This is a genomic window from Enterococcus sp. FZMF (genome assembly GCF_030263915.1).
In the GTDB taxonomy this organism is placed as follows: Bacteria; Bacillota; Bacilli; order Lactobacillales; family Enterococcaceae; genus Enterococcus_D; species Enterococcus_D casseliflavus.
The window spans coordinates 634,388-749,730 of record NZ_CP127160.1 but is presented as its reverse complement, the minus strand read 5'-3'; the positions used below and the strand labels follow the sequence as shown (position 1 = coordinate 749,730).

Annotated in this window: 109 protein-coding genes, 11 pseudogenes and 1 other annotated feature (1 of these 121 cut by a window edge); of the genes and pseudogenes, 26 read left to right on the top strand and 94 right to left on the bottom strand. The window is 41.3% G+C overall.

Annotated features, from left to right (window positions below):
- Positions 1-147: 147 nt before the first annotated feature.
- A complete protein-coding gene (locus QN079_RS16590) occupies positions 148-321 on the bottom strand; it encodes a ChbG/HpnK family deacetylase (RefSeq protein WP_353957180.1) in 174 nt (57 codons plus the stop codon).
- A 284-nt stretch (positions 322-605) separates the two neighbouring features.
- Here QN079_RS16590 and QN079_RS03625 point away from each other — a divergent pair, with 284 nt between their 5' ends.
- The 3 genes from QN079_RS03625 to QN079_RS03615 are packed head-to-tail and all read left to right on the top strand — an operon-like array spanning position 606 to position 1,750.
- On the top strand, positions 606-1,052 hold the full coding sequence (locus QN079_RS03625; protein ID WP_010748117.1) for a hypothetical protein: 447 nt from the start codon (positions 606-608) through the stop codon (positions 1,050-1,052).
- Between the two features lie 21 nt (positions 1,053-1,073).
- Complete coding sequence (locus QN079_RS03620) at positions 1,074-1,523, top strand: hypothetical protein (RefSeq protein ID WP_229078527.1); 450 nt, start codon at positions 1,074-1,076, stop codon at positions 1,521-1,523.
- Between the two features lie 50 nt (positions 1,524-1,573).
- A complete protein-coding gene (locus QN079_RS03615; RefSeq protein ID WP_010748115.1) occupies positions 1,574-1,750 on the top strand; it encodes a hypothetical protein in 177 nt (58 codons plus the stop codon).
- A gap of 115 nt (positions 1,751-1,865) precedes the next feature.
- On the opposite strand, the gene QN079_RS03610 is transcribed toward QN079_RS03615, so the two are convergent.
- From QN079_RS03610 to QN079_RS03600, 3 genes are all read right to left on the bottom strand, one after another.
- Positions 1,866-2,213, bottom strand: coding sequence for a hypothetical protein (locus QN079_RS03610; protein WP_213357269.1), 348 nt, complete (start codon positions 2,211-2,213; stop codon positions 1,866-1,868).
- A gap of 26 nt (positions 2,214-2,239) precedes the next feature.
- Positions 2,240-2,614, bottom strand: coding sequence for a hypothetical protein (locus tag QN079_RS03605; RefSeq protein WP_249686466.1), 375 nt, complete (start codon positions 2,612-2,614; stop codon positions 2,240-2,242).
- Between the two features lie 312 nt (positions 2,615-2,926).
- Positions 2,927-3,160 (bottom strand): hypothetical protein, encoded by a 234-nt coding sequence (locus QN079_RS03600; RefSeq protein ID WP_289230391.1) that lies wholly within the window; start codon positions 3,158-3,160, stop codon positions 2,927-2,929.
- 121 nt (positions 3,161-3,281) lie between these two features.
- On the opposite strand from QN079_RS03600, the gene QN079_RS03595 reads away from it, so the two are divergent.
- Entirely contained in the window at positions 3,282-3,368 is an 87-nt protein-coding gene (locus QN079_RS03595; protein ID WP_115224856.1) for a type I toxin-antitoxin system Fst family toxin, read from the top strand.
- A 574-nt stretch (positions 3,369-3,942) separates the two neighbouring features.
- Here QN079_RS03595 and QN079_RS03590 read toward each other — a convergent pair.
- The 3 genes and pseudogenes from QN079_RS03590 to QN079_RS16650 all read right to left on the bottom strand — a co-directional run.
- Positions 3,943-4,296: a nucleotidyltransferase family protein gene (locus tag QN079_RS03590; protein WP_289230390.1), complete on the bottom strand. Its 354-nt coding sequence runs from the start codon at positions 4,294-4,296 to the stop codon at positions 3,943-3,945.
- A gap of 330 nt (positions 4,297-4,626) precedes the next feature.
- A complete protein-coding gene (locus QN079_RS03585) occupies positions 4,627-5,064 on the bottom strand; it encodes a hypothetical protein (RefSeq protein WP_016612339.1) in 438 nt (145 codons plus the stop codon).
- Positions 5,065-5,761: 697 nt separating this feature from the next.
- Positions 5,762-6,398, bottom strand: a pseudogene (locus tag QN079_RS16650) (transposase); the annotation flags it as partial.
- 271 nt (positions 6,399-6,669) lie between these two features.
- Here QN079_RS16650 and QN079_RS03575 point away from each other — a divergent pair.
- From QN079_RS03575 to QN079_RS03565, 3 genes and pseudogenes are all read left to right on the top strand, one after another.
- Complete coding sequence (locus QN079_RS03575; protein ID WP_005225228.1) at positions 6,670-6,864, top strand: hypothetical protein; 195 nt, start codon at positions 6,670-6,672, stop codon at positions 6,862-6,864.
- 401 nt (positions 6,865-7,265) lie between these two features.
- Positions 7,266-7,886 (top strand): CadD family cadmium resistance transporter, encoded by a 621-nt coding sequence (locus tag QN079_RS03570; RefSeq protein ID WP_005237707.1) that lies wholly within the window; start codon positions 7,266-7,268, stop codon positions 7,884-7,886.
- A gap of 111 nt (positions 7,887-7,997) precedes the next feature.
- Positions 7,998-8,330 (top strand): annotated as a pseudogene (locus QN079_RS03565) (transposase); the annotation flags it as partial.
- A 41-nt stretch (positions 8,331-8,371) separates the two neighbouring features.
- Here the strand turns inward: QN079_RS03565 and QN079_RS03560 are convergent.
- The 18 genes and pseudogenes from QN079_RS03560 to QN079_RS03475 all read right to left on the bottom strand — a co-directional run bounded on the left by QN079_RS03560 (position 8,372) and on the right by QN079_RS03475 (position 23,384).
- Positions 8,372-9,064 (bottom strand): Crp/Fnr family transcriptional regulator, encoded by a 693-nt coding sequence (locus QN079_RS03560; protein ID WP_005225225.1) that lies wholly within the window; start codon positions 9,062-9,064, stop codon positions 8,372-8,374.
- A gap of 16 nt (positions 9,065-9,080) precedes the next feature.
- Positions 9,081-9,631 (bottom strand): annotated as a pseudogene (locus tag QN079_RS03555) (Dps family protein).
- 1 nt (position 9,632) lies between these two features.
- Positions 9,633-9,869 carry a heavy-metal-associated domain-containing protein gene (locus QN079_RS03550; RefSeq protein ID WP_005225223.1) on the bottom strand — a complete coding sequence of 79 codons (237 nt, stop codon included), beginning with the start codon at positions 9,867-9,869 and terminating at the stop codon, positions 9,633-9,635.
- 63 nt (positions 9,870-9,932) lie between these two features.
- Positions 9,933-10,541, bottom strand: a pseudogene (locus QN079_RS03545) (HAD-IC family P-type ATPase); the annotation flags it as partial.
- A 102-nt stretch (positions 10,542-10,643) separates the two neighbouring features.
- Positions 10,644-12,548: a heavy metal translocating P-type ATPase gene (locus tag QN079_RS03540; RefSeq protein WP_289230389.1), complete on the bottom strand. Its 1,905-nt coding sequence runs from the start codon at positions 12,546-12,548 to the stop codon at positions 10,644-10,646.
- A gap of 319 nt (positions 12,549-12,867) precedes the next feature.
- Positions 12,868-13,101, bottom strand: coding sequence for a heavy-metal-associated domain-containing protein (locus QN079_RS03535; RefSeq protein ID WP_002292161.1), 234 nt, complete (start codon positions 13,099-13,101; stop codon positions 12,868-12,870).
- 146 nt (positions 13,102-13,247) lie between these two features.
- Positions 13,248-14,102: pseudogene (gene lgt / locus QN079_RS03530) on the bottom strand (prolipoprotein diacylglyceryl transferase).
- Positions 14,087-14,425, bottom strand: coding sequence for a hypothetical protein (locus QN079_RS03525; protein ID WP_003102891.1), 339 nt, complete (start codon positions 14,423-14,425; stop codon positions 14,087-14,089). The pseudogene lgt and the gene QN079_RS03525 overlap by 16 nt, the downstream one beginning before the upstream one ends.
- A 228-nt stretch (positions 14,426-14,653) precedes the next feature.
- Complete coding sequence (locus QN079_RS03520; protein WP_003125436.1) at positions 14,654-15,358, bottom strand: Crp/Fnr family transcriptional regulator; 705 nt, start codon at positions 15,356-15,358, stop codon at positions 14,654-14,656.
- Positions 15,359-15,502: 144 nt separating this feature from the next.
- Positions 15,503-16,075: a Dps family protein gene (locus tag QN079_RS03515; protein WP_002292150.1), complete on the bottom strand. Its 573-nt coding sequence runs from the start codon at positions 16,073-16,075 to the stop codon at positions 15,503-15,505.
- Positions 16,076-16,609: 534 nt separating this feature from the next.
- Positions 16,610-16,816 (bottom strand): annotated as a pseudogene (locus QN079_RS03510) (IS256 family transposase); the annotation flags it as partial.
- A gap of 175 nt (positions 16,817-16,991) precedes the next feature.
- The gene (locus tag QN079_RS03505; protein ID WP_002318452.1) at positions 16,992-17,756 is read right to left on the bottom strand and encodes an ABC transporter permease; all 765 of its coding nucleotides are present in this window, start codon (positions 17,754-17,756) and stop codon (positions 16,992-16,994) included.
- Entirely contained in the window at positions 17,753-18,406 is a 654-nt protein-coding gene (locus QN079_RS03500) for an ABC transporter ATP-binding protein (protein WP_118214674.1), read from the bottom strand. Before QN079_RS03500 ends, QN079_RS03505 begins: the two co-directional genes overlap by 4 nt.
- Positions 18,407-18,489: 83 nt before the next feature.
- The gene (locus QN079_RS03495) at positions 18,490-18,912 is read right to left on the bottom strand and encodes a cupin domain-containing protein (RefSeq protein ID WP_002307506.1); all 423 of its coding nucleotides are present in this window, start codon (positions 18,910-18,912) and stop codon (positions 18,490-18,492) included.
- A gap of 772 nt (positions 18,913-19,684) precedes the next feature.
- A pseudogene (locus QN079_RS03490) lies at positions 19,685-20,026 on the bottom strand (DNA topoisomerase); the annotation flags it as partial.
- A gap of 206 nt (positions 20,027-20,232) precedes the next feature.
- On the bottom strand, positions 20,233-20,826 hold the full coding sequence (locus tag QN079_RS03485; protein ID WP_142423635.1) for an HD domain-containing protein: 594 nt from the start codon (positions 20,824-20,826) through the stop codon (positions 20,233-20,235).
- Positions 20,827-21,024: 198 nt separating this feature from the next.
- Positions 21,025-21,405, bottom strand: coding sequence for a DUF7006 family protein (locus tag QN079_RS03480; RefSeq protein WP_005225213.1), 381 nt, complete (start codon positions 21,403-21,405; stop codon positions 21,025-21,027).
- Between the two features lie 485 nt (positions 21,406-21,890).
- Positions 21,891-23,384, bottom strand: coding sequence for a helix-turn-helix domain-containing protein (locus tag QN079_RS03475; RefSeq protein ID WP_118214671.1), 1,494 nt, complete (start codon positions 23,382-23,384; stop codon positions 21,891-21,893).
- A gap of 531 nt (positions 23,385-23,915) precedes the next feature.
- Here QN079_RS03475 and QN079_RS03470 point away from each other — a divergent pair.
- Positions 23,916-24,350 (top strand): hypothetical protein, encoded by a 435-nt coding sequence (locus QN079_RS03470; protein WP_005225210.1) that lies wholly within the window; start codon positions 23,916-23,918, stop codon positions 24,348-24,350.
- A gap of 103 nt (positions 24,351-24,453) precedes the next feature.
- Here the strand turns inward: QN079_RS03470 and QN079_RS03465 are convergent, their stop codons facing one another.
- Together QN079_RS03465 and QN079_RS03460 are read right to left on the bottom strand one after the other, a co-directional pair.
- Positions 24,454-27,741, bottom strand: coding sequence for a MucBP domain-containing protein (locus QN079_RS03465; protein ID WP_118214670.1), 3,288 nt, complete (start codon positions 27,739-27,741; stop codon positions 24,454-24,456).
- A gap of 395 nt (positions 27,742-28,136) precedes the next feature.
- Positions 28,137-28,610: a YehS family protein gene (locus tag QN079_RS03460; RefSeq protein ID WP_010747557.1), complete on the bottom strand. Its 474-nt coding sequence runs from the start codon at positions 28,608-28,610 to the stop codon at positions 28,137-28,139.
- 259 nt (positions 28,611-28,869) lie between these two features.
- Between QN079_RS03460 and QN079_RS03455 the strand changes: the two genes are divergently transcribed.
- Positions 28,870-29,319: a DUF305 domain-containing protein gene (locus tag QN079_RS03455; RefSeq protein ID WP_005225207.1), complete on the top strand. Its 450-nt coding sequence runs from the start codon at positions 28,870-28,872 to the stop codon at positions 29,317-29,319.
- A 132-nt stretch (positions 29,320-29,451) separates the two neighbouring features.
- Here QN079_RS03455 and hisIE read toward each other — a convergent pair whose 3' ends face one another.
- The 8 genes from hisIE to hisG form a co-directional block, all read right to left on the bottom strand.
- Complete coding sequence (gene hisIE / locus QN079_RS03450) at positions 29,452-30,084, bottom strand: bifunctional phosphoribosyl-AMP cyclohydrolase/phosphoribosyl-ATP diphosphatase HisIE (protein WP_010747556.1); 633 nt, start codon at positions 30,082-30,084, stop codon at positions 29,452-29,454.
- 38 nt (positions 30,085-30,122) lie between these two features.
- Positions 30,123-30,881 (bottom strand): imidazole glycerol phosphate synthase subunit HisF, encoded by a 759-nt coding sequence (gene hisF, locus QN079_RS03445; protein ID WP_005225205.1) that lies wholly within the window; start codon positions 30,879-30,881, stop codon positions 30,123-30,125.
- Positions 30,878-31,597: a 1-(5-phosphoribosyl)-5-[(5-phosphoribosylamino)methylideneamino]imidazole-4-carboxamide isomerase gene (gene hisA / locus QN079_RS03440; RefSeq protein ID WP_015509107.1), complete on the bottom strand. Its 720-nt coding sequence runs from the start codon at positions 31,595-31,597 to the stop codon at positions 30,878-30,880. The genes hisF and hisA overlap by 4 nt, the downstream gene beginning before the upstream one ends.
- Positions 31,594-32,217, bottom strand: coding sequence for an imidazole glycerol phosphate synthase subunit HisH (gene hisH / locus QN079_RS03435; protein WP_060792980.1), 624 nt, complete (start codon positions 32,215-32,217; stop codon positions 31,594-31,596). The genes hisA and hisH overlap by 4 nt, the downstream gene beginning before the upstream one ends.
- A gap of 65 nt (positions 32,218-32,282) precedes the next feature.
- On the bottom strand, positions 32,283-32,876 hold the full coding sequence (gene hisB / locus QN079_RS03430; RefSeq protein WP_118214669.1) for an imidazoleglycerol-phosphate dehydratase HisB: 594 nt from the start codon (positions 32,874-32,876) through the stop codon (positions 32,283-32,285).
- Positions 32,873-33,931, bottom strand: a complete 1,059-nt coding sequence (gene hisC, locus QN079_RS03425) for a histidinol-phosphate transaminase (protein WP_060792981.1) — start codon at positions 33,929-33,931, stop codon at positions 32,873-32,875. The genes hisB and hisC overlap by 4 nt, the downstream gene beginning before the upstream one ends.
- Positions 33,928-35,208: a histidinol dehydrogenase gene (gene hisD, locus QN079_RS03420; RefSeq protein ID WP_289230388.1), complete on the bottom strand. Its 1,281-nt coding sequence runs from the start codon at positions 35,206-35,208 to the stop codon at positions 33,928-33,930. Before hisD ends, hisC begins: the two co-directional genes overlap by 4 nt.
- On the bottom strand, positions 35,205-36,764 hold the full coding sequence (gene hisG, locus QN079_RS03415; protein WP_118214667.1) for an ATP phosphoribosyltransferase: 1,560 nt from the start codon (positions 36,762-36,764) through the stop codon (positions 35,205-35,207). The genes hisD and hisG overlap by 4 nt, the downstream gene beginning before the upstream one ends.
- Positions 36,765-37,277: 513 nt before the next feature.
- Between hisG and QN079_RS03410 the strand changes: the two genes are divergently transcribed.
- From QN079_RS03410 to QN079_RS03400, 3 genes are all read left to right on the top strand, one after another.
- Entirely contained in the window at positions 37,278-37,916 is a 639-nt protein-coding gene (locus QN079_RS03410) for a CPBP family glutamic-type intramembrane protease (RefSeq protein ID WP_289230387.1), read from the top strand.
- A gap of 86 nt (positions 37,917-38,002) precedes the next feature.
- Positions 38,003-38,695 (top strand): helix-turn-helix domain-containing protein, encoded by a 693-nt coding sequence (locus QN079_RS03405; protein ID WP_289230386.1) that lies wholly within the window; start codon positions 38,003-38,005, stop codon positions 38,693-38,695.
- Positions 38,696-38,721: 26 nt separating this feature from the next.
- Positions 38,722-39,588, top strand: a complete 867-nt coding sequence (locus QN079_RS03400; protein ID WP_353957179.1) for an IS3 family transposase — start codon at positions 38,722-38,724, stop codon at positions 39,586-39,588.
- A gap of 313 nt (positions 39,589-39,901) precedes the next feature.
- Here QN079_RS03400 and QN079_RS03395 read toward each other — a convergent pair whose 3' ends face one another.
- From QN079_RS03395 to QN079_RS03355, 9 genes are all read right to left on the bottom strand, one after another.
- Positions 39,902-40,066, bottom strand: coding sequence for a hypothetical protein (locus QN079_RS03395; protein ID WP_182454429.1), 165 nt, complete (start codon positions 40,064-40,066; stop codon positions 39,902-39,904).
- A gap of 125 nt (positions 40,067-40,191) precedes the next feature.
- The gene (locus QN079_RS03390; RefSeq protein ID WP_142423632.1) at positions 40,192-41,034 is read right to left on the bottom strand and encodes a Cof-type HAD-IIB family hydrolase; all 843 of its coding nucleotides are present in this window, start codon (positions 41,032-41,034) and stop codon (positions 40,192-40,194) included.
- Positions 41,035-41,272: 238 nt separating this feature from the next.
- On the bottom strand, positions 41,273-41,656 hold the full coding sequence (locus tag QN079_RS03385; RefSeq protein WP_390890343.1) for a DUF7006 family protein: 384 nt from the start codon (positions 41,654-41,656) through the stop codon (positions 41,273-41,275).
- A gap of 578 nt (positions 41,657-42,234) precedes the next feature.
- Entirely contained in the window at positions 42,235-42,891 is a 657-nt protein-coding gene (locus QN079_RS03380) for an HAD family hydrolase (RefSeq protein ID WP_118214664.1), read from the bottom strand.
- Between the two features lie 266 nt (positions 42,892-43,157).
- Positions 43,158-43,772 (bottom strand): helix-turn-helix domain-containing protein, encoded by a 615-nt coding sequence (locus tag QN079_RS03375; protein WP_118214663.1) that lies wholly within the window; start codon positions 43,770-43,772, stop codon positions 43,158-43,160.
- Between the two features lie 246 nt (positions 43,773-44,018).
- Positions 44,019-45,284 (bottom strand): CapA family protein, encoded by a 1,266-nt coding sequence (locus QN079_RS03370; protein ID WP_289230385.1) that lies wholly within the window; start codon positions 45,282-45,284, stop codon positions 44,019-44,021.
- Between the two features lie 280 nt (positions 45,285-45,564).
- The gene (locus tag QN079_RS03365) at positions 45,565-45,696 is read right to left on the bottom strand and encodes a hypothetical protein (RefSeq protein WP_010747544.1); all 132 of its coding nucleotides are present in this window, start codon (positions 45,694-45,696) and stop codon (positions 45,565-45,567) included.
- A complete protein-coding gene (gene feoB, locus QN079_RS03360; protein WP_289230384.1) occupies positions 45,693-47,831 on the bottom strand; it encodes a ferrous iron transport protein B in 2,139 nt (712 codons plus the stop codon). Before feoB ends, QN079_RS03365 begins: the two co-directional genes overlap by 4 nt.
- Positions 47,831-48,298: a FeoA family protein gene (locus QN079_RS03355; RefSeq protein ID WP_060793026.1), complete on the bottom strand. Its 468-nt coding sequence runs from the start codon at positions 48,296-48,298 to the stop codon at positions 47,831-47,833. Before QN079_RS03355 ends, feoB begins: the two co-directional genes overlap by 1 nt.
- A gap of 357 nt (positions 48,299-48,655) precedes the next feature.
- Between QN079_RS03355 and nrdH the strand changes: the two genes are divergently transcribed.
- From nrdH to nrdF, 3 genes are all read left to right on the top strand, one after another.
- Positions 48,656-48,880 (top strand): glutaredoxin-like protein NrdH, encoded by a 225-nt coding sequence (nrdH, locus tag QN079_RS03350; RefSeq protein WP_005225182.1) that lies wholly within the window; start codon positions 48,656-48,658, stop codon positions 48,878-48,880.
- 97 nt (positions 48,881-48,977) lie between these two features.
- The gene (nrdE, locus tag QN079_RS03345; protein WP_005225181.1) at positions 48,978-51,137 is read left to right on the top strand and encodes a class 1b ribonucleoside-diphosphate reductase subunit alpha; all 2,160 of its coding nucleotides are present in this window, start codon (positions 48,978-48,980) and stop codon (positions 51,135-51,137) included.
- Positions 51,138-51,234: 97 nt separating this feature from the next.
- On the top strand, positions 51,235-52,200 hold the full coding sequence (gene nrdF, locus QN079_RS03340) for a class 1b ribonucleoside-diphosphate reductase subunit beta (protein ID WP_289230383.1): 966 nt from the start codon (positions 51,235-51,237) through the stop codon (positions 52,198-52,200).
- A 59-nt stretch (positions 52,201-52,259) separates the two neighbouring features.
- Here the strand turns inward: nrdF and QN079_RS03335 are convergent, their stop codons facing one another.
- The 6 genes from QN079_RS03335 to QN079_RS03310 form a co-directional block, all read right to left on the bottom strand.
- Complete coding sequence (locus QN079_RS03335; protein ID WP_289230382.1) at positions 52,260-53,315, bottom strand: alpha/beta hydrolase; 1,056 nt, start codon at positions 53,313-53,315, stop codon at positions 52,260-52,262.
- A 90-nt stretch (positions 53,316-53,405) separates the two neighbouring features.
- Entirely contained in the window at positions 53,406-54,122 is a 717-nt protein-coding gene (locus tag QN079_RS03330) for an MIP/aquaporin family protein (protein ID WP_005225178.1), read from the bottom strand.
- Positions 54,115-55,944 carry a type 1 glycerol-3-phosphate oxidase gene (glpO, locus tag QN079_RS03325; RefSeq protein ID WP_289230381.1) on the bottom strand — a complete coding sequence of 610 codons (1,830 nt, stop codon included), beginning with the start codon at positions 55,942-55,944 and terminating at the stop codon, positions 54,115-54,117. Before glpO ends, QN079_RS03330 begins: the two co-directional genes overlap by 8 nt.
- Before the next feature lie 3 nt (positions 55,945-55,947).
- On the bottom strand, positions 55,948-57,468 hold the full coding sequence (glpK, locus tag QN079_RS03320; RefSeq protein ID WP_289230380.1) for a glycerol kinase GlpK: 1,521 nt from the start codon (positions 57,466-57,468) through the stop codon (positions 55,948-55,950).
- A gap of 131 nt (positions 57,469-57,599) precedes the next feature.
- Positions 57,600-59,042 (bottom strand): AcpB/EbpR/MafR family transcriptional regulator, encoded by a 1,443-nt coding sequence (locus QN079_RS03315; RefSeq protein WP_213336131.1) that lies wholly within the window; start codon positions 59,040-59,042, stop codon positions 57,600-57,602.
- Complete coding sequence (locus tag QN079_RS03310) at positions 59,032-60,339, bottom strand: NAD(P)/FAD-dependent oxidoreductase (RefSeq protein WP_118214655.1); 1,308 nt, start codon at positions 60,337-60,339, stop codon at positions 59,032-59,034. The genes QN079_RS03315 and QN079_RS03310 overlap by 11 nt, the downstream gene beginning before the upstream one ends.
- 136 nt (positions 60,340-60,475) lie before the next feature.
- Between QN079_RS03310 and QN079_RS03305 the strand changes: the two genes are divergently transcribed.
- Complete coding sequence (locus QN079_RS03305; RefSeq protein ID WP_118214654.1) at positions 60,476-61,300, top strand: DUF92 domain-containing protein; 825 nt, start codon at positions 60,476-60,478, stop codon at positions 61,298-61,300.
- A 61-nt stretch (positions 61,301-61,361) separates the two neighbouring features.
- Here the strand turns inward: QN079_RS03305 and QN079_RS03300 are convergent, their stop codons facing one another.
- The gene (locus tag QN079_RS03300) at positions 61,362-62,072 is read right to left on the bottom strand and encodes an MgtC/SapB family protein (protein WP_034858162.1); all 711 of its coding nucleotides are present in this window, start codon (positions 62,070-62,072) and stop codon (positions 61,362-61,364) included.
- Between QN079_RS03300 and QN079_RS03295 the strand changes: the two genes are divergently transcribed.
- Positions 62,058-62,363, top strand: a complete 306-nt coding sequence (locus QN079_RS03295) for a hypothetical protein (protein WP_225582128.1) — start codon at positions 62,058-62,060, stop codon at positions 62,361-62,363. The two genes, QN079_RS03300 and QN079_RS03295, sit on opposite strands and share 15 nt — an antisense overlap.
- Here QN079_RS03295 and nagB read toward each other — a convergent pair.
- Both nagB and QN079_RS03285 read right to left on the bottom strand, forming a co-directional pair.
- Positions 62,304-63,005, bottom strand: coding sequence for a glucosamine-6-phosphate deaminase (nagB, locus tag QN079_RS03290; RefSeq protein ID WP_005225171.1), 702 nt, complete (start codon positions 63,003-63,005; stop codon positions 62,304-62,306). The genes QN079_RS03295 and nagB overlap by 60 nt on opposite strands.
- Before the next feature lie 153 nt (positions 63,006-63,158).
- Positions 63,159-63,761, bottom strand: a complete 603-nt coding sequence (locus tag QN079_RS03285) for a LysM peptidoglycan-binding domain-containing protein (protein WP_074536355.1) — start codon at positions 63,759-63,761, stop codon at positions 63,159-63,161.
- Positions 63,762-63,995: 234 nt separating this feature from the next.
- Between QN079_RS03285 and QN079_RS03280 the strand changes: the two genes are divergently transcribed.
- Positions 63,996-64,385, top strand: coding sequence for a YxeA family protein (locus QN079_RS03280; RefSeq protein WP_060792935.1), 390 nt, complete (start codon positions 63,996-63,998; stop codon positions 64,383-64,385).
- Positions 64,386-64,635: 250 nt separating this feature from the next.
- On the opposite strand, the gene QN079_RS16645 is transcribed toward QN079_RS03280, so the two are convergent.
- The 8 genes from QN079_RS16645 to QN079_RS03245 all read right to left on the bottom strand — a co-directional run bounded on the left by QN079_RS16645 (position 64,636) and on the right by QN079_RS03245 (position 71,967).
- A complete protein-coding gene (locus tag QN079_RS16645) occupies positions 64,636-65,511 on the bottom strand; it encodes an IS3 family transposase (protein WP_234976689.1) in 876 nt (291 codons plus the stop codon).
- The gene (locus QN079_RS16640; RefSeq protein ID WP_005473325.1) at positions 65,481-66,047 is read right to left on the bottom strand and encodes an IS3 family transposase; all 567 of its coding nucleotides are present in this window, start codon (positions 66,045-66,047) and stop codon (positions 65,481-65,483) included. The genes QN079_RS16645 and QN079_RS16640 overlap by 31 nt, the downstream gene beginning before the upstream one ends.
- A gap of 200 nt (positions 66,048-66,247) precedes the next feature.
- A complete protein-coding gene (gene glnA, locus QN079_RS03270; protein WP_005225167.1) occupies positions 66,248-67,588 on the bottom strand; it encodes a type I glutamate--ammonia ligase in 1,341 nt (446 codons plus the stop codon).
- A gap of 59 nt (positions 67,589-67,647) precedes the next feature.
- A complete protein-coding gene (locus tag QN079_RS03265) occupies positions 67,648-68,028 on the bottom strand; it encodes a MerR family transcriptional regulator (RefSeq protein WP_005225166.1) in 381 nt (126 codons plus the stop codon).
- A 292-nt stretch (positions 68,029-68,320) separates the two neighbouring features.
- Positions 68,321-69,565, bottom strand: a complete 1,245-nt coding sequence (gene hflX / locus QN079_RS03260; protein ID WP_005225165.1) for a GTPase HflX — start codon at positions 69,563-69,565, stop codon at positions 68,321-68,323.
- Complete coding sequence (gene miaA / locus QN079_RS03255) at positions 69,562-70,479, bottom strand: tRNA (adenosine(37)-N6)-dimethylallyltransferase MiaA (RefSeq protein ID WP_213336133.1); 918 nt, start codon at positions 70,477-70,479, stop codon at positions 69,562-69,564. Before miaA ends, hflX begins: the two co-directional genes overlap by 4 nt.
- Positions 70,476-71,225 carry a glycerophosphodiester phosphodiesterase gene (locus tag QN079_RS03250; RefSeq protein ID WP_289230379.1) on the bottom strand — a complete coding sequence of 250 codons (750 nt, stop codon included), beginning with the start codon at positions 71,223-71,225 and terminating at the stop codon, positions 70,476-70,478. The genes miaA and QN079_RS03250 overlap by 4 nt, the downstream gene beginning before the upstream one ends.
- Positions 71,226-71,448: 223 nt before the next feature.
- On the bottom strand, positions 71,449-71,967 hold the full coding sequence (locus QN079_RS03245; RefSeq protein WP_005231097.1) for a hypothetical protein: 519 nt from the start codon (positions 71,965-71,967) through the stop codon (positions 71,449-71,451).
- 175 nt (positions 71,968-72,142) lie between these two features.
- On the opposite strand from QN079_RS03245, the gene clpP reads away from it, so the two are divergent.
- Complete coding sequence (clpP, locus tag QN079_RS03240; protein ID WP_005225161.1) at positions 72,143-72,733, top strand: ATP-dependent Clp endopeptidase proteolytic subunit ClpP; 591 nt, start codon at positions 72,143-72,145, stop codon at positions 72,731-72,733.
- Between the two features lie 62 nt (positions 72,734-72,795).
- On the opposite strand, the gene QN079_RS03235 is transcribed toward clpP, so the two are convergent.
- From QN079_RS03235 to QN079_RS03225, 3 genes are all read right to left on the bottom strand, one after another.
- Positions 72,796-73,389: a gamma carbonic anhydrase family protein gene (locus tag QN079_RS03235; RefSeq protein WP_005231095.1), complete on the bottom strand. Its 594-nt coding sequence runs from the start codon at positions 73,387-73,389 to the stop codon at positions 72,796-72,798.
- 62 nt (positions 73,390-73,451) lie between these two features.
- Positions 73,452-75,209 (bottom strand): ABC transporter ATP-binding protein, encoded by a 1,758-nt coding sequence (locus QN079_RS03230; protein WP_005225159.1) that lies wholly within the window; start codon positions 75,207-75,209, stop codon positions 73,452-73,454.
- Positions 75,206-76,939 (bottom strand): ABC transporter ATP-binding protein, encoded by a 1,734-nt coding sequence (locus QN079_RS03225; RefSeq protein WP_010747462.1) that lies wholly within the window; start codon positions 76,937-76,939, stop codon positions 75,206-75,208. The genes QN079_RS03230 and QN079_RS03225 overlap by 4 nt, the downstream gene beginning before the upstream one ends.
- A 401-nt stretch (positions 76,940-77,340) precedes the next feature.
- Between QN079_RS03225 and QN079_RS03220 the strand changes: the two genes are divergently transcribed.
- Both QN079_RS03220 and rnjA read left to right on the top strand, forming a co-directional pair.
- The gene (locus QN079_RS03220) at positions 77,341-77,553 is read left to right on the top strand and encodes a DNA-directed RNA polymerase subunit epsilon (protein WP_005225157.1); all 213 of its coding nucleotides are present in this window, start codon (positions 77,341-77,343) and stop codon (positions 77,551-77,553) included.
- A 1-nt stretch (position 77,554) separates the two neighbouring features.
- Entirely contained in the window at positions 77,555-79,234 is a 1,680-nt protein-coding gene (rnjA, locus tag QN079_RS03215; protein WP_005225156.1) for a ribonuclease J1, read from the top strand.
- 141 nt (positions 79,235-79,375) lie between these two features.
- Here the strand turns inward: rnjA and QN079_RS03210 are convergent, their stop codons facing one another.
- From QN079_RS03210 to QN079_RS03160, 12 genes and pseudogenes are all read right to left on the bottom strand, one after another.
- On the bottom strand, positions 79,376-79,576 hold the full coding sequence (locus QN079_RS03210) for a cold-shock protein (RefSeq protein WP_005225155.1): 201 nt from the start codon (positions 79,574-79,576) through the stop codon (positions 79,376-79,378).
- A 199-nt stretch (positions 79,577-79,775) separates the two neighbouring features.
- Positions 79,776-79,925, bottom strand: a pseudogene (locus QN079_RS03205) (JAB domain-containing protein); the annotation flags it as partial.
- 233 nt (positions 79,926-80,158) lie between these two features.
- A pseudogene (locus tag QN079_RS16585) lies at positions 80,159-80,254 on the bottom strand (class I SAM-dependent methyltransferase); the annotation flags it as partial.
- A gap of 229 nt (positions 80,255-80,483) precedes the next feature.
- Positions 80,484-82,397: an ABC-F type ribosomal protection protein OptrA gene (gene optrA, locus QN079_RS03200; RefSeq protein ID WP_232339596.1), complete on the bottom strand. Its 1,914-nt coding sequence runs from the start codon at positions 82,395-82,397 to the stop codon at positions 80,484-80,486.
- A 384-nt stretch (positions 82,398-82,781) separates the two neighbouring features.
- Positions 82,782-83,936 (bottom strand): helix-turn-helix domain-containing protein, encoded by a 1,155-nt coding sequence (locus tag QN079_RS03195; protein ID WP_002360186.1) that lies wholly within the window; start codon positions 83,934-83,936, stop codon positions 82,782-82,784.
- 162 nt (positions 83,937-84,098) lie between these two features.
- Positions 84,099-84,335: a hypothetical protein gene (locus QN079_RS03190; RefSeq protein ID WP_159314662.1), complete on the bottom strand. Its 237-nt coding sequence runs from the start codon at positions 84,333-84,335 to the stop codon at positions 84,099-84,101.
- Positions 84,336-84,344: 9 nt separating this feature from the next.
- A complete protein-coding gene (locus QN079_RS03185) occupies positions 84,345-85,511 on the bottom strand; it encodes a hypothetical protein (protein WP_089201991.1) in 1,167 nt (388 codons plus the stop codon).
- Between the two features lie 109 nt (positions 85,512-85,620).
- Positions 85,621-87,075: a relaxase/mobilization nuclease domain-containing protein gene (locus tag QN079_RS03180; RefSeq protein ID WP_198472020.1), complete on the bottom strand. Its 1,455-nt coding sequence runs from the start codon at positions 87,073-87,075 to the stop codon at positions 85,621-85,623.
- Positions 87,065-87,394, bottom strand: a complete 330-nt coding sequence (locus QN079_RS03175; protein WP_089201990.1) for a plasmid mobilization protein — start codon at positions 87,392-87,394, stop codon at positions 87,065-87,067. The genes QN079_RS03180 and QN079_RS03175 overlap by 11 nt, the downstream gene beginning before the upstream one ends.
- A 4-nt stretch (positions 87,395-87,398) precedes the next feature.
- Positions 87,399-87,926: a hypothetical protein gene (locus QN079_RS03170; protein WP_198052138.1), complete on the bottom strand. Its 528-nt coding sequence runs from the start codon at positions 87,924-87,926 to the stop codon at positions 87,399-87,401.
- A 488-nt stretch (positions 87,927-88,414) separates the two neighbouring features.
- Entirely contained in the window at positions 88,415-89,398 is a 984-nt protein-coding gene (locus tag QN079_RS03165) for a DUF3991 and TOPRIM domain-containing protein (protein WP_002415362.1), read from the bottom strand.
- Positions 89,399-89,404: 6 nt separating this feature from the next.
- A pseudogene (locus tag QN079_RS03160) lies at positions 89,405-89,623 on the bottom strand (JAB domain-containing protein); the annotation flags it as partial.
- 450 nt (positions 89,624-90,073) lie between these two features.
- Here QN079_RS03160 and QN079_RS03155 point away from each other — a divergent pair.
- The 3 genes from QN079_RS03155 to QN079_RS03145 all read left to right on the top strand — a co-directional run bounded on the left by QN079_RS03155 (position 90,074) and on the right by QN079_RS03145 (position 92,492).
- Positions 90,074-90,217, top strand: a complete 144-nt coding sequence (locus tag QN079_RS03155) for a hypothetical protein (protein ID WP_002360221.1) — start codon at positions 90,074-90,076, stop codon at positions 90,215-90,217.
- A 253-nt stretch (positions 90,218-90,470) separates the two neighbouring features.
- The gene (fexA, locus tag QN079_RS03150; protein WP_032495690.1) at positions 90,471-91,898 is read left to right on the top strand and encodes a chloramphenicol/florfenicol efflux MFS transporter FexA; all 1,428 of its coding nucleotides are present in this window, start codon (positions 90,471-90,473) and stop codon (positions 91,896-91,898) included.
- A 177-nt stretch (positions 91,899-92,075) separates the two neighbouring features.
- Complete coding sequence (locus tag QN079_RS03145) at positions 92,076-92,492, top strand: NAD(P)H-dependent oxidoreductase (protein WP_000855243.1); 417 nt, start codon at positions 92,076-92,078, stop codon at positions 92,490-92,492.
- Positions 92,493-92,774: 282 nt separating this feature from the next.
- Here the strand turns inward: QN079_RS03145 and QN079_RS03140 are convergent, their stop codons facing one another.
- The 12 genes and pseudogenes from QN079_RS03140 to ezrA form a co-directional block, all read right to left on the bottom strand.
- A complete protein-coding gene (locus tag QN079_RS03140; protein ID WP_000619629.1) occupies positions 92,775-93,140 on the bottom strand; it encodes a DUF6262 family protein in 366 nt (121 codons plus the stop codon).
- Position 93,141: 1 nt separating this feature from the next.
- On the bottom strand, positions 93,142-95,061 hold the full coding sequence (locus tag QN079_RS03135; protein ID WP_000178032.1) for a tyrosine-type recombinase/integrase: 1,920 nt from the start codon (positions 95,059-95,061) through the stop codon (positions 93,142-93,144).
- Positions 95,058-96,143 (bottom strand): phage lytic cycle repressor MrpR family protein, encoded by a 1,086-nt coding sequence (locus QN079_RS03130; RefSeq protein WP_000867971.1) that lies wholly within the window; start codon positions 96,141-96,143, stop codon positions 95,058-95,060. Before QN079_RS03130 ends, QN079_RS03135 begins: the two co-directional genes overlap by 4 nt.
- Before the next feature lie 132 nt (positions 96,144-96,275).
- Positions 96,276-96,818 (bottom strand): annotated as a pseudogene (gene radC, locus QN079_RS03125) (RadC family protein); the annotation flags it as partial.
- Between the two features lie 82 nt (positions 96,819-96,900).
- Entirely contained in the window at positions 96,901-97,575 is a 675-nt protein-coding gene (locus QN079_RS03120; RefSeq protein ID WP_121259944.1) for an HAD family hydrolase, read from the bottom strand.
- Positions 97,568-98,881: a bifunctional folylpolyglutamate synthase/dihydrofolate synthase gene (locus tag QN079_RS03115; RefSeq protein ID WP_289230377.1), complete on the bottom strand. Its 1,314-nt coding sequence runs from the start codon at positions 98,879-98,881 to the stop codon at positions 97,568-97,570. Before QN079_RS03115 ends, QN079_RS03120 begins: the two co-directional genes overlap by 8 nt.
- A 147-nt stretch (positions 98,882-99,028) precedes the next feature.
- The gene (locus QN079_RS03110; RefSeq protein WP_289230376.1) at positions 99,029-101,674 is read right to left on the bottom strand and encodes a valine--tRNA ligase; all 2,646 of its coding nucleotides are present in this window, start codon (positions 101,672-101,674) and stop codon (positions 99,029-99,031) included.
- Between the two features lie 516 nt (positions 101,675-102,190).
- Positions 102,191-102,425 (bottom strand) — a binding site (T-box leader).
- 57 nt (positions 102,426-102,482) lie between these two features.
- Entirely contained in the window at positions 102,483-102,974 is a 492-nt protein-coding gene (tpx, locus tag QN079_RS03105) for a thiol peroxidase (RefSeq protein ID WP_010747457.1), read from the bottom strand.
- A gap of 65 nt (positions 102,975-103,039) precedes the next feature.
- Positions 103,040-103,693 (bottom strand): redox-sensing transcriptional repressor Rex, encoded by a 654-nt coding sequence (locus tag QN079_RS03100; RefSeq protein WP_005225148.1) that lies wholly within the window; start codon positions 103,691-103,693, stop codon positions 103,040-103,042.
- Between the two features lie 154 nt (positions 103,694-103,847).
- The gene (gene thiI, locus QN079_RS03095; protein ID WP_289230375.1) at positions 103,848-105,056 is read right to left on the bottom strand and encodes a tRNA uracil 4-sulfurtransferase ThiI; all 1,209 of its coding nucleotides are present in this window, start codon (positions 105,054-105,056) and stop codon (positions 103,848-103,850) included.
- A 47-nt stretch (positions 105,057-105,103) separates the two neighbouring features.
- The gene (locus QN079_RS03090) at positions 105,104-106,246 is read right to left on the bottom strand and encodes a cysteine desulfurase family protein (RefSeq protein ID WP_074934654.1); all 1,143 of its coding nucleotides are present in this window, start codon (positions 106,244-106,246) and stop codon (positions 105,104-105,106) included.
- 187 nt (positions 106,247-106,433) lie between these two features.
- Complete coding sequence (ezrA, locus tag QN079_RS03085; protein ID WP_005225145.1) at positions 106,434-108,155, bottom strand: septation ring formation regulator EzrA; 1,722 nt, start codon at positions 108,153-108,155, stop codon at positions 106,434-106,436.
- A 358-nt stretch (positions 108,156-108,513) separates the two neighbouring features.
- Between ezrA and QN079_RS03080 the strand changes: the two genes are divergently transcribed.
- Positions 108,514-109,863: an aspartate kinase gene (locus QN079_RS03080; RefSeq protein ID WP_142423627.1), complete on the top strand. Its 1,350-nt coding sequence runs from the start codon at positions 108,514-108,516 to the stop codon at positions 109,861-109,863.
- A 71-nt stretch (positions 109,864-109,934) separates the two neighbouring features.
- On the opposite strand, the gene QN079_RS03075 is transcribed toward QN079_RS03080, so the two are convergent.
- From QN079_RS03075 to QN079_RS03065, 3 genes are all read right to left on the bottom strand, one after another.
- The gene (locus tag QN079_RS03075) at positions 109,935-110,465 is read right to left on the bottom strand and encodes a pyrophosphohydrolase domain-containing protein (RefSeq protein WP_142423626.1); all 531 of its coding nucleotides are present in this window, start codon (positions 110,463-110,465) and stop codon (positions 109,935-109,937) included.
- A 95-nt stretch (positions 110,466-110,560) separates the two neighbouring features.
- Positions 110,561-111,421: a Cof-type HAD-IIB family hydrolase gene (locus QN079_RS03070; protein WP_005225142.1), complete on the bottom strand. Its 861-nt coding sequence runs from the start codon at positions 111,419-111,421 to the stop codon at positions 110,561-110,563.
- Between the two features lie 8 nt (positions 111,422-111,429).
- Positions 111,430-112,260, bottom strand: coding sequence for a DUF72 domain-containing protein (locus QN079_RS03065; RefSeq protein WP_121259948.1), 831 nt, complete (start codon positions 112,258-112,260; stop codon positions 111,430-111,432).
- 88 nt (positions 112,261-112,348) lie between these two features.
- On the opposite strand from QN079_RS03065, the gene QN079_RS03060 reads away from it, so the two are divergent.
- Entirely contained in the window at positions 112,349-113,317 is a 969-nt protein-coding gene (locus QN079_RS03060) for an asparaginase (protein WP_005225140.1), read from the top strand.
- A 50-nt stretch (positions 113,318-113,367) separates the two neighbouring features.
- Here the strand turns inward: QN079_RS03060 and QN079_RS03055 are convergent, their stop codons facing one another.
- The 3 genes in view from QN079_RS03055 to QN079_RS03045 are tightly spaced (at most 16 nt apart) and all read right to left on the bottom strand, a layout consistent with a single transcriptional unit that may run on beyond the window.
- Entirely contained in the window at positions 113,368-114,126 is a 759-nt protein-coding gene (locus QN079_RS03055) for an acyl-ACP thioesterase domain-containing protein (protein WP_118214643.1), read from the bottom strand.
- A 15-nt stretch (positions 114,127-114,141) separates the two neighbouring features.
- The gene (locus QN079_RS03050) at positions 114,142-114,972 is read right to left on the bottom strand and encodes a fructosamine kinase family protein (protein WP_074934642.1); all 831 of its coding nucleotides are present in this window, start codon (positions 114,970-114,972) and stop codon (positions 114,142-114,144) included.
- Between the two features lie 16 nt (positions 114,973-114,988).
- Positions 114,989-115,343 carry the 3' portion of a tyrosine-protein phosphatase gene (locus tag QN079_RS03045; protein ID WP_289230374.1) on the bottom strand. It continues 404 nt past the right edge of the window, so only the last 355 of its 759 coding nucleotides appear in the window; the start codon falls outside the window, past its right edge; it ends in the stop codon at positions 114,989-114,991.

The window sequence follows — 115,343 nt, the reverse complement described above, 5'->3', positions numbered from 1 at the left end:
TAGGCAGCATTGGATGCATCAACGTAAACCGATAGTCTTCCGTTCGTTCACTCAGCCAATCTATACAAAGCTTTAAACCGGTTTCTACAGTAGGAACGCTGTGAGGTACTAGGTCTTGTCTCAGATCGTACCAGTCAAGATGATTAATCAGCCTTTTTGATTCGTCCACTCACGTAAAATCGGGATTAATTCCGGATAATACAATTCGAGCAGCATATGCGTATCAAAGTAGCTTATAGTTAAGCCAAGCCTAGTTAAATAGTCCAGTTGGGCATCAAACTCTTTTATCACTTCTGCTTGATCGATTTGCCCCCCTGGCAGTCCAAATCTGGGAGGGAAGAGTCCATTTACCTCAATCAGCGAAGAATTTGACTGGCTTCAGTCATTGGAAACCACTTCAGATAGTCCCATTCCGATGTATCCTTAACAAGAACAAGCAAGTGGACGGATTTATAGTCCATTTGCTTGTTCGATAAATTTATTTGATATAAATATATTGATTCGATATAATTTTCACAATATTTAAACTTTTCAAAATATTAAATGTTCGAGTAAGAAATTCGAAAGAAAGGAGAAGATAAGAAAAATATGAAGTGCTCAAAAAAATGGTGATTGTAGTTATTTTGTTTTTTGTGGTATTGAGTGGGGGAGTTACAGGACTTGCTACAGTCCAAAACAATAAACTCTCTGATTTGTATTCCCAAGTTTCAACATGGGAAAAAACTGGGAGAACGTATACTACCAATGAAAATGATATTGGGTATTCTGTTGTTGAACTTAATACTGAAAATATATTCGAAGTGCCAGCCAGTCTTCCTATTACAGCTACAGATTATGAAAATGGCGTATTAGTTGATTACGATGGAAATGACAATGATTTTCAAGTGACATGGACAAAAAGCGGAAATATCAGTGAAACGGTACACATGGATTCGAGTTTTAACGTTATAGACGAAACAACTGGAAAAACAGTTTCTAGTGAAGATATAAAAGTTGTTAAATATGTTTTTACTAATGCGAAAGATAAGTGGAATCAAATCAATCAAAATTAGCAATAGTTTGAAGTGTTGTGCATGAAGAAATATTTGTTTTTATTGGGAGTAGTTTTGTCTTTGGGCGTATTGTTTTCTAAAAATGTTGAAGCTTCAGAAACGAAGGTTGCTACTATTGACAACGAAACGGTAGTTTTAGAAAAAGTTGAAGACTTAGAAACAATTAGCTCGATTTTAGAAGAATATGGTTACTCGACAGAAGAAGTTGGATCTGTATATAAATATACTGTTGAAGATCCTATACCAGTTTTTAATCGCACACGTGCTTACAGAGTGGATGTTCTATCTGCAGCTTATAGAAAGCATAAAATTGCTACAGGAGCAGCAGTTGGGGACTATTATAATAAGCGCTATAAGGCTTTAAATGTTCGAAATGGTTATGAATGGGTAAGTGGGTATGCAATTTATATCAAGCAAGTAAGCACGACAGAGGAAGTTCTGGATCATATTCGAGTTTATAATACATGGTAATATGCCATCTAAAAAAGTGATTCTTGAAAGGAAATAAGAGGTATTTAGAAATGAAAGTATTATTAGGCTCACAAGTAGACATTCTATTTTTAAACGATAAAATAGAAAATATTAGAGGTACAGTAATAAATATTTTTGAAGATTCTATGAGAGTAGAAGTTGAAACAACAAAAAAGCACTTAATCATATTGAAAACAGCAATCGCAACAATAACACTTTTGGATTAACTCAGTTAGTTTAAATATTAGTTAACACAAGACGCCCGTCAATCAAACGATTGACGGGCGTTCTTTGTGATTTTCAATTGGTCTAGCTATGTTGGGAGCCTAAAACGTCGGTAAATCAAGCTTCTTCTCTTTGGGTCTTTTGTGAAGAAATCGGGGGGACGAGTTGGAACGGTGTTATGTTCCAAACTGGACTCGTCGCAAGATAAGCGAAATGTTGCTTTTCTAACAAGCGTAAAATGTAGCGGACTTGATCCGCTGTTTTGTCGGACGTAATAGCCAGGCATTCCACAAAGTCAGCAGGCAAGGAGAAAACGGAACGATTCGCTGTTCGCCACCCCGTGACGCCCGTGACGATTGTGGGATCGAATTCATACTGTCGACAAAAATCACCCACTGATAAACCAAGGTGACCTACGATATACGCAGTCACAGGATAGCTGTCAACGTAAGCTGAAAACGACATACACAATTCATCCTTTCAACGCTATCTTAGGTTTCACGGAAAAAGTGCCACCACTTCTTCTGTCCTTCTTGTTTCAGTCGCACGACTTCATTTTCAGGAGTAAATTTCCCCTTATGTTCTGAGGGGGTCTCATAACCACTTTGAGACGTTTTAAAATTTTTGGTATCATTGTTGCATTCTTTGTTTAAATCTTCTGAGAAGTGTTCCTGCGACGTCAGAAACAGTATTTGTTTGTTCGCTTGCAAAGTTAGTTGTTGTTGCTGATCAAGAAGTTTTTGTTGTTGGGCTAATAATGACTGTAGCTGATCAATTTGTGCATCCTTTTGTTGCAACTGTGTAAACAACTTCGTTTCTATACTGTCAGAGCTTGCTACGTCAGGAATTTCGAACGCTTCAAGCAACTTAGCGCGTCCTAGCCACGTCCTAGCTTGTCAGCAAGGTGCAACACTCCCGACCACAGAACTGTCTTATACCCTTGGCTGTTTTTGGCAAGGTACGTTGGTTCTAGGTTGTCAGCATGTTTCCTCATAGCTTGTCTGCTGATACCAAAAAGTTCAGCAAGTTCTTTTACTGTCAACATTTGTTTTGGTTATCTGTCCGTTGTCACAAGGGTGCCACCTCGTTTGTTTTTCTTTTAGTATACATGAATTCGCTTTGCCAAGCGAAACCGATTGAATGCAGCAATCAAAGTAGAGGAACATGTAGTAAGAAAACTACATGTTTTCTTCTAGTAATTTTGGTATATAGTCGTCCGCTATGATCTCACCTTGCATGATCAGCCGTAAATGGTCGAAAGGGATTTTTGTGGATTTACTGAGTTGGTTCAGTTCTTCCTCACTCTTGATCCTTTCATAAATTTTTTTGGTTCGTTCGATTCGATCCCATTCTGTATTGGTCAAGTAGCGGGAAAGTTCATAGGTTAGCCGAGAATCCTCTGCACCGTGCACAATATCAACTCCTCTTTTTATGGATTATTATAAAGACAATAGAAAATAAAGAAACAACTGATCACTTGAATTGTTCATGTTATACTCGTTAATGGCAACTGCCCCGTGAGGGGGTGTAAATATGCTAGAAACTTTAATATCGCTGATTATCGCTCCACTATTCGTGGGTCTAGTACTCTTACTAGTTGATCGCTGGCTAGACGATTAGCCGATAGTCGAAGCAGTTGCCTTCTGGCCCCAACGCTGGAGTCGCAACAGCGCAAAAAAAGCCCTCCTATTCGCAGTAGGAGGGCTTTTTGGTGTAAACATGCTTGTTCTTTAATATCGCTTCGCACATTTATTATAGCAAGAAATTTTGAAAAAATCAAAATGCAGCAATCAGTACCGATCGTTTTTTTACATTAAAACTATTTGCGATTTTCTGTCTAAAAAAGTTGGTTACATTCTCAACTTTTATCGGTCAAAAATGTAACCAACTTTAAAATTGCTCAATCCCTTGCAGCACTAAGGTTTTTCTGACCTCGTTACATGTAGGAAGTCGTTTCCTAACCCCCCTATTAGTAAATGGGGGTTCACGGTCACTTCAGCTCGCACAGCAAGCTGAAGTGACACCAGAAAGGCTACAAGGATTTTTTGCTAGCGCAAAAATCCTACAGCGTCTGCACAGCAAACGCTGTACGCCATTTCTCTTTTTTATCATAACGAAAGTAAACTATTTTGCAAAGTTTTTTCTCTCTAACTAATCAAAAGTTTTGTAAAAATTGATCAATGGTATCTGCGCTTCAACCCTTTACTTTAAATGAGTCGCTCGTTTTAAAATCATAAATCATTACACAATCTGCTTCTATATTTTCTTTGAGAAGTGGGTTTCTTTTTTGGTTTGTTTCTGCGTTGATTGCACGTAGTGTAATAAGGTCGATCTCTTTTTTTAATGCGCTACTTAATTTACTTTTTAACCGAATCACATCAAATATATTTTGGAGCAAAGACCCTTCACCGTCGATTAAAATATCTAAATCACTGTTTTCTGTTGCTTCGTTTCGAGCGTATGACCCAAACAGAAAAGCTTTTTTTATTTTCCATTCTAAAAATATTGGTGTACATAATTTTTGAATGTCACTAATTGTATAAATCAAATAACCGAACTCCTTGTCTTCAATTTGAATATTAAAATAAAAATGAAAAGCGACAATTATACTCACCGTTTAGGAAAAAATATTGATAAAAAAGGGAAGGAACAGGTAAATCGATTGCTTCTTTTAGATCAAAAAAAGGGAAAGAGCATAAGGTAGATACCCCCACCTTCTAGTTAGAAGGTGGAAAATAGGCTGTGCCTATTGGGTTTTAAGAGATTTCAAAGTGATATCATTGCGGCTTTTTTAGTGGCACCCAGATACCACTACCGATGGCACCTAGGTGGTACTTTTTGTAAAAAGTGCCACCTAGGTGCCACCATCAACCCTCAATTATTTTGGTAAATATTGGGAAACAATATCATTAAAATCACGTTCTTTTTTGACATCTTCTTGAACAGATTTGACCTTTTTCTTTTCTTCTTTCTTTGATTCGTCCTTCCTGTTTTTAAAGCGATAGTTCTTATTTCGAACAACTTTCTTACTCATTGTGACTGCTTCTTGATAAACATCAGAAGAAAAAAGGTCTTGTATTTTGGTATGATCTTGCTCCAATTTTGCATTGGTCATAATCTCTAATAAAGACAAAGAATCCAATACTTTTTTTTCGAAATTTATTTCTTTTCTCACCCGATTAAGTAATTCAAGCAGCGCATATCGAATCATCGGACTATCTTTAATATCCTCGTCAACGGGCAGATAGGTTTTTAATTCTTTCAAAGCATCTTCATGTTCCGTGTCTAAAAATACCGGAATTCGTTTCTTTGACATGTTATCTCACACACCTTTTTTGAATTCGTCAATTTTCGATTCAATCAACTGAATCGTCTTTTCGATATCAGAAATTTTGGTTTGATTATCAGAAATGTTCCCTTTAAATGATTCAATCGTATTCTCCAAAGTGGTGATTGAATCTTACGTTTTTGCTAACTACTCTCCGACTTGATATTCTTTTTCTTCAGTGAAAGAAGCAATTTTTTCTCGTGCATTTTTTATTTCTTCGACAAGAGATTTGTTCTCTTCCTCAATCATTCTCGGATATAATGAATTTTTAGAATTTGATAATTTCATGAATTTATAAAGAAACTAGACTTTTTGAACCGATCCCCAAAAGTTAGATTCTTAGTCTAACTTATAGGAATCATTTTTTTATGATAAAATTTAGTTGTGATTTTAAGAAAATAAATGGACAAAATTATCGTAACGATAACTCTTAAATAACAATGAAATGAAAGAAAAGACGAGAATCTTCCAGTACTTCGAGAATCTTGTCTTTTCTTGTTGAATATAAAAAACCGAAAATAGATATATTTTAAAGGCTCTTGTCAATAAATCTAATGGTAATAAGTCAAGTTGAAGATTGAAAATATTTTTATTGTGTAACCTGTTTTGAAGCGCACTTAACTAGCTCCGTCTAAAATCAAATTTTTTACAGGGGATTTCAAGGGTTTGCGTCAATAACAGAATGTTATTTACCTATTACTCTCCTTGGCAACGCGTAGAGTCGATGGTTACGTAGTAGCGTATCCACAAGACGCGTAACTTAAGACGATTGCTCGTTTGTGTTTATATTTGGGACCTCTTTACATTTGCTTTGATAAAAAACTTTATATTCAGGAAGATACTTTTTTATAGAGTTGGTAGCTTTAACTAAGTAGTATCCAAAATAGCGATTCCCTTGTTTTGTCAGAGGTGTATTTTATGACTGACAGTTACCAGATTGTTTGACTTTCGAATATAAGCCTGCATATTTTGCCAATTTTGTTTGATTTTCCAATCGTTCAATTTGACCGATTTCAACGATTAATTAAGTGGAGTACACCTTTCCAATACCTGGAACACCGGGCAAATATTGATATTCTCGAATGCCGACAAATAATTGCTTGATTGCTTTTCCAAGTCTTTGATGTTCTTTTCAAGCGCACGAATTTCACGTACAAGAACACTTAGAACGACATTGATGGATTCTTGTGCAAGTCTACCTAAACGATAGCTCATGGTAATTGCACGTTGAATGATTTGGCAATTTTTTCTGGATCTTTAAAGCAACCTTTTCCTTCTTCTTGTAGTAAGTCACAGAACGCCTCTAAGGCTTCTTTAGCTATAGTCGCAGCATCCGCAATATTTCCATAGTTAATGCAATTCCTTTTACGGTATCTTCACCCATGACAACCATTCTAAAAATTTTCGCTAACTCGTCCATTCCAGCTGGAAAAGAATCCCAAAAATCAATATCATAATTACCATTTTAATGATTTGTATTCAAAAATCAGATGAATTGTTTGACGTGGCAATTAATAATAATACTTTAGCAATCAACAAGATGATTGACGGTATGTGGTTAAAGAAGAAAAATAGCTAGGAGATTTTTGAGAGATGACTGGTAAATTTAAAGATGAATTATTAACTGTTGTTGCAGATAATGATTTAAAAAATATTATTCAGTTAAGAAGATACTTTGAAAATCATAGTGATGAATTTACGTTCAAAAATATCACTCGTTTTCATCAAACCATTAATAATAATGTCGATGTTTTTGGTCTATATTTTGAGGGTAATCTTCAAAATTAAATGCACTTAAATATAAAAGCCCCCTGACGAAAGTCGAAGGGGGTTTTTATTTTGGTTTGAGGTTTGCATACCTACCGAAAAGGTAGAGTAGCAAAACGTCAAACAGGTATCAGCTAAATGCCACCATAAGGGTGCGCTGATACTCGGCTCAAAAGAGCCGACAGAGCCGTCTGCAAGACCCCTCGGAGAGCCCACACTTTACCTTGTAAAGTATAGTGGGTTATACTTTACAAGGAAGTAGTCACCGAATTCCAGTTAGAAATTACTTTGTAACTACGTTTTGAGGAGGAGTAAAATGCTTTCCTACGTTCGACATTACCCATTAGCGATAGCTAAATTAATGTGTCTGTGCTCTCCTAAAATCTGCTGATTTATTACTGACTAATACTGGAGGTTTTTTTATGGGACAGACAATCATATCTGCTATTGGTGTTTATATTTCCACCAGTATCGATTATTTAATTATTTTAATTATTTTATTTGCACAGCTATCACAGAATAAACAGAAATGGCATATTTATGCGGGGCAATATCTAGGAACTGGCTTACTTGTAGGGGCGAGTTTAGTTGCTGCTTATGTCGTCAATTTCGTGCCTGAAGCATGGATGGTTGGATTGCTTGGTTTAATCCCTATCTATTTAGGGATTCGCTTTGCAATTGTTGGAGAAGGTGAGGAAGAAGAAGAGGAAGAAATTATTGAAAGATTAGAACAAAGCAAGGCAAATCAACTGTTTTGGACAGTCACATTGCTGACAATTGCGTCTGGCGGAGATAATTTAGGTATCTATATACCTTATTTTGCTTCGTTAGATTGGTCACAGACCCTCGTGGCGTTGCTTGTGTTTGCAATCGGCATAATTATCTTTTGCGAGCTTAGTCGGGTGCTATCTTCTATTCCGTTAATATCCGAGACAATTGAAAAATACGAGCGAATCATTGTGCCCTTAGTATTCATTCCACTTGGACTATACATCATGTATGAAAGTGGCACGATTGAGACTTTTCTGAACTTTATTTTATAGATAAAAAAGCCCCTTAAATGGGGCTTTCAGACTGTAGACAAAGTACTAGTTTTTAGTGCTTTGTCTTTTTTTATCCGTTAAAATAAGAGTATCAATTGGAGGTGTATCCAGATGCTCTCAAAACAAGATATGAGTAAACGCGCACAAATCGGTTTCTTTTCTCTTGAAGACTTGGTCCCACAGGACCACTTATTGCGGCAAATAGATTAATGTATTGATTTCTCCTTTATTTATGAATTGGTTAAAGAGAAATACGATGAAATCCAAGGACGTCCTAGCTTGGATCCTATTCTTCTAATTAAATTACCAATGATTCAATATCTATTTGGTATTAAAAGTATGAGACAAACAATAAAAGAAATAGAAGTGAATATCGCTTATCGCTGGTTTTTAGGTTTGAGTTTAGAAGATCCTGTTCCTCATTTTTCAACATTTGGTAAAAATAGTGTTGCTGACCAATACTATTTGACACAGAACCATTTAACTTAACTTGATGCAAATAATAACTTATCTAAATCAAATATCTCAACATATTTTTGAGTATGCTGTTTAATTAAACCTCTCTCTTCCAATGATGAGAACTTACGACTTATTGTTTCTGGGGTTGTACCCAAGTACGAGGCTAGATCTTTTTTCGACATTGGTAAAGTCACATAAGTATGGTTTTCTTCATCTTCAACGTATTCTGATAGAAAATCAATAATACGAGACTCTACTTGCTCCATACCAACCTGCATCGTTTGCTTTTCTGATACCTGTAAACGTTTCGTAACATCTGATAGTATTCTTCTCATAATTTCTGGGTAAGCGCCTAAATAGTCATCCATATCCTTTTTATGAATTCTACATATGCTCACTTCTGATATTGCTTCAGCATAATTAGAATGGTAACTTTCAGTTTGAAAAATAGCCACTTCTCCCATAAAATCACCAGGATTTAATATGCGTACAGTTTGTTCACGACCAGATTCATTTAAGTTATAAACACGTACACGCCCATTATTTATAATATAAAGTGTGTCATCTTTATCACCATTTCCAAATAACAACGCATTCTTTGCATAATGTACTTCTTGCGCTGATTGCGCAATTAAACTCATTTGTTCTTCATTTAGGTGATTAAATATCGGAACTAAACGTATACAATCTATATGACTATGGTGGTGATGGTGTGCCATACAGCTTTCCTCCTAATTAATCGTTATCTATATAGTCATCATCTTCTAACGCATCCTTGTTAACAAAGGCTTGAAGTTGCCAAATATTTATATCTAAGTAATCTTTATAACTAATTAGTAAATCTTCTAATGCATCATCTGCTTCTTCTTGTGCTAAACGCATTGCACGAACGGTAAATTCACGATTAGTCCTAAAATCTTCTACTAACTGTATGACCATTTCTTCAGCAGAATAATATTTTTCAGACGGATCTTCAGAAATTATTGTAAATTCCTGAAATTCAGTAGTTGTTGAAGCTGGCTTAAATCCTGAAGCTAGTAAACGTTCTGCAATCTTATCAAACCATGTCTCATTCTCATTGTATAAATTCTCAAAAACACTATGCAATGAATAGAAATTTGTGCCTTTCACATACCAATGATATTGATGTAATTTTACATGTAAGGTATGGATATTAGCAAGTATATGATCTGTGACAGCTACAGCATTAATCTTAGTATGATGAATGTGTTCTTTATATGCTTTTTCAGCAGCTAATTTTCTTGTCTTTCATTTGCTGTTGTCATTTTATACACCTTCCTTTACTTTTGAACTAATAACTGAATATCCTAGGTTTTCAATAGCTCTTTCAATTGTACTCAAATTGACTTGTTCTTCATCAAAATCTACTTTTACCTTACTTGCATTGAACAGTACTTTTACAGAATCTTTTTCTACACCAGCTGTCTGTTTTAAACCACTTTCAATTTTTTGTAAACACGATGGACAAGTTAATGTTTCTAATTTTAATGTTGCTTTAGTCATATCTATCACTCCTTTAAATAAATTATACAGGACATTTCTTTTAAGATAATTGACATAGATCAATTATCTTAATTGATATCTTCTTAATCTCATTGCATTTAAAATAACTACTAAAATACTTGCCTCATGAACTAACATACCTATCGACATAGACATCCATTCACTAAATATTAAACTAACCAATAATATTATCACCACACCAACAGCAATTAGAATATTTTGTCTCATATTCGCATATGTCCCTTTAGCTAAACCTAAAGCATGGGGGAGACGATTAAAATTGGAATTCATTAGAACAATATCTGAACTTTCAATAGCCACATCTGTCCCATTTCCCATAGCAATCCCTACTTCTGCAGTAGCTAGAGAAGGGCTATCGTTCACACCATCACCAATAAAAGCAATAATTTCACCAGTAGACTGTCTTTCTTTTAGAAACGCTTGCTTGTCCTCAGGTAACATATCGCCATGAGCCTCGGTTAATCCTAGCTCCTTTTTAACTAAATTAACTGTGCCTTGATTATCCCCTGATAATACAGTGAGATTTTTAACACCAAGTGATTTTAATTTTTGTAGGTCTTGTTTAACACCTGCTCGAACTTGGTCACGGATTCCCATTAAAATAATTAACTTACGATCAACTGCCGTTAATACAATACTCTTCTTTTTTTTTCAAGAACTCAAAAAAGCGGAAAATCCCAGATTTAAAAATCTGAGTTTCCGCTTTTGTCATTTCAAGGATGGACTATTGTCTCAGCCTCTTCTAATTTATTCTTAAGATATTTTTACTTTCTCTGCAGGTGCTGATACTTCTTTTTGTTCTTTTCGACCTTTCAACTTATACTTCATTAATCTCATGCCATTGAAAATTACCACCAAGATACTACCTTCATGAACCAACATTCCGATAGACATATTCATCCATTCGCTGAAGAAGACGCTGGTCAACAAGACCAACACTACTCCAATTGAAATCACGATATTTTGTTTCATATTATTTGCGGTGGCTTTTACTAATCCTAATGCGTGAGGCAAGTTGCTGAAGTTCGAGTTCATTAAAACGACATCGGATGTTTCAATCGCTACGTCCGTTCCGCTTCCCATTGCGATTCCAATGTCTGCTAAAGCTAAGGACGGACTATCGTTAACGCCATCTCCAACAAAGGCTACAATTTGACCACGTTGTTGAAGTTTTCCAATATAAGCCGATTTGTCTTCCGGCAACATGTGGCCGTGAGCTTCGGTCAAACCAAGTTCGCCGGCGACCACATCAACGGTTCCTTGGTTATCTCCTGAAAGAACGACTAGATTTTTCACGCCCAAGTCTTTTAATTCCTGCAAATTAGCTTTCACACCCGGACGGACTTGATCGCGAATGCCCATCAGTACTTTTAATTCACCGTCGACCGCTGTCAAAACGAGAGAGTTCCCTTGTTGTTCAAACCGTTTGACATCTTTTTGCACTTTTTTGCTGAGAGTGACATTTTCTTTTTCCATCAAGGCCACATTCCCAACAGCCACTCTATGTCCAGCTACACTTGAAACGATTCCGCCGCCTTTCACGACTTCAGTTCCTTCAACAGGATAAAAATTTGTTTCTCCAATTTGATTTAAGACCGCTTTTGCTAATGGATGATCTGATTCCCGTTCCACACTGGCCAGATAGCCAAGCGTTTCAGCAGGATCTTTTTCATACAGTTCAGTCGCTGCAACGGTTGGGTTTCCGACAGTTAAAGTACCTGTCTTATCAAATACAATTGTATCCACATTGCTGAAGTCTTGAATGACTTCACTCCCTTTTAAAAGAACACCGTTACGAGCACCATTCCCGATACCGGCAACGTTTGAGACAGGCACTCCGATAACTAATGCGCCTGGGCAACCTAGAACCAAGATGGTGATTGCTAACTCAATATTTTGACTGAACGCCCATACAACAATTGCCAGAACCAAGACAGCTGGTGTGTAGTATTTAGAAAAGCGATCAATGAACCGTTCCGCTTCGGATTTAGAATCTTGTGCTTCTTCCACGAGTTCAATAATTTTTCCAAATGTGGTGTCCTCACCAACTCGGTCAGCTCTGATTTGAATCGTTCCGTTTTCTAAAATGGTTCCTGCAAAAACTTCTGCATCAGCTAGCTTGTTGACCGGAACAGCTTCCCCTGTAATGCTAGCTTCATTGATATACCCTTCGCCCGTAAGGACTGTGCCATCCACTGGAACTTTCGCACCCGTTTTAACGAGCAAGATATCCCCTTCATCTATATCATCCACTTCTACTTCTTCAAATTCGCCATTATCCATTTGTTTCAAGGCGCTTTCGGGTGCCATTTCAGTCAATTCTTTGATAGCAGATCGCGTTTGGTTCAATGTTCGTTGTTCCAAGTAGTGTCCGAATAAGAATAAGAACGTGACAATAGCCGATTCTTCATAATCCTGAATGAAAAGCGCACCAATCGCTGCAATACTGACTAAGACATCAATACTGATGACTTTGACTTTCATTGCTTGAAACGCTTGAATGGCAATTGGCGTAATCCCAAAGACAGAGGCGATAATCAAAGACCACTCTGAAAGTCCTACGTTTTCTAAAACAAAGTGACTGAAGAAACCGAGTACGATTAACAATCCACTGATGACGGTGATAACATTTTTCTTGCTTAATATATATTGTTGCATGCTTTTTCCCTCCAAATTTAATTTCTCTTTTATTGATAAACACAGTATAAGATAATTGCCTAAGTAATTAATTGACTGACATCAAGTTTTGAAAAAATACGTGTCCCTTCTCACTATTTTTTTGATCTAACAGCCTCAATGACACTTATTCCTCTTTACAGTTATAACGATACCCTCTTTTTATCGAATAAAAATTTACGGCTATCAAGTTTAGAAAGTTCTCTTTTATCGTTTCTAAGCACCTCGAATCGGATTGCAACAAAAAAGCAATCCCGGAAAAATAGCTTTTCTTCCAGAATTGCCTAGTTCATTTAATCTGTTAAGCGGCCTTGACTTTTGCTTTAAGGACCGGATAGCCTACGTTTTCGATAGCTTTTTGAATCTCTTCAATCGAAGTGACAGCTGAATCAAAATTGGCTTTGACTTTGCTGGAGTTGAATAATACTTTAATGCTGTCTTTATCGACACCGTTAACTGATTTTACGGCACCTTCAATTTTTTGCATACAACTTGGACAAGACAACGTTTCTAATTGCAATATAGCTTTTTCCATAATTCCTATCTCCTTTATGTGTTTTTATTTTATCGGCAGCAGATTAATGAACACTGCCTTTTCCTCTTTACAACTGTAGTATAGCTCCCTTTTAGCAAACGAAAATTGACGCATATCAAGTTTTGCACTTCTTTTTATCTTTTTGCTCAATTCACCATCTTAATAGTCTTTTTCTGCCCCTTATTGCCATCAGAATAATAATAAATTGGTGGATAGTCTTGTCTGCGTATAAACCATACTACAATCGCGCCAATAAACAGGGCCAGAGACAAGGCTTGTGAAACGCGGATCTACTCGCCAATCCATAAACTGTCCGTTCGCATACCTTCAATGAAGAACCGACCCACTGAGTACCACAAAACGTAACTCAAAGCGACTTCTCCTTGACGCAAAAGCTGTTTTCGGTTCCGTATAGTGACGATGAGGACAAAGCCCAACAAACTCCACAATGACTCGTATAAAAAAGTCGGATGGTAGTAGGTACCATTGATATTCATTTGTTCAATGATAAATTCAGGTAAATAAAGATTTTCCAAGAATTGACGAGTAACCGGTCCACCATGAGCTTCCTGATTCATAAAATTGCCCCAACGACCAATGGACTGGGCTAACAATACATTGGGCGCTAAAATATCAAGAACGAGTGCCAAAGAAGTACCTTTTTTCTTTGCATACCAATATAGCGTACCCCCTCCTGCAATCAATCCCCCATAAATCGCAATGCCGCCATTCCAAATCGCAAGGATTTGTCCTGGATTTTGCAGATAATAACCAAGTTCAAATAACACATAATAAAGCCGAGCGCCGAGGAGTCCAATCGGAATTGCCCATAAGGCCATATCGATAATGGTATCCTCTTCCAGTCCTTTTTTCTTTGCTTCCTTGGTGCTCAACTGGAGAGCCGCTAATATGCCCGCTGCAATAATGACTCCATACCAATGAATCACAACAGAACCAATCTCCACCGCATGGGGATTCAAAACGCCTAATACGAATTCCATTCTATTTGCTCCATTTCTTCAATTTTTCGCGTCATTCTAGTCATGGTGATGCTGAACAAGATTCCGGCTAAGCTCCATGGAAACCAAACAGTGAATACACTTTTATCTCCCTGGTCACTCGCTTCGTAATACGCCACTTTTCCGTGTCCGATTACGCCGGCTCCTTTTACAACTTCCTCTTCTTTTTCCATAGCTAACCTATCTGCCTCAACAACGTTAGACGTTTTTGCTTCGCCGCCAATCGTGTTCTTGGTGAAAGGGACGACAAAGAATGCACCCGCTGCTGACAACGTGATGGCAACTATCACCCAAAAATAATGCACATTCACCCCTACTTATTTTTACGTTTTGTTCGACAACCCTATCTTAAAGAAAAATAAAACAAAAAAACTTGAGGGTTATCATGTTTGTGCTTTTATTTTTCCAATGAATGAAGGTCGTTCTGTCTTAAAAAAGCCAAAAACGGACAGATGGAAGCAAAAGCACTGAGTTCTGTCCCGTTGTTAATGAAGAGCGACAGAACACCAACGTGTAGAAAAAAGTGTGTCCGATTATTCGCTGTAAAGCAATAAATCATCTAAATCCTGAATCTTGATCCTTTTCCCAGACAGCTGTTGAATCAATCCCTCGTCCTCCAATTCTCCAAATTTGCGACTGATGGTCTCGGGTGTCGTTCCTAAATAGGAAGCAATGTCCTTTTTTTCCATCGGCAGGGTGATGGTGGGAGAGTTGCCCATTTCAGGTTCCACATTTTCTGCCAAAAACAAAACTAAACGGGTAATGACACTCTCCAAGGCTACTTGTGTCGTTTGACGTTCTGAACTTTCTAACCGTTTAGACATTTCCGCCAATAGTTTTAAAGAAATAGCTGGGTATTGTTCCAGAAAATCTTGGACATCTTTTTGCTGAATCATACAGACAACGGTATCTCGGGTTGCTTCGGCATATTCCTCGTGTACTGCATCCGGGTTGAACAAGGTCCATTCTCCGGTGAAATCACCAGGGTTCAAGATCCGCACTAGCTGCTCTTTGCCAGAGTCTGCCAATCGATAAATACGGATTTTCCCACGATTGATAATATATAAAGTATCCTCTTTTTCTTGTGAACGAAACAGAAACTCTCCTTTTTGATACTGTTTCGTGTGGGCTTTTTCAGCAATGTAATTCATCGCGCTATCCTCTAAGTGATTGAATATTGGAACCAAGCGGATACAGGCTGCGTGGTCGCCAATTTCATGATGGGTATGTTTAGTCAATTCATTCTCCCCCTTTATTTATTTTGTTTATATTCGCTGCTTTTATTATATAAGTCTCTTACTACAAAAAAATTGATGCACATCAAGAAAATGGAAAAAGGACTGGAAAGAATTCCAATCCCTAAATCAGCTTCTACTTTTACCTTAATCTTCATCCTCATCAAGAGCGTCATCATCTTCTAATGCTTCTTTACCAATGAACGCTTGCAGCATCCAAATGTTCTTGTCTAAGTCATTTTTAAAAGCAATCAATGTATCTTCTAAAGCATCGTCACCCTCGTCTTGAGCTAAACGAATCGCGCGAATAGTTAGGTCACGAGTGCTTCTGAAGTCCTCGATAATATTTTCAACCATGTCTTCTGCTTTAGCGTATTTATTAACTGCATCTTCCGAAAGCATCGAATATTTTTCAAATTCAACCGTTGTCGAAGCAGGTTTATGCCCAGAAGTAATTAGACGCTCCGCAAGTTTGTCGAACCATTTTTCATTTTCGTTATACAACTCTTCAAATTTTTCATGCAACGTAAAGAAATTGGCTCCTTTTACATACCAGTGATATTGGTGCAGTTTCACATGTAATGTATGCATGTTGCCTAAAAGATGATCCGCAATGGCCGCTGCATTAATTTTCGTATGATGAACATGTTCCTTGTGTTCTTGTTCTTCTTGCAATCTTTCTTGGGGTGTTCTTTCTTGAGTAGCTTTATTTTCAGTCATGATTTATTCCTCCTATAATTTTGGTTTGTTTAAAATAGCTTTCTTTGATTCCTCCTTTTTCTTTACTGAATTTAGTATAGGATAGATTTCCGTTAAAAAAATTGACGCTCATCAAGAAAAGTATTTCTTAATAGACGCCAGGCTTCTCTATTAAATTCAACTGAAATAATCAAAGGAATGAAGTCGTTCCCTCCAAACAAAAATTTCATTAAAGTAGGGCCTAAAAAAAGAATAGCAACTATACTTTGTCAAGAGACCTGACTGCTATTTTTTTGCTTGTTATTCTTCAATTACCAAATGTCTTGCCTTGCAGTATATTTAATGCTCTTTCTCACTAGTGTTGCATGCAACACTAGTGAGAAAGAGTATTAATAAGATTAACCTAGAAGAATAACTTTACTTTATTTATGTCATACCATAAATAAAAATTGAAAAGAATTTTTTATTTATTTTTAGTAGATCGATTAATAGGAGTTTTAGCTTGGGAGCGTCAATAATTTTGTGTAAATGGTTCTTTCCTACTGTAGATTGTTTCTAATTCTCCATCGGTTGACTCAGCATTTGTTCGAGCTCGCCTTCGGCCTGTTGGAAACCTTTATGACTGCGACCTAGGAATTTTTGGTTGTGAGTATCAAAAGACGAGACTAAGAAACGTTCCATCGACTCTTCATTTTGGAACTGTTCCTTGCGGTGGCTGTATTTCTTGATTTGCTTATTAAAGGATTCAATCAATCCAGTTGCTGCACTATATAAAAAATTTCATCATAGTTTCGCCCTAGTCGTTCCAAAGATTCGATGACAAAAATATCCTTCTTCCTTAAAAAATGAAGTTCTTTTTGCAATTATTCTCGTGAGGTCTTCTTTTAACTACATAAAATTGTAACCACTGGTTTTAAGAGTAGTGTATCATCCCAAATCATATAATTAATTGACTGCGATTGTTATAAAACTCACGGTAAGCCATATAACTAGCAATAAACGAAGAAATCGCAGTAACTGAAATCAACATAAACATCACAACAATTTGGTAACGAATCGCTTGAACAGGATCAATTCCCGCAAAAATCAACCCTGACATCATACCTGGTAGGCTGACAAGTCCAACCGTTTTTGTTCGGTCAATAGAAGGAGCCATGCCCGTTTTGACGCTTTCTCTTACAATACTCATGGACGCTTGTTTTTTATTGGCTCCCAATGCCAATTTTTCCAATACCTGTTGGCGTTGGTCCGTAAATTTTGAATTCAAAGACCGATAGGTCACTCCAATCGCAGTCATGGCGTTGCTGGCAATCATGCCTGTAATTGGAACGATTTGGGAAGGGGACCAGTCAATGACTCCTGAAAAAACAAGAATGAGTAAGGACAAGGCTGTTCCTACTCCAATAGCCGTCGTTGAAATTTTAAAAGAGCGGTTGATCCCCTCACTGCGTGTATGGGCGTTATAAGAAGCGTTGAACACAATGAACAAAACCATCGCTAAAGTGAGAAAGTTGTTATCCACTCGTAATACGTAGCTCAATACATATCCAATAAGGAATAATTGAACGACAGCGCGAATTCCCGCAATAAAAATGTCGTTTCCTAATCCCAATTTCTCTTTGTAATCAATCAACAAGGCAACTATCAAGAGGACAGAGGATAAAAGCAAAGAAAGATTACTGATTTCCAAATTGTTTGTCATTTCGATTCCTCCATTTTTCCACCTTTGATAGTAATCAGACGAGAAGCTTGGTCGATTTCTTCCTGGTTGTGAGTGACGGCCAACACCGTAGTTTGTTGGTCTTTCATCATGTCTCGGACTAAATCAAGGACAATCGCTCTGTTTTCTTGGTCCAATGAACTGGTAACTTCATCCAGGAGCAACACTTTCGGTTGATACATCAAATTTCGGACCAATGCAACCCGTTGTTTTTCCCCTCCTGATAGTTCCTTGACCTCTTTCGATAAGTAAGTTTCAGGTATTTGAACTCGTTCTAACAATTTTTTTGCACGTTCCCGATCAAATCCTTCTTCTCTTATGCGGGCAGGAAAAGACAAGTTCTCTTGAACTGTCTCATCGAATAGAGAAGCGTTTTGAAAGAAATAAGAGACTTCTTTTCTATACTCCACAGGATCGATTTTTTGCAGATCCGTACCTCGATAATAAATTTTTCCGGAAGTTGGGGAAAGCAGCGTACCAATTAATTTCAAAAGGGTACTTTTTCCACTTCCAGAAGGACCAGAAAAAACAATCACTTCCCCTTTGTTTACTGTAAAAGAGATATCTTGAAAGATTTGGTTTCCGTTTGCCTGAAAACCAACCTTCTCTAATTGAAACAATGAATCACTCATACCACATCTCTCCTTTATAAAAAAGCCCTGCACCAGTGGACCATCCATACGGGTGCAGGGCTTTTGTTTCATCCTAGTGTACCTCAGTGTTCGTTTGGATCGTTTTTGGCGTCTTCATGAGTAGGGTGAACCGTTCCTTCAAGGTGATCTGGACCAGCATAAATGGTATACAGTCTGAGCGGCTTATCACCGGTGTTTTCGATGTTGTGCCACATGTCCGCCGGAACAAATACGGCGTCATCATCCATCACTTTTTGTTGAACATGTAAGTTATCTTTAGAAGGCCCCATTTTACACACGCCTTCTCCTTCTTCAATACGGATAAATTGGTCAATGCCTTCGTGCACTTCCAAACCGATGTCATCGCCCGGTTGAATGGACATTACGGTGACTTGCAGTTTACTGCCTGTCCAAATGGTCGTCCGGTAATTATCATTTCCTGTGGTGGCGTCTTCAATATTAATGATATACGGCTTCTTCCCATGATCCTTGTAGTCTATTTCCATCTTCCATTCCTCCTAGTCTTTTTACTAAAACAATGATACCTACTTCTTATTTATAATAATTCTAATAAATGGTACCACATCTAAAATTCTATGCAAAAAATTGGCTTTTTGGAGAGCGATTCTAAACAAAGACCATATAACGCGCAATTACAATTGGTACCCCTTAATCCTCAGCACATAAAGGAAAAAATATGGAATCAAAAAATAACCGATATGTACTCTGGTTATGACTTGAATCAGGGAGAATTTCAGAGACGACACATCATACTTTTTTAGTTTGCACTTGTAAACTAACTAGCGTATATTAAGTTTATGCTCACTATCAAGCGTTGTCAATCCTTTAGAATCTTATCAATTTCGAAAGAAAGTAGCAAGGTTATTGATTGTGACTGTAAAAGTGGGGTGTTCCTATAAGCACATTAAACTATCTTCTCTAATTTATCATGCTATTTAAATTCTGTTTTTTCATGAGAATTTTTGTCCAAAACTTGTTAAAATGATTTTAAAAAATACTTACATACACAATCCCCAAAAAACACTAATGTCATTTCAGTCAAAAAAGATACCGCAGAAAATTTCCACCTGAGATTCGATACGATATTACTCTCTTGACAGCCAGCTTAATTCCTTAGTTGAATAGATTATTAAAGTGCACAAAAAACAATGCGGCGTTTGTTATATTTTCTGGTATAAGCGACGGTGCTATAAACTTTTTTGCAGATTAAAAATCATATGAATTTAACTCCAGTAATAAGAGTTTAAGTGCCAATGCATGTTTGATTTCTTCGTTGCGTTGGTAAATCAAGAACAAAGTCGGGGTTTGGACGCGTCCAACGCTAAACACGCCTCTCATGCCGTTTTTCTGCATATAAAGCGTGTAAAGACGGGTGAGATTGATTCCTACCAGCCAATCAGCGATTTGTCGGGTTTCTGCTTCTTTGTAAGGGGAATAAAACGCCTGTCCGTCCTTCAGATTTTGAAATCCTTTTTTGATTTCGCTAGTTTCAAGCGAGTTGATCCATAAACGTTTAATGGTTTTCCGGCTATTTCCCGAAAGGTTGATAATCAAGCGGGCGATTGCTTCACCTTCTCGGTCGCTGTCGGTCGCAATCACGATTGTTTCCGCTTCATCTAAATGCTTTTTGACGATCTTGTATATATTGATGTAAGAATAGACACTGTTACGATAAAATACTTTGTAAAAATATACCCTACTTCCCCGATACTCATAACCATTCCTTCTCTTCTAGTACATTTGGTGTTCATTTTGATGATGCTCTTCTACTTCGGCTCATGTTTAGCAGCTTATTGATTTTTGCTTTATTGCTTCAGCCAACCTTTATTTACGGCATCATCTATAAGTTTTCTAACATAGTCCCAAACTTCTGGCATAATTTCTTTGATGACCTCGTTTCGTTTTAATTCGCGTTCAACTTCAATGTTATTTTCTAACCAGGTATTCCCGTCATAGTAGTATATCTGCAAGACAGGCTGTAACCTATCGATTGCCGCTGCATATTTTGCTTCTACGGTTGCCATCTCCTCAAACTCTTCCCACAAATCCATAAATTCATCATATTGTTCTCTCGGTAATGTAGAAAATAAACTTGTAGCTGCTTCCCGTTCTCGCTGTACTTTATCCAGGTACCCAGCTTCATCATAACAATAGGTATCACCTGCTTCGATTTCTACCATATCATGAATAATTAACATTTTGAGTACTCGCAACAAATCCACTTGCCCTTCGGTTGCGATATGTTCTGCAAGCAATAGTGCACATAATGTCAAATGCCAGGTGTGCTCTGCATCATTTTCCCGTTGGTTTCTATCATAGATCAGTGTCGATTGTCTAAGGATGGCTTTAAGCTTGTCAGCTTCGACAATAAACTGGATCCTCTTTTCTATTGCATTCATCTGTGACCTCCAATTATTTGTTGAATGAATTTATATCAAAGGTACAGCTTTTTTCCACAATGCCTCCAAAGTTGCATAAAAAAACTGCAGCCTTTTCTTTTGGTAAAACAATTACTCCTGCACAAACCTTAATGAAAGGCTCCTTTCAAACTTCCTATAACACTTTTTCCTCACGAATGATCTTTGTTGTTACTTCAACTACTCCACGGAAAAATGCAATGAATGGGGCGTAGGCGCGATCAATGTCAGCCCACATCTTTCTTTAAAATAGGTTTTGCTATCTTGTTTCGCCACTTGCAAAATTTCTGCCTCAGCAAAAGGGACCACATTGTCACTCCCCCGCAATTCACTGCATTCCAAAATAATCAAAATCTCTGCTTCTAATGTATTGATTCTCGCATACTGTTCAAAAAAGTTTTCGTGATTGATTTCTTGGATCGCTCGTTTGATTTCGAAGCAATTGGCAAGAATCTTTTCTTTGAGTTCTGGAAACTCTTCCTTGAAAAAAAGCCGCTCCGTTTCTTCCATGTAGAAGTTTAAATATTCTTCCATTGAATGGATCTTAAATGCTGACTCCATCTTTAGTCCTCCTGTTCTATTGATTGGTGAATCTTATGTAAAATCCTGTTTATGTGTTTATCGTTGGAACGAATACGTCGATGCGTACTCTATGGAAATATTGAAAGGAAATCGACCTTTAGGCTGAAATCACTAGCATTACGTTAAATAGAGGATTCGAACACTCTTTCTTACCTTCGCTTTTTCGTAAAACGTTTCTGTTGACCGAGATCTTTATGCCTGCATTATTACATATTTTTTAGGAAAGGAGACGCCAATCATTTGTTTGTTAGAAGCAAATAAAGTCCTGTTAGATACCTTCGGGTTGGATCGTATCAATTTTAGTTTCATAAAAGTAAACAAGCCCAATAGCCGATTGAGCGATTGACAAACTACATAGGAAATCTGAGAAACGCTGTGCAAAACTTTTCGCTTCCTACTAAAAAAAGGGAGGATTCTCTGGTTTTGAGAATCCTCCTTTTTTTCATACTGTGAAATCCACAGTTTTACGTATGTTTTTGACTAAACTCATTCTGGAACTTTTCAACTGCTTCAATCAGTTCAAGCCAGCGATCCCCCGTTGGAAAACTATTCCATTTAAAAAATTGGACGTTGGGATTTTGGTCAATAAAAGCTTGCCGATTGACGGGATAATCTGTCACGACAAAATCGGGATTTTCGGAAACAAATGAAAGTGTGTACCCAAACCAGCGCTTCAATCGTTCCTTTTGTCTGATTTCTTGGATTTTTCCGAATTTTGATTCGTGAAAAATACGAACCGTAGAACGATCAATTTTCGCTACCAGAGAAAGAAGCATACTATATTGAAAAAGCAAGCGATTGTTCGCTTCATACATGGTTGAAAAAATTGGTGATTGTTGCGCTAACGATTCGTACATCTCCTGAACAAACGGAAAAATCTTAGGAAAGACACGGCGATAATCTTTGTCCGTGGTGCTTTTTCCAAAGGCATCGATCTTATTTTTCGATGCAAAAAGAAGCGAAACCGAATGAATATTCAAGGCATTGACCAACAGATAATCAATATTGCTTTCAGAAACGAGAAAAACTTTCTGAGCGTTTTCCGCAAATAGCCTTGCTGCAGCGATTGCTCGTGGAGAAAAATGATCCCCAATTGTTAACTGACTAGGAATCTCTTCAGGTAAGTACGTCGTCATGACAGAAAACATATAATACAAGAAGAGAAATTCTGTTTCTGGAAGCCCATTTAGAATCAAATTGTCTCTTAGCAATGGCTTGATCAGCTCTTCTTTAAATTCTTCAAAGGAAATCGTCAGATGCCTCATCTCCCTCATCTCTTGAGGAATCTCTTTTACAGGAAAGCCTCTTTTAAAACGATAAATACTTAACGCCAACAATTGAACAAATTTCTCCTGATCAATCCCGCGATAAAAACTGGGATAACTTGTCAACTTTTTCTTCAATGTACTGACACTTTGTTTCGTCAATCCACTATAACGCACGTTCGTTGCATCATAGATCTGCCAATACATGATGTGGAAAAAATGCCGAATGCGGTATTCTTCGCCCACAAAAAGCGGTTTTCTTTTTAGGCTCAATCGAATGTGATAATTTTCAAGAATCGTTTCTACTTCCTTTAGTTTTCTTTGAACCGTGCGATTGCTGACATAATGTTGTTGGGCGGTTTCTTCCAGCGACACATACATATCACTAAAGAGTCTGTCTAAAATTTGAAATGGCATGCTTTCTTCTAGCATGACCGAATAAAGCTTAGACAAAAGAAAATTCGGCGCAAAATAAAGCGTCATCTCTCTACCTTCATGCAACGCAATCTCAAAATAAGGATACGCCGTTTGCAAATCGAGTGCTCGCTCAAAAACTAAGACGATTCGTCGTTTTGATAAGTTTGTCTTTTCAGCAAGAACATTTAGTTTTTCACGCTCCACAGCCTGCTCAAAAAAATGCGCAAACAATTCATAAACATCTTGGTCTAATTTAGTTAAAAGAAATTTATACATAATAATACCTCTTAACTTTATTTTTAAGGTAATTATACTCCTTTCACGATCTATTTTCATTCAGTGTGTATTCATTGACTACTTATTTCATTTTATAAGAAGCTGTCTCTGAAACTATCACCTTCTGAATCATTTAGGATAAGCAAAATCATGGCTACAACTACTTAGAACTACGAGTTACTACGTCTGGAGAACATTGCTCTTTCTAACAGCTAGTTTAAGACGACAAAACAGTCCAAAATGCTATTTATCAAAAAATTATTTTATAATAATAAAAGTAAAAAACCGTATATTTTGCTACGATAATAAGAGAGTCGGTTTTTAGGAGTATTTACAATCGAAGAGTTAGGTAGCCTTTGAGCATTTCAACAATTCCAAAAGCTTTTACTTTCTATCAATTACGCTTATATAAAGTTGAAAATTAGTACAGTTATTTTTAAAGTATCTTCGCCATAATCAAGCTAACTTCTTACATTAATTAAAAAGAATGGGGGGACAGGTGTTCATGCTTCGCTGAATGAACTGAAATCAATGAAAATATCAAAAAAAATAGTATGGTCAAGTGTTGCTAGTATTCTCGTTCCAATTTTAATAAGTCTCGCTGTCTTTGTCTCCCCTAGTAATAAACCTGGGATCGTTGTCTCAAATGACTTTGGAAAGATCACAGTTCCGTTGCGAATAAGTAGAATCTATTTAACTCAAACAAACACTGTCTTCTATCAGCCTGAAATACGCTCAGCCAAAACAGTTCTGGAGGAGGCGAATTTATTAGGAGAAAGCACACTTTCGATAAAAATCGGTGAGGAAGAAAAAGAAATTGTTTCTTATATTGATGCCAATGTTAAGAACTTCTCTCTAGAACTAAACGTGGAAGACTATGACAAAACAACAGGAAAATTAGTCTTGACTATTGCCTATCGTGATGGCTTGAATGATGAATTCAAGAACGTAACATTCGAAAGATAACTGATAAAAACCTATATTCTCGCTCATATTTAAATAGGGTTAAACAAAGAGTATCCAGAAAACAATCAATTCTGGATACTCTTTCCTCTCTATTGAAAAGCTTTTAATTTTCAGTTTTTCTTTTTCGTCTCAAAATTACTACGAAAGAAAACAGAACAGTGATGACTCCCAAAAAGCCCATGATTCGTTGACCTGTAAGTTGTTCTCCTGTTGCAGGCAACTTATTTTTTGATTTGGTTTGTGTGTTTGTTTGCTTGCTGTTATTTCCTGAGCTATTCCCGTTCTCTTCGTCCGGCGTCTTGTTTTCTGATTCTGGTGTATCTTTTCCTGAATCTTCTCCCGGTTCATTCTCTTTATCAGCACTGTAAACATAAATAACTTCTTGGACGGCATCACTGAAGGTACCTTTTGCATTTTTAGGCGTCTTTGAAACCCGCCAGCCAGATATTTCTTTGGCGTTGCTTTCATAAGACAAGCCAACTTTTCCATTAAGGATCGTTGGTTCAGCTAATTGATTTCCTTCCATGTCTTCATATCTTACGATAACCAGTGCTGCATCACTACGTTCATAAACATAGGTAACTTCTTGCGCATTTTCACTATAAGTCCCATTAGCGTTAGTTGGCATTTGGGAAACGTACCAGCCTGGGATGGCTTTAGCTTTACTTGTATAAGGTAAACCTATTTTGCCACTCAATACCGTCGGTGCAGATAGTTGATTCCCTTCTGTATCTTCATACTTGACCGTCACTGGCGCTGCATCACTACGTTCATAGACATAAATGACTTCTTGTGCCGTTTCGCTAAATGTACCTGTAGCATTGCTTGGCGTTTGAGCTACAAACCAGCCTGGGATCGCTTTGGCTTCACTTTCATATGGTAACCCTATTTTGCCATTCATTACGGTTGGTGCTGCCAATTCATTGCCTTCTGTATCTTCATACTTCACAGTAACTGGCGCTGCATCACTACGCTCATAGACATAAACGACTTCTTGTACCGTTTCGCTGTAAGTCCCGTTAGCGTTAGTTGGTGTTTGAGAAACGTACCAGCCATTGATTGCTTTAGCTTCACTTGTATATGGCAGACCTATTTTGCCACTTAATACCGTCGGTGCAGATAGTTGATTCCCTTCTGTATCTTCATACTTGACAGTAACTGGCGCTGCATCGCTACGTTCATAGACATAAATTACTTCTTGTGCCGTTTCGCTAAATGTACCTGTAGCATTGCTTGGCGTTTGAGCTACAAACCAGCCTGGGATCGCTTTGGCTTCACTTTCATATGGCAACCCTATTTTGCCACTCAATACTGTCGGGGCGGATAGTTGATTCCCCTCTGTATCTTCATACTTCACAGTAACTGGCGCTGCATCGCTACGTTCATAGACATAAATTACTTCTTGCTCATTTTCACTGTAAGTGCCGTTGGCGTTAGTTGGTGTTTGAGAAACGTACCACCCATTGATTGCTTTGGCTTCACTTTCATATGGCAAACCTACTTTGCCGTTCAATATTGTCGGTGCAGATAGTTGATTCCCTTCTTTATCTTCATACTTGACCGTCACTGGTGCCGCATTACTACGCTCATAGACATAAACCACTTCTTGTTCCGTTTCGCTGTAAGTCCCGTTGGCATTAGTTGGCATTTGGGATACGTACCAGCCGTTGATTGCTTTGGCTTCACTTGTATAGGGTAACCCTACTTTCCCACTTAATACTGTCGGTGCAGATAGTTGATTCCCTTCTTTATCTTCATACTTAACCGTAACTGGCGCTGCATCACTACGTTCATAGACATAAACCACTTCTTGAGCTGTTTCACTATAGGTCCCATTAGCATTGCTTGGCGTTTGAGCTACAAACCAGCCTGGGATCGTTTTGGCTTCGCTTGTATAGGGCAGACTTATTTTGCCATTCATTACGGTTGGTGCTGCCAATTCATTGCCTTCTGTATCTTCATACTTCACGGTAACTGGCGCTGCATCACTACGTTCATAGACATAAACGACTTCTTGCGCGACATCACTGAAGGTCCCTATCCTATCCCCTTGGATCTCTTTCAGTGTATAGCCTGAGATATCCTTTTCTTCCGTAGTAAAGGGGTCGCCTACATACCCTAATAAAGTGACATTTGGTGCAAGCGTCTGTCCGTTTTCGTCAAGATACTTGACCGTAACATCTTCTGCAGTATTCACATACTTCACAGGTACTTGATAATTCACTAAATATTGAATGGTACCTGTACTAGCAGCTCTCTCGGTGGATAAACGATTAGGAACCAGAGAAGTGATTGACAAATAGTCAACATTGGCGGGAATATTTTTAAATTGAATCCCTTCTTCAGTCAGTTCAAACCCATCATTTTCATATAAGGGAAAGATATAGCCATTTTTATCTATCCCCCGAATCGAATAAGAATACTTTTTGTTGGACAAAGAAGAGAGCAACGCATTTCCTTGGGTATCAACCATCATACGGTCTTTATAAAGAACATCAGATTGGCCATCTTTTACTAGCATTGGCTCTAATAGTATTTTCTCCTGAGTCATAATAGATAGTTGGGAATTTTGATGGTGTTCTGGAGATAGCTCTAACTTAGAAAAATCCGTCATGCTACTTGCATAGACCGTCAGATAATCTGTTACCCATCCACTAAGATATTGACCAACCCCAATTAATTCTTGGGCTGTCAAATAGGCATCATAATTTCCTATGTGGATATTTGAAAAAGATCCTTTTGGAAGAACGTGTGCTAGTACATTAGGACGGGTAAACAATGTTGCATTTTCCGCCATAGTGATTTGGGGAACATTCGTAGCAATAATAGACGTCGTGTATAACGCTTGCAAGTTGCTAGCGTATTCTAAACCAGTAAAATCGACTACTGTGTCTTTGACTAAAGAAGAAAAATCTAACTGTTTTAGATTCACCATATCTTCTTGAGTGATCGTATCAACTGTTTTGTTTAGCCCTTTCGCTACCTCATTTTGCAAATTCTTATCCGGCATCCAAGCGTCTAATGAAACGCTTCGATTAGAGAATGCCTCTTTCATTTCCGCTGATGATTCAGTTGCCGAGCTAGCTGTGTCTTTACTTGAATCAGGGAGGTTTTTTTCTGTACTTTCCGTCGAGCCACTTTTCTCATCATCATTAACCACTTCTTGCGATTCTGAGTTACTTGTGGTGTCACCGTTGATTTCTTCTTTTATACGAGAAGAATCGACTGTTTCAGTAGTCTCCTCCACTTTTTCTAATGTTCCTAATGTCTTGATTTCTTTGTTTGATGGAATGGTTTCCTGTTCCTCAGCCATAACTTGTGCCAAAGGTGCCAACACAGGCTGACTTAACAAGATCGCCAATGACAAATAGCCCCAAAATTTCCTTTTCATAACATTCTCCTTTTATATTCGTTTAAATACGATACGCTTTCCTATCTTTCACCTATCGACAAACTTCCCCTTCTGATGATGGTGACGACTTGTTAATTACAATCTTTAGACACAGGATACCCCTGTTCATTTTGATAGTATTACATGGTTCATCATTCTGAACACGTCAACATTTGTATCAGAAATGACCAAACTTGTCAGGTTTTAACAAACAGGTTATTCAAGCAAACAGATCGCTCACTTCACCTGCTCCTTCATGCTCCAAGCTTGGCCTCAGTTAGCGTTATAATCACTGATTTAAATTGTTTTTTTTAATTTACACACAAAAAAAGAGACACATAACATGCATCTCTTTGGGCGGCCCATTGTAAGTTCAGCCTATTATTGATTTTTTACTAGTTATCCCGATACTCGATCGTCAATCCTTTTAAAAAGTTGCGGGCATATTTGTCTAAACATGGTTTGTAATTGCGATGGCCTTCTTTTCGTAAAATGGCGCCTAATTCACCTTTTGAAACTTTAACTCCCGCTTGCTCGAAAATGTCCAGCATTTCATCTGTTGTTAGGGAAAGGGCGATTTTTATTTTCTTCAGCATCAAATTATTTACATTGCCATTGTTCAACTCTAGGACAGGTTCTGCAGCATCTGGCTTTGTTCCTCGTTGCGAGCGAATCAAACCATTTAAGAAACGCTCAAAGGCTTCATTGGTACACTCAATCTCGTAGGTCTCAGGATCTTTTTTCTTCAATAATTGTCTTACTTCTTCTTTTGTGAAAGAAGCGCCGCCAAGTTCAAAAATTTTCACCATGTCGGTATCCTTGATATCCAAAGCATAGCGTAAACGCGTCAAGCGATCATTGTGATTCATTCTATACACCATCCATTTCTTAGGTTGATTATAACAAATAAACCTAGACGAGTAATCCCGTTTTCGCTTTTTTACTCTAAGAACCCATTTGTTTTCGTTCAAATGTATATCGCTTCTCTCATTCTACTTCCTCCGCTATACTTGATTTAGGGAGTAAATTTATTCTAACAAAACAATAAACGAAAAAAAGCATCTGTTCCGATGATGTTTTGGATTGCTTTATTATTTTTATTTTGTACACAAAAAGGAGAGGAAAGAAATGAAGAAATACGGGAAATTTTTGGTAATGATTGGGGTATCGACGGTGATTATGTTTTGTATGATGTATTTCAATGTCTACGCCCTCGATCATATCTTTTTCAGCCAAACCCGCCTATTTATGGCACTAATGATGGGCGCGATGATGGCGATCATCATGCTGTTATTTATGTGGAAGATGTATGACAACAAGAAAATGAATATCGGAATTTTAGTTGTCAGTGTTGTACTCTTTTTTGGTTCACTGTTTATGGTCAGAAGCCAAACCGCCGTGGGAGATACGGCCTGGATGAAAGCCATGATTCCCCATCATTCGATTGCGATTCTAACCAGTAAAAATGCCGATTTGTCTGATCCAAGAGTAAAAGAACTTGCAGAAAAAATCATTGACGCACAGGAAAAAGAAATCAAAGAAATGAAAGAATTGATCGAAGAGTTGGAAAACAAATAGCCAGTTTGTGTGCTCACTCAAAGTACCAGCAGATCAACTTTATCGCCACGGTTGCGAAGCCCTTCAAACAATGGCTGAAGGGCTTCTTTTTTTATCGTCAGTTGCTTTCTTTCTACTGAAAACCCCTGACCGTTATTGCATCCGTTCTTGTTTGACTTTCTTATCCACAACATGACGCTTGGCAAGCTCTTGGCGAATAGCCGCTAAATCAATCCCCATTTCTGCCATTAAAACCAATGTATGATACGCCAAATCAGCAATCTCATAAACGGTTTCTTGGCGGTCTTCCTTCATCGCCCCAATCACGACCTCGGTTGCTTCCTCGCCGATTTTTTTTAAGATTTTCTCACTGCCTTTTTCAAACAAGTAGCTGGTATAGCTGCCTTCTTGCGGCGTATCTTTACGACCTTTTATCAGCTCATACAACGCATCGATGGTCGGAGAGGATTCTGTACCATAAAGCACCTCTGTAAAGCAGCTTTCTGTGCCTGTATGGCAAGCAGGTCCGTCTTTTTTTACTTTAGCGACTAAAGCATCTTGATCGCAATCTGCGGTCAATGATACTAAATGCTGGTAATTGCCGCTGGTTTCTCCTTTGCGCCACAATTCTTGGCGACTGCGGGAATAAAAGGTCATCAATCGGTCTTTCAAGGTCAAGGTCAAACTTTCTTGGTTCATATAAGCCAAGGTCAAAACTTCATTCGTTTCCACATCCTGCACGATCACTGGAACCAATCCTTGTTCATCAAATCGTACTTGCACCATGTTATCCACTCCTTCTATTGCCTATCAAAACGCCAACGCTATACGATTCGTACGGGAATATCGACGGCCTGTAATTGTTTTTTCAGTTCTGGGATTTTTACCTCGCCATAGTGAAAAATCGAGGCCGCCAACCCTGCTTCAATATTTGGCAATTGAAACAGCTCGATAAAATCGGCACTTTTGCCAGCACCACCCGATGCGACGATCGGTAATTTGGTGATTTCGCTGACAGCTTTCAGCAAGTCTAAATCAAACCCCTGCTTCACGCCATCGGTATCCATGCTGTTGATGACTAGTTCACCAGCACCTAACTGCTCAGCTTGGCGAATCCACGCCAATGCTTCTAAGCCTGTATCTTCCCGTCCGCCTTTGGCAAACACATGCCAGTTCTCACCGACACGGCGAACATCAACGGATAAAACAACGCACTGGCTGCCATAGCGTTTCGCGCCTTCTGCAATCAACTCTGGTCTGCGAAGTGCCCCCGAATTGACGCTGACTTTGTCGGCGCCACAGTTTAAGACTCGTTCAAAATCTGCTACTTGATTGATGCCACCGCCCACCGTCAAAGGAATAAACACTTCTGACGCCACGCGCTGCAAAATGTCCGTGAATAAGCCGCGTTCTTCTGCAGAAGCAGTAATGTCATAAAAAACCAGCTCATCGGCGCCTTGTTCATTGTAAAAGCGCGCCAAAGTCACTGGATCATTGACATCTTTTAAGCCAGCAAAATTGACCCCTTTCACGACTCGCCCATCTCGCACATCAAGGCAAGGAATGATTCGTTTGGCGATCATGCTTCTGCCTCCCCTGCTGCTAAGACATCCGCCAATTGGAGACTGCCGTTATATAAGGATTTCCCAACGATCACGCCAGAGATGCCCAACTGTTTTAATCCTTTAATATCTGCCAATGAAGCCACGCCGCCAGAAGCCACGATGTCGCAATCCAATTGATTGAGTTTTTCGTATAGCGGCAGATTGATGCCTTCTCCTGTACCGTCACGTGAGATTTCGGTAAAGATGATCGTTTGCGCGCCCCATTCCACCAATTGTTGGCAAAAAGTAAACGCGTCTGTTGCCGTTTTCTCGAGCCAGCCTTCCACGGCCACTTTTTCTTCCTTGGCATCGACCCCAATCGCGATCTTATTGCCGTATTTCTTAAGCATCGCTTTTGTGAATGCTGGGTCTTTCTGGGCAATCGTGCCGAGGATCACCCGATGAACGCCTGCTGCCAAACAATGCTGGATCGTTTCTTCCTCACGAATCCCGCCGCCAACTTCGACAAACAGATTGGTTTGCTGGACGATTTTTTTTGCGACATCAAAGTAATGGAGTTTGCCAGCTTTGGCACCATCTAAGTCGACGAGGTGCAGATAGTTGGCACCTTCTTCTTCAAATGAACGAGCAAATGCCACTGGATCATCCCCAAACACTTCTTTTTGCTCATAGTCTCCTTGGTACAAACGGACCACTTTTTGATCTAACAGATCAATTGCTGGAAAAATTTTCATAGCGGCACCTCCGTAAATGCTTTTAAAATCTTCAACCCGACAGCCCCACTTTTTTCTGGGTGGAACTGAGTACCGAAGACATTGTCTTTTTGCACGATACCGGGAATTGCTAGACCATAGTCACTGTCTGCTATGACATACTCTTGGCAATCAGTAGCAAAATAACTGTGGACATAGTAGACAAAGTCTTGTTCCCCTAGCCCGCTGACTAGAGGACTTTCCTTTCTGACAGTCAGCCGATTCCAACCAATCTGCGGCACTTTCAGATTCAGTTTGGCTTCTTCAAAGGCGCTTTGCATGGAAACGATCCGTCCTGGAATCAAACCGAGCCCCGCATGTGTGCCAAACTCCTCACTACTATCAAACAACAGCTGCATCCCTAAACAAATGCCTAAAAAGGGTTTGCCAGCTGCTGCCAATTCTTGGATCGGTTCGATCAGCGACAACTCTGCCAACTTTTGGCGGGCATCGCCAAAAGCGCCTACGCCAGGTAAAAGAATGCGGTCGGCAGCTTTTAATTCTGCTAGTGAACGCGTGATTTGGCAGTCAACACCCAAATAATCCAGCGAACGAGACAAGCTGAACAAATTGCCGACCCCATAGTCGATGATTGCTAACATAATACGCCCCTTTCCTTATCTCATCCATCTGTGTGGAAGATACGTAATCATTTTTCCCTCATGAATCACTGGATCGTCCCTTTGGTTGAAGGGATCTCATCTGGGGCTGCTTGATTGATCGCTACTGCTTCACCTAAGGCACGCCCAAAGCCTTTAAAACAAGCTTCCACAATGTGGTGGCTGTTTTTCCCAGCGATTTGATGGAGATGGATCGTAGCACCTAATTCACGGGCAAAAGCAATGAAAAATTCTTCAACCAATTCTGTATCAAACTGCTGCCCGATTTTTTCGCTCGGTATCGCCAACTCTACGACTGCCATGCCACGACCGCTAATATCGATCGCTGTCATGACTAAGGCTTCGTCCATCGGCAGCAGCATACTGCCATAGCGTTTGATGCCTCGTCGCTCCACAAGACTTTCTGAAAACGCTCGGCCAATGGCGATGGCTACGTCTTCTGTTGTGTGATGGGCATCTACTTCTGTATCACCATCACAGACCAACGTCAAATCAAAGCGACCGTGGCGGACAAATAATTCCAGCATGTGGTCTAAAAAACCCACACCAGTCTTGATTGATTGCTGACCAGCACCATCGATCGTCAACTGCAGGTGGATCTTGGTTTCAGTCGTATTGCGGGTAACTTCTGCTTTTCTCATTCCTTCACCTCTTCTATGATCGTTGTTAACACCGTCATCAATCGTTCCATCTGGGCCCTCGTTCCTACCGTGATCCGTAAATACTCTTTGATGCGGGGCTGATTAAACCAGCGGACGAAGATTTTCTGCTCTTTCAGTGCCTGATACAACTCTTCACCAGCAATCGCAGGGTGCCTTGCAAACAAAAAATTTCCTTGGCTGTCGGTCTGCTCAAAGCCGAGTTTCGCTAGGGCTTGCTTGCTCCACTCACGCACGTGGATCGTTGCTTGGATCTTCTCATCGACATACGCTTGTTCTTGCAAAACGGCTGCACCAGCGGCTTGGGTCAAACTATTGACATTGTAAGGATTCAAGCTAAATTTCAACCGATTCAAGTCTTGGATCAGTCCTTCATTGGCAACCGCAAAGCCTAGGCGTGCCCCTGCCAGCTGCCGAGATTTCGAAAACGTCCCCACGACCAAGAGATTTGGGTATTGATCGATCAAAGAAACCATTGAAGAGCCGCCAAAATCGATATAGGCCTCATCGACAATCACTAAGCGATCGGGATGCCGTTTTAGAAAGGCACAAATTTCGCTTTGTTCTTGATAAACCCCAGTCGGCGCATTGGGATTGGCAAAAATAACGGTCCCTTTGAGCGAATCGTAGTCCGTTAACGCAATCGAGAAATCTTCTTGCAGCGGAACAACGGTGGCAGCGACTTGGTACAAGGCACCATACACTTGATAAAACCCATAGGTCACATCGGGAAAGGCGATGCCGTTTTCCGTGAAGCCTTGAAAGAGATAGGACAAGACTTCGTCACTGCCATTACCGAGAAACAGCTGGGCTGGTTTAACGCCAAGATAGGCAGCCAGAGGGGTTGTCACCACTTCAGCAGCAATATCCGAGTAACGATTCAGCTTGTGGGCGGCATCGGCAACCGCCGCTTGAACACTTGGCGCTGGCGGATAAGGACTTTCATTGGTGTTCAGTTTAATAACGGCTTGCTCGTCTACTTGTTCCCCTGGTGTATAAGGAGTCAGCTTGTGATACTTTTGATGTAAAAAGGTCATTTTTCTCCCTCTCTTCGTACATTGATCGAACGGGCATGGCCGATCAAGTCTTCGGTTTCTGCGAACAACGCTACGGCTGGACCAGCCGCCTTCATGGCTGCTTCTGGGTAATACAAGTAGCTGCTTTTCTTAATAAAATCATCCACTGATAACGGCGAGTAAAAATGGGCGGTCCCTTCTGTTGGTAGGGTATGATTTGGTCCAGCAAAATAATCTCCCAGCACTTCTGGTGTATGATGTCCTAAAAAAACACTACCCGCATTTTCTACTTGTCCCAACAAAGCAAAAGGATCTGCCACTGCTAATTCAAGGTGTTCTGGGGCGATTTGATTGGCAATGGTAAGTGCTTCAGTCAAATCATTGACCAGAATCAGCTTTCCGCTAGATTCAAGCGCTGCAGCAGCAATGTCTTTGCGGGGCAGTTGCTTCAGTTGCAAGTCAAGCTCTACTTGGACTTGTTCAATCAAGGCTGCTTCTGTTGTGACTAAGATGGCTTGCGCTAAGATATCATGCTCGGCTTGTGCCAAAAGATCCGCTGCCCGCCAGCGCGGATTTGCGCTGGCATCGGCGATGATCAGCACATCGCTGGGCCCTGCGATCATATCGATATCAACTTCGCCGTACACCATTTTTTTCGCTGTGGCGACATAAATATTTCCTGGTCCCACGATTTTGTCGACTTTGGGAATCGTTTCTGTCCCATAAGCCAATGCCGCTACGCCATGGGCACCACCGACTTTGTAGATTTCATCCACTCCAACAACGGAAGCTGCCGCTAAGATAGCAGCTGGAACTTTTCCTTGGCTGTCCGTCGGTGTGATCATAACGATTTTTTTGACCCCGGCGATTTTTGCTGGCAGGACATCCATCAAAACCGTACTAGGATAAGCTGCTGTGCCGCCAGGAACGTAGACCCCGACTTTTGCTAGTGGCAAGACCCGCTGTCCCATCACAACGCCATTTTCCTTCGTTAAGACAAAGCCTTGCTGGACTTGCTTTTGATGAAATGCCAAAATGTTTTCTTTCGCCTGTTCCATCACCTCAAGCAGCTCAGGGGAGACGGCTTGGACAGCCGTTTCAACCTCCTCAAGACTGACGGTTAAGGAAGACAAGCTCACTTGATCGATTTCTTCAATTAATTGAAACAACGCCTGATCTCCTTGCTGCTGAACACGGGCAATGATTTGGGCGACAACGGTTGAAACATCCTTCGTTTCCGACTGTTTCCTTGCCACAATCGTTTTGATTGTATCTTTTTGGGTCGAAAAAATTCTCATAATTGCTCCCTCACCTTCTCAATCACTGTTTGAATGCGTTCTTGCTTGAAACGCCACGTGGCGTGGTTGATCACTAAACGCGCTGAAGACGGCGCGATGTCTTGGATCACTTCTAGATCATTTTCTTTTAGTGTCGTCCCCGTTTCGACGATGTCAACGATCACATCGGAGAGACCTAACAAAGGAGCCAATTCAATCGATCCATGCAGTTGGATCAATTCCACCGAGCGACCTAACCCTTGATAAAACTGGCGGGTGATCTGCGGATATTTTGTGGAGACCCGCAGCGGGCAGGAGAAATCTTCCTCGAAATCCGTACGCGCTGCTACTGCCAAACGGCAGACCCCCATATGCAAATCAAGAAATTCGATGACTTCTGCCTTGCTTTCCATTAAAATATCTTTGCCTACGACACCGATATCCGCCACTCCGTGCTCCACATAGATCGCCACATCGCTAGGCTTGACTAAGAAAAAGCGCAGCTTGTTTTCTTCATCACAAAAAATTAGTTGGCGATTGTCTTTGAAGACACCTTGCGCAGCGACTCCAGCTTTCGTGAATAAATCGTATACGGCATCCCCCATGCGGCCTTTAGGTAACGCAATGTTCAAGTAGCCTGAACTTTCGTTGTCAGTCGGCACCTTTTGCCCTACATGGTTGAGCTTCATACCAAACCCGATCGCCCCTTGCTCTTTGCCTTGCCGACTCATCAAGCGATCATAACGGCCACCATATAAAATCGTCTCTCTTGCTTCTTCGATGAATCCTTGAAACAGCAAGCCACTGTAATAATCGGCATCATTTAAAATTGAAAAATCCAGCCTTATCCGAATGGAGGCTGACAGTTGTTCTTTTTGCAATGCTTGATACAGTTGTTTTAGTTCTGCTAAACCAGCTTGTGCTTGGGGATACTCTGCCAGCAGCTCTTTGGCCTTTTGATACTTGGTTTCAAAATCACCTGACAAACGTACCAGTTTCGCCAATTTTTCAGCTTCTGTTGCTGACAAGCCAGCCTTTTCAGTCAGTGCATCCATGCCATGGGAACTCTTGTCCCGCAGGCAGTGCAGTACCTTTTGTCGATCCGCTTCGGGGAAGCGTTGGCAGATGCCATCCAAAATCCCCATATGAGACAGATCCAAGGTCCCTTTTCCCACCTGAGCCAAACTTTCCCAAGCCAGTTTTACAACCTCCAGTTGATCTTCCCATGTGATTTGGTCAATGAGCTCCAAACCGATTTGATCGATCTTTTGGTATTCCCCTGCTTGACGATCCTGTCGATAGACATCCTCCACATAATACACTCTGCGCGCTTCTCCAGAAGGTGTATTTTTGGCAATCGACAAGGTGACATCGGGTTTTAGCGCCATCGTCCTGCCATCCGTGCCTGTAAACGTGATGATGGAAGAACCACGCAAGAACTGATCATTTTGCTGATAGTTGCGATACTCTTCAAAATTGTTCGAGTGATAAGGTGAAAAATGATGCTGCGTATACAATTTTCTTAATTTCAGTTCGACTTGTTCGGCTGGTTTCAATACATTCCATAACTCTTCCACACTTATCACTCCTATTTCATGCCACTGATTCGGCTTTCTCACTGTTAAAGGCTCGCTTTATCATCGATTCACCATCAGTTTTTCTAATAATACTAATGGTTTTGCCATAAATAAGCAATGGGATTTTTCGGAATATTCTGGAATTTTTAGTCGATTTCAAGAGAACATAGCGATGTCGTTTCTTTGTTGACGATTATTCCATCGAATCTGGAAGTCAGTTTTCCTTTCTTAATGAAGTAACTTAGTACTTGTGCATCCTCCATCACTTAGTTGCTCAACCATAAAAAAGTCCGAAATATACGACCATCTTGTTTCAGAAACTCGTTATCGATTACTCTATCTTTTGTACCGTACAAAGAATTGGCGCAAATGAAGCGATGATATGAAAATCACCCAAAACGTTCATTGTTGTACTTATCGCTTATATTACGGCACAAAAAACACACAGCAGAAGAATCAGAGAAAACAGCTAAATAGTACATGCTCTATAGCTTAATAAGGAGAGAAAAGTAAATGAACAAACTTATAGGAAAACAAATCTCATGGAACAACGCTTTACTAGGAACGGTCCTCGCAGGTATCGGTTTGGTCGGTCTTTTGTATGCCCCTGCCATCGTCAGCATCTTCTCATTGTCGATTGCCAGCTATTGGGCATTACGGCTAGTTTACGGTAAAGAAGCAGTCAAGCAGCTCTTTGGAAAACCCATCGCGCCAGTGAAGACGATCAGCAAGTATTTTCTTTTAAACATCCTGATCAGCTTCCTCGTTTCTCTCGTTTTGCAATATGGACTAAAGTGGGATCTTCACGGAAATCCAGTGAACGAAGGCTTTCAATGGTTGACTCTGCTAGTTATTCCAATCATGTTATTTGGAGAAGAACTCTTTTCTATCTTCTTTTTAGCGATCTTTTCTAGTAAATGTACCTTGCCAGTTGCCAGCATCCTTTCCTCGATCATCTTTGGCTTGGTTCATTACAGCACTTATGACAACGGCAATGTTTTCCATACCTTGGTCCATATTCTTTTCATTCAAGGGGTGGCGCGCTTTCTATTTAACCAAGCTGCCATCAAGAGCAACTCGATCCTGACTAGTTGGGGCACACATGTCTTGTTCGACCTGTTTGCTATTTTAGTGGCTTATCTGACTGCTTGAAAAAAACGAAAAAGACTGATTCAATTGATATGCTCCCCCTATATAGGACACTGAAATATAAAGTGGCTTATATAGGGGGAGTTTGTATGTCTAGAGGAAAAATGAAATTAAGTTCAGAAGAACGGCTAGCTTTTGTAGAAAGAGCTTTAAAAAATGAAGCTAGCATAAACAGCCTGGCCAAAGAAGCACAAGTAAGTTTCAGTACGATAGAAAGGTGGATCACTCTTTATGAGAATGAAGGACCCACAGGTTTACTCCCTACAAAAAGGAATCAATCATACTCAACAGAGTTGAAACTGAATGCGGTCCATGATTATTTAGCTGGAACACATGGTAGCTTAAGAGCTGTCGCCAAGAAATACGGGCTTCGTAACAAAAAACAATTAGAAGACTGGTTAAAGATATATAATACTCATAGAAACTTCAAATCAGAAAGTGGTGGAAGTAGAATGAGTAAATCCAGAAAAACAACATTGAATGAACGAATTAAAATTGTTCATGACTGTATTATCAACGGTCGAGACTATGGGAAAACCGCAATTCAGTACCAAGTCTCTTACCAACAAATTCGGAACTGGGTGTTGAAATACGACGAGATGGGAGAAAAAGGCTTAGAAGACCGTCGAGGGCAACGAGCGGGAAGTAAACTTGCCAGAACACCCGAAGAAGAAATGCGCGATAAACTGGCTCAACAAGAACGACAGATCAAGTTGCTTGAAATGGAAAATGACCTGTTAAAAAAAGTCAGCGAGTTAGAAAGGAGGCGGGATTTGAATTAGTTCGTCATACGTTTGAATACCAATCGATCAAAGAGCTGCACGCGACAAAAAGCTATCCAATTAACACCATGTGTACCCTGCTCCATGTCACAAGATCGGCCTATTATCGTTGGTTAAAAAATCCCAAACTGCCTGAAGTGGTATTGAATGAACAGTTGGCAGACCTTGTTCGTTATATTTATGAAGCAGACAACGATAAAGGATATCGCAGAATCTGTGAAGATCTCGTGAATGATTATGGCTTTCAAGTGAATGACAAACGTATTCTTCGAATCTGTCGCAAACTTCAAATCCAATCAACCATCAAGCACTCAGGCAATAGTATCACTAAGGCATCCAAGACTCCGTATCATATTGCGAAAAATTATTTGAATCGAAAGTTCTATGCGAATCAACCGAATCAAAAATGGCTAACAGATGTGAGTGAATTCAAGTATTATGAAGGGGCCGAAGTGAAGAAAATCTATTTGAGCGCTATTCTCGATCTCGCCGATCGTCACATTGTTTCATTTGTCATCAGCGACAAAAATGACAATAAATTAGTCTTTGATACCTTCGATCAAGCAGTCGCCGCCGAACCAACCGCTCATCCGCTATTTCATAGCGATCGCGGATTTCAATATACAAGTAAAGTTTTTTGCACAAAGCTAAAGAAAGCGAAAATGAGGCAGAGTATGTCTCGTGTCGCCCGTTGTACCGATAATGGTCCAATGGAAGGCTTCTGGGGAATGCTTAAGCGAGAAAAATATTATCGGCGAAAGTTTATCAGTAGAGAAAGTCTCGTTGAAATGATCGAGAAATACATGAACTATTACAACAATGGTCGCTATCAACGATGTTTGAAGAGCAAAACACCGAGCCAAGTTCATCAAGAATTATTAATGGCAGTTTAATCACTCCCCTTCTTGGACAAGCGAATAGAATAAATCCGCTTAACCAAGAAGGAGGCCAGTCGAGCAAAGTTGAGGTTAAACAAAGTAAAAAACATAAAAACTGCCTACCGAATTTCGGTAGACAGTCGTTAAAATAATTTTATTCTATTTCATTGTCCACTTGACGGGGAGCCCAGCACAATTGAAATCAGTCTTTTTTGATACAACAACTAGTTACCTGAGTATCCCCCCTGAAAGGAAGCATTGATCGCTTTTGTGCCTTTCACAAGGTTTTGTGTTTGTTCTATTCGCTGTGTTTCATAAGAAAATGTTCTTACTTTTTAAAGGGTTCCTCTTTTACTTTCTCACAAATTTCTGCCTCACTGTACACCTTCATCAGCCGCTTGACTTCGCCTTCGATATTAAAACGCAGGGCTTTTGTCGCCTTCAGGTTTTTCAAAGCTTGTTCAAGATAACAAAAAAAGGTCGTTTCCTCCATTTACCTCAGCCTCCTTGTCAATCGTTGGTTTTACAGGTCACTTTAACAACGTCGCACAACTCCTGATCAATCCCTCTAGAAAACAAAAGGATTGTGCGATTATGCAGACGTTTTCTTCTTAGTGGTTACACCAGACCGTGCTTTTGGAGTGCTTGTGCAATCCCGCCGTCTTCTGGTCGAGCCGTCACCTCGTCAGCTACTGCCAATAGCTGTTCACAGGCATTGCCCATCGCAATTCCCGTCGCAACGGCTTCAAACATTTCGACATCATTATGGCCGTCACCAAACGCCAAGGTATCTTTGTTATCGATCCCTAGATGGTTCAAGAGAAAATCGATGGCTGTTTTCTTGTGGATATTCTTGATGCCGATCTCGCCACTGTCTTTGCCAAAAACAGGTACCGTACTGCGAATCATTTGGAATTGTTCGTGGTATTGGTCATGGACCTGTTCATAAGGAATGGAATGATTGATGAAGGAAACTTTGTTCACGTCATCGTAATCGATTTTCGCTTCATCCTCGATCAATAAATCAAGGAACCACTGAATAGTTTGAATGCGTTGTTTTCCTGCTTCACTTTCAACAGGCTCACCTGCTAAGACGATCTCAATCAACCTATTTCGTAAATTGGTACTTGCAAATAATCCTTGATTCGATTCCAAGTAATACTCGATTTGGTTTGCTTTTAAGAAATCGATCAGTCTTAATAAGGCTTCCTTTTCAAAAACTTTGTGCAAAATCACCTCATCGTGCACCTCGCAATAACCGCCGCCGGCACCAATCATTCCACTTAAAGGCAGTGCCAGTACATCTTCTGTGATCTCGGCTTTTGAACGACCTGTACACAAGAAAAATTCATGCCCCTTCTTATGTGCCGCTGTGATCGCTTGGCGAGCACTTTCAGGTACGTTTCCCGCATCATCGCACAATGTTCCATCTACATCTAAAAAGACAATTTTCTTCGTCATTTCATTCCCTCTTTCCTAACCCAATCAATAAAGCGCTCACATGAACCTACTTGCTGAATCCAAGATGCCACCATCAGCCGCTTGCTATTAGTATAACAAATCACAAGATAACCTCGCTAGACTATTTTACTGACTCATACATAAATACGTTCTCGTTTTTTCTCGATGCCCTTAATCCTTGATGATCGTCAAATGGCTTTCATTTGATACTTTTAAGGTGACTTATCCTTTGCGTAGCTTACTCTTCACTTAAATAAATCAACCCCCATTTAGGTAGTTGGTTAGTTGCATGACCCGTAAGCTCGCGATAATAGTACCGTTTGTCATGCTTGATCATACTGATAATTTCCTCTTCCTTCATCCCCAGCTCTTTACATAGGTCAGTTTTGGTATTGGTCACAAGTTCCAGTAGAATTTGGATCTGTGCGTCCACAGCCAGAAGCGCTCGAAAGGTATCAAATAAGTTCTTTGTTCGATCATAGTAAATGTCTTCGAAGTCAACACAAAGTTCCTGATAATAAGTAAAAAGTTTTGGATAGGCTGTCAGTACCCCAGCGCTTAACAATACTTCCTTTGAATAAGACAGATAATCCTTCGGGTCATTTATTTTTTCTGATAACACAGAATCACTCCTTTCCATCCATGGCTTTTCTTCAATAATAGCATTGATCCCTCGTTTGATCGTAATGATTTCCTTCCTCGTTAGTTGCCCTTACGTCCCTTCACATAAAACAAAGGCTTTATCTTCTAGTATTTCAAATCACATGAAATGCTTGGGTGGCACCCCTTTCTGCGCTCACCTCCAATGCATGATCTAAGGAAATCAGTTACTCTCATTATAGTTTTTTGTTGTCACAAGCTTATAATTCCTTTTTGCTTTAGCAGAGGAATAAGAGAGAAAAATCCAGCGTACCCGCATTGCTTTATCTAAAAAGAAAGATCAAAAGGAATTTATTTGCAGTGATTTTCCGATGATTACACGATCAACCAAAAGAACGAATGGAAATGAATGCTTTTAACCAATGCTGTGGCGCCTTCATTCTCATGACAGCACAAAAAACCAATGATCGCTGGTTTCGATCACTGGTCAAAGTTCTCAAATTGCATGTTGTAAAAGGACAATCTGTCCTTTCTTTTTGGATCATGCCAAGATATAAGCGAGGCTAAAACGTCCTCTTACACTGTGAGCACAAAAAAGGATCATGCATATAGAAAATCTAAAATTTCACGTGGCGCGTCTACCAAAGCGTCTGGGTTTTCTTCAGAAAGCTTTTTCGGATCGTGGCTGCCCCACGTAACGGCGATCGTTTTGACACCCGCGGCTTTTCCCATCTGGATATCAAAAATAGCATCTCCTACCATGATCGTCTTTGTCGGGTCAAATTGATAGTGTGCCACGACTTTATTGATTCCTTCGGGATGAGGTTTGTAGTGGGTCACCGCATCAGAGCCGATGATCTCTTCAAAGAACGCCACAAGGTCCTGAGCAGCTAGGTTTCGTTTGACGACCGCTGTCTTCTTACTTGAAACGACGAAACAAGGTACCTTTCGTTTATTTAAGATTTCTAAGACATGGGGAATTTCTTGAAATACTTTCAAGGTACTTTCTTCATAGGTTTGGTAATAGGCTCGGAAAATCCGAATCAATTCCGCTGCGGTTTCTTGATCTAATGGCTGTTCAGACATTTTAAAAAATGATTCTTCGATCGGTATCCCCATATAATGTTCAATGACTACTTCACTGGGTACTTTGAGTCCCATCTCTTTAAAAGCTGCTTTTGTCGCCTTCACACTACATTCTTTTGAATCCAATAAAGTTCCATCTAAATCAAATATCACACATTCAACCTGCTTCACGATATTTCCTCCTCCAAAAGGTATTCCATCAATTTTCTACAAATGCTTTTTTCATTTACGCAGTATTTCTTTCCATTACTGATTATCTCTATTTTATCACTAAAAAAAAGCATTATCATATTTTTCCATAACCTTCTTCATTTATTGCTAATACACTTATATAAAAAACGACTCGCTTTGAACACAGAGTCGTTTCTACAAGATAGGCAAATCTACCTGAAGGCCTATTTGTCAGACATAAAAAGTTAAACCCATTTTTAGCTTTTTTATTGCAAGATATATCCTTTGCCCCAAGCGGTACGGACGCGTTTTTCAGTATAGTCGTATTCATCTAATTTCTCATTGATTCGTTTCGCCAAAATCGATAGCTGCGATTTTCGGGAATTCGTGCCGCCGTTGCCCCAAATTTTCCAGCAAAGGTCCTCTCGGTTGATAAATTGCTCTTCCGCTAGATTATTGAAAAAGATCTGTTCTTGCAGACTAAGAAATTTAGGGAACGATTCCTTCGTTACTGATGCCTTTTCTAACTTGCGAGTATTTGGTGGCAAAGCCGCCAAAAATTCTCTCAACTCGACAAATGACCGATTAAGATAGGTCGCATTTTCCGCTTTTTCCAGTATCATTTCTTGTTCGTCATTCCCTGGCAAGATTCGAACGATCCGCTGTTGATAATAAGGAGCCAATGTCTGATTGAGCAATAAAAATTCTGGATCAGCAATTGTTTCACTGACAAATAAACAGTCAAATAACTTGGCACTTTCTATCAACCATTCCTCCTCTTCGGTACTTCTGCCCACGAACACTTCATAGCTCAAAATCTGCAGCTCCCGCTGCAAATCAATCTCATATGATATGTTTTTCGTCAATATGATAATTCTCATGACACACCCTACTTTCCTTTCTTATTTATTCAGAAATGAGTTGGAAATGATTTCTGAATACTTTATGTTGACATTATTACTTATTTTTATCAGCTTGAGGTGTCATTTTTTGTTCATAAATGGTGATCTGGTGTCATGTTTTAAAAAATAGATCGACTTTCATTTCATGGTTCATACTCTTCGATAGCTAATAAAAAAGCAACCTGTTAGCCAGATTGCCTTCTTTTTCATTTTATATTTTCATCACTACTCCCATTTCAAATCCAACAGCTCCAGCATTTCATGGTAGGCGGTTTCGATCCGCTGGCGCTTTTCTTCAGGGACATTTTTAGCATATTGCCCATCTGGCAGATAATCTTCGGCAAGGTAGACTTGAAAATCAAAGGCCTGCAAGACGCCGTATTCTGGATCATAATAGGTACGATCAGGGATCGGTTCTTTAGAGACCCAAGTCGGATGCAAGGCAATCTTGCTTAAATAGGTCCGCTGCCCTTCTTTGGAGATTTCAACTTCTGGGATGACGCCTCGTTCGGTCCAATAGTTGCTTTTGACGGTTTCATAACGTTGATTCGACAATAAGTTTCCCATTGAATAAATGATAAATTTCTTTTCACCGTCCTTTTCGACGATTTCGGTTGGTTCTGCTACATGCGGATGGCCGCCGAAGATAATATCAGCACCAAAATCGATCATCTTCCGATAAACAGTTTGTTGTTCTTCCGTTGGTTCTAAAGAATACTCGACACCAGACTGAGGCATCACGATGGTGATATCCGCCAAACTTTCCGCTTCTTTGATCTCTGCTTCCACTTTATCTAACGACAAGTCTTTCAAATAGGTGTCATACTCTGCTTGAGTTAAGCTTTCTTCAAGGCCATTGAAGCCATAGGCATAGGCCAAGAGAGCAACTTTAATCCCGTTGACTTCTTTGACCAAGATTCCGCTATTGTCGACCGTGACACCAATCGTTGCCAAGCCTTGGTCGTGAAAAGCAGCCGCCGTTGTTTTGATTCCTTCGATCCCTGTATCTAAAATATGGTTATGGGCAAGATCGATCACATCAAAGCCCGCGTCTTTGATACTGGCAACAGCATCGATAGGGGCGTTGAATAAGGGAAAACCGCCAAGCGGTTTATTAGGATTGATGGTTCCTTCAAAATCACCTAAAGCAAGGTCCGCCGATGCAATCAGCGGTTTGACTTGCTCAAAATCGTTGTCAAAATCATAACGCTTTCCATCGTGAGCGCTTAAATAAACAGGTGTGTGATAAAGCATATCGCCACTAGCCGTCACTGTGATGGTTTTTACTGCTGGCATTGTTTCGGTAGAACTACTCGTTTCTTGTATTGACTTTGTTGCCTTTGTCGTTTCTGCTGTATGACGCTGTTCGGGGATGCTTGTCACTTGAATCACTAGATAAATCACTCCAAGTATGATTGCCAGCAACGCTGTACTTAACCCCACAATGATCCGCTGGTGTTTCTGACGCTCCCGTCTTCGTTGTTGTCTCATGCCCTCACCCTTTCACTCTGCTTTATCAAAAACCTATCTTCGTTTACGTTCTAACGAGATTCCCTGCTCACTTTCCTGCGAAACCCACTAAATAATATCTTTTCATTAAATAATTATACTATATTTTAGATTCCTTTAATAGGTCGTTTTGTAAAGAATAAAAAAACAGCCCGATCGTGATCGAACTGTTTTATTCGCTTCTGAGTTGTTTTATTCGTTTCTTTTATTCTTTTCTATAGTAGCTCTGATCTCAGAAATTTTGCCATCCTGAAGCTATCTGCTACTTTGCTTCCTCATGCTTCACAGGACAACTGCTATGACAATCAGAACAATGATCCTTTTTCACCATGCGGTACACCACACGGGTGCCATAGCCAAAAATCAGGCCGCTTAGAATTATTGTAGCAATCATTTTCCGCCTCCTACGACTTGGATCAAGGGTGCACTCCCTCGGAATGGTTTCTTCAACAGAGCAAATACCAATAGCCCAGCAATGAGGATTGCCGCGAAAACACCGAGCGTGAGGTGTCCGCCTTCAAAGATGACGTGCCCGAATTGGTAGACCAACAAACTGGCGCAGTACGCCAAGCCACATTGATAGCCGATGGCTAACCATGTCCACTTGCTGTCCCCCATTTCACGGTGGATCGCACCGATAGCTGCAAAACAAGGGGCACATAGTAAATTAAAGACGAGAAAAGAGTATGCGGCCACAGCAGTGTAATCGCCGCGCAACACTTGCCAAATCTCCGTCCCGCTTTCTGACAACTCCCCGGTTTGTCCGTAGAGGATCCCAAAGGTGCCGATCACATTTTCTTTGGCTACCAAGCCAGTGATCGTCGCCACGGCGCCTCGCCAGGTTCCCCAGCCTAGGGGAGCGAAAAGCGGCGCCAACAGTCGACCGAAAAAAGCCAAAATGCTATGGTCTTCTGTGACCCGCTGCAAGGCAAAGCTGTAGCTGGAGGTAAACCAGACAAAGATACAAGCCACAAAAATTATCGTACCGGCTTTTTTCACAAAAGCAATGGCTCGATCACAGGCACTTTTCAAAATCGTTGTTTGCTGCGGCAAGTGATACGCTGGCAGTTCCATAATAAATGGTGCCAGATCACCTGCAAATAAAGGCGTTTTTTTCAAGACGATCCCTGAAAAAATCACAGCACCCATGCCGACAAAATAAGCCGATGGTGCGACCCAACTATACTGAGGGAAAAAGGCTCCTGAGATCAATGCGATGATCGGCAATTTAGCAGAACAAGGCATGAAGGTCGTGACCATCACCGTCAACCGACGATCCTTTTCATTTTCAATCGTTCGGCTTGCCATCACCCCCGGCACCCCGCAACCGGTAGCGATCAACATGGGGATAAACGACTTGCCAGATAGACCAAACTTGCGAAACAGGCGGTCCATGACAAATGCTACCCGTGCCATGTACCCGCAGTCCTCCAAGATAGCCAAACAAAAAAACAGCACGAAGATCTGCGGCAAAAAGCCTAAGACCGCACCGACCCCTGCCACGATGCCATCTAAAATCAGTTCTTGCAGCCACTGGGCGACTTGCAGCTGTTCTAGCCAGTGCGCTGCTGTTTCGGGAATCCAGCTGCCAAATAATACATCATTGACCCAATCAGTACCAATCGTACCAATCGTCTGAATCGATAAATAGTAGATTCCCCACATAATGAAGGCAAAAATCGGTAGTGCCAATACGCGATGGGTCAACACACGGTCGATTTTGTCGCTGAAGGCTAAGTGCTGATCTGTTTCCTTGATGACTGCCAGCGCCAACAATTCTTCAATGAAGCCATAGCGCTCATTGACGAGAATGGCGTCACTGCTGTCTTTAAAGATCAGCTCTAAAATCGAAATCGTCTCCTGAAGGACTGCCTGCTGGGAATCAGTTAGTTTACACATCGTCTGAATCGCTTCATCTTTTTCGAAGAGTTTTATGGCAAACCAGCGTTTTTGCTGCTGAGGGATCGTCTCTGGCAAAATCGCCATGATCTCGGTCAAGCCAGCTTCTAGACGAGCATCGTAGCGGGGAGGAAGCGGTTGTGTGTTGGCTACATGCTTCGCTGCCTCGATCATTTTGGTTAAGCCGCGTTGCTTCAAAGCACTGATGCCCACTACGGGAATCCCTAGACCGTAAGCCAGCTTTTCGAAATTGATCTGCAAGCCTTTTTTCTTTAATAGGTCGATCATGTTGATGGCTGCCACAGTCGGGACATTCATTTCTAATAATTGCAATGTTAGATACAGGTTGCGCTCCAGGTTGGTTCCATCGATAATATTGATCACCGCGTCCAATGATGCTTCCATCAAATAATTGCGAGAAATCAGTTCTTCTGGTGTGTACGGCGACAAGGAATAGATCCCTGGTAGATCTTGGATCAAGACTTGTCGGTCTTTTCGCAGTCGCCCCGCTTTTCGTTCCACGGTAACGCCTGGCCAATTCCCCACTGTTTGTTTGGTACCGGTCAATTTATTGAAGGTACTCGTTTTTCCGCTATTGGGATTTCCTGCTAATGCAAAGTGATAGGTCATTACGCTTCGACTCCTTTTTCGACAAAAACCAACGCTGCTTCTTGCTTTCTCAAAGACAACTCATAGCCGCGGAGCCGAATCTCCATCGGATCACCCAAAGGAGCCAGCTTCACCACTTCCAAATGGACGTTTTTCGTAAGTCCCATATCCATCAATCGACGGCGCACCGCACCTTTGGCGGCGATCTGATTGACCTTCCCACTTTCACCGACTTGCAGCTGATCCAAAGAGGTAATGATGGTTTGCTGCTGGGTTTCTGTGACATCAATTTGTTCCATGACCCGTTCATCTAAAGCGATCCGCGTCCCTTGGTGTAAAATGATGCCGCCTTTGCGATCTTTTTGTACCACAACGATTTCAACGCCCGTGCGAATACCAAGATCATTTAAATGAGCCGTGATTTCTTTGGTGGTCGCCAACGAGTCAATTTTGTATGTTCCAGAAGCCCGAGTTTGCGCCATTTTCATTGCTTCTTACTCCTTTTGTGAAGTGTTGTTATAATTAACCTACTTTAATTGAGAATGATTATCATTATAATAGAGCCATTTCCATAAGAAGTCAATCTGTTTTGGGCCTCACTTTGAATCTTCCTTCACAATACGGATTTCTTTTACTCATTTTGATTGCATATCCCCTGTATTAATTACGCAAAAACCTTGTAATTCTAAGTATTTTCCGCTTTTTTCCCTTGCATAAAAAACACAGAAACACTATAAATTGTGTATGTCAAATTCACAAGCACAAGATATAGTGTTTTTTCGTTGACTTTCTCCGAGACTTATTTATACTAGGTTTATAACTATTACAACTCGGAGGAAACAATTATGAATATCAAACTATTTTCTAAAAACAACTGCATGCAATGTAAAATGGCGAAACGCTTTTTAAGTGAAAATCAGATTGCATTTGAAGAAATCAATATTGATAATGAGCCTGAAGCATTAGAATTTTTGAAAGAACAAGGATTCCAAAGTGTGCCAGTCATTACCTCTGATGCGCAAACGATCATCGGTTTCCGTCCAGATCAACTACGTCAATTAGCGAGCTAAGATTTTTCTCAATGTGATGCTTTTGAGGGATTTGTCAGTCGTCCAGACCGCAAGTCCTTTTTTATACGAACAAAACAAGAAAAGAGGTTAGCCATTTATGAGCTTGAAAGAAATCAAAGATGTCAGTTATTTCAAATTGAATAATGAGATCAACCGTCCAGTAGATGGTCAAATTCCATTAAATAAAGACAAAGAAGCCTTAGCGGCATTCTTTAAAGAAAACGTTGAACCAAATACCTTAACCTTTGCGACTGCAATGGACAAAATCAATTATTTGATTGAAAATGATTATTTAGAAGAAGAATTTATCAAAAAGTATCGCCCTGCCTTTATTGAGCAATTGTATCAATTCTTAGATGAGCAACACTTTACTTTCAAATCATTTATGGCTGCTTACAAGTTTTATTCACAATACGCATTAAAAACGAATGATGGTACCGCGTATCTAGAACGTTACGAAGATCGGGTGGCTTTCAACGCCCTTTACTTTGCGGATGGCAATGAAGAGTTAGCAATGAGCTTGGCAGATGAAATGATCTACCAACGTTACCAACCAGCAACCCCTTCTTTCTTGAATGCAGGACGCAAACGTCGCGGTGAGTTGGTTTCTTGTTTCTTGATCCAAATCACTGATGACATGAACGCGATCGGTCGTGGGATCAACTCCGCACTGCAACTTTCACGGATCGGCGGCGGTGTCGGGATCACGTTATCAAACTTGCGGGAAGCCGGCGCGCCTATCAAAGGCTACGAAGGGGCAGCAAGTGGTGTGATGCCTGTAATGAAATTGTTTGAAGATAGCTTCAGCTACTCAAACCAATTGGGTCAACGGCAAGGGGCTGGCGTGGTCTACTTGAACGTCTTCCACCCAGACATCATCAGCTTTTTATCAGCGAAAAAAGAAAATGCGGATGAAAAAATCCGTGTCAAAACCTTATCATTAGGTGTGATCGTACCTGACAAATTCTACGAATTGACGCGTAAAAATGAAGAGATGTATCTCTTTAGTCCCTACAGTGTCGAAAAAGAATATGGCGTGCCCTTCTCTTATGTCGATATCACCAAGGAATACGACAACTTAGTCATGAACCCACGGATTCGCAAAACCAAAATCAGAGCCCGTGATCTAGAAAACGAAATTTCTAAATTGCAGCAAGAATCTGGTTATCCTTATATCATCAATATCGATACAGCAAACCGCAGCAACCCAATTGATGGCAAGATCATCATGAGTAATCTTTGTTCCGAGATCCTTCAAGTCCAAGCACCATCTGAGATCAACGGCAAACAAGAATACGAAGTTTTAGGAACAGATATCAGCTGTAACTTAGGTTCCACCAATATCGTGAACTTGATGGACAGCCCTGACTTTGGGAAATCTGTTCGAGCAATGACTCGTGCCTTGACCTTTGTTACTGATGCGTCTGACATTGACGTAGTACCATCGATCCAAAATGGGAATGCCTTGAACCACACGATCGGTTTAGGCGCAATGGGCTTGCATACCTATTTTGCAAAAAATCAAATGGAATATGGTTCACCAGAATCCCTTGAATTTACTGATCTTTATTTCATGTTGTTGAACTATTGGACATTGGTTGAAAGCAATGCCATCGCCAAAGAAAAAGGCGAAGTTTTCCATAACTTTGAAAAATCAGCGTATGCAGACGGCAGCTACTTCACCGATTATATCCAAGGTGACTACCAACCAAAATCGGAAAAAGTCAAAGCATTGTTCGAAGGCGTCTTTTTACCAACTGGTGAAGATTGGGCAGCCTTGGCACAAACAGTCAAAGAAACCGGCTTGTATCACCAAAACCGCCTAGCCGTTGCACCAAATGGTTCGATCTCTTATATCAATGATACGAGTGCCAGCATCCACCCAATCACACGGATGATCGAAGAACGCCAAGAAAAGAAAATCGGAAAGATCTACTATCCAGCACCTTACTTGAGCAATGAGACGATCGGCTACTACAAATCAGCCTACGATATGGATATGCGCAAAGTGATCGATGTTTACGCAACTGCTCAAAAACACGTCGATCAAGGTATGAGTATGACCTTGTTTATGCGTTCAGATATTCCAGAAGGTCTTTATGAATGGAAAGAAACGACAAAACAAACCACCCGTGATTTGAACATCTTGCGTCACTATGCTTTCCACAAAGGCATCAAATCGATCTACTATGTACGGACCTTTACAGATGATGCAGAAGAGATCGGCAGCAACCAATGTGAAAGCTGCGTCATCTAATCCAACTTTTGCCTGAAAACGAACCAACCGCCTGCCCCTGCTCTTTCTTGACAGCGGGTCGGCTGTTGTCTTGATACGATTATTGGAGGAACCGACTATGGGTAAGACTTACTATGAAGCAATCAACTGGAATGAGATCGAAGATATCATCGATAAATCCACTTGGGAAAAATTAACAGAACAATTCTGGTTAGATACGCGGATCCCTTTATCAAATGACCTTGATGACTGGCGGACGCTATCACCATTAGAAAAAACAACGGTGGGCTACGTCTTTGGCGGCTTGACTTTATTAGATACCGTTCAATCAGAAAGCGGTATGGATCAACTGCGTAAAGATGTCCGCACCCCACATGAAGAAGCGGTCTTGAACAACATCCAATTTATGGAATCTGTCCATGCAAAAAGCTATTCATCGATTTTCAGCACCCTGAATACAAAAGCGGAGATCGCTGATATTTTTGAATGGACCAACACCAATCCATATTTGCAAAAGAAAGCCGAACGAATCAATGAGATCTACAAAAATGGCACACCGCTAGAGAAAAAAATCGCCAGTGTATTTCTAGAGACCTTCTTATTCTATTCAGGTTTCTATACACCCCTTTACTACTTAGGCAATAACAAACTAGCGAACGTAGCGGAGATCATCAAATTGATCATTCGTGACGAATCCGTTCACGGCACGTATATCGGCTACAAATTCCAATTAGGTTTCAACAAATTACCAGAAGACGAACAGCAAAAGCTGAAAGACTGGATGTACGACTTGTTGTATGAGTTGTATGAAAATGAAGAGCGTTATACCGAAGAATTATACGATGAGATCGGCTGGACCGAAGAAGTCAAAACCTTCTTGCGTTACAATGCCAATAAGGCTTTGATGAATCTAGGTCAAGACCCGCTTTTCCCAGATACCGCCAACGATGTCAATCCAATCGTCATGAACGGTATTTCAACTGGTACCAGCAACCACGACTTCTTCTCACAAGTTGGGAACGGGTATCTGCTTGGTTCCGTGGAAGCGATGAAAGACGATGACTACTTCATCGGACTTGATTGATCTGCTGACAAATAAACACCTTGTTTCTCGCCAATTGAGGGTGAGAAACAAGGTGTTTTTTAGTGAGCCAACTGGTCTTTGATAAAGGTCAACGTTTCTGTCAAACAGGCCTGTGCTTGGGGCAAGCTATAATCAAATTGGTATTCGTGGGTCACCGTTTCCGAATCCCCTTTGTAAAAGCGACTCGTCACGGGAATATCAAGAGCTTGCAGCTGGTTGGCAAAAGCAATGCCTTGGTCTTCAAAGGAATAGGCATTGCCATCCGTGATATACGTTGGTGGAAAATCAGCCGTCAATTTATCCACCAGTGAGATCTCCTGCAGTTGGGGACTATCTTGCCATACTTTTTTTCCTAATAACGACCAAGCCACCGTTTTGACAAAGAATTTCATAAAGCGATCATCTGAAGAAGTCCCAGCGATCTGCTTCAAATCAAGCGGTCCGCAATAGGAAATAAACCCTTTCAGGGCCGATGCAGGAATGTCTTGATCAAAGGACATTTCCTTCGCATACGCTGGATTGGTTTGCAGCGCCACATATTGCCCAGCGATTTGGGCTCCTGCAGAATCCCCGCCGAAGAAGAGTTGATCGAAATCCAGCATGGGGTATGCTTGGGCATCTGCTTTGATCGAGTCTACCGCTTGGGCTACTTGTTTGACCTGTCCAGGATAATGCAGACTTGGTGCCCATTCATAATTAATCGAAATCACAGCGGCTTTGGTTTCATCGACGACATAGGTCGCAAACTCTTTGACCCCTTCTTTGTCTCCGCCGACATAGCCGCCCCCATGGACCCAAAAAATGACTGGAACAGGGCCTTGTGCCTCTTTGGGATAATATAGATCAAAGGTACTACGTTGATAATCCGATTGATACGTCAAGTCCTGTTTGACAGTCACATTCGGCAAACTTTTTTGATAAGCTGCCTCATCCTTGATGGTCACTTCTTGGTTAAACAGATGACCGATCAAAAAAGCCCCCGGTCGTGGGGAGAGTTGAAAAGCCAGAAAAACGGCAGCTAAGAGTCCGATCAGGACAATCGCCACCCACATGAAAAAGCGCAGAATTTTTTTCAAGTAAAAGCTCCTTCCTTCGTTCTGTTTCAGCTTTTTCATTTAACCATGTTTTTTTAGCAAATTCAATGACAATTGCTAAAGATTAAAAAAGGATGATACCAATAGGCATCATCCTTAAAATAACATCGTTTATAATGGCAACATCATAAACAAACCAGCTGCGATCGCTGCCCCGATCATTGGACCGATGATTGGTACTAACGCATAACCCCAATCGGAAGTCCCTTTGTTTTTGATTGGCAAGATTTGGTGAGCGATCCGTGGTCCTAAGTCCCGTGCCGGGTTGATGGCATAGCCTGTTGGTCCACCAAGCGACAGCCCGATCGCTAAGATCAAGATCCCAACGACGATGGGATTTAATCCATCCGTAAAGGTATTGGCACCAAAAGCCAATAAGCCAAAGACTAAGACAAAGGTACCAATCACTTCAGTGATGGTATTCGATACTAAATTACGAACCGCAGGCCCTGTTGCAAAGGTACCTAAAATCGCGCCTTGGTCTTTTGTTTCATCCCATAATGGCAAGTAGTTGAGCCAAACGAGGATCGCCCCTACGATCGCACCAGCAATTTGTGCCAGCATAAACGGTACAGCCAAGCTCCAAGAAAAATTCCCCGTCATCGCCATGCCTAATGTAACGGCTGGATTCAAGTGAGCAGGTCCCATGTACCCTGAAACGTAAACGGCAATCGTTACCGCTGTCGCCCAGCCCATTGCGATCACGATCCAGCCAGAGGCTTCTGCTTTACTCTTTTTCAGATTGACAGCCGCACACACACCATCCCCTAACAAAACCAAAATAGCCGTTCCTAGAAATTCACTAAAGATCTGGGTTGTTTCATTCATCTTTTTTTCCTCCTTTTAAGGCTGTTAAATCTGATTCTGCGATCACTTGGTTCAATTCGGCTACACGGGCTGCTTTTTCTTCCTCGCTCCAGCCAAAGAAGTCGGTCATAGCTGCAACGACACCGGCTTTGACTTCATCTAAGGTGTCTCGCATAAATAGGATATGGTTGGTCCGACGCAATAGATAATCGACAGGCGTTAGAACCATTTCTTCATGCAAGGAATAGTTCAAGGCCGTACTTTCTTTTTCATCTAAGCCCTCAAACTTCGTCTTGTAGTTCAATACTTGGGGAAGATTCGACCCATAAAGATGAGCCAAATACGTCGCAGCTGCTTCATCGAATCCAGCGGCTTGCGCTTGGTCAGCCAGCTTCGCTAATTCTTCCTCTACATTGGCTGCATCAAGCTCACCACCAGAAACTGTGTACGTGGTTGAATCCACCAACTCGAAGGATGCACCGCTTTCTTGGAGCAATTCATTGATCCGTTTAACTGCTCCTTCCGCCATCAAGCGATAATCGGTGATTTTCCCCCCTGCCAACGTCAATAGTCCGTCTTTTGAGCGTTCCAAACTGCTGCCGCGAGAAACTTGCGATGGATCCACTTTGCTGGCTTCTACTCGTTCTTGTGCTTGTTTTACAGCTTTTTCTACGACTGGTCGCTGCCGCTCATCTTCAAGATACTCTTTGACGCTTTCAACGATCTGCTCAAAGCTTTCATCCGATAGTTTGCCTTTACCGCCGCCATTGTAATCAGACCCGCCATTATTCACAATCAACGGACGCAATCCTGCCCAGCTCGCTTCGATATCATCAAGGGTGATCTGAGCGTGAGGGAAGCGTTCATTCACGATGGTCAGTAGATAATCAACATCTTCTTGCGTGACCGTTGGATGGGCGAAATCGCCTGTATAATCCGTATCGGTTGTGCCAAAATAGGTCTTATTTTCTCTTGGTACCACGAAAACCATCCGACCATCATTTTTCCCAGTATCAAAATAGGTTGGTTGCGGCACTTTTAGTTTTTCCCGATCGACCACTAAATGGACACCTTTCGTCGGACGCATTTGTGGCGGCAGCTCATCATTCTTGTCTAATTGACGAACGATGTCTGACCAAGGGCCTGTCGTGTTGATCACGACTTTAGCGTGAACCTCAAAGCGCTCGTTTGTCAGTTGGTCCTCCACTTCTACCCCATTGATGATGCCTTGCTCATCATGTAAGATGCCGACGACTTTGGCTTTACTGATCATTGCTGCCCCATCGGCTTTTGCTCGTTTGATGTTTTCGATCACCAAGCGGGCATCGTTGTTGCGAAAATCAAGATAGACACCGCCACCGACTAAGTTTTCCGCCTGCAGCTGAGGTTCGCGTTCTAAGACCTCTTCTTTCGTCAGCAGATAATTTTCGTATTTACTGCCTGTCACATTCGCTAAGCGATCATAAAGATCCATCGCCACTTTGACAGAAAACAAGGAGAAGGTTGCCCCTGGTTCATCATAGATTGGCAAAAGCATTGGATCTGGTTTCGGGATATGCGGAGCAATTTGCTGCACGATCGCCCGCTCCCGCACGGTGTCAGCGACCACTTCCACGTCAAAGGTTTTCAAATAACGAATACCGCCATGAACGAGTTTGGTGGACCGCGAAGACGTTCCTTCGGCAAAATCCTGCATTTCCAAAAGCACCGTCTTCATCCCAGCGGCTGCGGTTTGAACAGCAACCCCCGCGCCAGTGATCCCACCACCGATGATCAATACATCATAGGTGGTCTTTGCCGCTTCTTGAATGGTTTGCTTCCGATCTTTATGTGAAAAGGTCATGGCTTACTCGCCTTCTTTCTTCGCTTTGAATTTGAAGGTCTGAGTAGCTGCCACCGCTTGTTTCCAGCCTTCGTACAAATTGTCTCTTTCTTCTGCTGGCATTTCTGGTGTAAACATTCGCCCTTCTTCTGCCATTGATTTCAATTCATCCAAGTCTTTCCAGAAGCCAACCGCTAGCCCTGCCAAGTAAGCTGCACCTAATGCGGTTGTTTCCAGATTCGCAGCTCGTTGCACGTCAATGTCTAAAATGTCCGCTTGGAACTGCATCAATAGATCGTTTTTGGCTGCACCGCCATCGACTTTCAGCAATGGGATATCGATGCCAGAATCTTTTTTCATCGTGTCGATGACATCTTTTGATTGATACGCAACAGCTTGCAATGTTGCCCGAACAAAATCTTCCTTCGTCGTCCCACGAGTCAAGCCAAAGACGGCTCCTCTTGCATCTGAATCCCAATAGGGTGCACCCAATCCAGTAAAGGCAGGCACCACATACACTTCATTATCGCCTTTTGCTTTGGCAGCTATTTCTTCTGATTGCGGAGAAGACTCGATCATTCGTAGACCGTCCCGCAGCCATTGGATCGCTGATCCAGCAACGAAGATACTTCCTTCTAAGGCATAATAGACTTTGCCGTTGATGCCATACCCGATGGTCGTCAGTAGGTCATTGTCAGACAATTGTGGTTCTTCACCCGTATTCATGACGATAAATGCCCCAGTGCCGTAAGTATTTTTGATCATGCCTTTTTCAAAGGCCATTTGTCCAAAGAGGGCGGCTTGTTGGTCCCCAGCCATTCCAGCGATTGGTACTTCACTGCCGTAAAAATGGTAGCTGCGGGTGTGACCATAGACTTCTGAGTTGCTTTTGACTTCTGGTAACATCGAGCTTGGAATGTTCAAAAGATCCAAGATTTCTTGATCCCATTCTAATTTATGGATATTGTAAAGCATCGTCCGACTAGCATTGGAGTAGTCGGTGACATGGACTTGCCCATCTGTCAGTTTCCACACAAGCCATGAATCGATCGTTCCGAAAAGTAGCTCGCCATTATCCGCCTTTTCTTGTGCCCCTTCGATATTGTCTAAAAGCCAGCGCACCTTGGTCGCTGAGAAATACGCATCAATGACTAACCCAGTTTTTTCATGAATCATCTCTGTATGGCCATCTGCTTTTAATTGGTCAGCGATCGGTGAAGATTGGCGGGATTGCCAAACGATTGCATTTGCGATCGGCTGGCCTGTCGTTTTGTCCCAAACCACTGTCGTTTCACGCTGGTTGGTGATCCCGATGCCGGCGATTGCTTCTGGTCGGATACCTGATTCAATAAATGCCCCTGCGATGACTGATTGGACAGAGTTCCAAATTTCGTTGGCGTTGTGTTCTACCCAACCCGATTTTGGAAAGTATTGCGGAAACTCTTTTTGTGAACTGCCGATTTTTTTCCCATTACGATCAAAAATAATTGCTCTTGAACTAGTGGTTCCTTGGTCGATCGCCATTACATAATTTTTTTCTGCCATTTGATTCGCTCCCTTTAGTTTTTTATACGCTTTTCTTGTTAGCGCTTTCTGACTTGCTTTTATTTTAGCTGAACTTTCGCAATGTGGTTCGTCAATTTTTTTTCAAATTTCTAAGAAATTGACGAAATCCACTATTGAAAGCGTTCGCGGATCATTTTTTTGATCGTTTCCCGGTCATAAGCGGTACCTAGTTCACTGATTCGATAAGTCGGTGTTTTCGTCTCGATAGCATAATTTGCCAAGATCAAGTCATATTCTTGTTCTGGGCGATAGCGTTCTACGACTACGCCATTCAAATTTTTGAGATACAGCAGCCACATGTAGTAGAGGGCTTCTTTAAACAGTTCATCCATTTTCAAAGCGATCCCGACGCGAAACTCCCGATTGATTTGATAATCGATGATCGTGATCACGCTCAAGTATTTGACCATCGTCATCATCAACAAACTATTTTTATCAGATGGCTTGATATCAAGCTCTGCTAAAGCCTTATCCAATAGTTCGTTACTGATTTGCTGGATGTTACGACTGGATAGCTGCGCTTCTAACTGCCAAATATTTTCTCGATCAAAAACCTCCACATCCCCTTTGAAAAAATACACGCGGCTGTGGATCTGCAGCAGGTGACCATAACAAGTGGCTTCGATTTCACGGGGAACAAACGATGGGCGGTAGAGATGCAAAATATGTTCCAAAATCAAGGTATCCGTCAAGGCAGTTGGCGTAAACCGAGAACGCTGCAGCATATACACTTGCAGATCGTGTTCGGATAACACCGAGAACGACAGTAAAAAGACAAAGTGCAGCATCGCCTCCTCTTCTCTGACTTCTAATGCATAATGGCCAAACCCACGAAATACTAACTCCCGTAATTGCTGAAACAAAGGATCTTTCGTGTAGGGTACCATTTTCTCCCGTAAGACTTGAAAGGATTGAGTAGTAATTTTCAGTCGCGCCTTCATAATCCTCAGCCATAAGGACAAGCGCTGTTGGGCTTCTTTCGTGAAGGTCATGTTCAGACCTCGTGTGATCAGACCGACGTATTTTTCATCGATCGGCAGCGGCTGACTGCCGAAAGAATGGACATACCAAAAGAGTTCAAAATAGAAATAACGAATTTGCGTTTCTTCCCCAATCAGCTTTCCTTGCCAGATCTCTAACTCGAATTCTGCTAGCAAGCCATTTAGCTCTTTGATTTTGCGAAACAAGGATGACTCGCTGACCGCTAATTTTTGTGCCAGCTGGACAGTGGTCACCTCTTGATGCTGCAAAAGATGCTCGAGGATTTGAAATTTCAATGCTGAACGATAAAACGCCCATTCGATTTGATTGAGGGAAAAAGTGGGACTCATTTCAAAGACCAGGACACCTTTTCGATAATACAACCGACACTGCTCTTGGTAGTGAGCCAGCTCATCTTGCAACTCCTCCACATATTTTTCCAAGGAAGGCTTACTGATGCCAAGATAGCTCGCCAGCTCGTGCAGCTCCATTTTTCCGCCCACCAGTAAAAGCTTTTTGAGCAGCTGCAATTGCTTTGCTTCTTTTTTTTCTAATAACTGATCAAGTCTCATCGGCATCACTTCCCGACCACAGAAAAGTTTCGTCGATTACATTAGTGAATCGTGGATGGAAGAAAAAGTCTTTTTGGGTCAACTCCTCCATCGTTGCCTGCTGCTCGATCGCAAACGCTAGTAAATTGATTTTTTCCAAAATATTGGCTTTTGATAAAAGCTGCGCACCAACGATTCGGCCGCTGGCTTGTTCGATCATCACTTTTCCATGAACCTGTGTTGGATCAAACAAGGAACTGGCGGCAGTAAACGCATGACAGACGATCGGAGATTCGAAGAAAAACCGATCCGACTCGGTCAAGCCGGTGCTTGCTAAGTACCACCCAAACAGTTGCGTTCCGACTGTCCGCAATCCGCCACGAAACGGGGTGGTTTTGCTTGCCAGATTACGAGCTGCTGCGATTCCTGAGCGAACAGCATTGTTGACTAAGGGCATATAGACCGTGTCTTTCGTAATAGCATTTGGAATTTGGATCAAATCGCCGACCGCAAAAATATCCGTGGCAGAAGTTTCCAAGTAAGCATCTGTCCAGATGGTTTGATCACTGTGTAATTCAAAGACCGCAAATGCCTCTGGCAAGCGAGGATGAACGTTGACTGTCGTCAATACCAGATCGCTTTCATAGCCTTGATCGGCGGTTTCGATCCGAAAGCCTGTTTCCGTTTTAACGACTGCCAAAGTTGGCTTGGACCAATGCAGCTGCAAGTTGGGGATTTTTTCGATCTCCGTTAAAAAGGGCTGCAAAAAATCGTGATCAAAGTACTTGAATAAAGGATATGACATTGATTCGATCACACTGACTTTTTTTCCGATCGCAGTCAAGGTATTCGCCGCTTCCATCCCCGCTTGACCAGCACCTACGATGGTAATCGACTCTGCTTGGGGCAATTGCTGCAAGAAATGCTTGGCTGCCTCATATTCCTTGTAGGTCAGTAGTGCTTCTTCTGGTTGTGGCAAAACAGTGGAATCTTGACTGGAGCCTGCTGCCAAGACGAGTCGATCATAACTTAGTTCTCGCTGATCCGTTCGAATCCGATGATCCGAAGGAAAAATCTCCAGAAGCGTTTCTTCTAAGGCAACGTCGATCGTTTCTGCCTCCAGCTGCTCCTTCGTACAAAAGAATGCTTCTTCCAGCGATGCGATCCTGCCTTCGATCAGCAATAACAAACCGCTTGGAACAAACCCAAGATGGGCTTTTTTTTCTATCAATAAAATCTCTGCGTCAGGGTATAATCGGCGTGCTTCACGGGCGCAGCTGACACCCCCAAAGGACCCGCCTATGATAATGATTTTCATTGGATCACCTCTCTCCCTTAGCTTAAATGAAACGCTCTCATTTGACGAGTAAAAAGCTATCAGGCTGACTATTTTTTTGTTAACTGCGGTAAAATAAATGAGACCTATGCTACACTATACGCAAAGGAGTGTTCAAATGGTTTTCTTTTATCAATTCATGCTGGGATTGTTTGCCAGCATATTCGTTGCAGCGGCAGCATTCGTCTTTCAGTGGCTGACTGTTTCTGGCGCACTGGCTGCGATTCTTTGCGGCACACTGGTCATTGGCTTTGGTCCGTGGTACAGCATCTTTTTGATTGGCTTTTTCTTTGCCAGCTCTGGCATCATTGGTCTTTTAAAGAAAATGCGCAGTCAGCCAGAGTTAGCTGTGCTTGCCAAAGGTGCTCGCCGTGATGCAAAACAAGTCTTTGCGAACATCACACCAAGCATCTTTGCGCTACTGCTTGCCTTTTGGACGAAAGAACCGCTATTCCTTTGGGGATTTGTGGCGGGAATCGCTAGCTGTACGGCTGACACTTGGGGCTCAGAAATCGGCGTGCTAAGTCCAAGTCAACCGCGTCACTTACTTACGGGAAAAAAATTACCACCAGGACTTTCCGGCGGTGTCAGTTGGTTGGGAACTGCCGCTTCCCTAGCAGGGAGTCTCGCCATCACTGGTTTATTCGCAACAGCCTTATGGTTGAACGGCAAGCCGTTCTCATTTGATCTCTGGTTGACCTTGACTGCCTTAGGCTTTGGCGGTAGTCTCTTGGACAGCTTACTGGGCGCAACGATTCAGGTGCGCTATCAATGCCCTGTCTGTCACCAATACACCGAAAAAAAAGTCCATCACGACGTTGCCACCAAGCAAGTCGGCGGTCTTTCCTTTGTAACGAATGAAGAGGTCAATTTGCTGACTTCAATAGTGATCGTTATTTTGACTGTATGTTTCTTTTACTTAAAAATGTCTACCGCATCATAAAAAAAGCAGCAAAGCACGTCACTAATGTGAGGTGTCTTGCTGCTTTTTGACTCAATACCGATTAAGCAATATCCACTAAGCGGATCTTCGTGACATTTTTGTAGACAGACAATTCTTCGATCACTTCAGAAAAGCCTAGTCCTCGGGGGAGATCAATCGTATAAATGTTGGTATAAATGCGATAGTCTTCCATGAATTTGACATCAAAATTGACATCTTCGATCACGATATTTTTCTCTTGGAAGTACTCCGTCAAAAACTCTTTGGTCTCGGTGCGATGGATGTACTGGATCTCTAATTTTTTTGCTGTCGGTACACGGACGATCCGCTTAACGATCGTCAATGCAAAGAAGATCCCGATAAAACTGCTTAATGCGATGGTGTAAAAGCCCATCCCGATGGCAATTCCTAAACCTGCGATCGCCCATAAGGAAGCAGCCGTCGTCAACCCCGTCACCGAGCGCTTCGTCACAATGATCGTTCCAGCGCCTAGAAAACCGACCCCGCTGACGACTTGTGCGATCAATCGTGCTTCGTCTGAACGAATCACGCCTGCTAAATCTGGATGATCCAGCGCATCTCGCATGGCACCTGTGGCGATCTCCACTTGGATCAATGCAATGACACAAGCTCCCATGCAAACCAAGATATGGGTTCTAAGACCAGCTGGTCGGCTTTTGTATTGCCGCTCGTACCCAATCGCTCCTCCCATGATCATTGCCAGCAGCAATCTCAGCGCTACTTCAGGAATGGATAAATGCATATCAACCATTTGCATCCCTCTTTTCTTCGTATTCTCTCTTTTAACTATAGCATCTCTGATGAAAAAAAGAAAAAAACAGCGCCGAATCAGCCAAATAAAAAAGCCCCCTCAGAAAATAAGCAAGTTAGCTATAAACCATTGCTCGCAGCTGCGCTGGCGCTACTGCACAAGCGCAGGGGGAAGCTGCGAGGATGGCTCATTTTTCCTTCTGACTTATTTCTGAAAAGGGCTGATTTTGTTTTACAGGTTGCTGGCAGCAGCCTCATCGATGATCACGATCACATCATCATGCTTTTGTAAAACAGAAGCTGGTAATTCGTTGGTTACGGGTCCTTCAATCATTTTTTGGATCGCATCCGCTTTGACTTCGCCAAATGCCATCAAAATGATTTTTTTGCTTTGCATAATCGAACCGATCCCCATTGAAATTGCCGTCGTTGGGACGTCTTCGACTTTATCAAAGTAGCGTTTGTTGGCATTGATGGTTGATTCAGTCAAATCAACGACTGAGGTCGTTCCTTCAAAGGATGCACCAGGTTCGTTGAAGCCGATATGTCCGTTTTGTCCAATACCCAAGATTTGGATATCAACTGGGTGATCCGCAATCACGCTATCGTAGCGTTGGCATTCTGCTTCTAAGTCTTCCGCTTTGCCGTTTGGTACGAAGGTTTCTTTGAATGGTTTTTTATTGAATAAATGAGCATTCATGAAGTAGCGATAGCTTTGTTCGTCTTCGCCGCCTAGTCCTACGTATTCATCTAAGTTGACTGAAGTCATTTCTGAAAAATCAACTTCACTGGCAGTCATTTCTGCATAAAGGGTCTCTGGCGTGCTTCCTGTTGCTAAGCCTAGGACCTTGGCGCCATTTGCCATACCTTCTTGAATCAATTCAAAAGCTTTCTTTCCGCCTTGAGCAGCATCTTTAACGCGAATAATTTCCATGATCAGCGCTCCGTTTCTATTTGGTATAGTCCAATAATACCACAGGTTGTGTTTGATTACAATAATTAGTCTAGACCAGATGACGATTTTTTCTCGCCAATCAAAAAAAGACGAGCTCTAAAATGCGCTCGTCTCTACTCGTATTCTACTTGCTTACCAATTCGTATAAACATCAATACCGCTATGACCGACACCTGTGTCATAGACTTTATAGGCACCTAAAGATGATTGACCAGTCGATCCTTTCGGTTGATTATCGCTGGCAACAACGATGTACCCATCGGCATCACGGATGGTTCCGTCTGATGCTACATGGCGACCAGGGATATTCAATCCGCCTCCTGGCAAGACTTTTTGTGAGTAGTACGATTCTCTCACACCATTAAAGTAGTTGATCCCATCCACTGGATTCAAGACACCAGAACCAGCACCAGGAACGCTTGAACGGGTTTGACTCACGTTAGCAGTCGCTGTAGACTCACTTTTTTCTGTGCTTTCTTTCGTACTTGTTTCTTTGTTTTCTACTGATTGGCCATCGTTAGAAACCAACAATGTTTCGCCATCAAAAATCATATTTGGATTTTCGATCGAATCATTTAAAGCTAAAAGGTCTTCGACCGTTGTTTGATAAGTAGCAGCGATCCCAGATAGAGTGTCTCCTGGTTCGACAACATGGGTTTGTTCTGCTGCTGAAACAACTGTTCCGCCAACGAATAAACCAAATCCTGCAACAACTGTAAATGCAAATTTTTTCAAATGAAAAAACCTCTCTTTTGATTATTTGTCCCGCTATCGGGCACAAGTAAGAGAATAACATTACAATATTGCAGGAAGGTTTCAGAAATATTTTTCATTATCACAATTGTTAAACAGAAAGTTACAGGATTTTTATTCAAAAATGCTAAACTTACAATATTGTTATCCCTTTCGATGAGTGCTTTTAGTGGCCACATGCTATAGTGATGCTAGTAATGGAAAGGAATGACACCCATGAAAAAACTACTAGTAACGCTTGGCGTTTTGATTATTGTCGTAGCCGGCTATTTTGGCTACACGTACTACGCAACAACGTATCGCGGCATCACGGCTTACGCTATCACGCCCAACAAAGTCCCTGAAAAGACACAGACCTACAGCGATTCTGGTGAAAAAATCGATGGCTCTTTTACCTACAAATACACCTTTGAATTCGTAAAGAAAAATGGTGAAAAAGAACTCATGACCTATGACCTGACGGGCGAAAATGTAAAACCATTGGCTCCAAATACTTTAGTCAAAGCAGAAATCAGTAAGACCCGCATCATTTCTGGTCCCAATGAAGTCCCTCAATCAGAAGTCCCCGCAAAAATACTGTCTGAGCTGGAAACCTTTGACGAATAAGGACTTCTTCCAAAAACTTTCTACTTTTTCAGGTTGATTTTACTTTGACGGTCTATGCTAGCTTTATACCAAAACTATTTTTCTTCCTCTTACCAGTCCTCGCCCGACTGGTATTTTTTGATTTTTCCCAATGGTCAGGAGTTACGCTTCTTATAGACAGAACCGCTCTAGCTTCATGTAGTGACCCCAAAAAGTTAGACTTTTATGGAGTGGAGAAATCCACTCCTTTTTTGTACGATAAAATTAACTGTTAGACAGCTGTTTTTACAGCTTCTCGAAACTGAACCGGACTTCGCCAATTTAATTTCTTTTTGATGCGTTTATGGTTGTAATAATAGATATATTGGTCAATTTTTGTTTTCAATTCATCTAAACTCCGATAGACTTCTCCATGAAAAATCTCTTGCTTTAATAAACCAAAGAAGTTTTCCATAGGTGAGTTATCTAAACAATTCCCTTTACGAGACATACTCTGGAAGATTTTATGCTGCTTCAATTTATTCTTATAAGCATTCATTTGATAGGCCCATCCTTGATCTGAATGGAAGGTTCTACGAAATGGACAATCATTTGTCATCTGGATTGCTTCTTCTAATCCTTCCATTATGGCTAGTGCGTTTGGTTTTTCAGAAATCCGATAAGATAGAATTTCACTATTGTAGAAATCCATGAAAGGATCTAAATACAGCTTTTTCTGACGAACGACACCTGTGGTGTCTACTTCATAATACTTAAACTCTGTGGTATCAGTTGTAATTTTTTGGTGACAGATATTTGTATAAAACCGACGATGAATACGATTTTTGGCGACAGTGCCAACCTTCCCACGATAAGAATTGTACCGTCGAGATTTTCGAGTGTAAGACTTTACTTCGATACCTAGTTTTTTTATCAGACGTTGAATCTTCTTTTTATTGACATGAATCCCTTGATTCTCTAATTCTTTTTTTAGTCGCAGACAGCCATAGTCTTTATGCTCCTTGCGAATTTCAATCATTTTTTCTTCAATTTCTTGGTCTGGGTTTGGTCTGTCAAACCGTTTCTGCCAATACATATAGGTTGCTTTAGGAAATTTCAATGTTTCAAGAAGCTCAACTAGTTTGAATGATCCTCGGAGGCTGGCGATGATTCGTGCGATTGATTCTTGCGTCTTTGCTGGGCTTCCTGTTTTCGCAGCTTCCTCAACTCTTTTAAAAAGGCATTCTCAATTTGAAGGGATCGGACTTGCTTTTCTAATGCCTTGATACGATCGCGTTCTTCAGTTGTTGTATTTTCTTTTTTGTTTTCTTTTTTTCTAGTCAAAGTAAGTGGTCGCCCTTTCTCTTTTGAGAGCCCCTCAATACCTGCTTCTCTGAAATTACGCATCCAATTGGCAATAAGCGCAGGGTTGTTCATTTCTAAAGTGCTAGCAACTTCTCGATAGGACATCTCACTTGTTTGATATAACTCTAGCGCATTTAACTTAAATTGAACAGAATATTTCTGATTTTGATGCTTTCTCAATAGACCTTCCTCTCCGTATTCACGATAGACATTCACCCAATTACTTACTTGAGACTTGCTTGAAATACCGTATTTGTTGGCAAGATACCGATATCCGCCCACGCCACTAAGATATTCTTTAACGATTTTTAGTTTTAATTCAAAAGGATATTTTGCCATACAAATAACGACCCCCAAAAGTTAGATTTTTTGGTCTAACTTTTGGGGGTCGCTTCATCACAATGGTTTTTTTCTCAAACTTTGATCAAGCAGCTATTGACGATCGGAAATAAATAAAAACCAGAGTTAATAGGATAAACGCTAGTTTCATCATAAAAAAACCGCTAGATTGTTTATCTCTAGCGGCTTTTTTTGCGATTTTAATAGAGTTCCAAGTATTGTTCTCTTTCCCACTCGGAGACTGTTTGGCGGAAGGCTGCCCATTCTAATCGTTTTGCTTCGACAAAGTTGGCATAGATGTGTTTGCCTAAGGCATCGATCATCACTTGGTCTTTGCGCAATGCTTTGATGGCATTGTGGATCGTTGATGGCAGATCTTCGATTTGTGCTTCTGCACGTTCTGTTTCGTTCATGATATAGATGTTGCGGTCGACAGCTGGTGGTGGTGTCAACTCACGTCTAACGCCATCAAGTCCTGCTTGTAATAAAACAGCCATTGCTAAGTATGGGTTAGCGGATGGGTCAACGGAACGCAATTCCAAACGCGTTGACAAGCCTCTTGATTCTGGTACCCGAATCAATGGTGAACGGTTGCGTCCTGACCATGCCACGTATACAGGCGCTTCGTAACCTGGTACTAAGCGTTTGTAAGAGTTGACGGTTGGGTTGCAGACAGCCGTGTAAGCACGGGCGTGTTCGATCAAACCGCCTAAGAAGTGATACGCTGTTTGACTTAATTGCATTGGTCCTTCTTCATCAAAGAAGACATTTTCATCACCTTTGAACAAGGACATGTTGCAATGCATGCCTGAACCGTTGATGCCGAATAATGGTTTTGGCATAAAGGTCGCATGCAAGCCGTGTTTACGAGCAATGGTTTTCACGACAAGCTTGAAGGTTTGGATGTTGTCACATGCTTCCACTGCATCCGCATATTTAAAGTCGATCTCGTGTTGCCCTGGTGCTACCTCATGGTGAGACGCTTCAACTTCAAAGCCAAGGCTTTCTAATTCTAATACGATATCGCGACGGCAGTTTTCCCCTAGATCGGTTGGGGCAAAATCGAAGTAGCCGCCTTTGTCGTTTAATTCAGTTGTGATTTCGCCTGCTTCATCTAATTTGAATAGGAAAAATTCGGGTTCTGGTCCAAGATTGAAAGAAGTAAAACCAAGGGATTGCATGTCAGCTAATGCCCGTTTTAAGTTGCCGCGAGGGTCGCCTGCAAATGGGGTGCCATCTGGATTGTAGATATCACAGATCAAACGAGCCACTTTGCCATGTTCACTTTCCCAAGGGAAGATCATCCAAGTGGACAAATCAGGATACAGATACATGTCACTTTCTTCAATACGGACAAATCCTTCAATAGAAGAACCGTCAAACATCATTTTGTTTTCCAGTACTTTATCTAATTGACTTACAGGTACTTCAACGTTCTTGTTCGTTCCTAAAATATCAGTAAACATCAAGCGTAAAAAGCGCACGTTCTCATCCTTTACGATTTGTTTGATGTCTTCGGCAGTTCTTTCAAATTTTGGCATAGTATCCCTTCCTTTTTCCCAATTCTTATTTTATATCACAGCAATGATCTACAAGTGCTCTACATTCGTGGACCTTTTTGCTGGTATGGCTGTTGTTGATTCAATCCACCTTGAGCCAAGAGTTCATCATAAAAAATTCGACGTACATCTTCATCGGTCAGCGGCGGTTTGTTCTTCGCTTCTTTTTCTTTGGCAACTTTCATTTCATAAACTCGTTTGATTCCCGCCATGTTCAGTCCATCGGAAAGATAGTCTTTGATCTCTAGCAAGGTATCAATATCATTCAGCGAATACATTCGTCGATTGCCATCGCTGCGTTCCGGGTGGATCAATTCTTGTTCTTCGTAATAACGAATTTGACGGGCGGTGAGATCGGTCAATTTCATGACTGTTCCGATAGGAAAGACTGACATTGAGCGCCGCAATTCTTTTTCCCGCATAACTTGGCTCCCCTCCGTTTCAATGATGCTGCGTAACTTTATGGAAACTATACCAATTCTTTTTTTGCGTGTCAACCCCTCATGTTAGAAAAAGTGACATGAATGCAAATTTTTTTGATTTTTCCACTGAGTCCTTGATTTGATCGCATGTTCAAGCAGTCCTTTTTCTGGAAGAAATGGTGCCTTAGCCAAAAATGTTCGGGTTTTGCACTTGAAGGAAGTCAAACCACTTTTACTTCCATAATTTTGTCACCACAAAAAAAAAACGGTGCATCGGCTGCACCGCTTCTGTTTATTCTTGTTCTTGCGCCATTCTGCGTAGTGGATAGGTATCCTCCAGCGCAAATCCTTTGATATGATAGGTCTGTGTTGCTTCATCGAAGGCATTGCTCAACACTAGCGACTCCCGTTTTAAACGATTCAGCGCATTGCCTTCATCGGCTTGCAACACCAGATGATAAGGCTGCATGATCTGCATCAATTCCATTTTGATCGCCTGAGTCAAGCGCTCTTTGCCTTTGGTACTCTTTGCTGAGATCAAGACATTGGGAAAGAGCGTTGGGACAAACTGATCGGCGTCGATGCGATCCGCCTTATTGTAGACCGTCAACATCGGTAATTGGGTCAAAGAAAGTTCCTCCATTAATTTTAAGACCGTCTCCTCTTGCTGGACCCGTTCTTCGGAACTGGCATCGACGACATGCAGCAAGAAGTCCATGTTTTGACTTTCCTCCAGTGTGGAATGAAACGCATCGATCAATTGAGTCGGCAATTCCTGGATAAAACCAACCGTATCGGTAATGGTGACTTCGAATCCTTCTGGCATCCGCCAGCGTTTCGTCAAAGGGTCGAGTGTCGCAAACAACTGGTCTTGTTCATACGTATCCGCACTGGTCAAAATATTTAAAATAGTTGATTTTCCAGCATTGGTATAACCAATCAAGCCCATTTGAAAGACTTGGCTGTCTTTGCGCTTTTGGCGTGTTCGGTCTCGATGGGCTGCCACTTCCTTCAATTCCCGTTTGATGATGGTGATACGGTTGCGGATGTGTCGACGATCGGTCTCCAGCTTGGTTTCCCCTGGCCCTCTCGTTCCGATTCCGCCCCCTAGCCGAGACATGTTCTTTCCTTGCCCTATCAAGCGTGGAAGCAAATAATCCAGCTGCGCCAATTCTACTTGCAGCTTTCCTTCTTTGGAACGGGCACGCATCGCAAAAATATCGAGGATCAGCTGGACGCGATCAATCACCGGCACTTCTAGCGCATCACCGATCAACTGGCTTTGCCTTGGTGTCAATTCATGATTGAAGATCACTAGATCTGCTTCATGTGCTTCTGCCAACTGCTGCAATTCCGCAACTTTCCCCTTGCCGATCACGGTTTGTCGATCGACTTGCTGCCGTTTTTGCACCAGTGAAAAAACAACTTCACCATTGGCGGTTTTTGTTAAGCTTTTCAATTCTTTCATTGACGAATCAAAGTGAAGATAGTTTTTCTCCGTTTCTACTCCGACAAGAATCACACGTTCTTGGCTCATCTTTTCTCCTCCAACCATTGGTCGATTTCTGTTTCAAGGGTACGTTGTTCTTCAGGTTGCCTCACTAAATCAATCCATCGGGGCTGTGCTCGGTTATTGAACCACGTCAGCTGCCGCTTGGCGTAGCGGCGTGAGTTTTGCTTGATTTGCTCAATGGTCTCCTCCAATGTGGCCTGCCCATGAAAATAGGGCAAAAATTCCTTGTAGCCGATCCCTTTGGCGGCTTGCGTTTCTGGATACTGCAAAACAGCTTTTGCTTCTTTGATCAAGCCTTGATCCATCATCAAGTCCACCCGCTGATTGATTCGCTGGTATAACAATTCTCGCTCAGTGGTTAACCCGATCATGAAGAAATCGTACAAAGCTTGTGGTGTCTCTTTTGGTGCAGCGATACTTTCGCCAGTCGTTTCAAAAACCTCCAACGCACGAATCACTTTCCGCTCATTGTTGTAGTGGATCTTCGCTGCTGCCAAGGGATCGACCGCCTGCAGCGTTTGCCATAAAGCTTCTTTGCCGATGGCTGCTGCTTCTTGTTCGTAACGCTGACGAATCGTTGGGTCGCCTTCTTCTGCCCCTAAACGAAAGTCATACAGAAGCGCTTGTATGTATAACCCTGTTCCCCCTACAACGATCGGCAGCTTTCCTTGCTGCTGGATCGTCTCGATGGCTTCACGCCCCATTTGCTGGAAATCAGCGGCAGAGTATGCTTCCGTCATTGCACGAATATCGATCAAATGATGAGGAACCCCTGCCATTTCTTCCTTCGTCACTTTGGCGGTACCGATATCTAACTGACGGTAAATTTGCATGGAATCCCCGCTGATGATCTCCCCTTGGTATTTTTGGGCTAACTGGATACTCAAGGCGGTTTTGCCAACTGCGGTCGGTCCCACGATTACTAAGACTTTTTTCATCCTTTTGTTTCCTCGCGAACCTGTTGCACAATTGCCCGAGCTTTTTCTGGAAAATCGGTGATGATCCCCGTCAACCCCAGAGCCAAGCAGGTGCGAATCGCCGATTCTTCGTTGACAGTCCACGGACGGATCGCGATCGGAAAATCAGTTAAGACCGTTGCTGTCTCTTGGACCCAGCGATAGGCAGGATGAATTCCTTCGATATACGGTCGGCTGAGCGCCAACGGTGGTTTGTCTTCCCCGCGTCCCATAATAAAATCAAGGGTCGCATCCGGTTCGATCGCATGCATCCGATCCAAGGTCTCGATATTGAAGGAACAATACCAATGAGTAAAGGGCCATTCTTGACTATTCATTAAGTCGGATACTTTGGCTTCGATTCCTTCATACTCATAATGATCGGTTTTTAATTCGATCGTCAAAATGCCACGATAATTCTTCGCTGCAAGTAAATCCAACACTTCTTTTAGCGTGGGGACTTTGGCGGCTTGGAATTCCTCAGAAAACCAGCTGCCAGCATTGAGGTCTTTTAGTTCAGCAACCGTCAGGTCACAGATCCGACCTTTGCCGTTGGTCGTTCGATCAACTGTTTCATCATGCATGACGATCAAGCCGCCATCTTTTGATAGATGTACATCTAACTCAATGATATCAGCTTTGACCCGCACCGCTTCCGCAAATGCTGGTAGCGTGTTTTCAGGTCGGTTGCCGCTACTCCCGCGGTGGGCAACGATTTGTACCATCATTCTTTCACTCCATTCTCACTCTTTATTTTACCATGGAATCTCCTAGAACCAAAAAGCCTCTGTTTGTTTCGATCCTCTTAATGAATAATAACGCTTTGTTTCGGTCAAAGAAAAACACCCTTACTATGATCGCAGTAAGAGTGTGTGTGATCAGTTAAAAAAGCGCAACCGTCGATACTCTGGTTTGGTTGCCTTAACCAAGGAAAACGGCTGACCAGTAGAATCAAATCGTTTTTGAAAAATAGGTCAACGGTTCGCTCGTCATGTTTTTCATTTGGGTTTTACGCTCATTGACCATTTCGACTAATTGATCAAGGAAATTTTCCATAATGATCCGACCGCCTTTATAGGTATACCCACCGATTTTAACCGTTTCCTCTGGGGATAAAATCACCCGACGTGTTCCGATTTTTTTGAAAAATTCTTCCAAGAAAAAATTCGGTAGATAAAAACTGTTTTGCGCCGCAAAAGATTGTAGATAGGCAAAATCATCGATGGTGATATAACAGTCGTCAAAGGCATCAAAGCTGACATACTCATCCATCAGCATGACCCGTTTTTGTAGAATCTCACTGATTTTTTGATTCAATAAAACCAACGTTTCGATTTCTTTGACTTTATGCTCCAACAAACGGCGTTGTTTTTCTTTTTGCTCCTCATACCGAATGCGTAAATTAAAAATGATGGTTACTAACAATGCGCCCACTAAGACGCCGATCAAACCTGCTATTGCTACTGCCATTCTTCGATCCTTCCTCATTCCTTTTTTCATATTGTATCATATTTGAAAGTTTCGCAAAAAAGATAACGAACTTTTTATTTGACCTTTCTTGACCTAATCGGTATACTATCTCTTAGATATTGCGAAAACTTTATGCTAAACTATATCTATAACGATTTTTAGGAGGACTATCACTATGAATTTAATTCCTACAGTCATTGAACAATCATCTCGCGGTGAAAGAGCGTATGACATCTATTCTCGTCTATTAAAAGACCGGATCATTATGTTGAGTGGTCAAGTAACCGATGACTTAGCAAACTCGATCATTGCTCAGCTTTTATTCTTGGACGCGCAAGATTCTGAAAAAGACATCTACTTGTACATCAACTCGCCTGGCGGAAGCGTTACTGCTGGTCTAGCGATCTTTGATACGATGAACTTTATCAAAGCCGATGTCCAAACCATCGTAATGGGGATGGCTGCTTCTATGGGTTCATTCTTATTGACCGCTGGTGAAAAAGGCAAACGCTTTGCATTACCAAATGCAGAGATCATGATCCACCAACCATTAGGTGGCGCACAAGGACAAGCAACTGAGATCGAAATTGCTGCCCGCCACATTTTGGCAACCCGCGAACGTCTGAACAAAATCTTGTCAGAACGTACTGGTCAACCAATCGAAGTGATTGAACGCGACACCGATCGCGACAACTTTATGACCGCACAAGAAGCCAAAGATTACGGCTTGATCGACGAGATCATGGAATCAAACAAATTGAAATAAGCTTGCATAAAAAAAGGTGTACGAAGCAATTCGTACACCTTTTTGCGTCTTTTGGTTCATCATCAGACTTCACCATATTCGCCCTGTTGGTAAGCATACCCATTTTCCACGTAATGCGTGATGTTTGCTTGATTTTTGGCGATTTCTTCTTCTGTCAACGGACGGATCACTCGTGCAGGACGACCAAAGGCCAACACATTGGGCGGAATGACGGTTCCTTCCGTTACTAACGAACCAGCACCTAACAAACTATTTTCACCGATCACTGCATGATTCAAAACAATCGAGCTCATGCCGATCAGCGCCCCTTTTTTGATGGTACAGCCATGAAGCATACACTGATGCCCAACAGTCACATCGTCTTCCACGATCGTCGGGGCATCGTGATCAACGTGAATGATCGTTCCATCTTGAATATTGGTACGCGCACCGATTTCGATGCGATTGGCATCGCCTCGAATCACTGCTTGAAACCAGACCGTACTCTCTTTTCCTAGAGTCACGTTTCCTACGATCGTCGCATTTTTTGCCACAAAACAAGGTGTTCCTTGCAACGAGGCTGGCGAAACTGTTTTGTGGGTTTCATTCCCTGATTGTTCTTTGTCCATCAACTTCTCCTTCCAATCCATAAATGGATCTGCGCTTTCTTTTTTCACTATAGCACCACCCTTGCGACAATGCAAAAAGAGCGCCAGTCAGACTGGACGCTCTTTTGGGTTTACTCGGCTTCTTCTGAAAATTGACTTTGGTACAGTTGGCTATAAAAGCCGCCAGCTGCCAACAAGGTCTCGTGATTGCCTTTTTCAATAATCGACCCTTGATCCATCACTAAGATCAGATCTGCTTCACGAATCGTTGACAAACGATGGGCGATCACAAAGCTGGTACGACCTTCCATCACTTTATCCATTGCTTTTTGAATCAGCGCTTCTAAGCGGGTATCCACCGAACTGGTGGCTTCATCGAGAATCAAAATCTTCGGATCAGAGATGACTGCCCGAGCGATGGTCAACAATTGTTTTTGCCCCAAGGAGACATTGTCCCCTTCAGAATTGATGATCATTTCGTAGCCGTCTGGCATCGTGCGAATGAAGTGATCGACGTTGGCGGTTTTCGCTGCATCAACGACTTCATAATCGGTGGCATCTAATTTCCCAAAGCGAATGTTGTCGCCGATCGTGCCTTCGTACAACCATGCATCTTGTAAGACCATCCCAAATAGTGATCGAACATCGTGACGTTCCATTTTCTTCGTGTCGATGCCGTCGATCTTGATGGCCCCTTCATTGACATCATAAAAACGCATCAACAAATTGATCAAAGTGGTTTTCCCAGCACCTGTTGGTCCCACGATCGCCACGGTTTGTCCAGCTTTGACTTCAAAGTTCAAGTCTTTGATCAACGGTTTTTTCGGATCATAGGCAAAGCCGACATGTTCAAAGGTCACGTCGCCTCTGATTTGTTCTGGCAATTGGATATCCGTTTGATTGACTGGCTCTTCTTCCTCATCTAGGATTTCAAAGACCCGTTTTGCTGCTGCTGAGGCACTTTGCAAGACTGAAGACAGCTGGGTAATGTTCCCCATTGGCTGACTGACTTGCCAAATGTATTGTATGAACGCTTGCAGCTGACCAACAACGATCACGCCGCTGATCACATAAAAGCTCCCCATGACTGCCATTGCGATATAGGTAAAGTAAGCGGTCATTTGCACCAGCGGCATCATCAATCCTGACACAAAGGCAGAACGAAAGCCGTAATAGCGCAACTGGTGGTTAACGTTTTTAAACCCTTCAAGTGTTTGCTTTTCCCGTCCATACACTTTCAACACACTGAATCCAGTCATGTTTTCTTGTACGTAGCCGTTCAGATCCCCTAACGCATTTTGCATCCCTTGGAAGTCTTTTTGCGACTTTTTGACGATCGTGCGAGAAATCAATAAGGAGGCTGGGATCATGATCAATGAAACCAATGCCATGTAGGTATTGATGTAAAACATCATGGAAACCGCCATAACGATTCCTAAGAAGGCATTGACGATCCCGATCAAGGCTTGCTGCATCGCACCGCTGACGGCATCCACGTCATTGGTCACCCGTGACAAGATATTCCCTTGTTGGTTACGGTCGAAGTAAGAAACGGGCAAACGATTGATTTTTTCTTCAATGTCTTGCCGCAGATCTCGCATCGCAGATTGGACAACGTTGGTGATCAGCAGCCCTGACATCAATTGTGAGAAACAGTAACCGACACCAACGACTGCGATCCAGATCAAGCAAAGGATCACGTAATCAAAATTAACGCCTTCGCCAGCGGCGATGTTGCGGCTGATCTCTGTCGTCGGTAATCCAGAAACATACGGCATTGCCGCATTGAAGCCGACGGTTGCAACAGTAAACAGCAAGACTAGGATAAATTGTACTTTGTACGGTTTGATGTAAGCACCTAACCGTTTTAAAGAAGAGATTGCTTTCATTGTGCCAACTCCTCCTCTGATAATTGTGACGCCGCAATGTCGTAGTATACTGGACAAGTTTGCAGCAGTTCTTTGTGGGTGCCGATGCCAACCACATCGCCTTCGTTTAAGACGACGATCTTATCGGCATTCATGATCGTTCCTACTCGTTGAGCAACGATCAAAACGGTCGATTCTGTGGTTTCTTTTTTCAAGCGTGCCCGCAATTTTGCATCCGTTTGGTAATCCAATGCAGAAAAACTATCATCAAAAATATAGATCTCTGGTTGGCGGATCACCGCACGGGCAATCGCTAGGCGTTGTTTTTGTCCGCCAGAGAAGTTAGTTCCGCCTTCTGCCAAGTGAGCATCAAAGCCATCTGGTGTGCGAGAAATGAAATCTGCCGCTTGCGCAATCTCGGCTGCTCGTTCCAGCTCTGCTTGCGTGGCATCTTCTTTGCCATAGCGTAGGTTTTCTGCGATCGTCCCTGTAAATAGCAACGCTTTTTGAGGGATAAACCCGATCTTGTTGCGCAACGTCGTTAAGCTGTAATCCCGAACGTCAACACCATCCACCAAGACTTGGCCTTCACTGACGTCGTAAAAACGTGGGATCAATTGGATCAAGGTTGATTTTCCACTTCCAGTACTACCGATAAACGCCACGGTTTCCCCTGGTGAAGCGGTAAAGCTAACATTACGGATCACTGGACTTTGAGCATGTCCTGGATAAGCAAAGGTAACATTTTTGAATTCCAAGAAGCCTTTCGTCTTAGTTTCTGTCACTGGCTGTTCTGGTTCTTTGATTTCAGAAGTCGCATCTAACGCTTCTTGGATTCGACGAGCAGAAACCGCCGCTCGTGGATACATCGTAAAGACAGTCGCAAACAGCATGAAAGAAAACAGCGCATGGAAGATGTATTCGATAAATGCAATCAAGTCACCGACCTGCAGTTGCCCTTGATCGATTTGAATACTTCCCGTCCAAATAATCAAAATCATCACGATATTGAATAAGAAGAAAAAGCCTGGTTGTGCCGTTGCCATCAAGCGAAACAAGCTGCGAGAACTAGAAGCATAGGCTTGGTTGACTTTGCCAAAGCGTTTTTCTTCAAATTTTTCATTGACGAAGGCACGGATCACTCGTAAACCAGAGAGATTTTCCCGCAAGATGCCATTGATTTTATCTAGATTGGCTTGTTGTTTAGTGGATAAGGGTTCCGAGATTTTGGCAATGGCGATGACGGCCATCAGCAATATCGGCAATGCCCCCAAAACATACAACCCTAGTTGTGTACTTGTCCGCATGACCATGTACAAGCTGACCACAAACATCATGGGTGTCATTAAACCTGTCCGTAAGATGCTTTGCATAAACAGCATGATTTGATACGCATCATTGGTCACACGGGTGATCAATGATGAAACCCCGATTTTTTCATATTCGGTATGTGAATAGCCTTGGACTTTTTCAAAAAGATCGTCACGAATATCTGCCACAATGTTAGTGGTGATACGTGACGTGAAATAGCCTAACAAAATGTTCATCGTGATCCCCACAATGGTGATCGCGATCATCGCCGCACCCATTTTCCATATGTAGTCGCGATCACCAGCGGCGATCCCTTTGTCGATCATTCTTGCCAATAACGTCGGCAAACCTAATTCAATCAAAATAAAACCAAAAACACAGATGAAATTAAAAACCAGCAGTTTCTTGTTTCTCATCGTGTAGTGCCACATTAATTTCAAAAAATCCCCTCCTTTTTTACTTCATTACTTCTACTATAGCATAGGAATATTCTTATTGTAATGCACTTTCAACGAAAAAAAGCAAACTTCAGCGATAGTCCTTTCATTTTCTTTCAGTAAGCCTTTTCAAAATGACGTGTTTCTATACTTATTCGTTTTTCTGTGATAAACTAGGGATACTTGTAGTGGAACGACTTACAAACCCGGTGAATTTTTTATGACGACATTTGGAAAGCAAAGACGAGGCTTTCTCTTTTTTCTCACAACGATTGTCTGAAAAAAGCATGCAGCGGCTCTCGAAGCCTTCTTTTCAGGTCACTTTATTCGGACCTCGATTTTGTGATGCAGCGAATTCATCAACCAAATAGACTACTGCGAAAAGCAGATAAAGGAGAAAAGATATGATTTACAAAATTTATTACCAAGAAACAAAAGACCGCAACCCAAAGAGAGAACAAACCCACTCTTTGTACATTGAAGCAGACGATGCAGTGATCGCACGCCGTCTGGTTGAACAAAATACCCCATACAACATCGAGTTCGTTCAAGAACTAGATGAAAAACATTTAGCTTACGAAAAAGAAAACGCTGATTTCAAATTAGCGGAGTTTTAAGATGAAAGTTTCGCTGAAAAATAATGAGACTGGCGTATTCGGCGTCGGTGGACTTGGCGAAATCGGAAAAAACTGTTATGGGGTTCAATTCCAAGATGAGATCATCTTAATTGACGCGGGAATCAAATTCCCCGAAGATGAACTGCTTGGGATCGACTATGTCATTTCCGATTATAGCTACATCGTTCAAAATTTACCGAAAGTCAAAGGCTTGATCGTCACTCATGGTCACGAAGACCATATTGGCGGAATCCCTTACTTGTTGCGGGAAGCCAATATCCCGATCTATGCGGGACCCTTGGCACTTGCTTTGATCACCAACAAATTAGATGAGCATGGCTTACTGCGGGATGCGGAATTACACGAAATCAATGAAGATACGGTGATTCGTTTCCGTAAAACATCCATCAGCTTCTTCCGAACGACTCACAGTATCCCTGATGCTTTAGGTGTCGTTGTCAAAACGCCTTCTGGCAATATCGTCGCAACTGGCGATTTCAAGTTTGACTTTACGCCTGTGGGCGAACCAGCAAACTTGCACAAAATGGCAAAAATTGGTGAAGAAGGCGTCCTTTGCCTCCTTTCCGATAGTACCAATGCAGAAATTCCGACCTTTACCAAATCAGAAAAAACGATCGGCAGCTCGATCCAAAAGATTTTTGAAAAAATCGATGGTCGGATCATTTTTGCCAGCTTTGCCTCCAACATTTTCCGTCTCCAACAAGCTGCAGATGCGGCGGTTGCGACTGGACGTAAAATCGCCGTTTTTGGACGCAGTATGGAAAATGCAATCGTCAACGGACAGCGCCTTGGCTATATCAAGGTGCCAGATGGAACCTTTGTGGAATCTCATGAGATCAACCGTTTGCCTGCAAACGAAACCATGATCCTTTGTACGGGTTCTCAAGGAGAGCCAATGGCTGCTTTGAGTCGGATTGCCAACGGGACTCACCGTCAAATCCAAATTCACCCAGATGATACCGTGATTTTCTCAAGCTCACCGATCCCAGGAAATACCACGAGTGTCAATCAGCTGATCAACTTGTTGTTGGAAGCTGGCGCAAACGTGATCCATGGCAAATTGAACAACATCCATACTTCTGGTCACGGTGGCCAAGAAGAACAAAAACTGATGTTGCGTCTAATGAAGCCAAAATTCTTTATGCCTGTCCACGGGGAATTTCGGATGCTGAACATCCACACCCAGTTGGCACAAGATGTCGGTGTACCAAAAGAAAATTGTTTCATTATGGAAAATGGTGACATGTTGGCCTTAACAGCGGATACCGCTCGCTTGGCTGGTCATTTCAATGCCAATGATGTTTATGTTGACGGCAGCGGTATCGGTGATATCGGAAATGTCGTCTTACGAGATCGTCGCATTCTTTCAGAAGAAGGCCTCGTCTTAGCTGTCGCGACAGTCGATGTGGCGAAGAAAGAAGTCCTTGCTGGACCAGATATCCTTTCTCGTGGGTTTGTTTATATGCGGGAATCTGGCGAGATGATCAACGAAGCACAGCAGATCCTCTTCCGTGCATTGCGGGAAGTCTTGAACCAACCAGACCCAACAGAACACAAATTAAGAGAAGCGATGTCTTCGGCGTTACAGCCATTCCTATTTGAAAAAACCGAGCGTCATCCAATGATCCTTTCGATGATCATGACGCCGGACGATTTATAATCTTACATGCAAGGGCAGTTCTCAGGTTACTGAGAACTGCCTTTTCCTTTCCGTTATAAAAAGAAAAAAAAGACCATCGAATCGATGGTCTTTTGGGGTTTTTGATTTCAAAGTGCTCTTACTGGCAGTTTGTTTGAAAGCTTACGCTTTGTTTACGTTAACTGCTTGAGGTCCACGATCAGAATCTTCCACGTCGAAAGTTACTGCTTGACCTTCTTCTAAAGTTTTGAATCCTTCACCTTGGATCGCTGAAAAGTGTACAAATACGTCTGTACCGTCTTCGCGAGAGATAAAACCAAACCCTTTTTCAGCATTGAACCATTTTACTGTACCTTGTTCCATTAAAAAAAACCTCCTCGTGCATAAGCACTTAATTGTGTGTAACATTGCCTTTGTGCGATAGAGGCCTAACGTGCGTTTCAACATCTATTCAGCAAACAAAATTACAATAATATTTTACACTTACCCGTATTTTTTTGCAAGACAGACGATTAGACAATTCACCTTTATTTTTAATAATGTTCGCAAACTCGGCTTATTTTCACACGTCTTCCTGTTGCCACAGCCCCTCTTCTCGCAAACTGACATAGGCATTGTCGCCAATGATCAAATGATCCAGTATGTCGATCCCCATCAAGTCTCCGCACTTGATCAAGCGGCGTGTAAACAGCAGATCTGCCTGTGAGGCTTCGGATTTTATCAAGAGTAAATTACAAAAGAATCATTTAAATCAATACTTTCACTTTGAATACATGTATTTGAAGTGGAAGGTACTTATTTCAAAAATAGTAAAACCTGTATCTTAAATTACTTAATAGTAACATAAGATACAGGCTGATTTTTTATTCATTGTTATTTATACTAAAGCACCCGATAGCTCTGAAAACAATCACAAATTCAACTTTTCAAAGCCACAGCTTTAAGTTATTTTGTCCAGACAACCCCCATTGCCCAACCCATTTTATGGAATTGGCATCCAGGCAACAACTTTTCATATAAATCGTAATAATTTTGTTCAGCTGGAAGAACAACTTCTGGCAGCATAACAATCAAAGGAAATTTAGTGAGTTTATACGACTACACTTTTCTTGACAATTCCAAAGTATAGATAATAAAAACCGCTATGCGGCAAACTCAAAAGGTCTTCACATAGCGATTATATCTAATAAAAATTCATTAATTTTTTTACATTTTCAACAACCAGAATGTATCATTAACACTTTTACATCCTTATTGCATAACTCAAAAATTACATAACTTCCAATTCTCTCATCAACTGTTCCCATTCATTAAAATAATTACCCTGACACCTTTTAACATCATCAATTGATTTTTGTATTTCCGTCAGTACCATATAATCAGAAGAATTGTTTGGTTCAGAAATGATTTTATTCAATCTTTCTAATTCTTCATCATATTGATTTATTAACACTTCAAGCTTTTCAATTCGTTTCTCCTTCTTAACCTTCTCCTTCTCAATGGAGTTACGATCGCCTTTTACTGTGTTATTTTTCTCTACTTTCTGCTCAACTTTAATGTTATTAAATGGCTTTTCAGAATTCATCCTTTTTTTCTCGTACTCACCATAAGTAGATTGTACAAACTCTACACCATCCTTATCAAAAACAAGTAATCTGTCAGCAATCTTATTAGTAAAATATCTATCATGTGACACAAAAATAATTGTACCTTGATAACTGCATAAGATATTCTCTAAATTCTCTTTTCCAATAATATCCATGTGGTTTGTCGGTTCATCTAAGATTAAAACATTAGTACGTTTATATAATAATTTACATAATGTCAATCTAACCTTTTCTCCACCTGACAAAGAGGACACCGGTCTAAAAACATCATCTCCACTAAACTGAAATGAGCCAAGAGCAGTTCTGACCTCTGTGTCATTTAGCTCAGGGTATTCGCTTTGAAAAATTTCGAATAGTGTATCATCTCCACTGATTTGAGCAAGCTGTTGGTCAAAATAGCTAATTTCAACATTGTATCCGAATTTAAAATCTCCAGACAATGCTGCCACACCATCCATAAGTGTTTTAAGCAACGTGGATTTACCAATACCATTACTCCCAACAATTCCAAGCTTCTGTCCCCTTTCAAGGTTGAAATTAACCTTTGCAAGAGGAGTATCATAGCCTATCACAAGTTCTGAAGCACTTAATACTTGCCTTGAACTACTGATTCTCGGTTGAAATTTAGACATATAAGTTTTTGTATCGTATTGGTCTGGTGCATTTAATATTTGCATACGCTGTAATAATTTAATTTTAGATTGCACCATTTTAGCTTTCGTAGGTTTATAACGAAAACGTTCAATCAAGCGTGTAATCCTTTCAATTTCTATCTGTTGCAAATCGTAATCTTTTTGCTGTTTGATATGATTTTCTCGTTTTTGCTCCTCAAAGGCTGAATAATTACCTTTATAACATTTGGTCTCTCCCCATTCGATTTCATAAACCTTATTCACAATTCGATTAAGAAACATTCTATCATGGGAAATAATAACCAATGTAGATTTATAACTTCTCAAATAACTCTCCAACCATTGTATTGTTTCTATATCAAGGTGGTTAGTAGGTTCATCAAGTAATAGAATGTCTGGCTTTGTTAAAAGTATTTTTATAAAAGCTATCTTAGTTCGCTGACCACCTGAAAATTCAGAAATGGGTTTTTTATCATCTGCTTCAGTAAAACCCATACTACGAATCATCGTTTCATATTCTTTTTGGTAGGTTAGACCTCCAAGAGCCATATACCTTTCACTGATATCAGAGTATTCATTGATGATTTTATCATCATATTGATTCTCCATTTTATCTATCAGCTGTTTCATCTTGTTTTCCATATCAATAAGCGTCTTAAATACCGTACGGACTTCATCCACCATTGATATACTTTCATCTTCAAAAGGCATCTGTCTTAAATAGCTAATATAAGGGTTACCGGTCTTTATTACTTGAAATTCACTTTCACCAGTTCCTTCTTCTAATTCAATTTCGCCTATAATAGCTTTTAGCAAGGTTGTTTTTCCACATCCATTTCTACCAACAATAGCAATCTTTTCATTATCATTGATTTCAATACCGATGTTTTCCAACACCATATTACCATCATAGTAAACGGCACCATTAATTATTTTGTATTGCATTTTCATATCCTCCTTTGCGTAAGTACTAGCAATTGCAAAGGTGGCTTCGGACAATAATTATTCCACTCCATGTAAAGCTTGTCACAGCCACCTATACATGAAGTTCTTTAAATGTTACTTTAGTTGTAGATTTCATTTGCTTCTCCCTCCTATCGTTTCAAATATAATTCAACTTCCCCCTTATTGTACCAAATCGCTAGCGCAATGGCTAACCTAAGTTTTAGCTTACACCTTTTCTGATAAAAACAAAGTAACTGATCCGTTATCTCATCCGACACCAGATTCCGCATATGCCCTGCTGTTCCCGTCAACAGAAACCGCAGCCACACTGGAAAAAGATACAAAAGGATTGCCGCAATTGATTCTTTGCATTAGCCATCAGCTTTACAAATCACTCTTTCTATATTCAAAAGGCGTTTTTCCTGTTTCTTTTTTAAACACGGATGTGAAGTAACTTTGTGAGTTAAATATAAGATATTCACTAATTTCTGATATTGACTGATTCGTATATACCAATAGAAATTTGGCATATGCTATTTTCTCCTTCTTAATGTATGCACCAACAGTCATACCTATATCTATCTTGAATTTACGCATGAAGTGATACTGACTTAGACCAATTTCTGTGCATATTGACTGAATGGTGAGCTGACGGTTGATATTTCTTTTAATCATCCTGACTGCTTTTGCTATGTCTGAAGAGACACCAGATACTCTATAATCTGCAGTACTTAAAGCGAAATGCTCCAAAATACTGTTATACATAGCAACGGACTCTTCTCTTTTTCTCAGAGAACTAAAGCGATTTCCGTAATAGCTACTGATTGCACCTGACATTTCAATAGGAAGACCGCCAGCAATAGCATAGTACATCGATAGATACAGACAGAATGTCAGCATGGATTTTGTTGATTGTTCATTATTACAAAATTCAAAAAGTGCATTAAGGTAATCTTGATCCCGGTTCAGCTGTTTAAGTGTAGTTATATCACCATTTTGGACAAGCTCAAGTCTTGTTCGTAAGTCCTGATAACTTTGTTCAATCGTCCGCTTTGAAAGCTCAGACGTTTGTAGTCCCATGATATCAGTCGAAAAAAATTGTACCAGTTTATTCACTAAACTCTCAATAGAAAAAGATAAATTCTTATCTAATGCAAAGTAATACATCATCACACATATTTCACTAAACTTTCTGATATCGAGCACAGTCCATTCATTGTCATTGCTTCCCTGATAAATCATCAATGGGTTAATGTTCTCTACCATCACTGGACCAATCTGAACGTACATTGCTTTATCATCAGATTCAAATGTGCATCGGACAGCACCAAGAGGATGAACTCCGATTCTGAATCCTGGTAAATCTTCAATCCAATATTGGCTCATATCATAATCAATAGGAAACAAATTCTTGTCAACTTCAATATTACCAAGAGCTATGTTTATATTCTTGTCATCTTTTATTAGAACTGAAATTTTATAGGTTGAGTGAAATACCTGTGCGAGATGGCAGATTTCTTTTATTCTTTCTTTCTTCATAGTTTTGACAACCCTTGTCTGTACCTTTCAAAAGTATTTTATAATATAGTATAACATATTTTGAAAAGGGATATATCGAGATTAAAAAGTGCTAGCGCACCAGTCGGTAGCGTCAGCACTTCTGTTGAAAACTTTAAATAGAATGTGAAGCATTATATCCACTCAGCACGGCGCCACCCAATTTGGCTTCTCCTGAATCATCGCTGAATAGTTCTGAATAATCTGAGCTGACTGTGTTTCATTCTCTGACTGTCGAAGCTCTTCAATCAGTTTGCTTGTTAAGTCCTTATTTGCAGTTTTAAAAGCAAACTGCACTACAAATTCCTTTTGAGATCCTGTAAAACGATGCTTTGCCTCATTCATAACAAACGCTGCCTCTTCTATGATTTCTAAATTCATACATGCCTCCTAATATGCCATGCTGTTTTCCAAAACAGCAATTTCAATAATTTCTTTCATCTTCTCAGCTGCTACATTATTATTAATCAGTTCAACTAACTGTCCTTCTGTAAGACCCTTTTCAATTCCACTCTTAATCTGAATCAGCTGAGCTGGCGCCAGATCACCACTTGCAACTAGCTTTACGATATCCGCTCTGGATTTCTTCTTAAAGCATAGTTTAGATAGTAATGCTATCACTCCATTGGTTTTAGATTCTGATCTGTCCACCTGAACTTTCTGAACCACTCTACCCTGCATATCAACGACCGGCACCTGATAAAAAATTGGTATACCAATTGGTTCTTTTAAAATGGTCTGCTGTGTCATAGCTGCACCTTCTTTCTTGATCTCACCTTGAACGCTTTGTTCCTCTTCCTTCTTTGGTTCTGAAGATGTAACTGTATTCACATTCGTGGCATGAAGCAATTTATCCTCTAAAGTTTCAATGCGATTGCTCATACGATTCATCTCCTTATCCTTAAACTCTATCTGTTCTCGTAATCTAGAAATTGCTGAATTTGCTTGATTCAGTTTGTCCTGCTGATCATTTAACAATTGCTCTTTATCAGCATTCTCTTTCACAAGATTCTCCCTAATCTGTTCATCTGCCTTCGTAGATTCAAATATAGTAAGCTTTTCATTCAAAGCATCGTATCGCTGCTCCTGAACACAGATTTTACTAACAATCTCCTCCATCTTCTTGACAAGTTCCTGCACATATTCTGGTTCTGTAGCCGTCTCTTGCTTTACCATCTGAATCTGTTCTAAAAATTTACTAAAAGCAGTCTTCATAGCAATCGGTGTTTCCTTCCTTGCTACAACCTCTTCAATTGTCTCAATCGGTACACCCTTTTTATAGAATTCAAATGCTATCTGCATCTGAGGTGCAGTTAGTTCTGTTCGTTCTATTAAGGATAAAAACTCTTCCGATTTACCATCACGCAGACATTCCGAATATACCCTCATTTGTCCAATGTTGTAACCAGACTTTAAATACAACTCTGTCTGTTCCTTTGAAAAACCATATTCCAAATCATCCTTAATCAATGCTATAATTTCCTCACCATATCGCTTTCCAGACTTTAGAATGTCAATATGCTTACCGATTTCTGATTTACTAAGTGCTTGTTCCATAAATACCTCCTTCTAAAACTCGACTTTCGTCTCTCCTATGGACATTTGTCAAATGTATTTGCATGCAAGCATGCATTACTTGTCTCATTGTCTACATAAAAATAACAGCCTATCGTTTTGGCTGCTCTTTCCTGTCTTTGTCTATTTCTTTCTCTTTACTGATTTCTTCCTGTTTTGTCTTTTCTGTATTGTCTGAAATCAGATCCTTCCAGATTGACTTTCCAAGATTCAATTCACGAAATACTGCTTTCTCTTTCGCAATTGTAGAAGCTATTTGTTCCTTGTAAAAGCTTCCTAATTTCTCCACCTCCTCTAGAGTATATCCCTCGCTAAGGAGTTGCTCTGACAATAAAGTCCATTGATTGTGTTCATCGATAAAAAAATCATCTCCTTTTTGAAAAGACTCTTCTGCCGGTTTCAATACTTCTAACTCATCCAAAATAGAAAATAAGTTTACACATCTCTGCCGTGCCCGATATACTTTACTCTTTTCAAATGAAGAATCCTTTCTCTTATCCGTCAGATTCTCAATCGTTGCTTCCAAATCGACCACATTGTGAATGTCGTGCCTTGCTAAAAACAGATATTGTTGCTGAAGTTTATGCATCTTTCTTATGTCATTCTTGTATTTCCACACCTGACTATAGGGCTTCTTCTTTAGCTGCCCAGTCCGATATAACCTTGCATAATATCGCTTTTGAAGACCTGACATTCTAGCTCTCCTATATCGCTTTATATAGCACTTCACAATTTGCGGTTTTGCCAATTCCTTCTGCGCCTGATAGAATTCCAAGTCTTCCTTCTTGATTCGCTCCCAAATCTGCTCTTCGGAGTAATTCTCTCCCAGCGACTTACATCGTTTAAACCGTGTCATTCCTGGAGGTTTTACAGCAAGATGCTTTCCCTGCTTTGTTTCATAGCCTTTCTCTTTCAATAAATCCACAAAGTCATCAAAAGAATTTGCCTGAATAATACAAGAATCCAAATCGCGTTTTATCATATCTGCCCAAACAAACTTTCCTTCACGGTATTCGCTCCAGTCCTTATAATTCTCATTTGCCCGTTCTCCCTTTCCTTCTTCAATATCAATGATGGATAGACCATACTCTTCGCATAATCTATTAGTTATGGGCTGAATATCTCTTGCCCAATCCCCTTTTTCATAACGATACTTCTTACCTGAAACAAAGCTGACACTGTTAAAAACGATATGGGAATGCACATGTTCCGTATTATCATGAACCGCATATACAGCTTCATATTCTTTCCCAAGGTATTCCTGAACGAATTTCTGTGTGATTTCCATTGCAGTATCTGGATCGACCTCATTTTCTTTAAAAGAAAGGATCAAATGATATCCCTGCCGCTTATCAATCTTTCCAAATAGTCGTTTCGTTTCTTTCATCTGTTCAAATGCTGTATCTACCTGACAATTGATTGCTCCTACCAGTCTGCCATCCTGTGTTTTCTCTGGTTTTAAAATATACTCCAGTGAACTTTTCAGGTGCTTTCCATGAAAATGTCCTCCACAGTCTTTCATATGAAGGATCTTACTAATTGCCAATCTGCATCACCACCTCATTCACAGCAGAATTCAACTTTCTCATATATGCTACCAATCGACTCTTATCATCCTCCGAATATAGCCCGGAATTATGATTGAAGACAATCTGATTGATATTAATTCCAATCCGATTCACTTCATTAATCAATGTCTTTAAGAGTTTACGAATCTCAGGATAGTCGTTTGGCTTCTGTCGGATTAATAAGCGCACATACTCTGCTTCATTCATCCCAGCTTCCTTTGCTTTTTCTGCCAGAATTTTAGCCTCTTCTGGCATCAAACGCAACGTCTTCTTAATACAATGAATACTATCTGCCATCTCCTCACCTTCCTCTGTTACCTGTTGAATTCTGCTGTATACCTTCAGATACTACACGCACGGCTGTATCAATCTCTTTATGCTGATTCAGGTTCTCTATGAACTCATTCGCAAGCTTAACTGCTAACGCTTCCATTTCTCTTCCAAATCGAGTCATATCAAATAATCTGTCTAATCGCATTTCATCCAATTTCAATTTCTCATATTCTTTTTGATGCTCTGTAAAATCCATGAAATCCTTTGGATTATTACGACCTTCATCTTCCTCAAGAATCTTTTCATAATTCCATTGGCAGACAATATCAATTACCTCATCCATTGAATACACTTCCGTCTCACCTTGAACCTCTGCAATATCTGTTCGATAGAGAGTCCCTTCTTTGTCTTGTCCAATGGTATAATCATGACCTTCCAAATAACCAAGAAGAATCTCTGCATCTTCAACCGAAAAATCAAAAGACAAACCACTTTTCTGTATCCACTGAATCACTTCTTCTGGTTTTGTAAATAATTCAATTTCCTGTTCCATCACTCCCTTGCACCTCCTTATCTGTCTTTGTGAATTCTATCCTTGCTCTAATGTCCCCCGTAAAGTTCCCGGTGTCCACTGCTAGATACGCTTCTAAGCCATCTCTGGCTTTCGAAGCATCTAGTTAGGGGAAAATCCCCTAAACCCCCTTCTATATACGAGTGATAGCACTTTTTGCTATCACTTTTGCCTTGTGAATGCACTTTCTGCTATCACATGGCAATTATGAGTGCACTTTCTGCTATCACTTTTTATATAGACTTTTCCTAACTTTGATTACCTTATAATTGTGATAGCACTTTTTACTATCACTTTTGCTTTGTGAGTGCACTTTCTGCTATCACTGCCTCGTTTTGATGGCACTTTCTGCTATCACTTAAATCCCAAACACTGGACATAAATTTTGAATACAAATCAAAACAATAGACATTGGTTTTTAGGAGAATTCCTGTAGACAAATGTTTTGCATACAAATCCAAACCGTAATCTGCTTATTTTGCATGCATCCCTTTTTCTGAACAGTTCTTTGGAAATTCCAAATCTCGTTTCTTTGCCACTAGCCATTCGTTATAATCTTTAAAACCAATTGGTGGTGGACTATCCTCCACTTCATAACCAAGTCCATAGTATTTCTCACATAATTCCAATGAAGCCTTTCTCCCTGGCTCATCATTATCAAGGCAAAACCGTATGAATGAGATCTGTGGATTCTCTGTTAGAAACATAATCAGTGGAGCATCTGCAAGCATTCCAAGAGCAAGCTTATTTGTTTCAAAATCAGAAAAAATATCCGTATAACTCATAAGATCGATAGCTGCTTCAAATACAATCAGTTCAGAACTTTCTGCATTCGTTACATTAAATCCATAGTTCTTATCATTTCCAGCAACATCGCATTTAAATGAAGAACCTTCCCTATCAAAAACCCCTCTCATACTTGCAAATCTAGTCATTCCGTCTTTGTCATTTCCCTTAAAGACCACATTATGATAATGTCTGCTCTCATAAATCAAATCCTTATCAATAAAATAGTCAATGACCTGATCGCTTAATCCGCGTTCTTCCCTTAGATACGAGTACAAATAAGAATTATCCCTAGCTGGTAATGGTAGTACAAACTCTTTTACCTTTGGTGATTCTGGTTCTACCCGATACATTAATTCTGACATTCTGTTATCTTCCTGCATTCTTTGATAACCCACAAAGTCCAAAAGCCAAAACACTGCTTCTTTCACTTCCATTCCAGCAAAAACTCGAAGGAAATCAATCTGTGAACCACCGTTGCTTCCCTTTTCATACTGCCTTGACCAGCGAAACCAATGACTTTTATCATAAATTCTTACAGAGTCCATTTCCTTCAGCGTGTGATATCTACCCACACGTTTTACTGTATATCCAAGGTTAGTAGCTACTGCTGTTAAATCAACACTCTTTGCAATAGCCAGCTCTTCTTCTGTAAATCTGCCTCCATCCACTCACATTCACCTTACCTTCCCTCGCTCAGCTATCATTGGGGATGGAAAGTCTAGAGTTTTATAGTCGTTCGTCAAAGTAATTCTTGGATTAGATATCAACCCTTTTTCCTTGAAGCTAAAAAACTCTCGATTATCTCCTCCCACAATCACGTGATCAATTAAAGGAATCCCCATCAATTCACATAATTTGTTCATCCTGTCTGTCATCATCGTATCTGCTTTACTTGGTAACGGGTTTTATCAAGAGTAAATTACTAAAAATCCATTAACATCAATGTTTTTACTTTAAGAACATATATTTAACGTGTTAAATCAAATGAAAAAATACAATGTAATTATTAGATGACAATTGATTACGGTCAGAAGAATGTACCACAAATAAAAAAACTAATTCCTTTTTATTTTATCGAGGAATTAAGCTTTTGACCTGCAACAATCACGCCCAATTTCGGAATATCTATAATATGATTTCGATCTTAAATTATCTACTTTAACTGACGCTACCTGCTCGTTAAAGAAGACCTATTTAAAAAAGTTTATACTGCACCTGCCTTTATTATGTAAGTAAAAGTAGTAAAGCTTTAAATTGGTTTTCAAAAAAGTAGGGTTGATTATTTCTTTTTCATCAATTATAATTGTGTTATTATCACAATATGAGAAAGGAGGCAAAAAGTAATGGGAATTGATTTCATTAATGTCGAGTTTAGAAAGCATGTAAAAGTTTCAGGGGATTTAGGTACAACGGGATCAGTATGTCCTTTTTCACAAAAACAAAAAATGGAAACACTACCGGAAAACTTTTTGCCTCCTTTTATATAATGGGCAAAAATTTATGAATCTATTGCATTTGTAAAAATGCATACGAATGATTAGGCACCGGTTGTTAAACTGGTGCCTTTTTTTTGTTTGATCAGTTCAGTTAGTTTGGAGAACCGAATCTTTAATCATGCTGTAGAAATATGGTGAGTTCGTTGATTTGGTTTTACAATATAAATAGATATGAGGTGAGGTTTATGGTGAAAGCAGTGGATTTAGCCTCCTAAAATCACAATATATTTTAGGAGGAAATAAAATGAAAAAGGATAGTAAATCTAAAGAAATGATTCAATCTGAAAAAAGGGGTTCTACTAGGCTTTTAATGATGGTACTCTCCCTATCTGTACTTGTAGGTTCAATTACGGCTGATTCAGTCAATCCCGTACTTCCACTAATAAGCAAAGATTTAGAAGCTTCGAAATCTCAAGTGAGTTGGATAGTTAGTGGTATTGCACTTGTTCTTGCGATTGGAGTTCCGATTTATGGTCGAATCTCAGACTTTTTTGAGTTACGAAAGCTATATATCTTTGCCATTATGATTCTGGCAAGTGGTAGTCTTTTATGTGCAATTGCCCCGAACCTCCCATTGTTGGTTTTGGGAAGAATGGTTCAGGGTGCTGGGATGTCCGCAATTCCAGTTCTATCAGTCATTGCAATTTCGAAGGTTTTCCCACAAGGAAAACGTGGGGGAGCTTTGGGAATTATCGCAGGAAGTATTGGTGTTGGAACTGCTGCTGGTCCAATATTTGGTGGAGTAGTTGGTCAATATTTAGGGTGGAATGCCTTGTTTTGGTTCACATTTTTGTTAGCCATTATGATTGTTATTGGTGCCTACTACGCGTTACCGACAATTAAACCGGCAGAATCCGTAGGAAGCAATAAGAACTTTGATTTCATTGGTGGTTTATTCCTCGGCCTCACAGTAGGATTACTCCTTTTTGGCATCACTCAAGGAGAAACTTCTGGTTTTTCTTCGTTCTCATCGTTAACTAGCCTAATTGGTTCTGTTGTAGCTTTGGTGGGATTTATTTGGAGAATTGTTACCGCAGAAAATCCATTTGTACCACCTGTCCTGTTCAATAACAAGGATTATGTCAATACGGTCATAATTGCATTTTTTTCGATGTTTGCTTATTTCGCTGTTCTTGTGTTCGTCCCATTACTAGTCATTGAGGTGAATGGACTCTCTTCTGGACAGGCTGGAATGATATTGTTGCCAGGTGGTGTGGCTGTTGCAATCTTATCTCCCTTCGTTGGCCGTCTTTCTGATCGATTTGGGGATAAACGTCTGATAATTACTGGGATGACTCTGATGGGGCTGTCTACCTTATTCTTGTCCACCTATGCATCTGGTGCTTCACCTCTGTTAGTTTCCGTGGGGGTCCTCGGAGTAGGGATTGCTTTTGCATTCACGAATTCTCCCGCAAATAACGCCGCAGTAAGTGCACTCGATGCAGACAAGGTTGGTGTCGGAATGGGGATTTTCCAAGGTGCTTTGTACCTTGGAGCAGGAACTGGAGCAGGTATGATTGGAGCATTATTATCCGCTCGACGTGATGCTACTGAGCCGATAAATCCATTATATATATTGGACGCTATGTCCTACTCAGATGCGTTCCTTGCAGCTACAGGGGCAATACTCATTGCCTTAATAGCTGGATTAGGTTTAAAAAAGCGTGGGTAATAACTTAGTTATGTAAAGATTAGTTATTGTTTAGTTCATCTTCTATAGTTTAAGCTGTAAATAAATAGCTTAGGAATCACGCAAATTTGAATTTCTTAGAATAGAATACTTTTAAGTAACTCAACTTTCGTACACTGTTTTATTGGTGCGAAAGTTGAGTATGTTAAGGATGAAACAATGAAAACATTGGTGATCGTTTCTCACCCAGATATGCCAAATTCTCGAATCAATAAAGTTTGGGTAGAAAAAGCAGCGTCTTATTCAAACGAAATTACCATTCATGATCTTTATAGAGAGTATCCTGATTTTATTATAAATGTAAAAAGAGAGCAGGAATTAGTTGAAAATCATGATAATATTATTTTTCAATTTCCATTATATTGGTATAGTTCTCCTTCATTATTAAAAAAATGGATCGATGAAGTGATTATATATGGATGGGCTTACGGATCAAAGGGTAAAAGAATATTTTATAATCGAAAATTAGGATTAGCTATATCAGCTGGCGTAAAAAAAGGTGAATTTACAAGTATGGGTAAAAACAAGCATACATTAACCCAGATGTTAACACCATTCAAATCTTTATGTGCATAGATTCATGCTGAATATGTACCAGAGTTTGTACTTTACGGTGCTAATTCGGATATGAAGGGCGAAGAGATACAGAAAAGTGCTAATGAGTATTTGCAATATATTAAAAAGTATTATTTAAGAGCATAAAACACTTCTGCGATCATGCCAACAATACTAGAAGAAAGCCCATTTCCCCTTAACACATTTAGGGAAATGGGCTATTGAAGTTATTGAAGGTTTTAGCGATTTCATTTTAGGTAGCCAATTCAAAGTGCCCAATAAATTCCAAGAAACACAAATCTGCTAAAACAGCTTGCCATGTAATTTTTGAACTTGATCCTTTAACCGTTCATTCTCTTCTTCTAACGCCTTTATACGGCTTTTTAAGGTTTTTATTAATACGTCCTCTGAACGAGGGCTTTTACTAGGTTTACGGGGGGTTAACTCACTTATCTGCATCCCTCTTAATGTCTCCACTCTAGTTCTAATATCTTTTTGTTTGTAAAGCCATGACTTTGAAACATTTGCTTTTTGTGCAACGGAATTAAAATTAATCTTCTCTTCTTTCAATGCCATCTCTGAAATTGTCTTTTCAACCCTAATTCTTGTTTTCTCCGACTTGTCTTTAGCTAGCTGAACTATGGCAGTTGTGTTACCTTTTCTAATCATTTTAATTCGTCTCCTTTAACGAATGAATAATCTGTTCTAATCTATTTTTAACACGTTCATTGGTTTCAACCTGACGCTGCCATTGGTTTTGTTTAGCCCTATTTAGTATTTCTTTAGTTCGCTCTAAGTGCTCTTCATGTTCAGTAAGAAATTGTTTACTTGTACAGAAATTCGTACAATCTAAACATGCATTTGCGTGAGGACATGGTCCTGCAATTACTGGTAACCGACAATAGCCATTAGGAAGTGCCTGTGCATTGATATTCTTTTTAAACCATTGAAGATCTGTATTGTCAGCTTCAGTATTTTCCTCACTTAAATCCAGAATGCTACCGTTATTCGTTACTAAGGTTTCCTTAAATTTCGTAAATTCCTTCTTTAGGGTTTCATCAAAAATATGTGCATATCTTGCCGTCATTTCCGGTGATTCGTGACCCAAGAACTTCTGGACAATATGTTGTGGCACTCCGTTATTTATCATTCTAGTGCCAACTGTATGCCGAAAGGCATGAGCATGAAAACGAAAAATTTCTCCGTTGCTGTCCGTTATCTTTTCTTCATAAGCTAGTTCATTTAATTTAACCCTAAAGGTATCTTGTTTCAATGGTGAGCAATCTTTTCGGGGAAACACATATACACATCCATCATCGAGTTCATCAGCCACCCTTTGCTCTTGAACTAATATCAATGCAGCAATTTCTTTAGAAATAGGAATGATATGCTCTTTCTTCATTTTCCACTGATAATACTTTAAAAAGCAATCCCCTTCTTTATCGGTTATGACGCTCCCTTTTTTCAATGTACAAAGTTCACTGATACGCATCCCGCATTCTTGAAGTACCATAACCATTGTAGCAATATAAGGTTCCAATTTATCTAATTTCCCATTTAATTGTTCAAGTATATGTTCATCAATATAACGTGGTAGTGCCTTCGGCACTTTAGGGTAATCTTCTTGAAAGATAAGGATCTTAGAAGGTGTATCCTTCCAGTCATATCTTTGAATTGTAGTAAAAAAAACGTCTAAAGTAGATATTCGTCCAGTTACAGTACTGGGTTTTAAACCTTTTAAATTAATATAATTAAAATATTGCTCAATTTCATTTCTAGTTAATTGATGAATCCTTTGTATACCTTCACAATTTTTGTTCATGAAATTAAAAAATTCTTTTAATTTTGAAGCTATATCTACTACGTGAGAAAAGCTAGCTGTGTTTAACATTAGTTTACAATATCGCTTAACTATTTCTTTAAAATAATTATTCTTAAAACCCTTAAAGTTGATCGTATATTCGTAGGATGTTGGGTTTACCTTATCTTCCGGTAATGATAATTTTCTTCGATTCCAAACATCTTTTTCCCATTCTTCCCCATCAAAATAGAAGTCCTCATAGAATTCCATAAACTGCTTAAGATGAGTAACGTAATAGGAATTCGCATGTACAGTAACTTTCTGCTGATTTACATCAAGTTTGTAATTAGTAGTCGTAGTTTTTACTTTTTGTTCTGTTAAGTAGGTCCGGTATTCTGTCAAAGCTTTTTTTATAGGCACTTCGGTTATCGATGTAATATTAGGATATTTTAAATTTAAAAATCCCATCATCCGGCTTATCACTGTTCCCTTTCTAATCCAAACGGATTTTGCATTCCAAGCTCCATTATTCAAGTGAAGGTAATAAAAATATTTTAATTCTGTTTTCAACCAGACATTTTCCACCTTATCGAAATTTACCCAACGATTTCTTAGTGACGGATTCTTACTTAACTCAATTGCACTAGGATGCGGACAAATTCTTATATCCCATCTATCTGCTGCCCAATAACCTTTTAAAACACTTGTCATATTAGCTATTTTTTTATTAATCTCTGTACTAGCGATAAGCTTTCGATTAGTTGCTACACTTGGAAATTTCATTGTCATGTTTCTCTCCCTTGAAGATACTTTTTATATTCATTCTTCATATCTTGATCAGAAAGATGAACATACGTATCAAGTGTTGTTTGTACATGGGCATGCCCTAATCTTTTTTGTACATATGCAGCATCCCATCCACTTCTAATAAGCTCTGTGGCATGCGTATGACGTAATATATGGGCAGTGAAAGTAATCCCTGTCCGTTTTCCTAGTCTTCTTATTAAGTCTAATACACTTTGATATTTTAGAGGGTGGCCAAAATAAGAATCTTTAAGATTAATAAATATATAATCATGATCTAAATCTTCCCCATATTCATGTACTAAGTAATCGGTATATAATGCCATTAATTCCTTACTTACATCAATAGTTCTTTCTTTTTTAAGTTTAATATAAGCTCCATTTTCATTATGATCTCTTGGCCTGATGTTAATCTGGTTATCCCATGTTGAAATATCTTCAATACGAAGGGATAATGCTTCTCCTATCCGAAGTCCCCCTTCATACATAAGCATAATAAGTAACTTATCTCTTTTGGTATGACATGCCTCAATTATTGCTTTGACTTGTCCATGTTCTAATACTTGTACAAGTTTCTTTTTGACCCTAAGCTTTAAAATATTTTTTTTATAGGATCTACCTTTAGAAATATGGTGAAGAAACCCCTTAAAGTTTCTTCCTCTTGCTTCTTTAGACATATCTATAGCTTTAAAATTTTCTGTGCGATTTAAATACTCTAAGAAACTAGTTACAGCGTTAAGTATGGAATTAACTGATGTTTCCTCTCTTTTAGCCTTCTTTGGTTGTATATCTATTACCTTTAAATGCCCTGCTGGATTTCTTAACCATCCTACAAAGTTTGCTAAATCCTCAAATTGTAAATCTCCTAATTCGATTCTACTTTGGCTCATAAATTCATAAAACAGCTTGAGATGATAACAATATGTTTTAATGGTATTTGGAGCTTTTCCCGTATTATCCAAGTACTTTATAAATCGCTTAACCGGTTCTATCACTTCAAATTCTTTATCTAGCAGTATGTATAACGGATATGATTTTTCCTCCACAATTACTTTCTGAACCTTCATCTTTCCACCACCTTTAAATACTTTAACTACTATTAATAATACCCTTATATATTTAATAGTTAAAGCACTGTAATTAAAAAATCCTAAACTTCGAGTACTTAGAGTACTCTAGTTTAGGATACTATGTTTAAGGGGACTGCCGCTGGGATGGTTGTGGACGACGAACACTCGGGCGGCACTGTAGCGTACCGCCCAATGAAAAATCTCCCGTGGGTGAGCGATCGACTGATTCAACGATCCGATGAAGATCGTTTTTTTCTGAATGATCTCATTTTTCGTATTCAAATAAAGCCCTAGTAAATGCTCTTGACGACAATCCTTCAACTCTTGGATCAACTGATGGGCAATCGCCATACTAGAGTTGACCTTACCGTACTTTGGTTGAGCGGAGCGCTGGATTCGCACACCTAATTCAATCATCGCTTTGATCTCGATGGCTTTGATTTGTCCGACGCCGCGAATTTCTTGTAATTCATCGATCGTCGCTTGCTTTAGTTCATACAATTCTTGAAAACGATTCAAGACACTGGCCGCTAACTCGAGGACATTCAGAGGACGTGAGCCAGTTCGCAGCAAAATGGCCAATAATTCTTGATTCGAAAGGGCATCCACTCCATATTCTACTAAACGCTCTCGGGGAAACGAACTTTGGGGAATCACAGTTTCATTGATCATAAAAAAACTCCTTTGCGTCGGTCTAATAAAAGATACGCAAAGGAGAGAGTATTTCATGAATCAGGTGCGCAAAAAATCGCAGCTAGATCGAAAAGGCGGTTTCTAGAAAATCTGGGACATCCTCTAGTGATGGTAAGACTTTCAAGACTTTTTCTTCAATGATGGTCGTCGGCGCGATCAAATCGGGAATCATAATGACTGAGATCCCTGCCCCATGAGCAGCATGAATACCGTTAGCCGAATCTTCAAGGATCACCAATTCTTCTTTTGGTACCGCCAATAATGCGTGGGCTTTTTCAAAAATCTCAGGATCTGGTTTTGCCCGTGTGACATCATCAAAGCAGACGATCTCAGGAAATTCCGCCTTTAAGCCTGCGGCTTCCAGCAAGGTATCGATCACTTTGCGCTGGTTGCTAGACGCCAACACTCGGGGAATCTTTTTCTCATCAAGATAATGCAATAACTCGTGGATACCTGGCTTCAATTCAGCCTCGCCCCGTTGGAACATTTCCAGCGTTTGATGAAAAGCCGCTTGGATAAAGTCTTCGATCATTTGATGGCCAAAGGCTTCGTCGAACCGCTCATGGTAAGCTGCCCAGACTTCTTCATCCGAGACCCCCACATAAGCTAAATACAACTCTTTTGTATAGGGAATCCCCATTTGATCCGCCACGATTTGAGTAGCCTGGTAATAGAGCAGCTCCGTGTCAAAAATCAAGCCGTCCATATCGAAAATCACACCACGTAACTTAGCCATTTCTTCCTCCTATTGCCAACAACAATTCACGAACTTCTGAAACAAAATACAACGATCCTGTCACCAGCAGCAAATCTTCATTGGTCATTTTTTCTAATAATTCTGCCAAGCCAAACTGCCATAAAGAGACGGTTGAGATTCGTTTTTCATCGAGTTCCTGATAGCCGTCTGCTAAATGCAATGCTTTTGGGAAATCAAAGGTCGTTAAATAAATCTCGGCTTGCGAAATTGCCAGCAATTGCTGAAGCATCTCATTGACGTTTTTGGTTTCTAAGGCTGAGAACAGCACATGGATGCGATAGTCGCTGAACTCTTCTTTCATCGTATCCACCAAGCGAGCCATGGCATGCACGTTATGGGCGCCATCGATGATCACCAGTGGTTCACTGCTGATTCGTTCCATTCGGGCGGGCCAATAGGCCTTTCTTAGCCCATTACGAATTTCTTTAGCTGAAAATGGCAGCTGCCGCAGGTCGCAATACAGACTGTACAATTGGATCGCAACACCGGCATTTTCTGGTTGATGGCGGCCTAACATCGGTGTTTTCAAGCCTTTGATTTTGCCATGCTCATTTTCAAAATCAAACAATTCGCCCCACTCTTCATCAGGATGACGATAGGTCACACGGTACTCTTGCCCTGCATGATACGCAGGTGCCTGTGCTTCTGCAGCTTTCAAATCGATCACCGAAAGCGCACTTTCAACGATATTGCCAGTCACAAGGGGAATTTGTGGTTTAATGATTCCCGCCTTATGGGCAGCGATTTTTTCAATGGTATCGCCTAAGACATCCATATGATCCATGCCGATCGTCGTGATCGCTGTCAACATCGGGGAAATAACGTTGGTACTATCTAAAAGTCCCCCTAGGCCAACTTCCATTATCGCAACATCGACGTTTTTTTCTTCAAAATAGCCTAACGCCATGGCAGTAATGATTTCAAACTGAGTGATGCCCGTCAAGGTTTCATCACGATCGATTTCAGCAACCAGCGGCTGGATTTTTTCCACCCAAGCGACCAAATCCTCATCTGATATAAATTGTCCATTGATTTCGATCCGTTCATTGAACGCTTCAATGTGCGGGGAAGTAAAAGTCCCCACTTGCTGCCCAGCTTCTTCTAAAAGACTGCGCAAATAGCTGACGGTTGATCCTTTGCCATTCGTGCCGGCGATATGGATCATGGTTATGTTTTTTTCAGGATTGCCCATTCGTTTTAATAATGCTTCGACACGCATCAATCCGGGTCTTTGCCCAAATGCCAAACGCGAATGGATCCACGCTGTTGCTTCTTCGCTTGTCATCTCCTTCACCTCGCTCTTATTTTATCAAAAATCCCACAGCTTTCCCAATTTCTTTCCTTTAAACGAGAAATTTGTTTGACGGTTTCTATCGATTACGCAAAAACAAGCATCTACAAGAGATGCTTGTTTGCAGACAGTCGACGCTTCCTATTGAATCGTGCGCAATTGCTCGATCCGTTCTTGGACTGCTTTTTGTTTTTCAAGATAATCGGCTTCTTTGCTGCGTTCTTGTGCTACGACTTCCTCTGGTGCATTGGCAACGAAGCGTTCATTCGCCAGTTTGCCTTGTACCCGTTGAACTTCTTGGGTGAACTTCGCTAGTTCTTTCTCCAAACGCGCGATTTCTTCTTCAATGTTGATCAACCCAGCTAACGGCAAGTAGATCGTCGCACCTGATAGGATAGCTGACATCGCCAATTCAGGGGCTTGTAAGCTGTTAGAGATTTCTAGTTCTTCTGGATTACAGAAGCGTTCGATATAGTTTTTGTTGGCGATCAAGAATTCTTCGATCTCAGGTTCATTTGCTTGGATCAGCAAAGTGATTGGTTTCGAAAGTGGTGTGTTTACTTCTGCACGGATGTTTCGAACCGAACGAATCAATTCTTTCAACACTTCCATCCCTTGCGCCGCTTTTTCATCGGTCCATTCTGGTGCCACTTGTGGATACTCAGCAACGACTAATGATTCCCCTGTATGCGGCAGTTTGCTCCAGATTTCTTCTGTAACAAATGGCATGATTGGATGCAATAAGCGTAAAATTTGGTCAAGAACATGGACTAAGATGCTCTTATTGACTTGTTTCACTGCTTCATTGTCACCGTATAAAGTTTCTTTCGACATTTCAATGTACCAGTCACAGAAATCATCCCAGATAAAGTTGTATAATTGACGACCCGCTTCCCCAAATTCGAAGCGTTCAAAAAGGTCAGTGACTTTTTCAATCGTTTCATTCAAGCGCGTCAAGATCCAACGATCCGCCACTGATTTTTCACCAGAAAAATCAATGTCTTCGGCAGTCATTTCGCTGACATTCATCAAGACGAAACGGGAAGCATTCCAAATTTTATTGATGAAGTTCCAAGCGGCATCCATTTTCTCATAGCTGAAACGCACGTCTTGTCCCGGTGCAGAGCCATTTGATAAGAACCAACGCAACGCATCGGCACCGTATTGTTCAATGACTTCCATCGGATCGATCCCATTTCCAAGAGACTTACTCATTTTGCGACCTTGTTCATCACGGATCAATCCGTGGATCAAGACATTTTCAAATGGTCGTTTGCCAGTAAATTCCAAGCTTTGGAAAATCATACGGCTTACCCAGAAGAAAATGATGTCGTACCCGGTCACTAATGTATTCGTTGGGAAGTAGCGTTGGAAATCTTCATTGGTCTCATCTGGCCACCCCATTGTTGAAAACGGCCATAAAGCAGAACTAAACCAGGTATCCAATACGTCTGGATCTTGTTGCCAATTTTCGGCATCTGCTGGCGCTTCAAGTCCTACATACATTTCTCCCGTTTCTTTGTGGTACCAAGCTGGGATTTGATGGCCCCACCACAACTGACGAGAGATCACCCAGTCATGAACATTTTCCATCCAACGTAAGAATGTTTGGTTGAAACGTGGCGGATAAAAGTCCACCGCATCGTCGGTTTCTTGGTTGTCGATGGCTTGTTTTGCTAATGGCTCCATTTTTACGAACCATTGTGTCGACAAACGAGGTTCGACTACTACGCCTGTCCGTTCTGAGTGCCCTACGCTATGAACCATTTTTTCGATTTTGATCAGACGACCTAACGCCTCTAAGTCTTTCACGATTTGCTTACGAGCAGCAAAACGATCCATGCCTGCATAAGTACCTGCTAAGTCGTTCATTGTTCCGTCATCATTCATGACATTGACCCGTGGTAGGTCATGGCGGTTACCGACCTCAAAGTCATTCGGGTCATGGGCAGGAGTGATTTTTACGACCCCAGTTCCAAATTCTTGGTCCACGTACTCATCTGCGATGATTGGGATCTCTTTATTGACCAAAGGCAAAATCACTTTTTTACCAATCAATGCTTGATAACGTTCATCTTCTGGATGAACCGCGACTGCTGTATCCCCCAGCATCGTTTCTGGACGAGTCGTTGCGATCTCCACCACACCGCTGCCATCTGCTAACTCGTAAGACATATGGTAAAAAGCACCTTCGATGTCTTTGTGGATCACTTCAATATCAGATAATGCCGTGCGGGCTTGCGGGTCCCAGTTAATGATGTACTCGCCACGATAGATCAAGCCTTTTTCATATAGCGTCACGAAAACTTTACGGACCGCTTCGGATAATCCATCATCTAACGTGAATCGTTCACGGCTATAGTCTAGAGATAAACCTAGTTTCGCCCATTGTTCCCGAATGTGACCGGCATATTCTTCTTTCCAATCCCATACTTGTTCAACAAATTTTTCCCGACCAAGGTCATAGCGAGAGATCCCTTGTTCCCGCAGCTTTTCTTCTACTTTGGCTTGGGTAGCGATCCCGGCATGGTCCATACCTGGTAACCATAAGGTGTCATACCCTTGCATCCGTTTTTGACGAATGATGATGTCTTGTAACGTGGTATCCCAGGCATGACCTAAGTGCAATTTTCCTGTTACGTTTGGTGGTGGAATCACGATAGAATAAGGTTTTGCTTCTTTGTTGCCGCTTGGTTTAAAACGGTCATGTTCTAACCAATCTTGGTAGCGCCCCGCTTCTACTTCTTGGGGATTGTACTTGGTGGATAGATTTTCAGTTTCTGTCATAGTTGGTCCTCCTAAAGTTACGTTTTTTAGACGTAATGGTTGGTGTGGTTTTTTTGTGCCTGTTGCTGGGTAAAGCGTGACAATGTTTGAATCGTTCAGGATTAGTGCCGTGGTAAATATCAGCTGTTTGTTGACGCCACGCTTGTTGTTCGTAAAAAAACGTTGCTTACAGAGGTCAAGGCACACTTCCGTGATCCTCTATTGTGTCTTAGGGCTTTTGGCAACCGATCTGACTCGCTTCGTGAACCAATTTTGATGACTTCTTGTACTGTTCATCATCTATTCTGTCTTGCTTCGTAAGCCAATCGCAGTGATTCCTAGTTTGGTTACTACGCTCCCTATGGTTGCCTAGTACTGTTCATCATCTATTCTGTCTTGCTTCGCAAGCCAATCGCAGTGATTCCTAGTTTGGTTACTACGCTCCCTATGGTCGCCTAGTACTGTTCATCATCTGCTCTGTCCCACTTTGTGGGCCACTCGCAGTGATTCACAGCAAAAAGCGCCCTAATGCCGAGGCATTAGGGCGCTGATACGCGGTACCACCTAAATTGCAGATTGCTCTGCCACTTTGACGTGAGGTAACGTTCACGACGCGCTTGATCTTACTGTGCGCCTTTGTCTACAAGAAACAAACCGCGGTTCGGATCAAAGACCTTCAAGCTACCTTTTCAGTGTCTGGGGAAGTCTTGCACCGACCGACTTCTCTCTGACCGCCAGGGTCACTGATACTCCTCTTGAACATTGTCTTGCTATCATAGATTCTTGTTTCATCTTGCTACATTCTACAATGAACTTTTTTGAAAGTCAATCAGAGGTTTGCTTTCGCAGCATCAATGGCTGCTTGATAATCCGGTTCGTGGGAGATCTCAGGCACGATCTCAACGTGTTGGATCACGCCTTCACGGTCTAAAACGAAAATTGCTCGGGCAAAATGACCGAAGTCTGGGATCATGATTTGATAGGCCTCACCGAAGGTATTCGCCGGATCATGAAGCATGATCATGTCGACACCTTCTTGGCCGCACCATTGCGCTTGTTCTTCTTTTGTATTGTTAGAAATCGTGACAAAATGGATGTCATCCAATTGACTTGCCTCTTGGTTGAAACGCTTGGTCTGCAATGCACAGACGCGTGTCACGATATCGGGAACCACGCTGATGATCGTTGGTTTTCCTAAAAAATCAGTCAGTGTGTATTCCTTGTCCTCTAAACTTTTCAAGCGAAAATCAGCTGCTTTATCCCCTACTTTTGGTTGGTTGCCAGGCATCTCATAAACCGTTTCTTTGCGTGTAACTTGCATAACATCTCTCCTATAGCATTTTCTCCCAGTATAAGAAAGATTATCAAAAAACGAAAAGGATTTGCTCAGACTTTCGATTTTTGCGAGTAGGTCGTATCAAAAAAGATCAATGTTTGCAATTCTGTCGTCAAATCAATGTATTGGATATTGACGTCTTTTGGCACGATGACGGGATCAGGGGCAAAATTTAAAATCGCTGTGATCCCAGCATCCACGATCGCATCGATCGCCATTTGCGAATAACGACTAGGAACGGTCGAAATCGCTACGGTGATCCCTTTTTCTGCTACGACTTCCGCCAATTGATCCATTCCATAGACATAACGCCCACTAATGGTCTGACCAATCATTTCTGGATCATTGTCAAAAACCGCGACCACGGAAAGATTTTCATTTCTGCGAAAATTGTTGTTGGCTAACGCTTTTCCTAAATTTCCATAACCAATCAAGGCGATTTTTTTCTCTTCATTGGTTTCTAAGATATAGCTCAATACCTCAATCAGATAAGGAACATCATAGCCATAGCCACTTCTGCCCAATTCTCCTAGATGAGAAAAATCTCGGCGGATCGTGGCTGAAGGAACTTGCGTGATTTCTGCAAACTCTTTTGATTTGATTCGCTGAATACCAGAGGCATCCAGTAATTTTAAGTGTCGTAAATAAGCTGGCAAACGTTTTGCCGTCGCTTTCGGAAGTTTTTTATCTCTTAATGCTTCCATCCTGTCCACCCTCCTTGTTAAATGATTCACATATTGAGTGTAGCATGTTCCATTTTCAATAGCAAGAAAATATTCACAAACTCTCTCACTCGATGAAAAACGACCACAAATGTTCAAAAACAGTTGTGGTCGTAGCATTAAAATCGGGGTTTTATTATAAAAATTCAGCGAATTCCGTTGCTGCTTTCTCTTGATTTGCCGTGATTGCTTCCAGTTTCAACCCAGCCATTGCACGTTCCATCATCCCTTCGATATCGAGACGTTCTTCATACTGGTGGACCTTATCCAGTCTTGGGCGCGTCTTTGGTTGAGGAGGTGCAAAGATTGTGCAGCAATCTTCAAACGGCTGAACTGATAATTCAAAGGTATCAATGGCTTCGGCAACTTCAATGATTTCCAATTTGTCCATCGTTGCCACTGGGCGCACGATCGGCGTATTGGTTACTTCATTGATGGCGACCATGCTATGCAAAGTTTGTGAAGCCACTTGTCCTAATGATTCACCATTTAAGATGATCAAGCCATGACGAGCTTCCCGAATCGCATCCGTCAAACGCAGCATCATCCGACGGGTGATGGTCATCCAATAGCCTTGTGGCACACGATTTTTGATTTCTTCTTGGATTTCTGTAAACGGAACTTCGATAAACTGGATGCTTCCCACATAAGGCGCAAGCTTCTTCGTTAAATCTTTGGCTTTTTGCAACGCTTGTTCACTCGTATAAGGAGGACTTGCGAAATGGACCGCTTCGATCTCAACGCCGCGTTTCATAGCAAAGTAGCCTGCGACTGGCGAATCGATACCGCCAGAAAGCATCAACATTCCCTTTCCACTGGTGCCCACTGGCAGACCAGCGGCTCCTTGGATCGTTTCATAAGACAAATAAGCGCCATCGATCCGTATTTCTACACGCAAATTGATGTCTGGTTTTTTCATTTGGACTTTGATATCAGGAAAACGGTCGATCACCGCATTCCCTAAGGTCAAATTCAACTGGTTGCTATCTTGCACAAACGAATGATCACTGCGCTTGGCTGTGATTTTGAAGGTCTCAACGCCCGTATAGATCTCTGCCATGACGTCTTGAACGGCTTTCTTTAATACTTCGATATCTTTTTCGACCCGAATGCTGGGGGAAAAGTTTTGAATCCCAAAGACTTTTTGCAGCTTAGGAATGATCTCTTGGCTGTTTTCACCGTTCAATAGCAAGTGCATGCGATCTCGCTCGGCATGAACTTTGACTTGGGGATAATCTGCTAAGGTACGTTTGACGTTTGAAGCTAATTGCATAATAAAACTACGACGATTTTTGCCCTTTGTTGACAGTTCGCCATAACGAACCATGATTTCTGAATAATTCACGAGAAAACTCCTTTGATTTGGATTGATTTTATAGTGGTCTGTCGTGCTTAATTGATTTTCGAAAATTTTTGGTACAATTGGTGGAAGACGATCAGAAACTGCTCGACTTCTGCCATTGTATTGCTCTCATCTAAACTGATACGAACAGCCGATGTTGCTAACTGTTCTGGAACGTGCATCGCATGAAGCGTACTGCTGGCCATCTTTTTACGGGAGGAACAAGCGCTCGTCGTCGAAAGATAGATTTGCTTTTCTTCAAAGGCATGGACTAAAACTTCTCCTCGGATCCCTTTTAATGAAAAACAAAGTATGTGCGGCGCAAACCCTTCTGTGCCAGAAAAAAGCGTGACTTTCTCGTACCCAGCCAGTGCTTCTTGCAAATAGCCTTTTAATAATTGAACATGGTTCGGCTTTTCAGCCTTTTGTTCTGTCGCTAAACGTAGGGCTTTTGCCATAGCAACGATTGCTGGTACGTTTTCGGTACCGCTGCGCTGGTTTTGCTCTTGCCCACCGCCGGTCATCAATGGCGCCAGCTTACGGCCTTGTTTCCAATAGATAAAGCCTGCGCCACGAGGTCCATGAAATTTATGCGCAGAGAACACGGCAAAATCGACCCGCTCATTGAACCATTGTTCTTGCGGCACCTTTGTGATGGCTTGGACGGCATCTACATGAAAATGGATCGTTGGATGGTCAGCTAGCACAGCTGCGATCTCATGGATCGGTTGGATCGACCCTACCTCATTATTGACCGCCATCACCGAAACCAAAATCGTTTCTTTGCGAATCATGTTTGCTAATTCAGACACGTTGACAAAGCCTTGGGCATCGACAGGCACAACACTGACCTCAAACCCTAACTCGGCTAATTGAGCCGCTGTTTCACTGACGGCAGGGTGTTCAATACTGGAAATAATCAGGTGATTCCCGTAGGCTTTTTTCGCTAAAGCAGACCCTTTGATGACCCAGTTGTCTCCTTCAGTTCCCCCACTGGTAAATGCGATCTCTTTGGAAGAAACGTTTAACAGATCGGCGATCTGCTGACGAGATTGCTGCAGCAGACGATTGGCTTGATTTCCTAAATCATGCAGGCTTGAGGGATTGCCGATAATTCGCTGACTGACTTGGACATATGTATTCAAAGCTTGTGGATAAATAGCGGTTGTTGCACTGTTGTCAAAATAGATCAATGATAGGACCCTTTCTCTAAAAAAATTCTTTCCCATTATAACTGCTCTTGGGCTGAGTTTCAAGGTGACTCGTTGGCTTTGGCTTTTTTTTAAAGGAAACTTTTCCTTCCTTCGTAAGCGGTACTCATGCAGCGAGCCATTCTTTCCATGAAAAAAGCCAGTCAGTTTTTCACTGCTGGCTTTCGTATTATACTAAGTCGCGGTTATTGAAGTAGAAGTTTTCGATCCGTTTGAAGGCACCTGGTTCTACTCGTTCCAACGCTGTGCCGATTTCATCTAGCGCATCTTGATAGCGATATTCTTTACTAAACAAGTAAAGTGATTTGTCGATCGCTGCCTTGATATCTGGATGAGAATGACGATAGCGGTTGGCATATTGCATCATTTGCTCAGTCAATGCCGCAGCATCCACTAAGTCTTTTGTTTGTTCATCTAAAAGATCAAGATCTTCTTCACAGACAGAAACCAATTTATTGATTTCTTGCATGTTGATGCGAATCTTGTTCAATTCTTTGCCTAATTCTTCGACACGATCCGTTGCCACGAAGAAGAATTCTAAATACTCGCCTGGCAAACCAGGTAAGCGTTGTTTCTCAACAAACCGTTTCAAGTTGCGTAGACGGAATTCGAAGCTTTCCACTTTTTCTTGTGCAACTTTTTCGCCACGACGTAATTCCGCAAGAGAATCATCGATTTCGACTTGCTGGCTTTCCACATCATCCAAAATCTTGTAGGCATCTTTGTAGAAGCTTTGCACTTCTGAATAAGGAATTTCATGTTTTTCCAATTTCGGTAAGTACTCGTTGTTGCGGCGAGCCAATTCGTCCACTTCGGTTTGGAAGCCGCGGACGCGACCCAATTCATTATGATTCAAAGTATAGCTTTGTGCCGTATGATCCAACTCGATCAACAACTGACGGTTGTTCTTCGTTGCGTGGTCAATGTAGTCTTCGATGATCTGACGATTTTTCATGACATATTTCTTGGCATTGATCTCACGTTCCATAACCGTATACAAGGCATCAATATCACTTGCAGTATCACGGCTTGCCACTTCAACGGAAGCGACTTCTGTTTTCGCTAGATCGTTCATGGAGTTTTCAACCCGTTTTTTCACACGGTTGATTTCTTCTTGGAAGTTTGCTTCTGGGAACACATATTTTTGTTCTAATAATTTTTTATAACCTTCTTGGATTTCTTTCAACTGATCAGGGAAGGTACGATTTAATTCTTCGTACGCCGCTGGGATCCGTTTCATTAGGTCTTCCACTTCATAGGTGTGTTTTTCCGCTTGGTCTAACACTTCCCGTGCTTCCACAGGATCGCCTGAAGTATTTAAGGTAACAAATTGGGTGAACTCAATTTCAATGTTTTTGATTTGTTTTTGCAGCTCATTGTAGGCAGGACCGAATTCTTCGCCTTGATCCCGCAGCTTCTTCTTCAAGTCTTCGTAAACGTCCAGCGCTTTTTGAACTTCCAGTGAATTTCGTTCTTCACTTTCTCGTAATTCTTTCAAGCCTGCGCGAATCTCTTCCACTTGGCGTTCCATCTCGTCCATGGTCGCTTCGGCTTGGACGATCGCCCCTTTTGCTTTGAAAAAGCGGATGCGTTCGTTCAGCTCTTCCACTTCAAAGATTTGACTTTCAAGTTCAGCAAAAGATTTTGTGGAGATATCTGTCCATTGTTGGTTCCACTCACGGAAGGTGTTTTGACTTTGACCAACCAAGTGCATTCTTTTTACTTCATCGACTTCTTCGATCACCGGCAAGTCAAACAGATTTTCTTTGCGTTTTTCCAAGTCATTCAGCTTTTCTTGGTTTTTCTTCCGCATGAAAAAGCCAATTGCATACAAGACCGCTGCGATGATGATGATGGCAATGACAATTCCAAAGATGATATTAGTTCCCATTTTGTGGTTCCTCCAATTTTCAAATATACATGTTTCGTCTAAAACCTGCTGATCAGCAGATTGATTGATAAGTTCGTTGAGTATAAAAAGGACAGATAGTCCCTTTATAAAAAAGCATCTACGCTAGATTATAGCATAAAGAAAAAAATCAAGCATTAGATTGAGGCAAAAAAGATCGACTTTTTTCGCATCGAATAAAATAAATCACGGCTTTTCCAGCGATAATGAAAACAAATCGTGAAATTTACATCAACAAGTGACTTTTTTTCTGATTTTTCCGATTTTTTTCAAGAAACCGCTTGATTTCTCCCTATTGAAACTGTACTCTAGTAAAAAGCTTGAACAGGAGTAATGTCAAATGAAAGTAGCGAAATTCGGAGGCAGTTCCCTTGCCTCAGCCGAACAAGTCGAAAAAGTTGTTGCGATAATTGAAAGTGATCCTAAAAGACGGTTTGTTGTTGTTTCAGCGCCTGGTAAGCGTTCCAGCGACGATCAGAAAGTCACCGATCTGTTACTAGCAGTCTGTACCCGTCTGTGTGCTCAAGAAGAAATCACTGATTTAATAGAAGAAATCTATGCCCGCTATACAGCGATCGCTGCCCCCTTTGATATCGAACAAGTCCATTTGGACCGCATCTGGCAATCATTGGCGGCTTTTCAAACACTGCCTACTCAAGACAATCCGCATCTTTATGATACGGTCTTGGCAAGCGGCGAAGACAACAATGCCAAATTGATCGCAGGGATTTTACAAAGCCGTGGGTTAGCTGCTCGCTACATGAATCCGCAAGAACTTGGGTTGCTGGTGACGGATGAACCTCAAAACGCCCGTATCTTGAACAAGTCGTACGCCAAGATCGCACAATGGCGCGACAGTCCTGAAATCTTAGTGATTCCTGGCTTCTTTGGTTACACAGAAGCCGGCGAGATCTGTACCTTCTCTCGAGGAGGATCAGATATTTCTGGTGCCATCGTGGCGGCTGGTCTGCAAGTAGAATTGTACGAAAACTTTACCGATGTCGATGGGATTTTTTCTGCTCATCCAGGCTATGTTCATCATCCAGAGTCCATCAAAGAAGTGACCTACCGAGAAATGCGAGAGCTGTCTTATGCGGGCTTTACTGTGTTGCACGATGAGGCCTTGATGCCTTCATACCATGCGAAAATTCCCGTGGTGATCAAAAACACCAATAATCCAAGTCATCCTGGTACCTTGATCACCAACCAGAGAGACAATTTGGATCAGCCCGTGATCGGCGTTGCCAGTGACGAAGGCTTTTGTATGATCTATATCCGCAAATACTTGATGAACCGCGAAGTTGGGTTCACGTTACGGGTCTTAGAGATTTTTCGTGAATTTGATTTAAATTATGAACACATGCCTTCAGGAATCGATGATATCTCGATCATTATGCGCTCCAACCAGTTGAATCCAGTATTGGAAGAAGAACTGCTGCGCAAGATCGCCTACGAGATCGATCCCGATGAACTGCGAATGACCCACGATCTATCCATGGTCGTCGTCGTTGGTGAAGGAATGCGTCAACGAGTCGGGATCACTGCCGACAGTACCGCTGCCCTTGCGCGGAAAAATATCAACTTAGAGATGATCAACCAAGGGTCCTCTGAGGTCAGCATCATGTTCGGTATCCACAAAGAACAAGAAAAAGCCGCTGTCAGAACCCTTTACTACACTTTCTTTGATTAAACCAAACGTGCCAGTTGCACCACTCCTTTTGCTGATAAGCAATCGGAACGGGCAACTGGCACGTTTGGTTTTTATTCTGACGGTTCTTGGGCTTGCGCTTGTTTTTGTGCCAATTGGCGGTTGATTTCTGCCTTGATTCGCGGTTCAGGAGCAAACCGTTCTTCCCAATCGCTCGGCTTCATGACTTTGTGGGTCTCAGGATCATAATGGGGCTGCCCATCTGGGAAAAGTTTTCCCATGTTGGCGTCATGAACGATAGCCAGGATCGGCGCTGGATCGACCCCTAACAGTGAAAACGAGCCATAGGTAAAATACAGTAGATCACAAAGCGCATCGACTTGTTCTACTAGAAAATCACTGACAGGCTGTTGTTTGGCAGCCAGCTTGGCTTGGGCTTGATCGATCGCTTGATGCAAATGCTCCAGGCCTGCTTGAAAGGTCTCTTCGTCATTGTTGCTGGCAGCATAAAGGAACTCAACTAATTCTTCAATTTTAAAACCAGCACGAAACTGGGCTTTTTCCGCTGAAAAAGCTTGTGGATATGGCGGTCGCGTTGGATCAAAGGTTTTATGAAACTCTTCCGTCATTTCAAATGGACTCATTTTGCTCGCTTCTTTCTGCTTTTTCTCATGGTTCTGTTTTATGGTTCTGCGCGGTCTTCTACGTTGCTTCATAGATTGGCTACTTGCTTATTTTTTTATTCCCTGGCTTGGGCATCCTCGGCAATGATGCCAAAATGGATCAAGGCTTTCTTGATGCCGTCATGATCGTTGGTATCCGTCACAAAGTCAGCACTGGCTTTAGTGATGGGCTGGGCATTGCCCATCGCAACCCCGATCCCCACGCCTTCTAACATTTCCACATCATTAAAATGATCCCCAAATGCCATCGCTTCTTCCATCGCGATCCCTTCATAGGCCAAAAACTCTTTGATGCCTTTGATTTTCGAACCGTTTTTCGGCACGATGTCAACAGAATAGGCATTGGATCGCTTAAAATCACATTGCGGCAGCTTGGACCGTAATTTTTCGCGCTCTGATTCAGGGCTCAGCATAATGCACTGATAGATGGGCTCTCGTAAAATATCCAACGATTCATAGCGTTTGGCGTTGCGATTGGGACTAAAGCGCTGCAAGACTTTCTTTAAAAAACCGACGGGAAATTTTTTGGGCACATAGCGTAAGTAGCGCTGCATTACGGGTGATTGGCTTAAGCGGATCGTTAAGCTGCCAGCCACTTGGGTTTCTCCGCCAAACATGACTTGGCGGTAATTTTCATCTGCGTATTCTACGATCGCTTCCAGCGTTTGTTTTGGAAAAGGTTTAGCATAAATCAAGTTTTCCTTCGTGTAGACATATTGGCCGTTATAGGTGATAAACATGTCTAACGACAAGTAATCGATCACCTTCTCTAAATCAACCGGACCACGTCCGGTGGCAATGCCGCAGAGGACGCCATTGGCTTGGGCCTGTTTGATGGCTTCACGGGTACTGGCAAGCGCCTTGCCGTTGCTGGCAATCAGCGTGCCATCAATATCAAAAAAGATTGCTTTTATCATATGACTCCTCAAAATAATTTCAACTGATTAGGATTTAATGCTTCGTAATCGATCTGCAGCGCATCGATCAATGCGCGGGCATTGTCAGCGGCATCACGACCGGCATTATTATTGAAGACCACTGCGACTTCTTTGGCATTGGCTTCGATGGCTTGGACCGCTTGTTTTAACTCCGTTAGTTCGGCTTGGTCATAGCGATACAAGGTCCGCAGATTTTTGGCATCTGGTCCTGTCGCTGTCCAGCCGCTGTCGTTGCGTCCATGAAAACGGCACAAGACAAACGCGGGATTGGTCACGGTTGGATCAAGGGGAATGGTAGTCGATAGCTTTTTCGGCTGATCAACAACTACTAAGGAAAACTGCTTTCGCTTCATATAATCGATCATTCCCGGATACAGTTTCGGCTGATACCAGCTGCTGTCTCTCAGCTCGATCGCCACTGGGTAGCCCGCAAACCATTCTCGCACTTGGTCTAAATAGGCGACATTTTCTTTCGTACATTTAAAGCTGTTGGGAAACTGCGCCAATAGGCAAAAGAGTTTGCCTGCTTCTACCATTGGCGCGATCGCTTCTTTATAAAGCTGCAGCGCTTCGGTCATGGTCAACTGATCTGGCAAATTTCCTTGGGTGGTCACACTTTGATGGACTTTCAACACAAAGCGGAAATTTTCGGGAATCTGGGTCAACCAGTTGCGCACGTCTTTTTCTTTTGGCAAAAAATGATAGGTGGTATCCAGCTCAACTAACGGAAAATAACGGGCATACTCAAATAATTTCGAGTTTTTTCTTTGCACGAGACTGCCATGTTCACTAAATGTGGTACAACCAATTCGAATCATTTTTTCCCATCGCTCCTTGTTTTCTTATTTTAATAGTATACAATAGTTTTGAGTTAAGAGTAAATAAATCATTGCAGGTGATGAAAAAATGAAACGAATTCTCGTGTTGCACACTGGCGGCACCATCGCCATGAAAGAAGACACCCTGACAGGCGGCGTCAGCCCTGATGTCAGCAATCCGCTGATGGATGCACCGATCCACATTGACGACGATGTTGAATTGATCGTCGAAGACATTTTTAATATTCCCAGTCCTCATATGACCCCAAAAGAAATGCTGCAGTTGAAAGAACGTATCCAGCTGGCGCATTTAAGCGGTGTCGATGGGGTCGTGATCACTCACGGAACCGATACGCTGGAAGAAACAGCCTTCTTTTTAGATACCACAATCGGCGGTCAGTTACCGATCGTGGTGACTGGCGCCATGCGCTCAAGTAATGAAATCGGCAGTGACGGGCTTTATAACTTTGAAAGTGCGATTCGGGTAGCGAAATCACCTGATGCCTTAGGAAAAGGCGTCTTAGTCGTGATGAACGATGAGATCCATTCCGCACGTTATGTTACGAAGACCCACACCACCAATATTGCGACGTTCCGCACCCCGACATTAGGTCCGATCGGCTTAGTCACAAAGCACCGTATCTTGTTCATGCAAGAGCTGTTAAATAACCGCCATTTGGATGTTGATCGTGTCGATGGTCTGTTTCCGATCGTCAAAGCCTATGCGGGAATGACTGGGGAATTGTTCGATGCTTTAGCCGACTCGCTGATCGATGGACTAGTGATCGAAGCTTTAGGCGCTGGCAATCTGCCGCCGCAAACCATAGAGCCTTTGAAAAAACTGATCGCTAGAAACATTCCAGTCGTCTTAGTTTCTCGCTGCTTCAACGGAGTTGCCGAGCCGGTCTATGACTACTTAGGCGGCGGGATCGAATTGCAGGCTCTTGGGGTGATTTTCTGCAATAGCATCAATAGCCAAAAAGCCCGCATCAAATTGCTGATAGCGAAAAACCGTGGGTTGACCATGGATGAACTGCCTGATTTCATGGAGAATTAACCAAACAAAAACCCTTTTGCCATTCCGCTAATGGAGGCAAAAGGGTTGTTTTATTTTTCTCGCCAAGTAAAGATGGCTTCGCAGTAAGTATCCTCACCGATCTTGATCTCGTGGATCGTTTGCAGCGGCACAGCCTCGCTGGCTTCATCGACTGTCTTCTCATTGATTTGAAAATGGCTTTCGATCAAATGGCCGTAAGCCACTTCCCGATCAAAACGGATCGTCACTTGTGTCACTTCATGTTTTGTTAAAAACTCATAGCCTAAGACGTCCATCAACCAATTGAAATACATGGCATTGTTGACATGCTGATTGCTATCAATATCGTAGAAACGCACCCGATAAGGCAAAAATTGTCCTTGCGTGATAGGGGTGATCTTCGGATAGCGTTTGATTCGCTTGATTTTTTCACTGCCAAAAGGCGCCACGATCTCATCTGGTACACTGCTGACTTTGCGCGTCTTCGGATCCATCAACGCAAAAACCGCCTCGATTTTGACCAGTTCCGTTCCATCTTCTGCCAATAACCAAAAGTAACGGTAGCAGAAAAATTTATTGTATTCTCTCGCCTGGGTCGCCACTTGAATCTGCTCCCCTACGCGCGGCAAACGAGTCACCGTTATGTGATAGCTGGTAATGATCCAGGTCAAGCCATAACTAGCGATGACTTCTGGTCCGCGGTTTAACGCCGCACTTTGTTCTTCTGATGTCTTGATGGCGATGCCTAGCATGGCTGGAAACGTCATCGTTTGGTTGACATCACATTCATAATACGCCACTTCATGCTTGGTTTGATACTTTGCTGCCATAGTTCTAATTGCCTCCTAAAAACGACTCAATATTTCATCGACACTTGGTCCATAGCTTTCGCCAAACTGATTCAAATGGACCAATAAATAATACAATTGATACACTGGCAGTCGCTCTTGCCAATCCTCATCTAATGGATAGACTTCTTGATAGCCTTCCAAAAATTCCTGACGAAAACCACCGAAGAGCTGGGACATCGCAATATCCATTTCTCGATCCCCATAAGCGACTGCTGGATCAAGAAACACTGGTTCTCCTTGCTGATCGAACAGCACATTCCCCCGCCAAAAATCACCGTGTAATAAAGCAGGTGTGACGCTGCGATCACGCCAATTCTCATGCAAAAATTCTTTCAAACGCAGATAAGCAGCTTCCCGTTTGGCATGCCAGCGGTTACCCAGCTTCGCTAATTCGACTTGCACATCCAAACGGCAGACTGTGTAAAAATCAAGCCAATCGGTGGTTTTCGGATTGACTTGCGGCAAAAAGCCGATGTAATTGTCTTCGTAAAACCCAAAAGACTCCTGCGTCTGCTGATGAAGCCGAGCCAAGCTTTGACCTAAGCGTCGCTGCTGTCCTTCCCCACCATCGATCCATTCCATCAATAAAAATGCCCTCTCTTCAGTCTGACCGAGACGTTCGATTTTTGGCACCCGCACGAAAGGGGCTAATTCAGCTAAGCCGTTGATCTCTGCTTGAAAGAACACCGATGAAACATGAGGATGAGTTTTTAAAAAATAGCGATTTTCTGCTGTAGTGAAACGATACGTTTGATTGACATCCCCACCACTGATGGGCGTCAGCGAGCCGGTCATCCCGATTGCTGCGAACAATGCTTCCTCCATACGGATCTCCCTTTCTTTACTCAGTCAGTTGGGCATTCAAATACGCTTGCTCTTCTTTCGTCACCCCTAGTCCCTGCAGGAGATACTGATCGATCGCAGCCAAGCTTTCATCAAGAAAACTCTCTTTGGCACTCATCAAAACCGTGATCGCCGTTAACAGCTCTTGCGGCAAATGCTGGGTCATTGGGGCAAATTTTTCTTTTAGCATTGGCGCTAAATAGCGATTGGTCGCTAAATAATCTTCTTTGATCGTCGTTGGTGCCACCGCCAACACATGCAGCAATAAAAAGGCGCCAAAGCCTGTGCGATCTTTGCCAGCGGTACAGTGGAACAAGGTTGCACCTTCGCCTTCCGCATTGGCGATCACATGA

What these genes read in the sequence shown, in the direction of transcription:
- QN079_RS03625 (WP_010748117.1), top strand. Translation starts at nt 606, where the DNA reads ATGGTGATTGTAGTTATTTTGTTTTTTGTGGTATTGAGTGGGGGAGTT.
- QN079_RS03620 (WP_229078527.1), top strand. Translation starts at nt 1,074, where the DNA reads ATGAAGAAATATTTGTTTTTATTGGGAGTAGTTTTGTCTTTGGGCGTA.
- QN079_RS03615 (WP_010748115.1), top strand. Translation starts at nt 1,574, where the DNA reads ATGAAAGTATTATTAGGCTCACAAGTAGACATTCTATTTTTAAACGAT.
- QN079_RS03610 (WP_213357269.1), bottom strand. Translation starts at nt 2,213, where the DNA reads ATGTCGTTTTCAGCTTACGTTGACAGCTATCCTGTGACTGCGTATATC.
- QN079_RS03595 (WP_115224856.1), top strand. Translation starts at nt 3,282, where the DNA reads ATGCTAGAAACTTTAATATCGCTGATTATCGCTCCACTATTCGTGGGT.
- QN079_RS03585 (WP_016612339.1), bottom strand. Translation starts at nt 5,064, where the DNA reads ATGTCAAAGAAACGAATTCCGGTATTTTTAGACACGGAACATGAAGAT.
- QN079_RS03575 (WP_005225228.1), top strand. Translation starts at nt 6,670, where the DNA reads ATGACTGGTAAATTTAAAGATGAATTATTAACTGTTGTTGCAGATAAT.
- QN079_RS03570 (WP_005237707.1), top strand. Translation starts at nt 7,266, where the DNA reads ATGGGACAGACAATCATATCTGCTATTGGTGTTTATATTTCCACCAGT.
- QN079_RS03560 (WP_005225225.1), bottom strand. Translation starts at nt 9,064, where the DNA reads ATGGCACACCATCACCACCATAGTCATATAGATTGTATACGTTTAGTT.
- QN079_RS03550 (WP_005225223.1), bottom strand. Translation starts at nt 9,869, where the DNA reads ATGACTAAAGCAACATTAAAATTAGAAACATTAACTTGTCCATCGTGT.
- QN079_RS03540 (WP_289230389.1), bottom strand. Translation starts at nt 12,548, where the DNA reads ATGCAACAATATATATTAAGCAAGAAAAATGTTATCACCGTCATCAGT.
- QN079_RS03535 (WP_002292161.1), bottom strand. Translation starts at nt 13,101, where the DNA reads ATGGAAAAAGCTATATTGCAATTAGAAACGTTGTCTTGTCCAAGTTGT.
- QN079_RS03515 (WP_002292150.1), bottom strand. Translation starts at nt 16,075, where the DNA reads ATGACTGAAAATAAAGCTACTCAAGAAAGAACACCCCAAGAAAGATTG.
- QN079_RS03505 (WP_002318452.1), bottom strand. Translation starts at nt 17,756, where the DNA reads ATGACAAACAATTTGGAAATCAGTAATCTTTCTTTGCTTTTATCCTCT.
- QN079_RS03500 (WP_118214674.1), bottom strand. Translation starts at nt 18,406, where the DNA reads ATGAGTGATTCATTGTTTCAATTAGAGAAGGTTGGTTTTCAGGCAAAC.
- QN079_RS03495 (WP_002307506.1), bottom strand. Translation starts at nt 18,912, where the DNA reads ATGGAAATAGACTACAAGGATCATGGGAAGAAGCCGTATATCATTAAT.
- QN079_RS03485 (WP_142423635.1), bottom strand. Translation starts at nt 20,826, where the DNA reads ATGAATGCAATAGAAAAGAGGATCCAGTTTATTGTCGAAGCTGACAAG.
- QN079_RS03480 (WP_005225213.1), bottom strand. Translation starts at nt 21,405, where the DNA reads ATGGAGTCAGCATTTAAGATCCATTCAATGGAAGAATATTTAAACTTC.
- QN079_RS03475 (WP_118214671.1), bottom strand. Translation starts at nt 23,384, where the DNA reads ATGTATAAATTTCTTTTAACTAAATTAGACCAAGATGTTTATGAATTG.
- QN079_RS03470 (WP_005225210.1), top strand. Translation starts at nt 23,916, where the DNA reads ATGAAAATATCAAAAAAAATAGTATGGTCAAGTGTTGCTAGTATTCTC.
- QN079_RS03465 (WP_118214670.1), bottom strand. Translation starts at nt 27,741, where the DNA reads ATGAAAAGGAAATTTTGGGGCTATTTGTCATTGGCGATCTTGTTAAGT.
- QN079_RS03460 (WP_010747557.1), bottom strand. Translation starts at nt 28,610, where the DNA reads ATGAATCACAATGATCGCTTGACGCGTTTACGCTATGCTTTGGATATC.
- QN079_RS03455 (WP_005225207.1), top strand. Translation starts at nt 28,870, where the DNA reads ATGAAGAAATACGGGAAATTTTTGGTAATGATTGGGGTATCGACGGTG.
- hisIE (WP_010747556.1), bottom strand. Translation starts at nt 30,084, where the DNA reads ATGGTGCAAGTACGATTTGATGAACAAGGATTGGTTCCAGTGATCGTG.
- hisF (WP_005225205.1), bottom strand. Translation starts at nt 30,881, where the DNA reads ATGATCGCCAAACGAATCATTCCTTGCCTTGATGTGCGAGATGGGCGA.
- hisA (WP_015509107.1), bottom strand. Translation starts at nt 31,597, where the DNA reads ATGAAAATTTTTCCAGCAATTGATCTGTTAGATCAAAAAGTGGTCCGT.
- hisH (WP_060792980.1), bottom strand. Translation starts at nt 32,217, where the DNA reads ATGTTAGCAATCATCGACTATGGGGTCGGCAATTTGTTCAGCTTGTCT.
- hisB (WP_118214669.1), bottom strand. Translation starts at nt 32,876, where the DNA reads ATGAGAAAAGCAGAAGTTACCCGCAATACGACTGAAACCAAGATCCAC.
- hisC (WP_060792981.1), bottom strand. Translation starts at nt 33,931, where the DNA reads ATGACCTTTTTACATCAAAAGTATCACAAGCTGACTCCTTATACACCA.
- hisD (WP_289230388.1), bottom strand. Translation starts at nt 35,208, where the DNA reads ATGAGAATTTTTTCGACCCAAAAAGATACAATCAAAACGATTGTGGCA.
- QN079_RS03410 (WP_289230387.1), top strand. Translation starts at nt 37,278, where the DNA reads ATGAACAAACTTATAGGAAAACAAATCTCATGGAACAACGCTTTACTA.
- QN079_RS03405 (WP_289230386.1), top strand. Translation starts at nt 38,003, where the DNA reads ATGTCTAGAGGAAAAATGAAATTAAGTTCAGAAGAACGGCTAGCTTTT.
- QN079_RS03395 (WP_182454429.1), bottom strand. Translation starts at nt 40,066, where the DNA reads ATGGAGGAAACGACCTTTTTTTGTTATCTTGAACAAGCTTTGAAAAAC.
- QN079_RS03390 (WP_142423632.1), bottom strand. Translation starts at nt 41,034, where the DNA reads ATGACGAAGAAAATTGTCTTTTTAGATGTAGATGGAACATTGTGCGAT.
- QN079_RS03375 (WP_118214663.1), bottom strand. Translation starts at nt 43,772, where the DNA reads ATGAGAATTATCATATTGACGAAAAACATATCATATGAGATTGATTTG.
- QN079_RS03370 (WP_289230385.1), bottom strand. Translation starts at nt 45,284, where the DNA reads ATGAGACAACAACGAAGACGGGAGCGTCAGAAACACCAGCGGATCATT.
- QN079_RS03365 (WP_010747544.1), bottom strand. Translation starts at nt 45,696, where the DNA reads ATGATTGCTACAATAATTCTAAGCGGCCTGATTTTTGGCTATGGCACC.
- feoB (WP_289230384.1), bottom strand. Translation starts at nt 47,831, where the DNA reads ATGACCTATCACTTTGCATTAGCAGGAAATCCCAATAGCGGAAAAACG.
- QN079_RS03355 (WP_060793026.1), bottom strand. Translation starts at nt 48,298, where the DNA reads ATGAAAATGGCGCAAACTCGGGCTTCTGGAACATACAAAATTGACTCG.
- nrdH (WP_005225182.1), top strand. Translation starts at nt 48,656, where the DNA reads ATGAATATCAAACTATTTTCTAAAAACAACTGCATGCAATGTAAAATG.
- nrdE (WP_005225181.1), top strand. Translation starts at nt 48,978, where the DNA reads ATGAGCTTGAAAGAAATCAAAGATGTCAGTTATTTCAAATTGAATAAT.
- nrdF (WP_289230383.1), top strand. Translation starts at nt 51,235, where the DNA reads ATGGGTAAGACTTACTATGAAGCAATCAACTGGAATGAGATCGAAGAT.
- QN079_RS03335 (WP_289230382.1), bottom strand. Translation starts at nt 53,315, where the DNA reads ATGAAAAAGCTGAAACAGAACGAAGGAAGGAGCTTTTACTTGAAAAAA.
- QN079_RS03330 (WP_005225178.1), bottom strand. Translation starts at nt 54,122, where the DNA reads ATGAATGAAACAACCCAGATCTTTAGTGAATTTCTAGGAACGGCTATT.
- glpO (WP_289230381.1), bottom strand. Translation starts at nt 55,944, where the DNA reads ATGACCTTTTCACATAAAGATCGGAAGCAAACCATTCAAGAAGCGGCA.
- glpK (WP_289230380.1), bottom strand. Translation starts at nt 57,468, where the DNA reads ATGGCAGAAAAAAATTATGTAATGGCGATCGACCAAGGAACCACTAGT.
- QN079_RS03315 (WP_213336131.1), bottom strand. Translation starts at nt 59,042, where the DNA reads ATGAGACTTGATCAGTTATTAGAAAAAAAAGAAGCAAAGCAATTGCAG.
- QN079_RS03310 (WP_118214655.1), bottom strand. Translation starts at nt 60,339, where the DNA reads ATGAAAATCATTATCATAGGCGGGTCCTTTGGGGGTGTCAGCTGCGCC.
- QN079_RS03305 (WP_118214654.1), top strand. Translation starts at nt 60,476, where the DNA reads ATGGTTTTCTTTTATCAATTCATGCTGGGATTGTTTGCCAGCATATTC.
- QN079_RS03295 (WP_225582128.1), top strand. Translation starts at nt 62,058, where the DNA reads ATGCATATCAACCATTTGCATCCCTCTTTTCTTCGTATTCTCTCTTTT.
- QN079_RS03300 (WP_034858162.1), bottom strand. Translation starts at nt 62,072, where the DNA reads ATGGTTGATATGCATTTATCCATTCCTGAAGTAGCGCTGAGATTGCTG.
- nagB (WP_005225171.1), bottom strand. Translation starts at nt 63,005, where the DNA reads ATGGAAATTATTCGCGTTAAAGATGCTGCTCAAGGCGGAAAGAAAGCT.
- QN079_RS03280 (WP_060792935.1), top strand. Translation starts at nt 63,996, where the DNA reads ATGAAAAAACTACTAGTAACGCTTGGCGTTTTGATTATTGTCGTAGCC.
- QN079_RS16640 (WP_005473325.1), bottom strand. Translation starts at nt 66,047, where the DNA reads ATGGCAAAATATCCTTTTGAATTAAAACTAAAAATCGTTAAAGAATAT.
- glnA (WP_005225167.1), bottom strand. Translation starts at nt 67,588, where the DNA reads ATGCCAAAATTTGAAAGAACTGCCGAAGACATCAAACAAATCGTAAAG.
- QN079_RS03265 (WP_005225166.1), bottom strand. Translation starts at nt 68,028, where the DNA reads ATGCGGGAAAAAGAATTGCGGCGCTCAATGTCAGTCTTTCCTATCGGA.
- hflX (WP_005225165.1), bottom strand. Translation starts at nt 69,565, where the DNA reads ATGAGCCAAGAACGTGTGATTCTTGTCGGAGTAGAAACGGAGAAAAAC.
- miaA (WP_213336133.1), bottom strand. Translation starts at nt 70,479, where the DNA reads ATGAAAAAAGTCTTAGTAATCGTGGGACCGACCGCAGTTGGCAAAACC.
- QN079_RS03250 (WP_289230379.1), bottom strand. Translation starts at nt 71,225, where the DNA reads ATGATGGTACAAATCGTTGCCCACCGCGGGAGTAGCGGCAACCGACCT.
- QN079_RS03245 (WP_005231097.1), bottom strand. Translation starts at nt 71,967, where the DNA reads ATGGCAGTAGCAATAGCAGGTTTGATCGGCGTCTTAGTGGGCGCATTG.
- clpP (WP_005225161.1), top strand. Translation starts at nt 72,143, where the DNA reads ATGAATTTAATTCCTACAGTCATTGAACAATCATCTCGCGGTGAAAGA.
- QN079_RS03230 (WP_005225159.1), bottom strand. Translation starts at nt 75,209, where the DNA reads ATGAAAGCAATCTCTTCTTTAAAACGGTTAGGTGCTTACATCAAACCG.
- QN079_RS03220 (WP_005225157.1), top strand. Translation starts at nt 77,341, where the DNA reads ATGATTTACAAAATTTATTACCAAGAAACAAAAGACCGCAACCCAAAG.
- rnjA (WP_005225156.1), top strand. Translation starts at nt 77,555, where the DNA reads ATGAAAGTTTCGCTGAAAAATAATGAGACTGGCGTATTCGGCGTCGGT.
- QN079_RS03210 (WP_005225155.1), bottom strand. Translation starts at nt 79,576, where the DNA reads ATGGAACAAGGTACAGTAAAATGGTTCAATGCTGAAAAAGGGTTTGGT.
- optrA (WP_232339596.1), bottom strand. Translation starts at nt 82,397, where the DNA reads ATGCAATACAAAATAATTAATGGTGCCGTTTACTATGATGGTAATATG.
- QN079_RS03195 (WP_002360186.1), bottom strand. Translation starts at nt 83,936, where the DNA reads ATGAAGAAAGAAAGAATAAAAGAAATCTGCCATCTCGCACAGGTATTT.
- QN079_RS03190 (WP_159314662.1), bottom strand. Translation starts at nt 84,335, where the DNA reads ATGAATTTAGAAATCATAGAAGAGGCAGCGTTTGTTATGAATGAGGCA.
- QN079_RS03185 (WP_089201991.1), bottom strand. Translation starts at nt 85,511, where the DNA reads ATGGAACAAGCACTTAGTAAATCAGAAATCGGTAAGCATATTGACATT.
- QN079_RS03175 (WP_089201990.1), bottom strand. Translation starts at nt 87,394, where the DNA reads ATGGCAGATAGTATTCATTGTATTAAGAAGACGTTGCGTTTGATGCCA.
- QN079_RS03155 (WP_002360221.1), top strand. Translation starts at nt 90,074, where the DNA reads ATGGGAATTGATTTCATTAATGTCGAGTTTAGAAAGCATGTAAAAGTT.
- fexA (WP_032495690.1), top strand. Translation starts at nt 90,471, where the DNA reads ATGAAAAAGGATAGTAAATCTAAAGAAATGATTCAATCTGAAAAAAGG.
- QN079_RS03145 (WP_000855243.1), top strand. Translation starts at nt 92,076, where the DNA reads ATGAAAACATTGGTGATCGTTTCTCACCCAGATATGCCAAATTCTCGA.
- QN079_RS03140 (WP_000619629.1), bottom strand. Translation starts at nt 93,140, where the DNA reads ATGATTAGAAAAGGTAACACAACTGCCATAGTTCAGCTAGCTAAAGAC.
- QN079_RS03135 (WP_000178032.1), bottom strand. Translation starts at nt 95,061, where the DNA reads ATGACAATGAAATTTCCAAGTGTAGCAACTAATCGAAAGCTTATCGCT.
- QN079_RS03130 (WP_000867971.1), bottom strand. Translation starts at nt 96,143, where the DNA reads ATGAAGGTTCAGAAAGTAATTGTGGAGGAAAAATCATATCCGTTATAC.
- QN079_RS03120 (WP_121259944.1), bottom strand. Translation starts at nt 97,575, where the DNA reads ATGGCTAAGTTACGTGGTGTGATTTTCGATATGGACGGCTTGATTTTT.
- QN079_RS03115 (WP_289230377.1), bottom strand. Translation starts at nt 98,881, where the DNA reads ATGACAAGCGAAGAAGCAACAGCGTGGATCCATTCGCGTTTGGCATTT.
- QN079_RS03110 (WP_289230376.1), bottom strand. Translation starts at nt 101,674, where the DNA reads ATGACAGAAACTGAAAATCTATCCACCAAGTACAATCCCCAAGAAGTA.
- tpx (WP_010747457.1), bottom strand. Translation starts at nt 102,974, where the DNA reads ATGCAAGTTACACGCAAAGAAACGGTTTATGAGATGCCTGGCAACCAA.
- QN079_RS03100 (WP_005225148.1), bottom strand. Translation starts at nt 103,693, where the DNA reads ATGGAAGCATTAAGAGATAAAAAACTTCCGAAAGCGACGGCAAAACGT.
- ezrA (WP_005225145.1), bottom strand. Translation starts at nt 108,155, where the DNA reads ATGGGAACTAATATCATCTTTGGAATTGTCATTGCCATCATCATCATC.
- QN079_RS03080 (WP_142423627.1), top strand. Translation starts at nt 108,514, where the DNA reads ATGAAAGTAGCGAAATTCGGAGGCAGTTCCCTTGCCTCAGCCGAACAA.
- QN079_RS03075 (WP_142423626.1), bottom strand. Translation starts at nt 110,465, where the DNA reads ATGAGTCCATTTGAAATGACGGAAGAGTTTCATAAAACCTTTGATCCA.
- QN079_RS03070 (WP_005225142.1), bottom strand. Translation starts at nt 111,421, where the DNA reads ATGATAAAAGCAATCTTTTTTGATATTGATGGCACGCTGATTGCCAGC.
- QN079_RS03065 (WP_121259948.1), bottom strand. Translation starts at nt 112,260, where the DNA reads ATGATTCGAATTGGTTGTACCACATTTAGTGAACATGGCAGTCTCGTG.
- QN079_RS03060 (WP_005225140.1), top strand. Translation starts at nt 112,349, where the DNA reads ATGAAACGAATTCTCGTGTTGCACACTGGCGGCACCATCGCCATGAAA.
- QN079_RS03055 (WP_118214643.1), bottom strand. Translation starts at nt 114,126, where the DNA reads ATGGCAGCAAAGTATCAAACCAAGCATGAAGTGGCGTATTATGAATGT.
- QN079_RS03050 (WP_074934642.1), bottom strand. Translation starts at nt 114,972, where the DNA reads ATGGAGGAAGCATTGTTCGCAGCAATCGGGATGACCGGCTCGCTGACG.